Source organism: Fulvivirga sp. M361 (assembly GCF_007097395.1).
GTDB lineage: Bacteria > Bacteroidota > Bacteroidia > Cytophagales > Cyclobacteriaceae > Fulvivirga.
The window spans coordinates 1-115,343 of record NZ_VKDC01000007.1; the positions used below are offsets into that span (position 1 = coordinate 1).

Sequence of the window (115,343 nt, forward strand, 5' to 3'; positions counted from 1 at the left end):
CAAAACGAAGGCCTGTCCAGGCCACTTGACTCCCACTCCTTCATCAACTCAAACATCTTAGATTCCTTGCTCATCGCTCTTTTTGTGAACAAAAATCACTATTCAGAAAGCATACAGCAATACGCCCAACACCGAAGGGATACCATACAACATTGAAACCGGGTTAGTTTCATCAATAAAAGCTCATTAACACTGAAATTACCCTCTCTCTGGTAATCCATGGTAGTACCGCCTAAGCAAAACAGCGTAGCAGAAATTACGCTTTTTAGCTCTTATATAGCCATTGCCCATGGCCTAACTTTGTATTGTTGATTTGAAAGAAACGAAACAGAGAGTAAGATGAAAAATATATTAATAGTAGCTGCCCTGATGATAGTAAGTGTAAGTTCCGCTAAAGCGAATATCAATGGAGATAGTACTGTTACAGCGCAAACAGCTGTAAATTACTTTCAGGCAGAGACCAATGAAAACACAGTTACTTTAACATGGGAAATTACAGGTACAGATAAGACTCTAAAGGTAGGGATCAATATAATGAACTTAGCAGGCGAAATGGTATATCAAGCTAAAACCAATGGTTATTCATCTACGGTAACCCTTGATGATAGTATAAAGCCTGGAATATATATGGCACAGATTAGTGCCGGAAACATTCAAAGAACGAAACGGTTAGTGATCCGATAAAGATAAAGTTGATTTTGTGGAGAAGGGATAAAAGCCTGGTCGTTGTTTCGGCCGGGCTTTTTTCATAATGGATCTATCTCACTCTCCTGAAAATAAAATGGCAATACCGTAAACCTGCTACCTTTAGTAAGTTTAATCATGTAGTTCCACTAACCCAAGGTCTGTAATCGAATGGATTGAGATGATATGAAAGAAATTTTTTAAGAAAAGTTTATTGGTCTTTGTAATGTGTACACGATTTTTCTGATTCTTTTTCTAAATTCAGCACGTTTTAAATTGAAAGTTTAGCCTAAGGCAAAAAGGACCTGCCAGACAGTTAAAATATGACACTTCATAAACATTATGTAACACATTACGAGCTCATGGGCTTTTAATTTTACATTATTTTCTACTTAGACTCAAGCCCACTTACTTTGTTCATCTCAAAAAACTTTGTCAAAATTCAAGCATTACTTTGATCCGAAAATCCACAGAACTCTTCCTTTTAGCCAGCTTACTTTTACCCGGTTTTATACCTAAAGCCCTTGCCCAAACTGAACATATTGCACAATACTACAACCGACTGCAAAAAGAAAGTAAGCGTGAACCTCAAACCATCCGCTTTGTGGAAGGATCTGTGGGTTTGGTAGATGATCATACCAAGCTATCACAGATACTTTTACTGCGGCATGGTGAACCCGCCCTTGATAAGAAAGGAAGGCGACGACAAGAGGCTATTAAGTACATACACGATTACGATTCGGTCGGGGTCTATTCACCCGGATACATTCCGGTGAAACTTCTATCTGATGAACTTCAAGTCATTCATACCAGTACTATTGCCCGGTCTATATCTACGGCAAGACTGGTATTTAATCAGGAGGATATACAGCGGCCTGACGCTCTGTTTCGAGAATTTGAACGGAAAATTTTCTCCTTTCCTAATATCAAACTTCCACTCAGTTGGTGGCTTACAGGCTCACGACTATTATGGTTTATGGGCTTCAATAAGAAAGGAATAGAAAGCTTTTCACAGGCAAAAGCAAGGGCCAAATCAGCAGCTCTCTTCCTTGAAAAAGATGCACTTGAAAATGGAAAGACCCTATTGGTTTCACATGGCTTGTTAAACCATTACCTCGTTAAGTACCTAAAGAAAAATGGATGGGAGGAGGTATATGACGGAGGTAAAGGCTACCTATCTCAGAAATTGCTCATTAGATATGAAGATTGATTGTCCGGGCCTTCTTTGAAAATTACAACTACCGGAAAGTCCAATTTCAATAAAACAAGCCACATTTGGCAAATTGTGGAAAATACATTGTCCTTTCACTGAATCGTTTTTCTATTTCATTCACTAACCCTTACGGTTTTTAAAACTTATGTAGTCTCATTTTGATGATCAGGCCCCAGGCTGCTGATTGAAAAGACGCTGCTCCAGATCAATAGCTTTCGGCACAAGCACTTCATTCTCTATTTTAGCATGTATGGTCAGGTCAAGATCAAAAAGCTCCAAACGGGTGAGTAATACATTTAGCGCCAGGTGATCAGAAAATTGTGTGCGTTCCTTTTTCAAAACTCCGATGAGTGACCTCAACTGCATTTCTACATGATCATCATGATCCAGGGCATAATTGATCAACTCAACTTTTCTTCGAAAATCATACTGAGTATTTTTACCATGCCTTAGTAAAATGAGGGCATCGACGTATGGAAACAAGTGTTGTTCCTCTTCATTAATATGCTCAGCTAATTCCTTGCAAATCCTCTCAAAAAAATGTGATAATAAGGATACCCAATAGGTTTTATGGGATATCTTAAAATCCAATTGATGAATAGCCATATTTATTTCAGCCAATCGTCTGGTAAGGTAGAATGTATGGGTTCTCCTCAAATAGTCTAAAATTACGGGCAGATCAAATTGTTGGAATAGTGATGCTTTAAAGCATCCCGGTGACTGAAATACGTCACTGACCATTTGATAAAAATGATGATCTATGCCCGTTGGCAGGTCTATGTCAGAGTGGGGATATCGCTGTTTAACAAGTAACTGCGTATTAATGATGGTTTCTAGCATAAGTGTAAGATTTAATAGAACGGTGCTTTAATTAACAAATTTCAGGGAAAGGACACTCAAAGATACATTCTGCCTTCGAAAAATGTGTAAAGCGGGTCCATGATCTTCAAACATATAACTGTAAATAATCTCAAATACTTCATAAAGGGTAGTTGCTTCACGGACCAGGCCATTCAAAGCATATACATCACCATTGGTAAGGCAAATAGCCTTATGAATCGATCCGTTTTTGGTGCTATGTATTTGTATTTGAGCAGGTAGCATCATTTTTTCCTCGTCATTATCTCACCTTTAAAACCTTGACATGGATATAGCAAAAGCAAGATTTACAGCATTAAACGAGCCTGATAACAACGTTATTTAGGATTTTTCTAAACAATGTAAAGATGCTTTATACCACCTAATCAGTCAATCGCTATATATAGCTATTTTGGCATAGCTACATATAAGATATTAAGAGGTTCCTATTGTGCATTAAGGCAACACTATCTCAATGGAGTACATCAAAAAATCGCAATGGGTGGATAACAAAAAAGGATCGAAAAATAACAACCGTGATTTTTACCACGGTAATTGACTTAAAGCGCGTTACCACAGATTACCGGAAAGGCAATAATTTCTGTATTCAATAAGGTACTTTATCCCGTTTTTACGACGAAGGTGAAAGAAAAGGGGCATTAAAAAAACAAAAAAGCCCGACCGATAATTCGACCAGGCTTTTATCCCTTCTCCACAAAATCAACTTTATCTTTATCGGATCACCAACCGCTTAGTTTTTTGAACGTTTCCTATACTAATCTGTGCCATGTATACTCCTGCCTCCGCTTTACCATCAAGTGCCAGTGTAGAGGCGTAACCCTTTGAAGTAGTTTCATATACCACTGTGCCTTCTAAATTGGTGATGTTAATCACTACTTCCTCAGTGCTGTCCGCGCTAGTGATTTCCCAGGTTAACGTAATAATGTTCTCATTTGCTTCAGCCTGAAAGTGCTCTACTGAAGTGGGTTGAGTCAAGCTGTTTACATTCGCTTTAACAGAAGTTAAACTTACTATCATCAGGGCGGCTACTATTAGTATATTTTTCATCTTACTCTCTGTTTCGTTTCTTTCAAATCAACAATACAAAGTTAGGGTACTGCGGATGGCTATATAAGAGCTAAAAAGCGTAATTTCTGCTACGTTGTTTTGCTTAGATCTCATTACCAGATATTACACGAAGGGTAGCATTTTCAGTATAAAAAAGCTTTTTCAGTAATCATATCCCTGGTTAAATATCACTCGAAGACGAATGAAAAACTCCAAAGAATCAGAAGCAATGAACTAAACTTCCACAGATGGAAAGGGTACTGGTGCGGCGCACTTTGATATCAAATATGCAGACACTCTTTTAGTTCAGATAGGAGAACGTTATATAATTATGTACGAATGGTGCGGGACATCGACTAGTTTGTAACTTTCTATTTCAAAAGGCAATACTTTCTTCAAAGCATTTATCAATGAAAGAAATTCTTAAAACAGAATTTGGGTTTCGTTCTCCTAAGATAAAAAGGATCAACGGATATGATAATGTCAATTATTGCATTAGAGAAAAGTCGGATCAGTTTATATTCAAAACCTATACTTATAATGATGAGCTTCTGACTATACTTAACGCAGAAAACGAAGCACTTTTGCATCTCCAGGAAAAGGATAATGATACGTTCCCCAGGCCAATTCCTTTTCGAAACGGTGATTTCATCAAAACACTGGATTTAGATGGCAAAAAAACAATATGCAGAATGCTCTCCTTCCTTGAGGGAGAATTTTCCGGCGACCAAAAACCAATAGCCGAGCTGTATCGATCTTTTGGAAGTTTCCTTGCAGAGATGGATGTAAAATTTCAAACATTCGACAACTATATCATCAGAGCAAGGCAATGGGAATGGGACATCCAATACTTGCACCTCAACAAAAAATACCTTGAGGATATTCCAGATCCGCATGACAGGAACATTGTCAGCTACTTTTTTCTTCAATTTGAAGAAATTGTGATTCCGGTATTGCCTGGTTTGAGAAAACAAATTATTCACAATGACGCCAATGAATGGAATGTACTGGTGAATGATGGGAAGGTTTCGGGAATCATCGATTTTGGTGATTTGGCCTATACACCTTTAATCAATGAATTGGCAGTGGCCATTGTATACGCTTGCTATGACAAAGAAGATCCCCTGAAGTGGATTCCTGTTATACTAAAATCATACCATGACACGCTGCCACTAGAGCAAAAGGAACTAAACATTTTATATTATCTAATAGCAGCCAGACTTTGTATTAGCGTATGCAATTCAGCCCATGCAAAGAAGACTGACCCTGACAATACCTACGCCACAGTCAGTGAGAAATATGCCTGGAAAATGCTACACAAATGGCTAGAGGTCAACCCGCGAAGTGCAGAAAATTTATTCAGAGAAACTGTTGGCATACCTGTCCGTCCTCAACGATCAGCAAGTGAAGAAATCCAAAAGAGGCATCAGCATTTAAGTCCAATTCTGTCCTTGAGCTATTCACAACCAATCTTTATGGATCGTGCTGCATTTCAATACATGTATGATACCCATGGGAATACTTTTCTTGATGCCTACAATAACATTCCCCATGTCGGACATTCTCACCCCAGGATAGTAGAAGCTGGACAAAGACAACTAGCGCGGTTGAACACCAATACCCGCTACCTGTACAATTTACTGTCAGAATACGCAGAAAAACTATTGTCTAAATTCCCCAAACCTCTCAAAAAAATCTATTTTGTTAACTCAGGAAGTGCGGCAACAGACCTGGCGATGCGTATGGTTTATGCGCGTACTCAACACAGGAAAACAATGGTTTTGGAGCATGGTTATCATGGAAATACACAGATGGCCATCGACATTAGTGACTATAAGTTCAGTAACCCAAAAGGTCAGGGTCAAAAAGACTATATCATTAAGATACCAATTCCAGATACATATAGGGGCAAATACACTGATGAATATGCCGGTCAATATTATGCCACTGAAGCCGTTGAACAAATCGAACATGCCAATTCACCCATTGCAGCATTTATTGCAGAACCTATTGTCGGGTGTGGGGGGCAGATTCCATTGGCAGATGGATACTTGAAAGGAATCTATCCAGCTATTAGAAAGCAAGGAGGAATTTGTATTAGTGATGAAGTACAAACAGGCTTTGGGCGCCTGGGTGGTTGTTACTGGGGATTCGAAGCTCAAGAGGTGATCCCTGATCTGGTTATTATTGGAAAACCCATGGGCAATGGGCATCCTATAGGCGCAGTCGTTACAACAGATGAAATAGCAGAGTCTTTTAGCAAAGGGGTTGAGTTTTTTAGTTCATTTGGAGGTAACCCTGTTTCATGTGCTATCGGGTTGGCTGTATTGGAAGTCATCGAAGAAGAAAGGTTACAAGAGAATGCAAAATACGTGGGAGCGTATTATAAATCGCTATTCATGGAGCTTCAAAAGAAGTATGATTGCATTGGAGATGTCAGAGGATCAGGGTTATTTTTAGGTGTGGACATAGTGGAAGAAGGAACCCGGAAAACGGATAGAAAATTAGCCGGTCACATCAAAAACGAACTGCGACAGAAACACATCCTGATCAGCACAGATGGGCCAGATGATAACGTGCTAAAAACAAAACCACCCTTGTGCTTTACCAGGGAAAATGCCGAAGAAGTAATAGAGGCAATTGGTGACGTATTAAAAACCAGAAAAGAATGAAGAAACTCGGTTTAATTGGTGGCACATCATGGCATTCTACTATTGAATATTATCGAAATATCAATCAGCTCGTAAACGATCATTTTGGAGATAATACCAATCCACCACTAATGGTTTATACTCTAAACCAATTCCAAATACATAGATATCAAATAGAAAATAATTGGAGGGCCATTGCCCGGTCTATAATAGAAGCAGCCTGGAGCCTTGAACGAGCAGGAGTGGAAGCTGTCATGTTTTGTGCTAATACACCACATAAGGTCTACGAGGTAGTAGAAGAAAAAGTAACTGTACCCATCATACATATTGCTGATGCCACCGCTCAGGAAATTAAGTCCAGAGACATAAATAAGGTTTGTTTTATTGGTACACGGTTCACTATGGAAGAGACTTTTCTTATCGGTAGAATTTCCAAATATGATATAGAGGTACAGATACCTGAAGAAAAGGTTGTAATTGAAGAATTGCACCGGATCATTCAAAAAGAACTGACCTATGGAGTGGTCCACAAACCATCAAAACAATATGTGATGGATACGTTAAAATCAATGATCGATAATGGGGCCGAAGGTGTCATTTTAGGCTGTACTGAATTTCCACTAATGATTTCCAATGAAGATTTAACCTTCCCTATTTTTAACACGACAGAGATTCATTCAAGGGCGGCCACCCATTTTATTTTGAGTTCGAATTAAACCAAGACGTATGGAACATTATGAAATTAGCAAAACCGATTTGTTGGCTATTGAAAGAACAAGATTGGCCAACGAACGTACATCTTTGGCCTATTTTAGGTCTTTTATAGTTTTTTTGAGTTCAGGGTTTGTCATTCTCAAAATAGAGGTTTTAAGCAACCTTCAGGTATTGGGTATCTCTTTTATTGTGATAGCTTTTATTTTTCTAATCGTTGGAATAGCACGGTTTCTCTACGTCAAGAAGAAGATTAAAAAATTCTATAAGTATAAATAGAAGTACATCTCTGAAAAACACTCCGGTATAATGCCTACTCAACGTACTTTTCCCTCAAAGGTATTTGACATAGAGTTATTTACTCAAATACGATTGTAACTCCCTGGAATTAGGCTAACATATTTCAACTGTACTTTTAAAGTTAGATTTCTCTACCAACAATTCTACACGGCTGCCTATTCCAAAATCATATGAGGTGCTAATCAAATGGCCAATTAGGACAAAATTTTGAGTATCCACCGGCAATGACTTCAGGCTCCTCCTGTGGATTATCCGATTAGGGCAAATGGGCTCATGTTGGAGAAGAAGGTGGTGCCCAAAAAAAGGTATATTTCTTAAAAGAAACTGGAAAAATATTGGGGTAATAAGGAGATCCATTCCAATGGAAAATGGATTTCTGTACCTGCACTATGAGAAATTATCTATGTATGAACGGATAGGAGATTAGTTTTTATCTCCAAAAATTTCACAATTTGTATTATCTTAAACAACGTCGTTAGTAAAGAATAAGTCCAATAAAATATCACACCCATTAGCATGGTCTAGTGTACTGTTTTTTACTTTTACCTGGAGCCATTTTTTTTTGGCAAATTGTCAAACTACTCTTCGACAAAAGAGAACAACACCTCATTTAATGCTATTAAAAAAATGTCTGCCGGGGAAAAGATCGCACAACTGCAAGGCATTTGGATGAAGGACTGGCTGGAAGGCAGAATATTATCCCTGGATTTATGCCGGAAGAAAATACTTCATGGTATCGGTCATTTCAGGCAGTTTGCAGGATCCACTGATTTACATCCAACCGAACTAAAGAAAGTGATCAGTGATATTCAACAATACCTGATCCACGAAGCACCAAGCGGAATACCAGCCTTATTTAGCGATGAAGCGATATGTGGCTTTTCGGCTAAGGGAGCCATTACACTTCCACAACAAATTGGAATGGGCTTCACCTGGAAAGTGGGTCTATTACGAGAAAATACGGAGATGACGGCCGAGCGCATGACCAAAGTTGAAGCAAGTTTGGTCCAAGTATAAATATGCCAGTTCCGAAAAAGAAGCTGGCGTAAAATGCTTGAATGCAGGTTTAGATGTTGAATTACTTTCAGGCAGATACTTATGAGAATATCGTTACACTAGCATAGGAGATCACCGGTACGAACAGCAATGAAAAGGTAGGGATCAACGTGGTGAATTTAGACGGCAAAGTGGTATACAAAGCTACCGCAAGCAATTATTCTTCTACTATTACGGTCGGTAGCAAAGTGTAGCCAGGCATGTACGTAGCCTGAATAAGTAGAAGAGAAAAATAGTATGAAAATCCAGCCAGGCCGGACATCGAACTCATCTGTTTTTACATTTTTTTTAATCCGAATTCTCTGCTTCTGACTGCGTTGGATTATGGAGAAGGTCAATCAAACCACACTCCTATCCTTCTCCTATCAAATCAGGATTACTAAACTCTTAAAAGGGAAATCATAGGAATATGTAATCGATTACATATTATTACTTATATTTGTAATCGATTACATAAAATACCAGTAATGGATTATTTAAAAAGCTTGCAACTAATAGGCGTAACAGCACGAATTAAACGTATTAGCGACAAACTAATGCATGATGCCCGACGAGTATATGATTACCTGGATTTACCTATTGAACCTAACTGGCACCTTGTCTTTTTGCTGTTAAAGGAAGAAAAACAACTTTCTGTAACTGAAATCTCCGGAGCATTGAAGTTTTCCCACCCTGCCATTATCAACATCATTAAAAAAATGAAAGCCTCAGGCTATGTAACCAGTACGACAGACCCTAAGGATTCCCGAAAACAAATCGTACAACTTACTGAAAAGGCAAGAAAGGAGTTGCCCAACCTGGAAGCTGAATGGGACAAAATAAAAATAGCTGTAGGCGCTATTTTCAACGATGAATTTTTAGAGCAGTTGGTTGAAGTTGAAGAGAACATGACCGAAAGTGATTTGCTTGACAGAGTGATCGAAATTAAAGCCAAAAGGAATGAATAACAGCGTCTTTAGCCTTAAAAACTGTATCGAAATTCTACACAGTACACCTGCAGTGCTTGCAGCATTACTAAAGGGGAAAAGTGACATATGGACCATGAAAAATGAAGGGGAGAACACCTGGAGTCCAATCATGGTACTGAATCATTTGGTCCTGGCCGAACGAGATAATTGGATACCCAGAATAGAAATCATTCTTTCAGACAGTATTGATAAGACTTACAAAACATTTGAAAGGCAAAGCGAGACATTTGAAAAAAAATCAATGGATGAATTGTTAAGAGAGTTTAGCACTATAAGGGCTGAAAACTTAAACATCCTGAATTCAAAAAGAATTTCAAATGATGACCTGAATAAAACAGCGGTACATCCAGCCTTTGGAAAAGTCACATTGAGCCAGCAAATAAGCACATGGAGTTTGCATGACTTAGGACATATAGCTCAAATATGCAGGGTCATGGCCTTTCAATATAAAAATGAAATAGGCCCCTGGAGTGAATACTTATCCATCGTAAAACACACATAATTATGGAAGAGATACTGAGTATCCCATATCACGTGGAAAATACCACCCTGAATGATCTGGATTTTGTATGCTGGCTATATGATGAGGCCATCAAGTACCAGAAAAAAAACAACTATTTCGGCTGGCAAGAAATGGATAGAGAATATTTGCAAAAAGAAATTGAGCGTAAACTCCATTATAAAATAGTACAAGATGGTACTGTCATCTGTGCATTTGGTGTTGTTTTTTCAGACCCCTTGATATGGAGAGAAATGGACCAAGGGAGGTCCATCTACCTACACAGAATTGTTGTTAACCCAAATTTTAAAGGTCAAAAGCAATTTGCCAAAGTGTTGCAGTGGGCCATTAATTATTCGGCTGCCAATGGTTTGAACTCTATCAGAATGGATACCTGGACGGCTAATCCATCCATCATAGATTTCTATAAAGAATATGGTTTTCAATTTGTTGAAGAGTTTAAAACCGGAAATGCTGAAGACTTGCCCGTGCAACATAGAAATTTGGATGTGACATTATTAGAATATTCAATAAAATAATTATGGAAATAACCAATGTAGATAACTTTTTACGCTATTACGAAAAAGTAAAGAAAAGGACGCAAAGGTTGTTCCATTGTATCCCTGAAGATAAAATAGAATGGACTTATCAAGAAGGTAAATTTACAATGGGAGATGTAATAAGGCATTTGGCCAATCTTGAACGTTATATGTTTGCAGAAAATGTTCAATTCAAAGAAAGTAAATATGCAGGCTGTGGAATTGAATATGCTAACGGACTTGAAAATGTATTAAAATACTACAATAAAAAGTACCAGGAATCTATCCACATATTTTCACAATTATCTGATACAGATCTATTAAAAAAATGCCAAACGCCCGGAGGCATTGAAATATCAGTATGGAAATGGTTACGAGCCATGGTAGAGCATGAAATACACCATAGAGGTCAACTCTATTTGTATTTAGCTATGATGGGTATAAAAACACCTCCGATGTATGGATTAACCTCTGAAGAAGTCATTCAAAATAGCGTAAACTAACAGAATCATGGTAGATATTTTCGGCTACCTTGCTGTTGGGATCGGTTTGTTTGCTGTTACTAAAAAAAGCTTACTATCTTTCAGGTTATGGCATGTTGTGTCCTGCTTATGCTATATGGTTTATGGTATATTAAACCCTGCGTATCCTATATTGGTGTCCGGAGCTTTGTTTATCGTAATTCATCTGTATCGCTTGAATAAAATCAAACCATTTAGGAACAATAAAAATACACCACAGCGAGGGTAATCGTTGCACAGCCCAAAAAAAGATAACCTTAAGCTATAGAAAGATTAAAGTACCTACTACTTACCATTTTAACTTCATTATAGAGAGTTTGACCATTTTGGGGAGCTTGTATCTCATTAAAACACCCAATAATTGTTCAAAAAAGTATAAAGTCCAATGGAGTCATTTTGACTATTGTTACGGTCTGTTTAAAGGTAAACTTCCGGTATGAGGTCCAATGTTCGAACAGGAACGCATTATGCTTTGCTACATGCACTCCGGAGGGGCCGTATAGCGGGTATTCGTAAAAACGTTAAGCCCCACGCTCTTCGGCATTCATATGCCACCCATTTATTGGAACAAGGTATCGGTCTACAAAGCATACAAATACTAATGGGATATAATAGCCTAACTATCACTGAAATTTACACGCACATGGCCAACACGGCTGTGAACACCATAAAAAAATCCATTAGATTAGCCCGATTAATAAAAAAATAACAACCACCTAGGTTTTCTTAGCTGAGTGTTCTGCTCAAATAGGAAGAATACAAAAACAGTATTAACAACAATTTTAATTAGTTGACTAAATTTTCAATACCAGAAAATAGGAACATGAAAATTACGACGTTACTAGCACTAATTTGTTTTTTCAGCAATCCCCTCTTATCTCAACATTCAATCGATTCCCAAGCTGACCGCTTACATCAGTATTTCGGGCATTGGGTGAGCAGTGTCCATGCAAATACGGATAGCATTGGTACATTCCCCTATATTAAAATGAATAACACCTCAAAAATAGACAATAACTCTATGCACGTAGAAGTGCTTCAATATCAAAACGAAAAATACAATCCCTTGCTCACAGAATTGATTTGCTATGATTCAAAAAGTGAACAAATTATTGCTTTAGGACAAAATACCGAAGGTGTTGTTTTCAAAGGAACAGGAGGGTTTTCCAATGAAAACAAATGGGAAATGCAGGATGTCGATATGTTAGATGACTTTTACATGCAGGTCAAATTTGATTTTCAAGGTTTAACTAATGTATTGGTAGAAGGATTTGATGAATCAGGCAAAAGTCTTTGGAAAACCCGGTACATCAAGTCTAATCCAAAGGATAAAAACATCGGCATTCAATTGGTTTCCGTCCATCAGGAAATGTTGAAAGACCCAGTAGCAACCCTACAGGAATTGGGTAGAATGGGCTACAGTTATGTGGAGACTTTTGTTTATAATAATGGCACATTTTACGGAATGTCACCTAATGAATTTCGCGAAGTAGTAGAAGCCCAAGATATGCAATTTTTAGGTTCAATGACCTTTCACAACCTTCCTACCCCTAACTATTGGGAAAGCTCTATGCAATGGTGGTCTAAGTGTATCGACGACCACTTGGCAGCAGGTGTAGAATATTTGACAACCTCCAACAATCAACTCAAATCCATAACAACCACAGCTGAATTGCAACGCTATTGCGATTATTATAATGCCATTGGAAAATTATGCAAAGAGAAAGGTCTGACCTTTGCCTTTCATAATCATGCAGATGAATTTGGAATGGTCGAAGATGTTCGGATATATGATTATTTTTTGGAAAATACCGACCCTGAATATGTTCACTTTCAAGCTGACATTTATTGGATGGATGTTGGAGAAGTAAACCCTGTGGACTATTTCCAAAAACATCCAAAGCGATTTTTAAGTTGGCATATCAAGGATTATAAAGAATTGGGTGCAAGCGGGAAAATCAATTGGATGGAATTATTTCATCACCCCGATTTTGAAGTGCCAGAATATATGGTGGCCGAGGTAGAAGATTATTCTTATCCGTCGTTGTACAGCGTTCAGTTGGCTTGGGAATATTTATACTATGAAATATTAGATTAGACATTTTCGCAAAACTCTGTTTAAAACAAATAAAAATTCAGCGGAACATTGTATATGAAGGTCATGCCCGGCAAAAGCTGGTCCCCTTTCAAGATATTCATCATAACTAAAAAATCATAGACACCCTCCGGAATGGCAATGCTTTTTAGCAGGACCGTTGGGCTCCACTGGGCTGGTAGCAAATTTCATATGAGTATTCCTGAACAACTTCGAAGAATTGTAAAAGCCGTACCCGCATTTATCTGGAAATGCAGTGGAAGTGATTTATTCTAATGGTAACCTGGTTTTGGCGTAGCTAACTTCTCCATTATTATGTCGTTGGATTTATTGTCAATTGGCATAATACAACTCAAACCAGCCTCTTATTCCTAAATGCAATCCCAGAGCCGGATTTTAAGTATTTCTCAAAATTATAAGCCTTATTTCTATCACTAAAAGCGGTATAAGTAATCAATTCTACAGGTAGCCTCTCCCTTGTATATTTGACCTGACCTTGACCATGCCTTTTAATTCTTTCATCCAAATTACTGGTACAACCTGTGTAATACGTGTTATCACTGCATTTCAAAAAATATACATACCACATAAACGAGCTTTTATTTAAAAAAACAAGAATCGAAAATGTAGTGGACGTGTCCACTGAAACCCGAAGAAGCTTTAGCAGTGGAAGGGCAAAGCCCAACTACGCTAAAGCTTCGTAGGGTGAAAGTGGAGCCGGAGAGATTCGAACTCTCGTCCAGAGAAGGCAACTATCGTATCTTCTACATGCTTAGCTATGCTTTAGGTTTTCGAATAAAGCCAGGTAGATAGCGACCAAACTTTATCTTAGTTGCGATAAATTTCACACGGACATCACAACCCTGCCAGCGCTAGTACTGTTTATCGACACTCCAGATCAAAACCTACAATACAAAGGTTTTGGAGAGTGTGGCCAGGAACCAGTCTAACTGGTTAACCTTTTAAGCCTGCTATCTCAACAATTAGTTAAGATTAGGCAGCCATGGCGTATTGATTTTCGCCAAGTAAATTGTGAGATTATCTTTCAAGGCTCTCACCTCACGAGCCTGCATGCTTACACACGTAATCACTCATCCTGTCGAAACCGGTCGGCCCCATAGTATGTGGTAACCTTTAAGTATTTCAAAAAGAAACCTTGCGATTAACGGGTATTTCAAGACTGCAAATATAGTGCGAATTAACTTTCAGATACAAATAGATGTCATAATGTCTGTTTTGACCCAATAGATCAACTTAAGTAACTTCGCGGCTATGAAATATTTTTGTTTGATCGTGTCACTTTTTGCCGGTTGCCAATTCGTCAGTGCCCAAATATTAAAAGTGGATAAGGGAAGTATAGATTCGGATTCCTCACAGTATTTTTTGGGAAGTGTTAATATGGATTTTAATATTAACAACCGAAGCACCACCGTTGATCAGGAAGTAACTTTCAAAGGGTTAAGTGCACACGCTGATCTTGTATATGTTGCCGAACAGCATGCTTACATGCTGATCAACACCATCAATTATTTTACCTCTACCGGCGGGCCGTTGATTAGCACCGGCTATGCTCATTTTCGCATTAACTTTCTTAGGCGAAGAAAACTGTCTTACGAAACCTTCACACAAGTACAATACGATGATGGCAGGAATATGCCATTTCGCTTTTTACAGGGGGGCGGTATCAGGATTTCCCTGTCAAGAGAAGACAAGGTGAAATTTCACCTTGGTATCGGAGGCATGTGGGAAACAGAACGGTGGAAATCACTCAGTGTCGAAAACGGAGAAATAGAAAAAGAGATCTGGAAAACGTCTAACTATATCAGCGGACAGTTTAACATTAATGAACTGGTGGACCTACACCTGATCACTTATTATCAGGGTGGAAATGACGTGGACTCCGACCTTTTCCGCAATAGGGTCAGCGGGGATGTGGTATTTAAAGTAAAGCTTACCGATAAGCTTTCATTTCTTACCAATTTCACTTTACAATATGAAGATCGGCCCATTATCCCTATTAATAATATGGTGTACTCATTGACAAATGGGTTAAAATGGGATTTCTAAAAGATTAACCTTAGAATGGGTTATTGGATGGGAGCCTTATAAAAAAGAGGCTGCCTTTTAGCAAGACAGCCTCTTTTTACCTGTATTTATTTAACGACTTACTGCTTGATAAGCAAGCTTGAAGATCTTAAAGAATTATCTTCCGCAAGGATCGTTAGTGTATAAGTACCGTCTGCCAGATTTTGAGTATGTATCTGGGTATCTATCTTACCAAACGTAGACTCAACGGTTCCTCGGAATACTTCTGTACCGAACAGGTCGTGTACTATCATTTCATAACGACCATCTTCCTCTACTTCCATACTCACGTCAATTTTGTCTACAAACGGATTAGGGAAAGTGATAATCGTACTTTCCACTTCCTCGTCGGGAACATTGTTTTCAGAGAAGCTAAGTGAGAAAGGCGACGCCTGTGAAGAATGCGCATTAATACATGCAATACCATCCACATCAAACCCGTCAGCATTCGGACCAAAGTCCTCGGGATTAGAAGTATCTACCACTTTCACATAAGAAATATCCATCAACCCGGCTGAAGCGATGTCAAACTCCGTGTCTTTACAGGCTTGACCTACAAAGAAGAATTTTTCACCATCCCGTGATACAAAAACGTCTGCCGTTTCAGGGTAGCTGTCACATGAACGGTTAGCATCACGGAACGACGTTTCGATAAGTAAGAAGTCATTTCCGGGCTGATCGAACACGGTATTGTTAAGTGCAATGACTACAGAACCACCGAAACCCAGTGAGACAAAGTTAAATCCGTCTCCCTGTTCAGGCGTTCCTATGGCATTCGTGGCATTACTACGCTTGCCCGATATCGCCCGGCCGTCATTTCGCTTGCCCTGATCAAATGCAATAAGCTCTCCACCGTTACAGGCGTTATTGATATCACACATTTCTCCGCTGGAAGCTTTTACTACCTCTTGCAGTTCACCATTTGCGTCTAACCACTTTATCTTGGTAGTATTCGGACCTGACAATGCTTCGGTAAAAAAGAAAGTATCATCATTGGCAGCCACGTTGATCATGCCCATCTGAGTAGTCCCTACCACTTCCCAGTCGATCATTACCACAAATGGGTTAGGGTTTCTCACTCTCCACCTTCTGAATAGCTCAGGATTGTTAGAACAAACAGAAGTAAGGTTAAGGTCAGCGATCTCACATGGATTAAATGCAGACTCTTCTATGGTTTCCTTCGTATTATCATCTTCATCCAGCCATTTTAATTTGAGTGTATTTGGCCGGTCTGTCAATGTAGTACTGTAGAACATGTTCTCACCTGGCTGCAGAGTAATGCTATCCGACTCGGTAGAACCGATAATGAACCAAAAAGCGTCCCATTCAAATGTATTGGGGTTATTCACCTTCCAGACACGCTGTGCATCCGGATTATCAGAACATACGGATTCAAGCTCCATATCCAATACCACAAACTCCATTACGGTAAGATCTACGATCACCTCCGCTACCGGTTTGTTCGGATCATTGCTGTCTATCAAAATAGTTTCGATATAGCTTCCGGGCAACAGGCCAACAGCGCTTATATTCAGGCTCACATCTACATTGCTGCCGGGTGTGATGACCCCGGTGCCTCCGGAGAGTACGGATACAAAGTCAGGCGTTGAAGCGATGTTGTAGTCAAGATCACCGGCACCCAGGTTACTGATATTAAAGCCGCCTTCTGTTTCAAAGCCCTCAAATATGGAAAATTTCAATGTATCAGGAGCAATGGCTATGGTTGGAGGCTGAAGCACATCCAATATAGCCGGTACCGTCACTTCCGGGTTTCTCAGGTCATCGCTACAAATAACGAGATTTGCCCCATATCGCCCAGGCTGTATCATTGATGCATCAAATTTCACCTCAATGTCTACAGAAGAACCACCAGGTATCGTATCGGCTAGCTGACTAAGTGTTAAGCCTGTTACTCCAATAGAAACGTCATCAATTTGTGCATACCAGTCAAAATCACCCGTCAACGGATTGTAATAGCGCCATCTTACGATAAATGTTTCAGCGCCTGCCAGGTAGTCATCCAGTTGTATCGTTACCAGTTCTCCGGGAGTGCTGAAAAAAGCACCATGATCTTCGTTCCAGCTCAGCATGGTAGTCCATGAAGCACCTCCATCCACACTGATATCTGCATCCAGGAAGTCTCTGTTTGACAAGTTTTGATAATTGGCCAGGTATTCCAGTACCATGCCGGGTCCTGCCACCTCTAACTCAGGGGTCCAAAGCTCTGTATCGTATTCTGCTGTACCAAAAGCATCGCTACTGGCAGTAGCTGCTTCACCGGTACCTGTATAGTTACTTTCTCCATTAACAGCGGCAAAACCCCAAACTACACCCGTACCTTCATTGTCTACCACTTTCCAGCCTTCGGGAGCAAAAGTATCTCCCTCAAAATCTTCAAACAGTACGGTCAGCCTTCCGCTGTTGGCGCTCAATAAACCTTGTGGTGTTTCAGTACCGTCACTTTCCACCATACTATCCTCACTATCGGCCAGTTTATTCAGGATGCCCTCGTCATCCCTCCAGTCTTTCACAGGTAAAATGACCTTATCGATTGAAGATATAGCAGGCAATTCCAGGTCAGATTCGATATTGATCTTAAAGATCAGGTCAGCCTCACCTTCGTTAGCAATTGTCAACGTCTTCGATACCATTTCACCCTGGGGAATAGCTGCTTTGACAGAGTCCGGATTAACAGCAATTACCTGCGCATCAATCACAGTAAGTATAGTAGAAATTACAAACTCAGATGCGGTAGGATCATTATTTACTATAATCAGGTCCTCTTCATAAACTCCGCCTGTAAGGTTAGTCGCATCAAACGTAACTGCTACGTTCAGTGACTCACCTGCTGCCAGGGTAGCTACAGATGGCGATACGGATAAGCTTGGCTCAGGTATTCGACCATCCACTATCTGTAAATTGTCTATATCCATTACAGGACCTGAGATTTCCATAGCACCCAGAAGTACCACCTGCTCAATATCCCCGGTAAAACCTTCGCCTGTAAATACCTCTTCACCGTCAAAGTATACTGTAAACAGGCTGGTAGCTCTTTCTACCTCTATGCTTACTTCAAAGTACCCTTCTGGTATAGCTACGTCAATAGGGCGAAGCTCACCACCATTATCAGCTACCACACCACTTATTGTACCATCAGCGTTAAAGATCACACGTGTGACGACAAGTTCCGCAGTGTTAGATTGTGGTATGACCTGCCAGGTAGCCCCCAATCCATCAAGATCTATCCCTACCGACATGGAGGATATAGCATCCATACCAATACCAACTTCAGGTGTAAAGGCCAATGTCTGACCAAGGCCATCCGCTACAGATCGAATGTGCTGACTACCACTTAATGAATTCGTAGTATCAATGACCCAGTTAACAAACTGACCGGCCCAACCTTGCTGCCCATTGATATCCCCCGGACTGAAGGTATCAAAATTAGTGGCATACTGGATATCTGCAAATTCTACCGGTGGCTCTATGGCCATAGCACCTTGAATTTCAGGGAGCATGATAGCTGCGGAACTTATTAAATCCAGAGGTTCACCGTTGCTGAGTGTTTTATCTATTGACATGGTACGGACAGTAGAAGCTCCCGCAGCTACTGTACCTACATTTAAGAAGTTTTCTTTGAATTGAATGTTCAATGCACTCTCCCCTTCATTGCTGATGGTCAGCGATTGAGTATCTGACCTCCCCGCTACCAGCTCTTCAACGAGTAACGTTGTATCAGTTACTATTTTAGCAGCGTTCAACTCCTGCATACTTACCACTACACCTACTTCAGGGGTATTCAGGGCATTGCTGTTTACAATGATACCTGCTACGTAAAACCCGGGATCTACCACTGTAGGATCAAAGCGTAATTCAACTTCAGCCGTCTCTCCTACTTCTACGGTCCCGGATGTTTTATCTAGTGCCATCCACACTTCCGTGTTTTCAATGATCTCCACATCGTCAATCTGTGCATACCAGTTAAAATCCCCTGTATTAGGATCGTAGTAATGCCAACGGATAATAAACTCTTCAGCCCCTGCCAAAGCGTCGTCCAAAGGCATATTTACCTGCTCCCCTGGGAGACTCCTGAAAGCGCCATGATCCTCATTCCAGCTTAGTAAGGTCACCCATGTGGCCCCTCCATCTGTACTTATATCAAGGTCAAAGAAGTCCAGGTTCTGCAGGTTTTGATAGTTGACATTATATTTAAGGGTCAGATTTTCCCTACCTGCCACATTTATAACGGGCGTCCATAATTCTGCATCGTGTTCAGCTTCTCCAAACTCGTCACTGCTTACTGTGGCAGCTTCATCACTGCCGGCATAGTTACCCTCTCCGGCATCTGCAGCAAAACTCCATTCTACTCCTGTGCCTTCATTATCAATACGGGTCCATCCTTCAGGCGGAAATATCCCTCCTTCAAAATCCTCAGAAAATAACACATCTCCTATGGTGATAAGTCCCTGGTTAGGCAAGGGCACGTCATTAATAATAGAGCCTGCATTGTCTTTATTAAGCTTTGAGGTGACACGACTATCCATGAGTCGTTTTTCCGGGGCAGTCATCAAAGCCATTTTATCTGACATTTCCGTCGTGGATATTCCAATATCAGCGCCTATGACCGTTAAATTATAATCCAATACCTCTCCTCCGGTATTTTGTATCTCAACAATACGGGTAGACATAACATTGAAATCCACTACTTCCTGAACTACGGTAGGCTCTACCAGGATCGCAGGATCGCCGATAACATTCAAGGTTACCGGTACGATTACCGGATCATCATTCCCCTCATTGATGGTGGCTACAATATTGGTATTAAAAGTCCCAAAATCCTGATCCGTAGCATCAAAGGTAACATCAAGATCCACAGAAGAGCCGGCTGTGATTATACCCGTTAATGGTGTCACACTTACAAAAGGAGCACCTCGCTCCACTTCTCCGTCTAATATTTGAACATCATCTATATCGAGTATAGAGCCAGCTATTTCCATAGGTGATAATAACACCAGTTCTTCTATATTACCGGTAATAGCCGGGCCGCTGAAAACTTCTTCATCGTCAAAAGAAATGGTCATTTCCCGGGTAGCCCTTACAATCTCGATGTCGACTTTAAAATACCCATCCGGTATTGCCACTGGTATTGGAACAAACAAACTCCCATCTAATCCATCTGAAATCAAAACTTCTATACCTCCTGTGGCAGTAAAACGTAGCCTGGTGTTCACCAACTCTTCACTCGGCGACTGCGGTATAATCTCCCAGGTGGTTCCGGTGCCCTGCAGGCTTAACATGACCGAAAGGGAAGATACAGGATCCGTACCTATGGGAACAGAGGGTGAAAAAGCTAATGTTTGCCCAAGGCCATCGGAAAGGCTTCGCAACTGCTGTGAACCCTGTGCCGGATTGGTAGTTTCTATTACCCAGTTAGCGAACTGTCCTACCCAACCCTGCTGGCCATTGATATCGCCTTCGAGAAAATCTTCAAAACCCGTACCGTATTGTTCCGTAGACATCCTGCCAACAGTATTGTCCAATGGGATGGATCTGGATGAATTAGCATCTATAGGGACTCCGGTAAATGGTGAAGCTCTTTTAGCCACCGGTGTGGCAGCTTTTTCGGTTTTTAGCCTTACTTGCTTAATAGAAGAAGTCCCTACACCCCCGGCTTCATCTTCCAGGCTTATATCGAACGTTACATCTTCATCGGAAACGTTGGTCAAAGTCAACGTTTGTGTTGACGTTTCACCCTGTTCCAATTCTTCTGATAGCTCCAGGGGATCAGCTACAACCAGCTGCTCTGGCGCCTCAAAGAAACGCACGTCATCCATAGCCATATCTCCAAGGAAACCATCCGTAGCTACGGCTCCTCTAATACCTCTGAATACTACCTGCAAAGTATCCGAATAGCCCTCTAATGAAATGATTTGCAACAAATAAGGATCTTCCTGGGCTGTTTGTACAGGACCAGTTCGTGAAAACACATTGGTTGCCGTACCGTCTAATTCCACCACTTCTACTTCAAAAGAAACGATATCATCCCCAAATAAATGATACCAAAATTCAAAAGATGGTCGCTCCAGACCAGTAATCACTACGGGAGGAGTGATTAACTCCGTAGTATCGCCCACTACACCCCCGGAAGATTCCGTATAGACATAAAATCCATTGGGCGTACCCGTGGTATGATCTACCAAAGGTCCCGTAGCCCCATTAAAACCACCGGTTGGGGTTGGTCCATTTAGTACAGTCCATGTATAGGGTGGTGCAGCTGTTACCTGCCAGTCACGAGGGAAAGAGCCCGGGCCATCTTCGCCATTTTCAAAATTTTCAACATATGGAAACTCCGTAATCACTAATGGTGGTGGGTTTACCGTAACCGTAAAAGATTCATTTGCTTCATTAGCTGCCTCATCAGTGGCTGTTAGCGTAATCAATGCTTCACCAAATTCATCAGGATTATAGGTGAGTGTAAGTTCCGTACCACTCAGGGTAGCAGTGAGTAGTGTTGCATTATCATTTGATGCAGTAAGTGTAAGGCTGGATGGTGGGTCCAACGTTGACTCAAAAACATTCGCCAGGTCGAGAACAGTGGGTTCGCTATTGACATCCACTTCAAAATTAGCCACCGGGTTGGTCACAAGAATGGCTGGAGGAGTCACTTCGAAGTTTGCGGAATAAAGGCCATTTCCATGCGTCCCTAACACCACCAATCCATCAGAATCTCTTTTTCTGATCTGCTCGATAACTACGTTACCTATACCATCAGGGCTTTCCTGTGTCCAAACGGTAGAAGTTCCATCCAGCAGTTCAGTAGAATAAAGGCCGGTACTGGTAGCGGCAAAAAAGCGATCGTTAAACCCTACACGCGTTACCCAGCGCACAGAAGGGCCATTACCGGTTCCGTCTACATTTTCTTCCAGGTTACCGCTGATGTCGGTCCAGTTGCTTCCACCATCAATGGTTCGAAAAATACTGACGACCCCGTAATTTGAAAAGGATACAATGACGTCATTTCCATCACTTGGATTCACGTCAATACTGGTAATATTGCCCGATGGAAAATTTGATCCGGCTACCGAAACACCTGTCGGGTTACCTGTACTGGCGTTTTCTACTTTTATCAACTCACCTTCAGTAGAACCAAAATAAAGAATATTCGCAGGAAGAGTAGAAATACCGATCGCGGATACGCTTCCTGAAGGTAACGAAGCATTTGTTAATTGTGTCCATCCTACCACCGGAGTTGCATTAGGAAGGTCATCGTTTCTCCAAACAGAAGTACCTGCCGCCATGTACATGATCTCGTCATTATTAGGATCTAACTCAAACGGGTTGACGAACAGAAAGCCTGATGCTCCGTTAGGGGTTATAAAATCGAAGGTCAGGGGTGAGTCACTGTCTGCATCACTATATTCCTGACGGAATGTAGTGCCTCTCTGAAAAGATACATAGCGTAAAGTACCATCATCACTGAATGAATTATACGCACCATCTGCTCCGGCTACCTGCGTCCAGGGGTTTTCCGAACCTGTATTATTAATAAACCAGGTACTGTTATCCTGAAACCCAGCCTGTAATTGATCACCGGGGCCTATAGAAAGGGCATAAACCTGTGTGGTGAGATAGCCATTGTTCAAAGATGTCCAGGTAACGGATTCATTACCTTGGGGACCACCGGCATCAAAAGCCCGGATGTCATCCGTGATAGAGACACCTCCGTCATGACTTGAAATAACTTTATCGGGATTAGATGCAAAGAACTCCATGCCATGCTGATCGGGATGATGATTGGTGTAAACTCCAAAATCATTGGTTACCGCATAACCACCGACCCAATTGGTAGCATCTATACCGGTAGCAAAACCGTCAAATGAACGATAAATATTGGTACCACCAATGAAAACAATGTTTTCGTCATTTGGATGTACTCTTACAATCAGGTTATATCCTCCCTGCGGCTCAAAGTCGCCAACATTACCGCCAAGAGTGGGGATGTTAGCCGATCGATTTTCCCATACCCCTCCGGCTCCGGTTCCGTCACCGGAAACATAGGTATATTTCCAAAAGCTCATACCCACTGTACCCGAACCCGGAGTTACAGATAAAAGATATAATACATTTTCATTCCCTGGAGCAGTATGGATCACCGTCCGTCCGAAAGATGCCGGGAAAGCCGCCGGAGTAATGTTCGTCCAGGTACCTGCCGCTCCATCTGTAGATCGAAAAAGACCTCTATCAGCTGCATCACCACTTATGGTAGCATACAATACACCTGTTGAGGTGATATGAATATCCGTAGCATCTGCAAATTCACCGGGGATTACTTCTTCAAATGTAGCGCCTCCATCCGTGGAGCGATGTACTCCAACAAAAGAAGCTACATACAGATCACCATTCAAAGGATTGATATCCACTCCCAATATCAAATCAAAAGGATCATCACTGGAAAAAGTACCGGGAGTATTATTTTGTGTACTGGGAAGTACATTAAAAGTAAGTCCGCCGTCAGTAGATTTATAGACACCATTCCCTCCGTAGAATGCACCATTGTCACTGGCTGAGTTACCAGATAGCTCACCTGTACCATAATACCAGACATTCTCAAATCCCGGACGTGGGTCCTGAACGATATCTGTTATACTCGGGTGCTCCTGACCCGGGGTGATCTTAACCCAGTTCAGCCCCTGATCGGTAGATCTCCACAATCCTCCGGAAACGCCTCCTGCCAGAATGATATTTTCATCCGTTCGATCAATGGCCAAAGCCCTGGTCCTGCCACCTACATTAAATGGCCCCCGGTTCACCCAGGGCGTAGACTGATCACCTGCAGCGAATGCGGCCCTTGAAAAATTTGGTCTCTTAAATGAATTCTGCAGACCAGAGCGGCTGGATCTGACATAATTCAATTCTTTTTCACGAAATGCATCAGGAATTTTACCGGTGCCGGGGTTGGCTAAACGAGCAAAATCGTAGGCCGCACGAAGTGCAGGATTGTCCCACTTTCCGGTGACTCTCAAACCTGGATTGACCTGTTTCGCCAACTTCTTATAGTTGTACTTAACATTAGGCCTTAGCCTGGTACTGTTCTTTGTGTCAGAGATTTGTCCCACACTGATCAGCGGTAGGAACACCACTGCCAGTAACAAGATAAATCTCGTTCTGGTAACTGTTAGATTCATTGGATTTTGGTTTAGATTGTATATAATTATTATTGGTTATTCTTAATTGAGTTAGCAGGGGTATAAATACCCTTCCATACAGATAGGCAAATGGCGCCAAAGGCAATCCATAGCAGTAATTAATATTCAGGACAGTAGTATTTCCCGGACAGGAAATACAGTATGGTTTCAAACCCCGGAGTACGGGGTATTTCAATAGCTTATAAGCGGCATTACCGGCAATTAATTTTAGCAACATTACAAGATCGTACGCCCCCATTAGTCAGTGTCTTTTCACATTCATTTAATCGTCTAAAAAAATGCAGAAAAGAACCGCTGCAATAAGTCAACTGTACAATTCTTGGAACCTCAGGCTAAAAATAAAACAGCTCTGATCTCAATGCCTACTCCTCTCAATCCACCTGTAATGCAAGCTAAAACTTAATCCGGGAAATTATAAGGTGATAATAATAAAATATATTACATATGAAATATAATTTTTCAAAGCAACATGATATGAGTAAAACTGCACTCAATTGCACAATACTTACAGTAAAAAAAGAGAAGGCCTGATATAATTAATAAATAGTACAAAAATTAGATAGTCAATACCTATAGATTCAAAAAAAACTAACATGTGTCCAGTCTGAAGTGTCAGTACCAGGTGATGATCTTTACGAATGATTCCTTTTCACCATATAGTATCCATACACCATCACAAGTAAAATGGCTAATCCTATAAGAGCAGGTAACAGGTAGTTTTTTTTCGGCTTGACAAAACTTAGGGTGTGGGGATCACCATGTAGAATAAAGGGAGCCCAATAATAAGGGTTTGAAGTGTTATTATCTGCATTTTCGAGGTATTGGAGCTTTGCCAGTTGGAGCGCTTTATCTTTTGAAACACCTCTAAAAAGCTGATCCATAAAATAGCTCATAACTTTCGATGTGGCATAGTCATTTGCTTTCCAAATGCTCATAGCCATAGCGTTACAACCGGAAGACTTAAAAGCCCTGCCCAAAGACATGACCCCTTCACCTCTTTCTAAATAACCATAACCGGTTTCACAAGCGCTTAAAACTACTATTTCAGCATCCAGATCCAAAAATTGCAGTTCTTTTAATGTCAGGAATCCATCTGCGCCAGGCAGCAGTTGCCTGGAAGGATTAAAATCGGCAAATACCAACCCGGAATGATTAAAATTTTGCTCGTCTACATAAGCGTGCATGCTCAAATGTAAAATGCCATTCTTTTCAGCCCTTGTAAGAAAATTCCTTTTGGTGGCGTCGGCTCCCATTAAAGCCTGACCATTAAAAAGATCTCTGGCATAAATCACTTCTTCGCCATTATAATTCAACTCACCGATATCACGTTCGGCAATCCATTTCAAAGAGTCTTTCTTTTTAGTCATCAAATCCTTACTGGACTTTACTGTATAAGCTGGCGCCACTCCAAAGTAATTTTTCGTCCTTTCCATAGACGTAAAATCAGACATAATACGTAGGGTAGCAGAATAATCGTAGTTAAACGAATGATCGAAAACCAGAAATGGCCAATGGCTAAAGCCTTCCTCCATGGGCATATTTTTAAGTAACAAGTCAAATGGCAGATAGCCAAGATGACCATCCGGAAAAACAGTCACATGTTCCTCTTCTTGTATTATTGGCTTCACAGGTGCTATCAAACAGTTGTATAGATAATACAAACTATGTGCGAGGGCCCTATCGGCCGTTCCATCCACCTTTCTCACTGCAGATAAAACGCTTTGAGTAGCATTTGCGATGCTATCCGCATCAGGAACGTGCATTAATTCAGCATGTTCTTTATCTGCAACTAAGAGATAAAAAGCACTTTCCCCACGGAAGCATGATAGTAAATTATCTTTATCGCTCATTAAAGTCCGGTAATCGTGCAAGGTGATCTCAGGGAAGTTTTTACTCAGTTTTACAAACTCAGGAAAAGAAGTCATTATGAAAGACTTTAGCGAATCCAATCTATCCTCGGTTTTTTTAAGATCGCTAAAAAACTGTGATATCCGGGCGCGGTCTGTAGTCTCCCGGATCTGCTGAGATAAACCAAGGTGGGTCTGCTTTATTTCATCTAATAAATCTATTAAACCGTCTGGTACATCCAGTTCATAAATGGCACGGTCACTTTGCAGGTTTTCACGTAAAAGCAAAGACTTGCCTTGTTCAATAAACTGAAATGCATACCCTGCCGTTATATCAGAACCGAGTATATCCTGCCCGATCAAACAGGTATTCAACGCTTTATCAACCAGTTTGCGATGTGTGTAGATATATTGCTGTCTGGCCAGGTTACCTACCCTGGTTTCCCGTTCACGTAAGGATAGCGCTATGCAAAGCCTAAAAGCATCCAGGCTGGCCGTTAAATAATGTTGCCGTCCGGTTGCTTCAAAATAAGACCTTAGGATAGTTGCTTTCACTTGTAAAGTGGCAATAGCCTCGGTAAGAAAGATCACATGATCTAACGCCGGATTATCTTCTACTTCCTCCCAGGTTTGCCCATCTGCAAGTGAAAACAGGTTATCCTGTACCTTTACCAGGGCTTGATCAAATTTTCCCTGTTTCGCAAAAACAGTAGCTATTTCGTTAGCTATATTATAGGAGCTATAATGCGTTTTGCCCGGGTTATTATCATGCAACTGCTGCGCCTGGTTAAAAAAATCCAGGGCAAGGTCTTCTTTCCCCAGCTTTAGATATTGTTTACCTCTTAAGGTCAGTATTCGATGTTGCAATCGACTTGATGTATCTTCGTAAGGTTCTATTTGGTCCAAATAAACCAATGCGCTGTCATACTTCTCATAATCCTGGTGAAGACTAATGAGCCCATAGTAAGTACTTAGAATGGTATTGATATAACTATCAGGTTTTGAAAATTCCTGTAACAAGGCAATGGCTTTATGATAAGCCTCCAATGATCGACGGTAGAAAAGCTCACTCCGGTTATCATAAGCTTTGTTATACCATGCCCCACCCAAATACGCCCAACCCAGAATTTGATAAAAGAGGGTGTCGTCATGGCCGAAGTATTCTGCTAAATTGGTCGGAAGTAAGGCCAGATATCTTTCGTAGTAAAACAATGCCTGATTAGGGTTATCCACAGAAAGGTAGGCGTTACCTAAATGACTGTGGTATATAGCGTAACCAATGCTATCTTCTACGTTTTGGGGTTCATTTTTTATCAGCAACTTATATAGTTGAATGGCCTCATGAAACTGAGTCATATCATACCTATGATGACCTTTAACCTCTACGTAATCATAAAAAACACTACTATCTGCATTCTGAGCAAAAAGGGGCACAGCACAATAGCTTAAAATACTATCTCCTTCAAAGATCCATTGCTCTACAGCAGGTGAATAAGTGCGGCCATACTCATTGCTTATTAATTCACTTAGGAGGTAGAGCCAAACATCAAACTGTTGATTTTTTTTCGCATCATCAAGATAGGGTCTTAAATAAACCTCAAACTCCATCTCCCGTTCAAAATCATAATTCTCTATAAGAGTTATGACCCTGTCTAAAGAAGTCTGATCGCTTTGGGAAAACAGTGAAAAAGAAAGCAAAAAAAGAAAAGAAAGTAAAACTCTCTGTTGTACCTTAAGTCGCATCCCACTAATATAAAATAACTTACCTTCTATATATACAATGGCCTGTACAGTTTATAAAACCATACAGGCCAAACATCTAACACTAGATTTGCTATTTTACCACTTTATTACTACTTCGTCCAATGGCATAGACAACATATCTTTCCCCTTCTCAGTATGTATCTCAACCAAAATCGTGACTGGCTGACCGGGAATGTACTCTCCGGTATATCCCCAATAAACTTTGGCCTGTTTGTTTTCAGGATCGTAGATGCTATCTTCTATTTTTCCAACCGGTATCTCATCTTTCCCTTGTACGATGATACCTTCAATATTCTCAGGCATTTCATTAGAAAATAGTACCATCTCAAATTGATCGAGATCGATCATATCCCGATCATTTCTACAATCACCACGAGGTCTGGGTGGACATATTGGCTTTCGTAGTTTGGGGCGTAGTAAAGACCTTGTTACTACAAGGAACAATTTTAGTTCAGCAAATTCCATATGCTCTTCCAGTATTTGTAATCTCTCCTCCACTCCGATATCAGGAACAAAACCTTTCTCTATGGCCCTGATTTCTTCTTTAATTGTCTCAATACTGTACATTTCGCCAAAAGGGTAAGGAGCCTCTTCCGATGTTTGGGACAATTCTTCTCCATTTAGATAGTCCGTCTTAAGCCTGTTTTTTTCAAAGATCTGATCTCCTTCCAGTTGACAGCCAAACAGGCCTAAGCCAATGGATAATAAGATCATCATGTTAAAGTGAGTGTTTTTCATTTTCAGTTGGTTTTAAAGGTTGATAAATGTTAATGGGTATGTTTCTTTCCTTATCCTCAGGGCCATTAATTAGTCAGTGAGGGCCTTGAAATTTGGTCATACCGCTGCTTTATGCCCTATGAAAATAAAATGTAAACACTCATCACCATTTTATTATCAGAGATTTAAAATGCCGCTTAGTTTTTTTTAACTTCGAGACAATGGAGCAATTTGTAGTATCAGCCAGAAAATACAGGCCTCAGGGTTTTGAAGAGGTAGTGGGTCAGGAACATATTACTACTACGCTTAAGAATGCCATTGACAATAATCAACTTGCGCAGGCACTCCTTTTTTGTGGCCCACGTGGTGTAGGTAAAACTACTTGTGCACGTATACTGGCCCGCATGATCAATGAGTTTGATGAGGAAAATGAAGCTAATACACTTAATATCTTCGAATTAGATGCGGCTTCAAATAATTCGGTGGATGACATCCGTAACCTGATTGACCAGGTAAGGTATCCACCGCAATACGGCAAGTATAAGGTCTATATCATTGATGAGGTACATATGCTTTCCAACGCAGCGTTTAATGCGTTCTTAAAAACGCTGGAGGAGCCACCGTCATATGCTATCTTCATCCTGGCTACTACTGAAAAACACAAAGTGATCCCCACCATATTGTCAAGGTGTCAGATCTTTGATTTCAACAGGATACAGGTATCGGATATTTCAGGTCACTTAAGAAGAATATCGGAACGTGAAAATATTTCCGCTGAAGATGAGGCGTTGCATTTAATAGCTCAAAAGGCAGACGGTGCCTTAAGAGATGCGTTATCAATATTTGATCTTATCGTAACATTTTCTTCAGATAGAAATGTCACTTATCAGTCTACCATTGATAATCTTCATATCCTGGATTATGAGTACTATTTTAAATTAACAGACTATTTGCTCGCTGAGAACCTAAGTCAAACACTACTTCTTTTTGATGAGATCTTAAAGCTTGGGTTTGATGGTCATAATTTTATCATAGGGTTAAGTGAACACCTTCGTAACCTCATGGTATGTAAGGATAATGCTACTGTACAGCTCATGGAGGTTCCTGATAACACCAAAGCCAGGTACATTGAGCAAGCTAATAATGCCTCATTATCTTTTGTTCTTTCATGTCTGAATATAGCCAGCCAGTGTGATCTCAGCTACAAATCCAGCAAAAATCAACGGCTCCATGTAGAGCTTGCACTGATGAAAATGGCACATATCAACGCTGCTGTCAATTTAGCCATTCATCAGGAGGATGGATTAAAAAAAAAAGTAATGTAGCGAGCGAGCCAGCTCCAAACGAACCGACAAAAAGTGAATCGGCCAGGCCTGTTTCAGCTCCTGCAAAAGAAAGTGTATCACCTGCTGAACAAGGCACGAAGCCAGACACACCTATTGCTCCATTAAAATCAACTGTACCTAAGTCAGTTAACCCTACAACTAAAACCAGGCCATCACACTTAAAATCAACACCTGGAATAGCTGACCTGAAAAATATCTCTTCTATGCAATTACCTGCAGAAGAGGACGAGAGCAAAAAGCAAACAGAAGAAACCTACGGTTCTGACCCTTTCACACTTGCAGACTTAAAAAAGCAATGGGACCACTTTGCTGAAGCCAGAAAAAAGGAAGGTAAAGATTCCGAATATGCCGTACTTAAGCAAGAGATCGAACTAATTGATAATCATAAAATAGTATTGAAGCTCACCAACGCTGTAAAACTCAACATACTGGATAGATTCCGGTCGGACCTGATCACCCATTTAAAAACTGCCTTAAACAATGGTGCTATAGAGTTAAGCGCTGAGCTGCATGAAGAAGAGTCTGTACGAACTCCTTACACTAACAAAGAAAAGTTTGAATATATGGCAGAAAAAAAGCCTATTCTTCATGAGTTGAAAAACAGGCTAGGATTAGATCCCGATTTTTAGCTATCGTTATTCCTTATAGTTTTTAAAATTGTAAACTACACCAAGATTCAACGCCTGGCTTAACTGAACTTCATCTACCTGATCAAAGTCGTACACCATGATCAGGCCTAAGCTTACATCCATAAAGTCGTTTACTTTAGCAGAAAGCAATAGATCCAAACGATGGTCTATCTTATCAAACTCCAATTCTTCATAGTTGGCAAATAGAATGTACTTCCATTTCAGGTTCAGGTTTTTGGCTATGTCCTTATTAAAATCCGCAACGAGCTGAAAAGCCAACCATTCTGTTCTGATATTATCGCCAAGATCCACACCAAAAGCACCTTTTAACGGATCCTCTGGTGACGGAGTATTGGCCAGGTTATCATTTGAAACAACGGTGATCCTCGGGGAGAACGGGGATAGCCTTAAGCTGAAATAGTCAACAGGTTTATATTCAAAACCCAGTGATGTGGTGATAAACGCAGGTGAAAACAGGCCTGAGATCAAGCTATCATACGTTTCACCATTAGGTCTTTCCTGGTCATAGGCAAAACCATCGGCAAACTGTGTGAGAAGTGATAGTGATGTGAACAGTGACCATTTCGCATTGAGCTTTCTTCCATATTTGGTATCTAAAAAAACTCTGTCGAGTGATTTCCTGCTACTTTGTCCATCATTCTTCAGCACACCATAAGCCAGGTCAATTTCATTGTCCCATGAATGGACGTCCCTGGTATAATTTGCTTTGTAGTTCAAAAATGTATTCACCCCTATGGAATTAACACCACCCCCTGTCCAGTTATCTGAAAAAGAGGCTTGATTAAAATTTATCCCGGCCCTAAAGGCCTTTTTCCAATAAGTGGTGTCAGGGGATTGAGCGTTCAGGTAATAAACGTTCAAAAGTACCAATAGCGACAAGAGTAAGTTTTTTTTCATGGTCCGGAATGGGTTAAGATGAGTTTTAATTTGCACAATTTTAATTGAACATCAACAGGTTAACGAGCATATTCTATGAATACACTCTTTTACTCGTTAATTCTTAGAGTAGGTACGATAAGCAGTAAAAACCTGTTAGAGGTTATTAACCTTCACTTCTTCCAGAGCAGTTTCAGTAAGTGGCTTCGTGATGAATTTTATCACATGATTATTATTCACAATCTTGTCAATGTCACGTTTGTTATCTGAACTGGACAGAATGATTACCTTACACTTGTCCTTAATAACATCACTGAATTTTTCAAACTCATACAGGAATACAAAGCCATCTACAATAGGCATATTAATATCCAGAAATATGAGATTTGGAAGATCGTCTATATTATCCTGGTTTTCCCTGAGATAATCCAGTGCGCTCTTCCCTGAATTCTTAACTTCGACCCGGTTGGCAAACTTCGTTATTTCAATGATACGTTTACTGATAAAGTTATCTGTATCATTATCATCTACGAGCATTACCAGTTCTATTGGCTTGGAGTCACTCAACGTTCAATTCTTTTTGTGAATAATATGTTGGCGTAAATTTGACTAAATATATCTCTTTTTAATCAAAAAAAGCAACTAGTTCAGAGTTGATTGCGAAGGTATAATTAAAAAAAACAAATCCATTCCACCAGAGACATATTTATTTGACTTTCATAGAGTTTTTGATCTTAATTTTCTCTCCTAACTTAATACTTAGTTCTTTTTTATCATTCCATTGTACAATATCCTGTATAGTAACACCATGATTTCGAGCTATACTGTATAGTGTATCTCCTTCAATTACTGTATACAGTATAAACTTTTCATCCTCCTCAAGGGTTTCTTTAGGTATGCTTTCAGCAGATGCTCCACTGCTTTGTTCCGGATATACCGTCAACTCTTGTCCAATGCTTAATTTGTCATTAATTTTCAGATTATTCCATTCCAAAATGTTCAATACACTAACACCATATATCTTTGAAATAGCATAGAAAGTTTCCCCTGCAACTACCACGTGTGTTCTGCGAACAACGTCCCGGGAAAGTTGTGATGTGCCCGTTTGGTCTTGTTGACCGGCGACCTCCTCGTCCAATGTACTGATAGATGAAGGCTCTTTTTCAGTCGTAACATATTCCTTGTGCTCCTCATTCAAAGAATCTGATGGTGACAAAGGAGGGGCATCTTGCAATTGTTCAAGTGAATCCAGTTTTTCAGGTAATGTTAATGGTTGTGTTACTCTTTCATCGATTTCCTGGTCTTTTGCCTCTTCTTCGGACGTAGTTACTTGTAAAACTTCTATTACCTCTTTATCAACTACCTGAACAGGAACCTCAGGCGCCGTTTCTACCTCCCTGTATTCAATAGGTACTTTTGCAGGTCTTATATAACGAAGCCATATCACACGACCAGGTTTAATGGCATCGTCTTTCATACGATTTTTAAGACGTAGTTTTTTAAGTTTGACAGCATATTTCTGAGCAATATCCCAAAGTGTCTCACCTGGCTGTACCACATGGTAATGTGTTTTACCTTTCGACTTTTTTGGTCTTAAGTAATAGGCCTGACCAGCTTTCACTTTGTCATCTATATCCAGATCATTGTATTTAAGGAATTTGGCAAGTTCCAGTCTGCCTTTTTTAGCTAATTGTGGGATCTTGTCTGTCGGACCAGCTATAATACCTCTAAGTCCATTAATAACTATAACACTCCCAAAATTAGCCTTTTCAGCGCCTTTGATCTTCGGGAATTCTGCCGGATCATCAAAGTTATAGGCTATTTCCGGGATGCTGCTTAAAGTAACAGTATTCTCGTTTCGATCATGATTAGAAGCCAGTAAAGCTGGTGAAGAGGCATCTGAAGGTACAATAACAACGTAGTTTTTGTCTGAGGGTATTTTACCTCTTTTCAGCCACTTATTGTATTCTTTTACTTCATCTGCGTCCACACGATAAATGGCTGCGATCCCGGACAATGTTTCATTCGCTTCCGCATGATGCTCTATCAACTTTAATTGTCCCTCTCCTTTTATTGCATCCTGGTAGGCAATCTTATGTGCAAGGTATTTCTTTACATACCAATAGGTTTTTTTATTGATCACCATCGATTTATCACCACGATATTTCTCAACACCGGCTTTTAAGGCTGCTCCTGCCCCCATCTGGTAAGCCTGAAGGGCCATTAACCAGTTATCAAAATAGGTGAAATTGTTTTTTTTCAAGTACTTGGCCGCCCCGTGAGAGGCCGATACTATATTCATACGTTCATCAACATGCCGGTCCACCCTCAGACCTACTTCCATGGCGGTAAAATCCTTGAACTGCCAGAAGCCTACCGCTTTCGAAGAAGAAACTGCATCTGACACCAGACCACTTTCCTGTAATACCAGGTATTTGAAATCATCCGGAAGTTTTTCCCGGGCAAATACTTTCTCGATAATAGGGAAATAACTCTTTGCTTTTTCTACCTGAATATTAAAATAGGTAGGGCTCCTGTGAAGCCGGTCTACATCTTTCTGGATCTCCGCCCTGGCGCCATCAGCAATACGCAATTTTAGATTGGCAAACTCCATTTTCGCAGGAACCCTGGGTACCTGGGCTCCGCAAAAAACAGGCAACAGCACCAATAGCGCTAAAAATCGTGACCTCATAAGTGATTTACAATTTTCTGGTTATCATCAATCCATCTCTGATTGGAAACAAAACGTTTTGAACACGGCTATCATTATGAACTTTTTTATTAAAATCATCAATACCTTGTGTGTCTTTATCTTTTTTTTCATCCAGTACTTTCCCACTCCAGAGTACATTATCGGCTATAATATATCCTCCCTTATTCATCTTTTCTATCACCAGATCAAAATAATTGGAATAATTGATCTTATCAGCATCAATGAAAACCAGGTCAAATGTGTAGTCCAGAGTGGGTATAATATCAAGTGCATTACCGATTTTATAAACTACTTTATTCAATATTCCAGCTTCTTCCAGGTGATGTCTAACTCTGTCTTCCAGCTCTTCGTTAACATCTATTGTCACCAATCTGCCTTCTGACTGCATACCTTCTGCCAGGCAGAGGGCTGAATACCCAGTATACGTACCTATTTCAAGAATATACTTCGGACGTATCATATGCGAGAGCATAGATAACACTCTTCCCTGCAAGTGGCCTGAAAGCATCCGTGGCATGATCACATTAGCATGGGTATCTCTGTTGATACCATGCAAGAGCCTTGATTCTGGCTCAGTATGTAGCTCAGCATAATTCTGGATGTCCTTATTGATAAATTCCATGGTTATCTTTGGTATTTTGATACTTCGTAGGTTTCTATTCAAATTTCAAATAGCGGGTCATCTTCCTCAATTAATTTTCCGGCAGGTAAATAAGCTGACTAAGCTGATCATCCACAAACATTTCCCTGGCAATATCCTGAAGTTCATTGGCCTTTATACTTTTTATCCTGTTGAAGATACTTTCAATCGTATCAATTCGTCCAAGGTCCAGCATACTTTTCCCCATCATAAGCATCAGGCTTGTATTATTTTCTTCTGCCATAGCAAGCTGCCCCATAATTTGCTCTTTTGCATTGTGGAGTTGCAATGTGCCCAATGGCTTATTTTTTAATAGCTGTAGTTCTTTTTTCACCAGGCGCATACTACGATTCAATTGCTTGGGTTCCGTCGCAAAAAATATAGCAAACAAACCGGTATCTATGTATGCCTGGTAAGATGCGTCCACAGAATACACAAAGCCGTGCTTTTCCCTCAATGCCAGGTTCAGCCTGGAGTTCATACCTGGCCCTCCCAAAATATTGGTAAGTACAAAAAAAGGTATTCTACGTTCATCTTCCAACGCATAGGCTTCACAGCCAATCGCACAGTGTGCCTGTGTCAAACTTCTGTTCACCTTTCTTTGTACTGCTTTATAACCGGTAAACAGACTCCTCTTCTGTCCGGCATTCATAGATGGCACGTCCTTTAAGTATTTCTCAGCGAGCCTGAGCACCTTCTTAAAAGGTAAATTACCTACCGAGCAAAAAACTATTCTTTCGGTATTAATATGTTCCTTAATAAATTGCTTAAAATCATCACGACGAAAAGATTGTACACTTTCAGAGGTCCCTAAAATATTCATCCCCAAAGCGTGGTCTCCAAACACCACGGTATCAAATTCATCCTGGATGGCATCGTCCGGCGCATCATAATACATGGCCATTTCTTCCAGAATGACATTACGCTCCCGTTCTATTTGCTTTTCAGGAAATATAGAGTCAAACGTAATGTCAGATAAAAGCTCAAACGCCTTTTCATAGTGTGAATCCAAAACGGAAGCATAAAAAGTGATTTTCTCTTTTGTAGTATAGGCATTTAACTCACCGCCTACCGAATCAATACGATTCAAAATATGAAAGGCTTTTCTCTTTGAGGTACCTTTAAAAGCCATATGCTCCCAAAAATGAGCTATCCCTTGATTCTCATGTGATTCATCCCTGCTACCAATATCCAACATAAATCCGCAGTGAGCTACCTTAGTATGCGTCACCTGCTTATGAATTACCCGTATCCCGTTCGGGAGTGTATGTATTTCGTATTCCTTCATCTCCTTTTCAAACAATGCGCAAACTTAACTATTTTTTGAGCTCTCTAAGCATAGTTACAGATGTGTGGAACTTATTTCTTATGCCTGTTTTGTATAGTCAAAACAGGCTAGAACCACTTCCACAAAAATTTGACCTTTCTAAACAAATCAGATAACCAGTTTCTTCTTATCATTAGTATATGATTATCGGCCATAAAACTCTCGACCTGTATGGTAAAATGCTTTTTGAAACGGTCATAATAAAACCACCTTTTCATAAGTCTAATCTTATGCCAACGGTTTATTTTAAAGAGGGAGAAAGATATAAGCAACAATTTGCTGAATACCATGATGAAGCCTGCACCATTATCCCGGAGTTTGGCACACACTTCGAACGTTTTTTAGAGCCGGTAGATTCCCAGGGAGACCTGCCTCAACCGAATGAAATACACCGGTTCTACTTTGATTCCCGTGAAGGGATGCAGGCTATGGTATCAGATGAAAGAATGCAGAAATTATTTCCTAAAATAGATGAATCGCTGGATAATCTGATCTTTATGATCGGTGAAGCAATCCAGTAATAGGAAAAGTATTTTAAACTGACTTAAAGGAAATTAAAAAGGCCGCTTTGAGCGGCCTTAAATTATAGTATCACTGAAATTGAATTTATTGAGCGGCTTTGTACCTTTTAGTCACTTCATCCCAGTTAATAACATTAAAAAAAGCTGCTATATAATCTGGTCTCTTATTCTGATAGTTAAGGTAATAAGCATGTTCCCATACGTCAAGTCCTAAAACGGGTGTTCCTTCACAACCAATTCCCGGCATAAGCGGGTTATCCTGGTTAGCGGAAGAGCATACTTCTACTTTGCTGTCAGCTTTTACACACAGCCATGCCCAACCTGACCCAAATCGAGTTGCAGCAGCTTTAGAAAAAGCATCCTTAAATCCATCAAACGATCCATAAGCAGCGTTAATAGCATCTGCCAGATCACCTGTAGGTTCGCCGCCGCCATCAGGCGACATCACTCTCCAGAAAAGATCATGATTGTAATAACCACCGCCATTATTTCTCACAGCAGCGTTATCGGTGTGACTTGCCAATAACTCTTCGATAGACTTTCCTTCCATAGGAGTATCTTTCACAGCGTTATTCAAATTATTGGTATATCCTGCATGGTGTTTACCATGGTGGATCTCCATAGTTCTTGCATCAATATGTGGTTCTAAAGCATCATGCGCATAAGGCAGATCGGGTAGTTCGAAAGCCATAGTTGATTTCGTTTTTTAATGGTTAAAATTAGAAGAAAGTAAATATAGCAAGCAATGGGTCGGTAAGAAAAGGAAAGAGACAGATTATATTGATGACGTCATCAGTTTTTCCTATGGTCGCGAAGCTTTTGAAAAAAATTCAACACCAATTGAGAAGACTCTTCCTGTAGTGGTCCGCGAACCACTTCGGTTTTAGGATGAACCATTTTCGGATTGATGGTTGTAAAGCCTCTCTTATCATCACTCGCAGCATAAACGAGTTTAGTAAGTTGCGACCAGTATAATGCTCCGGCACACATACCACATGGCTCCAATGTCACGTATAAGGTGCAGTCTGTAAGATATTTAGTTCCTAAATGATTCGTAGCAGCGGTTACTGCCAACATTTCAGCGTGTGCTGTAGGGTCACTCAGGCGTTCTGTTTGATTATAAGCACGTGCAATAATTTGATTATTGGCCACTATCACCGCACCAACAGGTATCTCATTCTCATCACGTGCCATTAGGGCCTGCTTAAAAGCCTCTTTCATAAAATGACCATCACTATGAACAGTTAAGCTCATCAAATATTCTTTTTTACTTTGATGGAAGACATGACCCGACTGGCTTTCCCCTGCCACTCTTCTTTAAAGCGACTGTGACAGTTGAAGCTGAATACAAGTGTTTTCCCGTTTACAATAAGGTACTGTATGTAATTATATCTGTGAATAGGCTCTTTTTTATCCAGTGAATAAGCCTCTCCATTGATCCTGGAATCAAATTCAAAAACGATGAACTTCCGACCATCAATCTCCACTACATCCTCCTTGATCATGTTCACCTTGTCGTAAAGATTGAAAATGCTGGCCTTAAAAAAATCTTTCGCAATAAATACATCACGTTCTCTCCATGCGGTAGCAGAAACATTTACACTAAAGTCCACCAATCTGGATTCATTCGTGTAAGCGCCTACCGGGCTTCGCACTGAAGGATAACGCTGGGCAATATCCTCGGGAGACATGGGGTAAAAGTTGTCTGGCAATGAAACCGTAATCGACTCATTTACCTTAGTCTTGACCAGCTTATTTTGAAAAGGTAGTACAAATAATACTATCGACGAGATCAGTATGGATTTAAACATAATTAAACATTGAACATAAAAATTACATTCTTACAAACCAGGATTCCAACGATTTTATTACGACCAACACACTGCTTTCTCAGGAATTAAATTTGCGAAAGCTGCATTATGTTATGCAACATAAAACAAACCCCTTAAATTTGCGCCTCAAAATTAGAAATAAGAATGCTACGAACACATACCTGCGGTGAATTAAGAGTAAATCATGTGAACACCGAAGTAACACTTTGCGGATGGGTACAACGAACACGTAATAAAGGAAGCGTTATATGGGTGGACCTCCGCGACAGATATGGCATTACACAGCTAATTTTTGAAGAGGGCAGCACCACTACGGAGCTCATGACTCAGGCAACAAAATTAGGACGTGAATTTGTAGTGAAGGCTTCAGGAACCGTGGTAGAACGATTAAGCAAGAATGATAAGATCGAGACAGGTGATATTGAAGTAAAGGTTAGTGCGCTTGAAGTTTTAAACAAATCAAATGTACCTCCCTTCACCATTGAAGATGATACTGACGGCGGTGACGAATTAAGAATGAAATACCGCTATCTTGATCTAAGGAGAGGACCTGTACGTAATAATTTACAATTGCGCCATAGAATGATGCAGGAAACCAGGAGCTACCTGGACGACCAGGGCTTCATGGAAGTCGAAACTCCTGTCCTGATCAAGTCCACTCCGGAGGGAGCAAGAGACTTTGTAGTTCCATCAAGAATGAATGAAGGAGAGTTTTATGCGCTTCCACAATCTCCTCAAACTTTTAAACAACTTTTGATGGTATCGGGCATGGATCGGTACTTTCAGATTGTTAAATGCTTCAGGGACGAAGACCTACGTGCTGACCGGCAACCTGAATTTACCCAGATAGACTGTGAACTTTCCTTCATAGATCGTGAGGATGTGCTGACTATCTTCGAAGGCATGATAAAACATCTGTTCATGTCGCTCAAAGGAATAGAAATAGGAGATATAGACCGTATGAGTTATGATGATGCTATGCGCCTCTACGGTTCTGACAAACCTGACACGCGTTTTGATATGCAATTTGTTGAATTAAACGGAGTGGCTCAGGGTAAGGGGTTCAATGTATTTGATGCTTCAGAAATAGTAGTGGGTATCTGTGCCAAGGGATGTAGTAATTATACCAGGAAGCAGTTAGACGCACTTACAGATTATGTAAAAAAACCTCAGGTAGGTGCCAAAGGCCTGGTATATGTAAAATGTAACGAAGATGGTTCTTTCAAGTCATCCGTAGATAAGTTCTACACACAGGAAGATCTGAAATCCTGGGCGGAAGAGATGAATGCCTCGGCAGGTGACCTTCTATTAGTATTAAGCGGAGATAAAGATCATACACGTAAGGCTATGAATGAATTACGCCTTCATATGGGTGATGCGCTCAACTTACGAAACAAAGACGAGTACAAAGCACTGTGGGTACTGGACTTTCCATTGCTGGAATGGGACGAAGAAACAACACGTTTTCATGCAATGCATCATCCCTTTACTTCACCCGTCCCCCAGGACCTCGATAAACTGGAAAGTGCCCCTGGAGAGGTAAAAGCTAATGCCTACGATATGGTAATAAACGGAGTAGAGGCCGGTGGTGGCTCCATACGTATCCATGACAGAACCATACAACAGCGGATGTTCAAACAATTGGGTTTCACCGATGAGGAGGCACAAGACCAATTCGGCTTTCTCATGGATGCCTTTGAATATGGTGCGCCACCACACGGGGGTATTGCCTTTGGGTTTGATCGATTATGTGCATTATTCGGAGGTTCTGATTCAATACGTGACTTTATTGCCTTCCCTAAGAACAACTCAGGTCGGGACGTAATGATTGACAGCCCTAGCCCGGTGGATAGGGTGCAACTGGATGAATTGGGTATTAGTCTAAAATAATGACTTAAATATTAGTATTAAGCGGGCTGTAAGTCTGGTTCCTTGTCCTTGCCAAACCTTTTAAGTGTTTTGTAGTGTGATACAAGTGCGCCATAGAAAGTTTTATTTTCATGATAAGGCACTCCATGTTCTGTGGCTACCTCTTCTACAATTTTGGAGATAGCAGGATAGTGTACATGACAAATATTAGCAAACAAGTGATGTTCTACCTGGAAGTTTAGTCCACCGCAAAGGAAACTGGCTAACCAGCTTTTACGTGCAAAATTAGCAGTAGTATGCATTTGATGAACCGCCCATGACTCTTCTACAAACCCTTTTTCATCTGGTTCAGGAAAATCTATTCCCTCTACGGTATGAGCTAACTGAAAAACGAGCCCCAAAACAAGCCCCTCGGCCAGGTGCATAAATATGAAACCGATGATGAACTGCCACCAGGTAATATCCATAACCAATAATGGAACTACTATGAAGAGTGTATAATATACAGTTTTAAAAAAGAACAGATTAAAATATTCACCTCTTGGATGATTGGTATTTTCAGTGTGACCTATTTTAGGACTGAAAAATTTTACATAATCCTTTCTGAATACCCAGGATAGCGAGGCAAGGCCGTATAGAAAAAAAGCATAAATATGCTGATATTTCATAATAGGTTTCATCTCTTCTAATTTTGACAACCTGACAAGACCAGGGGCTACATCCAGATCTTCATCATGTCCTGGGATATTGGTATACGTATGATGCACCATATTATGGGTAATTTTCCATACATAAGCATTAGCTCCTATCAGGTTAAAAACATAGCTTAAATACTTATTCACATAACCATTGGATGAATAACTACCGTGAATCGCATCATGGCAAACATTAAAACCTATAAAGGCCTGCACCATCCCAATGGCAATGGTTAAAGCAAAAGTTACCGGCAGGCTAAATCCTCCCCAAATGATCAATATGTAAAGAGCCACCAAAAGTCCTAAAAACAATACTGTTTTAAAGACCATTTCTCCATTTGCGTTTTTGCTGATATTTCGCGACTTGAAATATTCATCTACTCTTTTCTTTACTTCTACATAGAACCCCGGACGATTCTTTCCATTGAATTTTATTTTCATAGTCTGAATGTTATTCGATTAACGCGCTTTTTTTTAGTAAGCAAAGGGTTTATCCATCTGGTTGTCAAGCACAACAAACTCTCTATAACCAAAAAATAAGGACACTTACAGAAAAAGTTTAACAATAAAGGAGGATGTTTTGTACAAATATTGCCAAGATAAGCTGAACAAAGTTAAGGAGCGAAATAAATAGGTAATTTATTTGTGGACCTCTATGTCCAAAACTAAAACTCCCTCTTAGATAAAACCGTGATATTTAAGAGGGAATTCTAACAGATTCGGAAAACAAAGACTATTTCAATGAAGGCGGAAGTTTGATGTCTGAGGGTAATACTTCATCGGCAATTGGGTCTGAATATATCATTTTCATGGGCACCACACCGGCCCAAATATCAAGGTCATAATCTGGCTTGTCATCATTAGGCCCACCTGAACGAACCTTAGCCGATGCCTGTTCTATCTCCAACTCCAATACTTCTGTGGCCTTTAATTCCTTCTCATTCGGTAATCTCACTTCATCCCAACGTCCTTTTAAAACCTGTTCCGAAATAATAAAAAGGGCGTGTTCTTTGAGCTCTTGACTTACACTCTTGGCAGTACCGTAGACTATTGTTGAACGATAGTTGGCCGAATGATGAAAAGCTGAACGTGCCAGCACAATACCATCTACGTGAGTAACTGCCAGTGACATGGGCACCCCTTTCTCAAGATGACGAATCATTCTGCTGGAAGTGGCCCCATGAAGATATAATTTGTTACCCTCTCTGCCATAGAGTGTAGGAATAATAAAAGGTTGACCATCGAGCACAAAACTAACGTGGCAAACAAATGCGTCATCCAAAATTTTATACACGGTCTCCTGGTCATAATGACCGCGAGTAGGAACGCGTCTCACCTTGTTCCGCTTATCTATAGAATATTCACTCATAGTCTCATGGTTTATACATTCTTCCCCATCGACCTATTAATAAAATTATAACATCATAGGCCTGCGTAAATATAAACCCAAACCGGATCATCCAATGGTACCATTTTTAATTTATCATATAGTCCGGTTTGCATCGCAAAATGATTAAGTAAGCTATGTGTAAGGCTTACATTTGCTGAAGCCAACGCATCAAAAGCGTATCATGTAGGGTGTAGTTGCTGCCTGTTTGGATGATAAATTCCTTTTTGATCAATGTTTTTAACGCTGTACTCACCGAACTGGCAGCTCCCAGGGCATACTGCTGCAGGAAACTCTGCCCCAAGGGGTTTTCAACGGTTTCAGCTTTTGCCAGCGCGCCTAATAGTTTCCATTGAAAATGTGTAAACAATTGTTGGTAACTGGAAAACAACGGGACTTCCTGTTGAATAATTTCATGGAAAACCTCTCCTAACAGGCCATTATCCACGTGATCCGTTCTCCCATATAGTTTATTACAAACCAATTGTACATAATAGGTTTGCATCCGGGTCCAATCAAAAATTTTGTTGAAGTGTAAAGGGTCAATAGATTTTCCTGCTTTTTCAAAGTGTTCAGTGATAAAATTCAAGTAAACAGGTTGGGGTAATGTATCTAATGGAAGCAGTTGAGCACTACGATAAAAAGGTCGTGACTTTTCGCTGAACATGGATTGCATCATATGCCTATGACTACCACTGAATACAAACCGGACCATGGGGTAAGCCTGTACCCAGGTGCGAAAAGTAGCTTCGGCATGCTTCTCCGGATAATTGACAATTTGCTGAAATTCATCGATACAAATAATGACCGGTTTTTTTCTTTCTGATAAAAATTTACCGATAGCTTCCAAAGAACCGGGAACAGAATGAGGCCCCACCATACCAAAAGTGATTTGCGGTGTACCATTTAAAGGATCTATACCAAAAGTAGCCCCCACCGAACCTATAAGCTTCATAAGGGCGGTGCCTATACCTGTGTTCAGCGACCCAAAACGTTGTACAATTTCTGAAGCTATACGTTTATTAGCATCCGCCAGATCCGTAGTTCCGAGTAAGTCTACAAATACACCTTCAGCTTTTTTTACTTTTTCCAATTGATAAAAAAAATGCTTAATCAAAGCTGTTTTACCCGTTCTCCGCCAGGCATACAAAACCGTATTTCGTTCATTATTGAATTGTTCAATAAGCCAATCCAATTCTTTTTCCCGATCGCAGAAGTATTCAGGGCTGTGATATCCTGAAAGAACAAATGGGTTAGTAGGTTTTCTCATTACGCGAATAACATTACGTATTTTACGTAACGTAAGTTACACAGTAATGATTTACCGTCAAAACTCAGACCATCGATCTATTCTTTAATTACAAAATCCGGTGTATTTTTATTGACTAAAATTACACTCAATAGGGTCCGGTTATGTTTCCATGGAAATCTACTATACGAATTGAAAGCGATTCAAATCGTCCTAAATATTTACAGATCTCCGACCGTATGATCAGAGAAATTAGCATTGGAAGGCTCCAACCGGCACAGAAAATTCCAGGATCGCGTAAAATGGCTGAACTCCTGCAATTAAATCGTAAAACAATAATTCAGGCCTATGATGAGCTCACAGCTCAGGGTTGGTTAGAAATCCGATCTTCATCAGGCACATATATTGCGCATAACCTACCAATACGGAAATCGATTCCCCTCACAGCAACGCCTGTAATAACAGTACCCTACCCCACTGATCTGCCTGAGCAATACCCTTTCATTGAAAGCTATTCCGCACTGCCGGAGGGCGCCTTGCAAGTGGACGGGGGTTCACCGGATCACAGGATAGCTCCTATCGACTGGATATTTAAAGAGTGCAGATCCATTGCCAAAAGTCGCTCAGGGGGCAAACTACTCACCTACTCAGATGTGCGTGGTGATATGGTATTACGTAAAACTCTGGCGCATTACCTTTCTGAATCCAAGGGAATGAGCGTTTCTAAAGAAAACTTACTGATTACCCGTGGCAGTCAAATGGGTATTTTTCTTGCTATCAAAGGACTCATAGAACAAGGAGATACTGTAGTGGTAGGAAGTACAAGCTATGATGCGGCTGACTGGGCAATTCAATACCACGGCGGACAGCTACAACGTATAACGGTCGACGGGGAAGGATTAGACACCGAAGAGCTTGCGCTTCAGTGTGAAAAATCGAACGTAAAATTAGTATATGTCACACCACATCATCATTTTCCTACCACCGTCACTCTTTCCAATGCTCGAAGAATACACCTGTTGGAATTAGCCGTGAAATATAACTTTATCATACTGGAAGATGATTATGACTATGACTTTCACTACCATAGTAGCCCTCTTCTTCCTCTGGCAAGCTTAAACCACGGAGGGCGTGTGGTCTATATCGGGTCATTTAGTAAGATATTTGCTCCTAATATAAGAGTAGGTTACCTCGTGGGCACACCGGAAATGGTAGAAGGATTCAGTAAGATCCGTCGTATCATTGATCGACAAGGTGACCATATTATGGAACGTGTCATGTCAGAAGCTATCCATACCGGTGAGTTAAACCGGCATTTAAAAAAAAGCGTACAAATCTACCGCCAACGACGTGACCAACTCGCTTTTTTATTGTCTTCAGTACTTTCAAATACTGTTTCTTTTAAGATCCCTGAAGGAGGTATGGCCATTTGGACCACGTTTAAGAGTACTCCCCTCCACCAACTAAATCCATACATCAATCAATTAGGTGTATATCCTGATATTGACAAACTGTTTTCGAAGAAATATAACGCCCTGCGCATTGGGTTTGCCTCACTGAATGAAAATGAACTTACAAGAACCGTTGACGCGTTTTCAACGGCCCTAAAACAAATGAATACCTAATAATCTGTAAGAAAAACAGGCTGTTAGATTACACCGCCCTCATTTTAAGTTTTTTTCTTAGCTCTTCCACTGAAGATTTAAAACCGGCATTGGTATCCATCATATCGTTAACGGATTGTACTGCATGGATTACCGTACTATGATCACGTCCTCCAAAATGGTAACCTATGGCTTTTAACGAATGATTGGTGTACTCCTTGGAAAAATACATGGCCACCTGGCGGGCGATTACGATCTCCTTTTTCCTGATTTTGTCTTTTAACGAGCTCACTTCTACTTTAAAGTATTCAGACACTGTTTTCTGGATGTAATCTATACCCACCTCCGTTTCTATGTCTTGCACGATGTTCTTCAGTGTCTGCTTAGCTAGCTCAAGATCAATCTCCATTTTATTCAGCGAGGCATGTGCGATCAACGAGATCAAGACTCCTTCCAACTCTCTTACATTAGTGTCCACACTATACGCCAGGTATTCAATCACGTTATCAGGTATCAAAATACCATCTGATTGCATCTTCCGCTGGATAATAGCCACCCGCGTTTCATAATCCGGTTGTTGGAGGTCAGCAGTAAGTCCCCATTTAAAACGTGAAAGTAATCGCTCTTGCAACCCTTTCAAGTCACGGGGAGGGCAATCACTGGTCATTACGATCTGCTTGCCTGCCTGGTGCAGATGATTGAAAATATGGAAGAATATTTCCTGTGTCCGCTCTTTACCCGCCAAAAACTGAACATCATCAATGATGAGGATATCCACCTGCATGTAAAAATTCTGGAATTCCTGGATCTTGTTATTCTTCAACGCATCAATAAACTGGTTGGTAAACTTCTCTGAGGACACATATAATACAAACCGATCACCCAGCTTATTCTTGATCTCATTACCAATGGCCTGAACCAAATGCGTTTTGCCAAGGCCTACCCCACCATAAAGCATAAGTGGATTAAAAGAAGTAACTCCAGGCTTTTGCGCTACAGCATATCCCGCTGACCGGGCTAACCGGTTGCAATCCCCCTCTATGTAAGAGTCAAATGAATAGTTGGGATTCAACTGGGACTGTTGGTAGAGGGTATCTACTGATTTAAGTTCAAAGGGAGATTTATATTCTTCGCGTCGATGGGCTCCAAACCCGTTACCTGTGGCTTTGTTGGGCAAATTAACAGCCAATGGCTTAGACTTACTGTTTCCACGATCCACTATCACAGAATACTCCAGCCTGGCCTGAGGCCCTAACACCGAAGTGATCGCTTTTTTAAGGATGTGTATATAATGTTCTTCAAGCCATTCGTAAAAAAACTGGCTCGGCACCTGGATGGTCAACACATCTTCGTGACATTTGGTAGGAACAATCGGTTTGAACCATGTATTAAAACTTTGCTCTGCTATATTGTTTTTAATTACCCTGAGGCAATCATTCCATACAGATTCACAATCTTCAAGCATCAACCAAAATTAAAACCTAGTTAAAAGATTCAAGAGCCAGAAATCAGCTGGCGAAAAAAGGGTAACAAATTTGCCAAAAAAATGACGAAGATAAAAGGATAGGCTCATAGGAATTATGGAATATTTTTTTGCCTTAAGATATATGAATATGAATTCTTTAAAATGTATAAATAGGATATTAAACCCTTTCAACTGAATCAAAAAATCACGCTTATGGCTTAACTTTACCTGAGTGAGACAATATGATTATGAATCAAAATCAAAAACTTCTATTTTCTCATTTTTCCAAGGTAAACAAGGAAAAATGGGCGGAAAAAGCTACTAACGATCTAAAAGGTGAAGACGTCTTCAAGAAGTACACCTGGGAACTTGAACCCGGTATACATATTTTACCTTATTATGATCCATCGGATCTGCAAGCCAATGCTCAATATGAAGCATTTCACAACAGATTGGCTATGCCTGATCATCCTACGGCCAACGCACGCGTATGGCACAACCTACAACATTTAACTGTTGAAGACGAAAAGATTGCCAATCGGGAAGCCCGGGATGCCTTGAACAGTGGTGCCGATGGAATAATATTCAATATACCACACAGTGTTGATTTTAAGTCGCTTTTGGAAAATATCAAATTGGAGCATTGTAACATTTCATTCCAATTTTCGAGGGAAAGTGCCACTGACCTTGCGGAAGGGTTATTTACTTTTTTTCAATCCTCAGCATTGAAACCTGAACAAATCACAGGGACCATAGAATTAACCGAAGGTACTGTTAATGAAAAACTGGCGATGTTCAATAAGTTCAAAGACTATACCCAGTTCCGTGTCCTTCTTAACGAGTCAAAAACTGACACCCACGGATTTTCAGAATCCATAGCGGCCCAGCTGAAAGCTACTATTCAACTTATTGAGGCAGCACAAACCGCTGGCAACCCATTGGAGGAAGTATTGACCAAATGCACTGTAAACACTTCTGTAGGCCCTGATTATTTTGCTGAAATAGCCAAGATAAGAGCTTTAAGAATGCTCTTCTTTCAGGTAGCCCGTGCTTATGACGTTTCCACATTTTTACCTGAACATGTTAAGATACGAGCTGTCTCAGACCCCTGGATCAACGAGGCCTATCAACCACATGGAAATATGCTTAAAGCCAGTACCGGAGCTATGGCAGCTATTTTAGGTGGATGTGATGAACTATTGGTAGTTCCGGAAGATAATGATCAATCACTCATGGTACGCATTGCTCGCAATGTATCTTCTATTTTAAAAGAAGAAGTCTTTCTGAAAGGCTCAGCAGACCCGGTGGCGGGCTCTTATTATTTAGAGAATCTTACCAATGACATTGCCCAAAAGGCATGGCATATATTTCAGTCCACACTTGAAGAAGAAACAGTATCATGAGACCAGATTTTAAAAATATAACCTATAATCAGTTCCAACCAGAACATAAACAAGAAAACCTGGAGAGCTGGTCAGCAGCAGAAGGCATTAAAATTCCTCCTGTTCTACATAAAGCAATATTAGACAACCTGGAGCATATTGGCTTTGCAGCAGGCATTCCACCCTATTTACGTGGCCCGTACTCCACAATGTATGCCGGCAGACCCTGGACCGTAAGGCAATATGCAGGTTTTTCTACTGCACAAGAGTCCAATGAGTTTTATCGCAAAAACCTGGCAGCGGGTCAAAAAGGCCTTTCAGTAGCCTTTGACCTGGCTACACACAGAGGATATGACTCAGACCATGAACGTGTAACAGGTGACGTGGGTAAGGCAGGAGTAGCCATTGATTCGGTACTGGATATGAAAGTACTTTTCGATCAGATCCCACTGGACAAAATGTCCGTTTCCATGACCATGAATGGCGCAGTAATCCCCATCATGGCATTCTACATCGTAGCGGCTGAAGAACAAGGTGTAAAACCTGAATTACTCAGTGGCACCATACAGAATGATATTTTAAAAGAATTCATGGTACGGAATACCTACATTTATCCTCCGGCTCCTTCCATGAAGATCATAGCAGACATTTTTGAGTATACTGCTCAACATATGCCTAAGTTCAATTCCATTAGTATCAGCGGATATCATATGCAGGAAGCCGGCGCTACGGCAGATATCGAGCTGGCATATACACTGGCCGATGGTTTGGAATATCTGCGAACAGGAATAAAAGCGGGACTGGACATTGATCACTTTGCTCCCCGTTTGTCTTTTTTCTGGGCGGTTGGTATGAACCATTTCATGGAGATCGCAAAAATGCGCGCAGGACGTTTGTTGTGGGCAAAAATTGTAAAGCAATTTGAGCCAAAAAATGCTAAGTCGCTGGCATTACGCACTCATTCTCAAACCTCCGGGTGGAGTCTTACCGAGCAGGACCCTTATAACAATGTGACGCGTACCTGTATAGAAGCGCTGGCAGCAGCACTGGGTCATACACAGTCCTTGCACACAAATGCTCTCGATGAAGCCATTGCGCTACCTACAGATTTTTCAGCAAGAATTGCCAGAAACACTCAACTATACCTGCAAAAGGAGACCAATATCACACGGGTAGTGGACCCATGGGCAGGTTCACACTATGTTGAATACCTGACCAATGAGTTAGTGCATAAAGCCTGGAAATTAATTGAAGAGGTAGAGGATCTGGGTGGAATGGCCAAGGCCATGGAAAGTGGTCTGCCTAAAATGAGGATTGAAGAGGCCGCAGCCCGTAAACAGGCCCGTATAGATTCCAAAAAAGATGTTATAGTGGGTGTGAACCGCTATCAGACTGACGAAAAGCCTGATTTCGAAATATTGGAAGTTGATAATACCAAAGTACGACGTGAACAGATTGAACGTCTTGAAAAACTAAAATCAGAAAGGGACAATGAAGCGGTAACGTCAGCTTTAGATAGCATAACACAAGCTTCGGAAAAAGGAGAAGGTAATTTATTAGAACTCGCTGTTAATGCAGCTCGTCATAGAGCTACACTAGGAGAGATCTCTATGGCAATGGAAAAAGTTTTTGGCAGGTACAAAGCCACTATTCGCTCTATATCAGGTGTTTATGCAACAGAACTAAAAATGGATAACACATTTAACGAGACAAAGTCATTGTCCGACAAATTTGCTGAACTGGAAGGACGAAGACCCCGTATCATGGTGGCTAAGATGGGACAGGACGGCCATGACCGCGGCGCTAAAGTCATTGCTACCAGCTTTGCAGACCTGGGCTTCGATGTGGACGTTGGCCCACTTTTCCAAACACCAGATGAAGTAGCAAGACAGGCAGCAGAAAATGACGTTCATGTCATTGGTGCTTCAAGCCTTGCCGCTGGTCATAAAACATTGATCCCTCAGTTGATCGAATCACTGCAGCAATTAGGCAGAGGAGACATAATGGTGATAGCCGGTGGAGTCATTCCACAGCAAGATTATGATTTTCTTTATGAAAATGGTGTAGCGGGTGTTTTCGGACCGGGAACAGTGATATCTGACGCAGCCAGGGACATATTAAATAAATTAATGAAAGACTAACTATTTAATATCCAATTAATTAAATTTAGAGATTGCTTTAATTCATTTTAAACAGCGCTTTAGCTGATTGAATAAAATGTTTAAAATGCTGGTCAAACCCAGAAAATCTCTATTTCAACATGTGTTAACTGCATGGCAGTGGTTTGGTCCATACTCAATTGTAGGTCAACCTTAATCACTTTAGCCATGCAGTACAACTACATGCGATATTTATGCTTCTCATTGTTCATCCTGCTCTCGGTGCCAACAGCAGCTCAGGAAGGGGGGAAATATGGCAAGATATTATTAAAGGCCGATGCACAATACGAAATAGGTGCTTATGTAAAAGCCAGCAAATATCTGGAGAAGTACAAAAAGAAAGTAATCAAAAAATATGGGGCCAGGAATGAATACTTGCCCCTATTTTATATAAGGAGGTCTAAATTCAACCTGGCTGAAGGGCTGCTGATAGACTTTGAGAATTCGATAGAGCAGGCTATCACCGCCAGTAGCGCCATCTATGGTGAAGCGTCTAAAGAACATGCCATCACGCTTCTTGACATAGGTGAGATATTAGCCCACTACGGTGACTACCTAAGAGCAGAGGAATACATTCGATCGGCACAAAAAACCCTGGAAGCATCAAAAGCACTAGATGACAGGTTAAAAGCCAAAAGTGACTTAACCCTGGCCAGGGTGCTAACGGGCCGTGGGTTTTATAATCAGGCCCTGAGCTTTATCGATGAAAATCTGGATTATTTCAAATCGAGGGCCGTAAGCAAAGAATCATTCGTAGATGACAAAGGAAGATTACAAAGTAAACGCCTTCCCGAGGAAGAAGTAAATGAAAGGCTTGGTGACTATGCGGAACTATTAACACTGCATGGCAACGTATTTCGGAAAAGAGGTAGTTACAAAGAAGCAGATGCCGCTTTCAAACTGGCCAGAACCTGGATAGACAAGAACCTGGGAAATGCCAGTCTGGCCTATGTTCAAAATCAACTCGATTTCGGTCAGTTCCTCTTAGAAAATGGCCTTCGAGACTTTAGCAGTGACGACGTAAAAAATGAAAGATTTGATAAGACATTAAATCATCTCAAAAAAAAGCATGAAGAATCACATTTCCTTGCCTTTGAGCTCTATGAGCAACTTTTGAAGTACTATCTGAAGACCGATAGCAAATCAAAGTATAAAAATCTCAAAATTGAATATGAAAAGGCGATCAAGAAGAATTTCAAACGTAACAGTATTCATTACATTAATTTAGAAACCATTGAGTTTGACGCCAAGCTTGACAAGGAAAAAACAAACAATTTAGCCTCCAAAGCAGCCGTTCAGGCCAATAGTAATGCACTTCCTAAATATCATAAGAAGCGCATCCAAATTCTTGATTTTCTTTACCGGCTGGCGCTACAGGAAAAAAACTACAACGCCGCATCAGCAAATCTTAATGACATCCTGGAGATCAAAAAGGAGCTGTATGGCGACGATTCCCCGGAATATCATTTGGCACGGATTGAATTGGCTAGTTACTACGTAGATTTCTCGGATAAAATCAAAGAAGCAGAAGCCATTTACAGTGAAAGCTTTGAAGGTATAGTAGAACCACAGATAGACACCTGGCATAAAGATTATGTATCGATACAAAATCATCTGGCTAAATTTTATGCCAGTACAGATCAATACGCACTGGCTATAGCAGCCATTGATAAAGCCAGTGATGGTGCAGCAGTTAAATTTTCATCGGTAGACCCTGCCTACGGTGAAGTACTGAATAATCAGGCACAGTTATACCTTAGCCTTGCTAATTACGACAAAGCCGAAGAAAGTCTGAACAAATCGCTGGCGATTTTCAAAGAGTATCGTAGAGACGAAAACTGGGTCATTGAATACATTAATACTCAGGCCACACAGGCACAACTCAAAGTGATCCAAGGGCTGTTTGATGAAGCGGAAGACATCATGAATCGCTCCAAAAAAACACTTAAAAGGGTCAATAACCCAAGTAACTACAATGATCTCGCCTCAAGCCAGGGATTAGCCAGGGTATACATGCCCCTCGGCAGATTTAGAGAAGCTAATGAGTTACTAGACAGAATTATAGTCGAATATCAATTGCGCTATGGCTCCAGTTCCCGTAGGTTGATCCTGCCTCTGGTATATCGTGGTCAACTGGAACTTACTGAAGGAGAATACACATTTGCAGAAAAAACGGCAAGACGGGCCAATCAGATCGCCACCTCCATCTACGGCGAAAATTCTTCTAAAGTAGCACCTACACTCTCACTATTAGCAGATATTTATACCAGTATCGGAGATTATCCTAAAGCGCAGGATAATATTGAAAAGGCAATCAGAATCCAGGAGGCCCAATTTGGGCGTCAACATGTAGATGTCGCCAAATCACTGGCCCAGCTTGGTCTGATTAAATTTTACCAGGGTGATAACCTTACGTCAGCCGAAAAAATCATTGAAGAAGCAAAAGATATTATCGCTGCCAAACTTGGAAATCGCAACCCTACTTATGCTGATGCGTTAACTGATCTCGCAAAGATTTACATCTCCGAAAAGAGGTTCGATGATGCATTCAATGCGCTTACTCTGGCAGAAACGATATGGCTCTCTAAAGCAGGCAAACGCAACAATATCAATGCAGCCAGTATTTACTCACTCATAGGGGATATCCATTACTTACAACGCGACTATGATAAGGCGGAAGAAGAGTATGAAAAATCAAAAAAGATCTATCAAAACAAATTCAGTAAAAACCACCCTGAGTATGTAAAAATACTATCCAAATTGAGTAAGGTGTATTATATGGAGGGAGACACCAAAAAATCCAGAAATTACATCGAAGAGGCATTGGCCAACCACCAAAACTTTATTCGAGCCTTTTTCCCGGCTTTAAGTGAGCGAGAAAAAGCTAAATTTTGGAATACGATACGCCCTGACTATGAATTTTACAACACGCTTGCATTCAAGATTGCAGCAGAAGATAAAAGAGCAATTGGTGACGTGTACAATAATGCTTTGCTCACCAAGGCAATCTTACTAAATTCCTCCATCAAGATCCGTGAACGTATCGCCAATAGTAATGATGATGAATTGAAAGAGAAGTACAATGACTGGCTTGCAAAGAAAGAGGAGCTCACCAACGTGCTTTCCATGAGCCTGCAACAACTCCAGGAGAACGAAATTGATCCGATAGTACTTACCCATGAAGTAGAACAGATAGAGAAAGAGTTAAGTCAAAAATCGGAGCTTTTTTCACAAAGTGTAGAGGACAATACCATCGTATGGAATCAGGTTCAGGAAAAACTGGAACCTAATGAAGTAGCTATGGAAATGGTAAGGTATCGATACTTTGATCACGTACTGACAGACTCTGTAATATATGCCGCCATGTATTTGAAAAACAAGAAAGAGCAGTCTACTCCAGGGGTAGTATTATTAGGTGATGGTAAGAACATGGAAAACAAGCTTTTCAAGTTCTATCGTAATAGTATCATATACCGCATCAAAGACCCATACAGCTTTGATGCATACTGGGAACCGATCATGAGTGCCCTGGGTACTTATTCTACGCTTTACTTATCTGCGGATGGTGTTTATAATCAGATCAACCTGGAAGCAATACCGATGGAAGATGGGAAATACGTTATTGACAATTCTAATATTGTGCTGGTAAGTAACACCAAAGATATCTGGACAAGGAGTACCAGAACACGACTGGTCCAAAACGAGAAAAAAGCTTCAATGTTCGGAAACCCTGAATTTTATCTGACAGCCAGTACAGGTGATATCAATCCGCTCCCGGGAACCCAGGTAGAAGTACAAGAACTAAAAGACTTACTAAGAACAAGAGGATGGGACACTTCCTCATACACCGACATCTCCGCCAGTGAAGATGAAATAAAGCGATTAAATAACCCTAAAGTATTTCATATTGCTACACACGGTTTTTTCACCCCGGCAGAACAGATGACCGAATCAGACCGACTGGTACAGAGTGAAAGCTCCGCAGCGCGTAATCCGTTACTAAGAACAGGCCTGCTGCTTACAGGAGCCGGAGATTTACTTCAAAAAACAGAGTTCAACTACAATGCTGAAAGTGGCATCTTAACAGCTTATGAGGCCATGAACCTTAACCTTGACCAAACAGAGCTTGTGGTGTTAAGTGCATGTGAAACAGGGTTAGGTGAATTAGCCGTAGGGGAAGGCGTTTACGGATTACAGCGTGCTTTCCTGGTAGCAGGAGCCAAAGTACTTATTATGAGTATGTTTAAAGTAGATGATGTAGCCACTCAAAAACTGATGAGCAAATTCTATAAAAAATGGCTCGAAACAGGCAAAATGAGAGAATCATTTATTTTGGCGAAAAAAGAACTTAGAAATGAATACCAGGACCCTATTTTCTGGGGGTCTTTCATTATGATAGGTATGGACTGATCAGAAAAATTTCAAAATTGTAGGTAGGGAAGTTCACACTTCCCTATTTTTATTCGCTCAATAGCCGTTTATTTAACGCCACCATGGAGGGAATAAAAAAGCAAAAAGCCTGGAAAGAAAAGCTTTATGTCATCATTTTTGAAGCCGATACTTTCTTGGGTAAAATCTTTGATATCATCCTGCTCATTGCCATACTGCTCAGTGTATTGGCTGTAATGCTGGAAAGTGTAGTAAGCCTCAAAGAAGATTATGGAGATGAATTATATATCATCGAGTGGATATTCACCATTTTCTTTACGATCGAATACGTGATCCGTATCATTATCGTTGAAAAACCCTGGCGTTATATTCGAAGTTTCTTTGGCATTGTAGACTTACTGTCAATAATCCCAACGTATCTCAGCCTGTTTATTTTAGGAGCACAATCTTTATTGATCATCAGAAGTATACGATTGTTACGCGTTTTCAGAGTACTGAAAATGGTGCGTTTCCTGGGAGAAGCATCACAACTCACCAATGCACTTAACGCCAGTAAGGCCAAGATAATCGTTTTTATAGGCGCTGTATTTGCCATGACAGTAATTATGGGTACGCTGATGTATATGATAGAAGGTACGGAAAATGGCTTTACCAGCATTCCCAAGAGTATCTATTGGGCTGTAGTAACTTTGACAACAGTGGGTTACGGTGACTTAGCGCCACAAACACCCATGGGGCAGGGCTTAGCAACACTTATCATGATTTTAGGTTACGGGATCATAGCGGTCCCTACCGGAATTGTAACGGCTGAAATAACACAAAGCAAAGTAATGAGAGAAGTGAATAATAAAATTTGTTCTGAATGTAACGCTAAGGAACATGATCTTAATGCCAATTATTGTAAGTTTTGTGGAACCGCTCTTTAGGCTATTAGAAATGTAATCAAAATAGGTTATACAGCCTAGCCTCGCTGGTCCGTCTCGTCTTTCGAATGATGGTTGACAAAACGTGATAAGTTTTCTTTTACGACTTCCCTGTTATTCCAAAATTCACGACTAAATACACCTGTGAAATTCCACTTCTTCTTACTGAGTACAAAGGGTGTATAAACGTGTGCATCTTTGATCGACTGACTTTGATAATAAAGGTCATCATCTGTGAGAATCAGTCCTAAATATTGTTCACTACTCTTCACAGTAATGTCAGCAAATGGAAGTTCTTCCTTAAAAGTAAATGCATCGAAATTATCAACAAGCCACTTATCCAATTGTTGTTTCAGGTACCAATGCGCATGACGCTTGTCTGCAGGCATAAGTGAAGGTTTAAATTTACCCTTAGAAACATCAAGGGCATATTCCAGGTATTTCTTGAGCAACTTGGGACCATCATTCTTAGTCTCTTCCACCTTTAATTGGGAAGGCATAATACTACTAATGACCATTATTTTTTCTCTGGCCCTTGTAACCGCTACATTCAACCTATTTTCGCCGTCAGCTGCATTCAGGCTACCAAAATGCATCGCCATTTTACCCTTTGCATCCGGTGCATAAGCTGTAGAAAACAGGATAATATCTTTCTCATCACCCTGTACATTTTCAATATTTTTGACAAACCAGTTGTTTGGAATTACCTTTTCAGAAGATGTGGCTTTCTCGTCTATTAAGTCCAGGATCAACTGTTGCTGTTTAGCATTAAAAGTCACTACACCAACCTCTTTATCAGGATGATGATCCAATATCTCCATCAAGACTTCTACCACTTTTTCAGCTTCAATGTGGTTAGTATTGTTTTCCCAGATCCCATCTACTTTTAAATATTCAATAGCCGGTTCAGCACTGTTTACCACATCATAATCTGGTAATAACTTCAAATTGCCTTCATAGAAGTGCTGGTTAGAAAATTCTATCAGGTCAAGTGATTTACTACGATAGTGTCCTTTGAGTTGAACAGACATCAAATGTTGGTCTGCCAGGGAGAGCAAGGAGTCTACTTCCAGGGCAGGCACATCGGTATCAATTTCATCGCCATAGCGTACCTGATAAACATCGGATGGCTTAAGCTGCTTATCATCACCGGCAATCAATAACTGCCGTCCCCGATACATTGCAGGTATACCACGCTCAACAAAGCACTGCGAAGCTTCATCGAATATCACCAGGTCAAACATAGATCGCATCGGAAAAATGGCTGATACGGATTCCGGAGAAGCCATCCAGCAAGGCATCAAATCAAATACCTCTTCATAATACTCACCGATCAACTTTCTCAGAGGCCAAATTCGCTTCTTTTTGGTCACCTGATGATGAACCTCACGATAAGTGACCATATTATTTAAACGGTTATACTCAGCTTTTTCATAGGTCCTTTCACGTGCTCGCAGTAGTAGCATTTCATTACTGATCTGCATTTTATCTCTAACACAGTTCTGTAATTCGGCAGTCGTTTTAAGAAACCGGGAAGAAGACACCGTTCTCAATACCGGATATTTTGTTTCGATATGCTCAATCCATGCTGTTCTAAGACTATTTTGAAAAAGGGCTTCCACCTGCTCCGGGGATGGGTCCGGAAGTTCATCCATTATCTTGTCCACCGCCTGGAGTTCATAAGCCATCATACCATCCCGCAGCTTATCAAACTCGCAAAGAGATTCAAAATCCCGCCTTAACGTAGTCTTCATTTCGTCAATGAACCCTCTGTTTTCAAGACCTTTAGATATTTGACCCTCATTTAAATAGAATAACCATTGTGCTTTCCGCTCCGGAATATCCTTTATGAGTTGATAAATGTGCTCTAATTGATCTCTAAACTCTTCAAATGTTAGTTTTTGCACATTGAAGAACTCACGGAAATTCCTTAAAGAGTTGAAAATCAACTTCGCTTTTACGGCTAGTTTTATAATATAGAACCAATTCTGGAAATGTCCCTTCTCATAGCGCTCAGGGATGCCTGTTACCCAGTCTCTACCACGAAGTTTAGTGATATTATGCTCAAGGTTTAGCCGATTATCAATCTTTTCTACCATGGTATTAAAACCTGCCCGGTTTCTTTTCAATTGATTCTCAGACAACACCCTCCTTATAAGGAATTTATCTTTTGAAAAAAGCTTCCAATGTATCAGCCTTAAAATACTACGGCGTGCATTCATCTCGCGTTGTAACGTCTCCTGAAATTTTCCAAGCATATCTGAAGCCAGGGAAAGCTCTGGACCCACCCCTTTGTAACACTCCATTAACACACGTTCTGTATTAGACAGCCACAATACACTGGTCTCATCATCAGAATAAGACGCCATATGTTGAAAAAGTCGGTACGCCTCCTTGTTCTTCAAAATACCAAGCATTTCTACAATATAGTCCCGCTTACCGAGAAAATATTCACAGTCTTTTAAGGACAGCCGAGCTCCTATTTGTGCTTCAAGTAAAGCTCCTATTTCATCTTGATATGATGGAATATCATCCAAAATGTCAATTATTTTACGCTCATCAGTTACAGTGTAGTTTTTAAAGGACCGCCTCTCTTTCCACGGATAATTGGATGCCCGGTGATTTAAAGCATATTCCGCATAATCTTTGAGCTTGGCTGAAAAAGCAGTAATATCTTCGAAACGAAACTGGGTATATTCTTGTCTGAAATTAACCACCGGCTTTTCTCTGTCAGAAGTTAAGTAAAGTTCTTTGACAGATAATCCACATTCAGATTCATCGAATAAAGCATATTTAAATTCTTCAAGTTCAGCGGTAATTTGGTCTATGCGTCTGCTGTTTTGAAGAAACTTTCGCTCCAGTTGTATACTGTCCAGGCCATTATTTTTAATCTTATACTCGTCAATGCGGCCTATTTGCCGAGCCACTTTGGCATAGATATTCTTTCTGTCGTTCCTGAAGTCATGCACTAAGCCAACGAAATCTGTCATGTCAATGTCATGCATACGATCATATACTACATCCAGCGCCGCTCTCTTCTGACAGACCACCAGTACTTTTTTACCAATAGCAATATGATCGGAGATAAGATTGCAGATCAGCTGAGATTTGCCGGTACCGGGAGGGCCCTGTACCACTACAGAATTGCCATTTTTAATTGCTCTAATGGCATTTTCCTGGTGCGCATCCATCTTAAAAGGCGTCACCATTTTCTCCTCATCTACACTATCAAGAAACGTGTATTTCTTTAAGCCCGGATGTGTTTCTGGCTCGGCCTGTGTCCTTTCCTCAAAAAAGCGATCTATGTCCTCGATTTTATTGTCTTCAATCAGTTTTACATAATCAGGCACCAGCTGTGACCCTGCCTGTGGAAAAATGCCCAATACTGCTTCCGGAAACATCTTAAGCTCTCCATTGGCATGTTTTTCTTCAAATTCCGGTTTTTTAAAGACCTTAAAAGGTTGTAGGACCGATTGAAAATTTTCCTGGTTAAAATTGACCTCTACGGGACTGTCCTTCAGTAGTTGATACAAAGCTGTACGGAAAACAGTACTGTCGTCATCAAATTCCTCAAAGGACCGGTCCAGAAAATCATCCGATATTGGAATATCATTGTAATGTGAATAGGCAAGAAAAAAGGATTTATTGAATGTTATCCCTTCGTAAACACGCGGTGTAAGCAGCCAATTGTCTTTCTGAATATCTAATGTGACGGGAAAAAACAATACCGGGCAGGAAACAGACGTACCATCGTTAAATTTGCCTCTTACAAAAGGCCATCCAACATAAAGGTCTTTTGAACCTCGTTCTTCCTGAATAAATTCATCAATACGTCTAAGCTTTTTAAGCCTCCGGCTTACCAAATTTGTATCCTCATGACGAGGATCCATCAGGGGGCTTAGTACTTTTCTACGACCACCAATCAAGTGTTCTATAATGGAAAATGACCCTGATTCTGTAATAAAGTTCAGGTCATGCAGATCTAAAAATTGATCGGCTGACAACCTGCGCAGCATTAGTGAACGGTTATTGCCGGATAGATTAGTTAGCCTTTTAAGATATGATTTTAGCACTTCGTGCATGTGAGATCAGTATATTGAACTACGAATATATGGTTTCAATTAGTAAGAATTAGAACTTTAGATAAGGTTCTATTCGCGCCAAAGTTAACGAGTCAATTAAATGCATAGTATCCAAATCTTCAATACTTGTGAACTGACCATGTTGGAACCTGTAAGCTGTGATGGCCCGCGCTACTTTTTTACTAATATAAGGATGTCGACTGAGGTCATAATCATCGAACAGATTAATCTCGATCCACTTAGGGTGGTAACCAGATGAAATGAACGTAAGTGTATCGAGTTGTAAAATAACTGAATCAGCGAGTCCGTAGACCTCATTGAATTGTTTTTTTGATACAAAACCGCCCAGTGCATTTCTGTAATTAACAATTCTCCTGGAAAAAACTTTCCCTATTCCTTTCAACCGCTTTAACGCTGTCGTATCCGCCTGATTTATATCGAAGACCTGGATTTTCGCCTGAGGTTTTGAATAATTCTTTTTTATTGAACTAGTAAAAGATTTCCTGTTTGTCCGCTTTTTAGGGGCATCATAGGTTCGAAATTTTTTAGGTTTTAGTGGTTCTGTGTTGTCCAATACAGCATTTATTCTGATAACGGTCAAAAGGCTATCCATCTTTTTTTGATCGGTCATCTTATACGCTGTATCTGGTTTGGCATATTTCATCCAAAAAATACCTGCAGTCATTGTAAGTAATAGGATTAAAAATATTACAAAGCCGTTAGCTTCGGTAGTTGAAATACCGAAGCTATTCTTAAACCAGATAATGAGTTTCTTCACACTACACCTTTAAACCAAACTAAAGTGAAACACGTTAATTTAAAAATAAAGCACATCTTTTTTTAAACATGAGGCAACGCTCACCATTCACCGCTACGTATGATATACATCAGCAATATTATATGATCATTATCAGCTTTACTCTTTCTTTATCTGAATAGCTTTGATAAAATGGTTTAATTTGAATCTATTATAAATAGTAAAACTCTTTTTAAAGAATGCTCTTTGTAATTAGTTTTGTACGTGAATTTTAGGTTAAATGGTAAATTCGTTCAGATTCGTTGGCGTTTCGTTTAAGAATACTCCTCTGGAAGTCAGGGAAAAACTGGCCCTCGATGAGTCACTGGTAAAAAAGCTGCTGGTTTTTTTACGTGATTTTTCAGAAGCTTCAGACGTTCTGGTATTAAGTACCTGTAACCGTACTGAAATTTATTATAGTCATGATTCTGACCTTTCCAATGAAATACTCAAGGGACTATGCTTACTCCGTGGTGTAGAATACAATGACCTCACGGATTATTTCCATACTTCCGAAAACAACACGGAAGCCGTCAGGAGATTGTTTAATGTAGCCTTAGGTTTGGAGGCACAGGTGATCGGAGACATGCAAATCATCAACCAGGTCAAAAATGCGTACCAATGGAGTGCAGATGAAGATATGGCCGGCCCCTTCCTGCACAGGTTAATGCATACCATATTTTTCACCAATAAACGGGTAGTTCAGGAGACACCTTTTCGGGATGGGGCAGCTTCTGTATCCTACGCTGCAAAAGAATTAATTGAAGAAATCACCACCGATATAGTAGATCCTAAAGTATTGATATTAGGTTTGGGAGAAATCGGCGAAGACGTTTGTAAGAATTTTGTAGGCTCAGCATACGAGGTTGTAGTGGCAAACCGCACGCTTTCCAAAGCCCAAATGATAGCGGCTGAATGTGGTTTTAAAGTAATATCCTTTGAAAATGCCACCGAACAGATCCAACATGCAGATGTAATCATATCATCCATTTCAATGGATAAACCTTTCATTACGAAAGAGATGATCGATGCCATTGACTTACACTCTTTTAAGTTTTTCATAGACCTTTCAGTGCCCAGAAGTGTAGATATGAATATAGAAAGTATACCAGGTGCACTGGTATATAATATCGATAACATCCAGAACAAAGCCTCTGAGGCGTTGGACAAGAGAATTTCGGCAATTCCTATGGTAAGAAATATCATTGAAGAGGCCATAGTTGATTTCCAAGACTGGTCAAAGGAGATGATCGTTTCCCCAACCATCAAGAAACTTAAAAATGCACTCGAAGAAATTCGCAAAGAGGAATTGGAAAGGTACCTTAAAGATGCATCCGAGCAAGAGTCCAAGATGGTCGACAAAGTGACCAAAAGTATCATGCAAAAAGTAATGAAATTACCTGTGCTTCAGTTAAAAGCTGCCTGCAAAAGAGGTGAGGCAGAAACATTGATCGATGTACTGAATGACCTGTTTGATCTCGAAAAACAGTCTGTTGAGATTAAGAAGTAGCTCCTGCGCTACTAAATCTCCGAAGTTTAAAAGAAATATAACCTACGGATTTTGTCCGGTTGGCTTTTCATGCTTTTTTTTGCACAAAAAATTAAAGCATGTTACCTCATAAGCTGTCCATTTACATTTTGCTTTTTTTTCTGACCTTTAATGCCTCAGGCTGGGGCATCACCGGCCATAGGGTGATAGGCAAAATTGCAGAAATGCACCTTTCAAAACGGGTAAAAAAGAAACTAACCGCAATCCTGTCCAATGAATCTCTCGCTGAGGTGAGCACCTGGATGGATGAGATACGTTCGGACAGGCAATATGACCATACACATGACTGGCATTGGGTAACCATACCTGATGAAATGACCTACCAACAAACCGAAAAAAACAAGAACGGAGATATCATTGCCAGTATTGAACGATTAATAAAAGAGTTAAAATCCGGAGGGCTAACTGAAAAGCAGGAGACCGAACATTTAAAAATGCTGATACATTTAGTAGGTGATATCCATCAGCCCCTGCACGTGGGAACCGGAAAAGACAAGGGCGGTAACGATGTCAAGGTAAAGTGGTTCTGGGAAAATTCAAACCTGCACCGAGTCTGGGACAGCGGAATGATAGATAAAAAGCAATACAGCTATTCTGAATTAGCTGACCGCCTCAAACGTACCTCAAAGAGAGACATCATACAGTTACAAGCTGCTTCTGTACTTGATTGGGCCAACGAGTCAAAATCATTCCGTAAGCAATATTATGACCTACCTGAAGATAACAGTATTAATTATAACTACATGTACCAGCACTGGAGCACTGTAGAGTTAAGGTTACTTCAGGCAGGGGTCAGGCTTGCGGGAATATTGGAAGATATCTATGGTTAATTTCTATCACTATGTGACTTTCCGGTAATAAAACATTTGATTAACATAGTCAAGGACTATGGTAAATTCCTTCCATAATCCGGACCCTATTGAACCTTCTGCGTTGTTGATTTCGCTGCTGCTAAATTCCCTTTTTAACATGTGGTAGTCTGTACGTACAGCTAAATTCTTCAACTCAAGCAAGTTATTCACATCTTTGTACCCGGCAATACTACCGTTGATCCCTTTACCTACCTCACAACGCAGCTTTTTTACTCCCTTGAAGTAGTTTGTATCATCTTTCATAAAAAGAATGACATTACGTGACGAACCTGTATCAATATGAAAAAAACCATTGGCACTATTATCTGGTGTTATCCCATAATCAAGTTTTATGTAAGGTTTAGTATCCTTCAGAGTCAATTCCATTGACTTATATCCGGAAGGAGGAAGGTAATAGCCTGGTTCTGTCAAAGTGATCACTTCCTGTTTATAATCAATTGTTACAGCAAATCGGCTAAATACCTGATAACCTATGATACCATGAATGACAACCTCATCATTATAAGGAAAAAAGTATTTATCATTGGCTATCAAAATACTGATCCCTTTACCTAATGCATCACCAAATTCCACTTGGTTATCCAGGGATAAGCGAGCCGTTTTGTGGCGATTTCTACCATAACCATTTAGCACGATCTCTTTAGGTAAAAGTTCAAACTTGCGTTTAAAGTGGTTACCAAATAATATAACCGAACGTCCTCCGGTATCTAATACCAGGTTGAGTTCCATCTTATTATTAATCTTTACAGGGACAACGATCAGATTATTGATCAATCGAAAATTGATAAAACTTTCCTGCTTATCATTGATAAGTTCGAACCCTTTGTAATCGTCTGCAAAAGAAAATTGCTGTAACAGAAAGGACAGCATAATTAGGGCATACCGCACCTGTGACGGCCGTTGCCAGTTGTTATTGGAGTTGAGCATGTTGTTGTTATTTGACCAACTTTAACTTACTACACTCTTTTCAAATTATGATCCCCCAAAGCGGTGGTTTTTTAAGGCGACATATTCACCCTACATTGTGATCTTCTAAAAGAACGCATTTCATTCAAACATGAAGATTATTCACAGACTTCCTCCTTGAAATGCCACGATAGTTATTAATTTTATGAGCATAATGATAGATTTTTCAAAAGATAGAACCAGAGAATCAAGGTCGGCCATAGAACGGCTTTACATTAATATGCGCCACCTTTTTATCAGGGGGAGTTATAAACCGATGGGTATATCCGGTAAGTCGCTCATTGATGCCTTATTGGTATTGGAACCTGAAATATACGGCTCTATTAAAGACCCGGTTAAAATTGAGCTGGATGGTCTACTCTATGTAATGGAAAGGCTTCCTGATGGCATCGAAGAGTGTCAATTCATCAAACTGGTATCAAGGGAAGGTTTTGAAGAAGCCGGATATGTCCCTATCATCCCTATTAAGAGAAGGAGAAATTGCTTTCGTATTGATAAAAACAGGATGTACATCGAAATGACCCGAGGGCGGAGTGATATTTATGATATACTCACACACCTCACATTTCTATACATTGAGAGTGAAAAAATCAAGAACAAGGCACTGGACCAAAAAGGAAGAATATCACAAGATTGGCTCAAGTTGGAAGAAGTGGTTGTGATGGAAGAAAATAACGAGGACTTCGATGAGAAAAAAGCTACAGTATATCTGAGCAACTTCTTAGGCAGGACAATACAGGAAACACAGGAAGGTGTACTTAAATTCCAGAATGGAAATAATAAGCACAGCTTGTATCACATCATATACTGGCTTGGGAAAGTTTCCATAGAAGAGGCGCAACAACAACGTCAACGAGAGGTGACTTTTTCAGAACAATTGAAAGATTCCGTAGGTCAGCATATTTATGGCGGACAATGGGCCGGTAAAATAAAGGCATTTTTATTAGAAAAAGCGTGGTCTCAACGCCCGATACATATTATCAGTGCCAATCTACACAGTATTCTTAATTCAATTTATGGTTTTGCAGCCTTACCAGACCATACATTTTCATCCATTGAAGAACTGGCTGTGGAAACAAGCCAGGATAGCGAAAAAAAACTACAGCCCCGCATCAGAGAATATGCCCTGCAACATGGCATGTATGAAATTAAAGATGATACAGGCACTAATCTCCAGGTGCAGATCTTTGACCTGGATGCTGTCGATCAAGATGATCTAAGCCCTGAATTAAAAAACTCAAAGCTGGCAGGTGAGAAACCGGTACTAATCGTAATGGATTATGCCTTTGGAGAGCAGGCATTTGAATGCATGGACGAACTACTAAAACCTTTAGAAACCTCCGTCAGCACTCTTTTTAATATAAAGTCCATCTCTATTGTAGGTAAAGCTGGTATTCTAACGGGTGACAAAGGAGATATAATGATACCTACTGCTCATGTATTTGAAGGAACAGCCGACAATTATCCGCTACATAATGATTTCGCGAGTGAAGATTTCGTCCAGGATGACTACCAGGTTTATGAGGGACCAATGATCACCGTACTAGGCACATCGCTACAAAACAAGGATGTCTTAAATCATTTTGTAACATCAACATGGAATGCAATTGGACTGGAAATGGAAGGGGCTCACTACCAAAAAGCTATTCAATCAGCTGCCCGCATCCGATTAAGCATAGATAAGAATGTAAAAGTACGGTATGCTTATTACGCATCGGATAATCCACTGAAGACAGGAAGCACTTTAGCCTCAGGCAGTTTGGGTATGGAAGGCATAGGACCTACCTACCTGATCAGTATCAAGGTACTCCAAAAAATCTTGGCAGGATCTTGACATTCTACACGTCAAGATCAATAGCCACCGGACAGTGGTCAGAGCCCATGTACTGGTTGTAAATATCAGCTTCTTTTACCTTGTCAATAAGCTGTTTGCTTACAAGAAAATAATCTATTCTCCACCCTACATTCCTGGCCCTTGCATTAAACATCTGATTCCAATAAGAATATTTCACTTCTTCCGGATGCAAGTGACGAAAACTGTCCACCCACCCTTCTGCCAGATATTTTTCAAATCCGTCTATCTCACGCTGCGTATAACCTGCTGACTTATTATAGTTTTCTTTAGAACGTGCAATATCTATGGCCTGATGTGCTACATTAAGGTCTCCACATACGATAAGAGGCTTCTTTGCCTCCAGCTTCTTCATATGGTCCAGAAAAGCTACATCCCAGGTTTCCCTGTAGTCCAACCGTTTGAGGCCTGACCCGGAATTAGGAGTATATACATCTACCAAAAAGAATTTTTCAAATTCAGCTGTGACCACACGTCCTTCCTGGTCATGTTCTTCCAGTCCCATGTCTTGCGTAACACTGATCGGTTCTTCCTTACTCAGAATTGCAGTGCCTGAATAACCTTTTCTGGCCTTGGAATAATTGATAGATGTATGATAGCCTGAAAGTAGCGATAAAGCTGTTTTAGCATCTTCAAATTGCGCTTTGGTCTCTTGCAAACACAATATATCCGGTGACATCTCGGCCACACTTTCTAAAAATCCTTTTTTAACAATGGCACGAATACCATTCACATTCCAGGAAACAATTTTATAAGACATGTTGGATTCTTTTATTGTCAGTAACGATGTTAAAACTCTTACAGTGAATCCAAAGCTAATGATTTTCTATTTTACGATCTGACTTTTAAAAAAGGCATTTATTTTATTTCTCTGAAATATTCAGTCAGATAGATTTTGTACACGCCGGTAGGCAATGTAAAAAAACAATCAGATATCGTACAGGTCTATTTTATCTGTATTATTGTGTTTTAAATAGTTTAGCCAACAAGTCATCAATGATCCTTGGCGTAAGTTGCAGGTGTAATGCGAGCTTTTTACACAACTCTATCTCATTAGGGTCGATGTCGCTGTCTACTGACATAAGGGATATAAAGTCATAAATCTGCTCTATCTTCTCGTCATAAGATTCCGGGGGAGTAAATTGTATGGATTCAGGATTATCACGTACAGCAATAATATCTTCATCTGACATGCCCAGACGATGAGCCACTGAAAAAAGAATGTGACGTTCTTCCTTAGCCAAGTGTCCGTCGGCCATAGCAATAGACATGAGGTTCTTTAAATGACTCTTGTTTTTATCGGTGGGTGCTTTCTTTGAAATATTGAACATAACATTTGACTTTACATACTTAGTAATACTTTTATAACGCTTAAAGTAACACAGTTGCAGCAAAATTAATTGTTAAAACAAAAGATTAATCTGTATATTTTATTCCTTATAAATCACTAGCTACAAAGTATTTACATTGGAATTTCAGTATATTATATTTGGTTTGAATATTGGCATTCTAAGAGTACTATAATTTGATTTACCTGAGTATTTTTATATTTTGAGCACATGAATGTATTAGGTATAGACGTTGGAGGTAGTGGTATAAAAGGTGCAGTAGTTGACACAACAACCGGTCAATTGATCAATGAACGTTACAGGCTCCCTACTCCTCAGCCAGCCACACCCGCCAGGGTTATCAATACGATAGAGGAAATAGTGAATGAGTTCAATTGGAATGGTTTGGTGGGATGCGGTTTTCCAGCCGCCATCAAACATGAAATTGTAAAAACTGCCTCTAATATCGACCACTCATGGATTGGTTTAAATGCTTCGACTAAAATAGAAAAAGACACCGGGTGCCGCACCCATCTTGTAAATGATGTAGACGCTGCAGGATTTGCAGAAATGCAATTTGGTGCTGGAAAAGATAAAATGGGGACTGTTTTGATAGTAGCATTAGGGACCGGTATAGGTACAGCCATTTTTACGAACGGGCAACTTCTTCCCAACACAGAGCTGGGGCATATTAAGCTAAACGGTATGATAGCAGAGCACTATGCAGCTGATTCAGTACGAAAAAAAGAAGCATTAAGTTGGGAAGAATGGGGAAAAAGAATCGATCAATACCTTACTGAAATCGAATTTCTTTGTTGGCCCGATCTCATTATTTTAGGTGGTGGTGTCAGCAAAAAGTTTGAAAAATTTGAAGAATACTTAACGCTGGACACTCAAGTAGTACCGGCCGAAAACCGTAATGAAGCAGGTATCATCGGTGCGGCCCTGGCAGCAGAAAGAGAAGAATTCATTCTCCAAAATACCCCTTTCCACTTGCCATAAGAGTGGCTAGCAAGGGAATCAGGAACATCAACAATAACTCTATACGGATCACTTTTTTGATGATACCCGGAATTACAACCGTATCATCAGGCTCTCCTTTATGATGTTTGGAAAAAAACCGTGTTGGAATAATAGAAAGGACTCCTACGATGATAAACAACCCCACCTTCAGGTACAATATCCAGTTTTTAGAATAGTATTCAGCCGGTTTACCTAACCAAAACCACAATGAGAGACCAGCCATTACCACTACGATCGAACTAACTCCGTAAATCCGATCTAACACTAATAACCGCTTCATTTTGGCACGTGAAACTTCAGGAGCAATTAGTAAATGTTGCGCCACAATACAACTCACTATTGTAAAAACACCAATAAAATGAAGGTATCGGACGAGAATAGTTACTTCCATAATTGCCTGAAATTAAGTTTAAACAAACTATTATAGTTAATTTAGAGAGGAATGGCTTGATAGGATCATGAATATTTTTTTTCGACTTGGGGTAGTTTTATTTTTTTCCCTTACACTGTCGGTTTCTTTAGCAGCAGATTACGAAATTTTTAAATCCGAAGGGAAAGTAGGGCTTAAAGATGATTCGGGAAATATACTAATACCGGCAGCGTATGATGAACTAGGATGGAGTTCTACTAAAAAAGAACCTGTCAATGGTGTGATAGGGTATAAAAAAAATCAAAAATGGGGACTCATCAGCCTGGAAAACAATATTATAACAGATGGCCTTTACACAAAGTTATACCCGGCAAATCAGATGTTACTCATTGCTGCCCGGCGAGGGAAAGTATCAGGTTATGACTTTTTAGGAGCCATTAACGTAGAAGGTAAAATTGTATTGCCCTTTAAATATAGCTCTATTGACCTTTCTGACTCACGTGCTATTGTAAGCTACAAATCAGGTTCTTCCATACGTTACGGACTGGTTGACATGGGAAGCAGGGAGTTGATCCCGATAGATTATAAAGAGATCAAAAAAGTGAGTCATTGGTATGCTGTGAAAGGGCCATCCAACAAATTTGGCTTGTATGACTACTTTGGAAAAGCAATGACCGGATTTGATTTTGATGATGCTGAATTTCTTGCTCCGGGTTATGTCACTGTAAAAAAAGACAATGCCTATGGATTATTTGGAAAAGAAGGTAAGTTAATAATCCCTGTCCAAGCAAAAGCTATACGTCTTAAAGACCAGGTAATAGAAATGCTTTCATTTAATGAATGGACAGAACTGGACACAGACCATAAGGCCGGAGATCGGTATTCCTATGACAAAATCACTCCACTTGGCCAAAACTACCTTGTAGAGTCAAATAACCGTCAATGGCTGATAGATTCGGATAAAAAAGCGCTTACTTCCAAGAAGTATCACAAACTGTTGCAGGCCGAAAACGGATTTATAGTTTTTTATCAAAATGGTCGCTGGGGCGTAATGGATAGAACATTCAAGCCAGTGATGGCAGCTACAGCTGACTCGGTGCAGTTAGATCATGGTTTGTTATTTTCTCAAAATGCCTATAAACTCTGGCAAATTTACGATACCCTTGGCATTAAAAAATCCAGCTACAAGTATGAATTAGTAGGTAAAAAGACCGGTTATCTCTGGCCGGTAAGGAGGAATGGCTATTGGGGGTTTATAGAGCAATCCGGGAAAGAGGTGATCAGGGCTGTGTATGATAAAGTCGGGGATTTTCTTCATGATAAAGTAGTGGTGGGATTTCACGGTGAAAGCGGTGTTATTAATAAAAAGGGGGAATGGGTAGTGTATCCCGAAAAAGCCGTGATCCAATTACTCACTGATGATCTGTATTTAACCAAAAAAGGTAAATTGACTATACTAAAAAGCCTTACCAATGGCACGGTCTATTTTACTGAAAATGACATTGAAATAAGGGGGAACTATCTACTGGAAAAACTTCAGGATGGAAAATTTTGGAAAATAGATTTTGACGGGCGTATAGCCTATCAACGCCCTCGTGACGAAAGATTTGAAGAGGTAAGAGAACCATCAGAAGGGCTGTACCCGGTAAAAATCAATGGCCTGTATGGTTTTATAGATAATAGAAATCGACTAAGAGTGTCTAATCGTTATGAAGATGTAGGTAATTTCAAAGAAGGACTGGCTCCATTTAAACTCAATAAGCGCTGGGGGTTCATTGATAAATATGAAAACATAAAAGTCCAGCCATTGTATTCCAGGGTAACTCCTTTTAACGATGGCTTATCCATTGTTACCTCAGCGAAAGGGTATAACATGATCAATCAAAAAGGTAAAAAACTTAGCTCATATGACTTCGAAGGGTTAGAACGACTGGAAAATGGTAAGTACCTGGTAACTAGAAACAACCTGTTTGGTTTACTCGATGCCATGGGTCAGTTGGCTGTAAATGTTAAGTACGAATATCTCAAAGACCTGGATAATAGCTTTGTTATTATAAAAAAGTTTAATCAATATGGGTTGATCACCGATGAAGGAGTAGACAAAATTCCCGCTATCTATGATCAGCTGATCTACAATAAGCATAAAAAACTTTACCTCGGAATGAAAAAATCCCAATGGGTGAAAGCTACACTTTAATAAATTCATTAGATTTAGTGCGCACTCGCGCGTATTTATGGCTGAATGGACCACGGTAATATCATTAGTAGTTTTAGGGCTTTTTTTGATCCTGCTGGAACTTTTATTTGTTCCGGGTACCACTGTGGTCGGAATACTTGGTTTTGTTGCCTCCCTATTCGGGATTTATCTTAGTTTTAGTTACTTTGGCAGCAGTACTGGCTGGTTATTTGTACTGGGTTCATCTGTTTTCTTTGCTGTATCATTATATTTTAGTTTCAAGTCCAAAACCTGGGAGCGTTTTTCACTAAAAAGTGCTATAAAAAGCAAGGTAAATGAAGGGCTAATAAATGAATTGAAGATTAATGATGAAGGAATGGCAATTTCCACCATTAAACCCATTGGGAAAGCTGAATTCAAAGAAAAAGAATATGAAGTAAAGTCATTGGGCAATTACATAGAACCAGGCACAAAAATCAAAATCATAAAAATTGACATCAACAATATTATCATAGAACCAATATAATAGCATGGAAGGAATACTCTTAATAGGTTTAATATTTTTAGGGATAGTAGGTGTACTATTATTCTTCTACTTCATTCCCGTAGGGCTTTGGGTTACAGCAATATTCTCAGGGGTTCGGGTAACACTTGGTGAACTGATCGGAATGCGTTTCAGGAAAGTTCCGCCGAGCGTCATTGTAAACTCTTTGATTACAGCCACTAAAGCAGGCCTTCAACTGACCACACGTGAACTTGAAACACACTATCTGGCTGGTGGAAATGTACCCAATGTAATTCGTGCCCTTATTTCAGCTGACAAAGCCAATATTGAACTGTCTTTTAATCAGTCTACGGCTATTGATCTGGCCGGAAGAGATGTATTTGAAGCGGTACAAATATCTGTTAATCCAAAAGTAATTACTACCCCAAAAGTAGCTGCAGTGGCTGCTGACGGTATCCAGCTAGTGGCTATCGCCAGAGTAACGGTACGTGCCAACATCTCACAGCTTGTGGGTGGTGCCGGAGAAGATACCATTTTGGCTCGTGTAGGTGAAGGTATTGTGACCTCTATTGGTTCGGCAGGAACTCACAAAGAAGTACTGGAAAATCCGGATAAAATATCTAAAGTAGTATTAAGCAGAGGTCTTGACGCAGGCACAGCCTTCGAAATACTCTCTATTGACATTGCTGACGTAGACGTTGGTACTAACATCGGTGCCAAGCTTCAGACGGACCAGGCCTCAGCTGACCTGAAAGTGGCAGAGGCAAAAGCAGAAGAAAGAAGAGCAATGGCAGTAGCATTAGAGCAAGAAATGATAGCCAAGGCACAGGATGCACGTGCTAAAGTAATTGAAGCGGAAGCAGAAGTGCCAAGGGCAATGGCGGAAGCTTTTAGAAGCGGTAATCTCGGCATCATGGACTATTATAAAATGGAAAATATCAAAGCAGATACTGATATGCGCGACAGTATTGCTAAGCCAGGATCAGGTTCTGGTAGTAGTAAATAATATACTACCCTTTTGATTTACAGGTGAGTAGAAAGCAATTTGGTTACTCACCTGTAAGTTCTTATCTCACATAACTTCCGGCATTGATATCAATCGTGGTTCCCGTGGCATGTTTTGCTAATCCACTGGCTAAAAAGACAACCGTTTGAGCAATGTCTTTAGGTTCCGTCAGTTCATTTAAGGAGAGATCATTTAGTACATACCCTTCTCCATAGGTGTCAATAAAATCCTGGGCCATATCCGTGCGCGTAAAACCCGGCGCTACACCAAAGGCCGTTATGTTTTGCTTACCATAGGCCCTGGCGATTGATTTTGTAAGTGCGGTCATTCCACCTTTGGAAGCAGCATATGCCAGGTACTCTGATTGGTCACCACGAAATGCCGCACGTGAGCTTATGTTAATGATGATGCCATGTTCCCTCTGTATAAAATCAGATATGGCCATTTTACATAGCAAAGCCGTAGCAGTCAGATTCACTGTCATGGTTTTATTCCAGTTTTCAAGCCAATCTGTATTTTCTTCCTCAATAGGTGCACTTATCGCAATACCTGCATTATTGACCAGGACATCGATTCGACCATACTCTTTTAACACTTGTTGATAGAGTTGCTCTACCTCTTTCATTATGCCGAGGTCTGCTTGAAAGGCCTGTGAATTCTTACCAATTTCAGTGCTCAATGCTCTGGCTGAATCCAAATTGGCATTGGCATGTACAGCTACGATTCCGCCACACTCACTTATTGATCGTGCTATGGCAGCCCCTATTCCACGACTGCCACCGGTCACCAGTACTACTTTATTACTTAAATCTATGGTCATCTCTTTATCGTTGCCTGAATATAATAAATTCACCAGGCCAATGGTAGAGGGATGAAGTATTAGTAGCCGATCGCTACGACAGACATCATTTAGCAGGAAAAATTTTAGTATCAGGATGAATGGCATACCAGGCAAACCAATAGAGCGTAACACTTGGGTAGACATCCCCCACTTGATTAAAGACTACTACAGTTTGCCTCTTCTTATCGAATTGTACCGTGAGTCCCTTATACACCTTATCAGCGTTCTTCTTACGTAAACGAGAAAAAGGGAAAGCTATATATTCACCGTCCAGCTCAATACCTACCACCAGTTGTTTATTCAATAAAACGTGATTTTCATGCTCCACCGGAAACATCAATTGATCTGTTAATCCATAGGCTGAATAAGGTGAGTGATCATAATTTCTTACGTAACCGGTTTCAGTGGATAGCACTAAAGTCTTAGGGTATTGTTCTTTCCATTCGGCCCAGGTCACCATTTGTGAGGTGATAACTTCTAAGGCTTTGCCTGAATTCGTTCCTGCTACAGACGCCCCTATAAGCTGCGACCAAAGTGATTGTGTTTCACGGTCATAAAGTAGCACATCACTATTATACAACAACCCTGAAACACCGAAGGTATAAGCTCTTCCCTTCACACAAGCATTAAATACCAAGCCACTTCTGCATAACGCACAGTAAGTTATTACTACAGGTCTGGTGGAGATCTCATCATTCACAATCTCATGCCAATTCAGTATTTTTATAGGATATGCTTTTGCTATACCATTTATTTCTACCCCTATGATTAAATCATTTGGCTTGATAAAAGTAGCATTGGAAGCACTTTCAAACCTGGGGTGATTGATGGCCGGAATGCCATCTTTAGGAGGGCCACCTTGTTTGATCTCACTGAAGGAAATGGTGAGATCAGACAAATTAAATCCGTTTTTTTGCAGTTGTTTTTGTGAAAGTGTATTAGTGTAAATAAAAATACCCAAAACCAACGCTGACAGACGAGCTAAAATTGGTTTGCGTGTAACGCTATACATCAGGATAGGTTAAAAGTGTTATGCTCTTAACGAATGAAGTGATTCAAAGTAGTGTCAGACAGAAAACAAAAGATATCTTTTTCTTAATTTTCCCGTTGAATTAATGAGGTCAAAAACAAACTTATGAGATTTCTAACCAGCCTTATTTTATGGTGCATTTTATTGGTCCTCTGCTGGCCCATAGCACTGTTATTGTTGTTTCTTTTTCCTGTTATCTGGCTCATATCAATACCCTTCCGCCTTTTAGGTATTGCTGTTGGTGGGGTTTTTAAACTTATTGAAGCCATATTTATGCTGCCCTTCAGAATACTTGGCGCTAAATAAACACTTTCCGCACTCAGTCTGCCAGAATACTGTTCAACTCCAGGTTAATATAATAATGATGGCCCTGAATAGATTTCTTCTCTAACACACCCAGATCGGAAAGTACGTTGAGGTAGTTACGTGCGGTATTCTCGGCATACAGCTTCTCATCTGTAAGATGCTTTACTTTCGTATAAGGCTGTGAGAAAATAAGGTTCAGGAGTTGATCAGGCCTCCTGATATCTGTTTCTGCTTCAACTACCTGCTGTATGTCTTCTTTGGCCGCAACGATCCTGTTGATCTTTTCGAAGGTAAGGTAAGAAGTCATTTCAACAGCTTTAAGCATATATAAAATCCAGTTTTGCCAATCTCCCTGCTGTGATACACGCGCTAACGCACTATAATATTCATTTTTATGCTGGATAATATAGCGACTTAAGAAAAGGATGGGATAATCCAACAACCCTTTTTTATTTAAAAAATGAATATTAAATATCCTGCCGGTACGACCATTACCATCCCTAAAAGGATGGATAGCTTCAAACTGAAAATGTCCTATTGCCATTTTCAGCAAGGGGTCTAACGGATATTGCTCATCATTATTCATGAAAGCCAGCAGGTTTTGCAACTTCTCCTCTATGATACCTTTACCGCGTGGGGGAGTATAAATAGGTGTGCCGGCATTTGGTCCGCTACCTCCCTGACGTATATAAGTCTGTGCAAAATGCGGTCGAAAGCCTTCATTAGTTTGTTTCACTACATGGCACATTTCTATGAAATAAGCCAAATCAAATTCCGCATTTTGATTAAGGTATTCATAACCACGCCAAAGCGCCTCACGATAACGGAGCACCTCTTTTACGGCCCCTTCAGATGGCTCATCATGTTGTTCACTAAAAGCTTTATAAAGCTCATCATCTGTTGTGAAAATGTTTTCGATCTCACTGGAGGCCTTAGCCTCCTGTAAACTGATAGAATTGATGAGTACACTTTGATCGGGGATAGCAATGCTTCTGCCGTATAATTTTCCAAGTGCTTCTTTTGCCTTGCCAAGCTGTTCATAAACTTCAACAGTTTGGTATAACGCCGGAGAGAGGGGTAACTCAGGTAAATTGTTCCAGGGAGCGTTGCGGTCAGGATTAATGGGGTAATAGATATTAGACATTAAAAAGAGTTTGTTTTAATGTTTGAATCTGTTTTAGACATTAAAAATAACCAAAAAGACCAAGTAAACATTAAAATTTAATCAAATTAATGTTTGCAATCATAATAGACCTCAAAAGACCTAAATACTACCTTGCGTAAACTCCACACTATAAACAGCAGCTAAATGATGACTTAAAACTTCCCAATTATCACCACGATTATGCGATAAGTAAACGTTACCGGTAGTAGTACCAAAAGCAACCGTTTCATTATCATGCACCATGGCATGTCTATAAATGATATCGAAACAATGCTCTTGAGGAAGGCCTTCCCTAAGGTCTTTCCACGTTTTTCCACCATCATCGGTACGACATACACAAAGTGCATTATCCACCGGCACCCGCATTTCATCTTTAACCGCTGGCACTACCCATGCTACATCCGCATTATTATCATCTACTGCCACGGCAAAACCAAACTTCGCAGGGCCCTCTTTTTCGCTCACCTCTTCCCAGGTTTTAGCCCCATCTATAGATCGGAAAATACCACAATGGTTCTGCTGCCATAACACGTCCGGGTTACTGGCGCAAGAAACCAGTAAGTGCGGGTCTTGACCCACTTCAGCATCCGGATCAGGTAAAAAATCTGCTTTCAGTCCTTTATTTCTTACTTCCCAGTTCTTACCACCATCCACAGTTTCAAAAACACCTGCTGCACTTATCCCCACATAAATATGGTCGCTATTACGTGGATCAACCAATATGGAATGTATTCCGGCATAATCTCTACCTCCTCCAAACCATTGATCTTTACGTGAAGGTTGATCCCAAAGACCACGGTTGAGCTTAAAAGAAGCACCATCGTCAGTACTTTCAAATAGCCCTCCCGGTTCAGTACCCAACCATATCTTACCGGCATTATCTACTCCTCCATGCGACAAAGCCCATAGATATTTAACCGCCGCAGGCACACCATCTTTTACCTCCTCTCCTTCCGGAAATTTAGGAGTTGTCAGCTCTAACCATGTTTTTCCCTCGTCCATGGATTTATGCAGTTTACATCCCCAGTGTCCGTGGTCAAGGCAAGCCCACCAGATATTATTTCTGTCATCCACCATAGTAAGGGAAACAGGAAGCCCCCGAAAAGCCAGGAGATCAAATTTCCATCCGCCCGAACTTTCCTTGTAAACAACTAATCCTTTACGCGTGCCTAAGAGTAGTTTTCTTGATTTCATAGTAATGATGTTATGATGCAATTCTAAATTTCTTACGCTCTTTTAGCCTCCTGATAAGGCCTGTAAGATGTACACTTCGTCATCATCACTCAAATGGTCGGTAAGTTTTATCTTGTCCTTAACCATTTCATTACCAATGAAAATATTAACATGTTTCCTTAACTCACCCTGCTCATCGACGATGTAATCTTTGATACCTGAATACTTCTGATTGATATTATCGAGTAATTCTGCCACATTTTCCCCATTAAACTGACCTGTATCTAAATCAGGATAAAAACGCTTGAGGTTAGGTGTAAATTTAACGTTAGGCATATGACACAACCAATGGCAGAACATCGAATATGGTACATATACGTCATAAATGCAAAGAGGTTGAACAATATATGATCTAATAATACTTGAGATTTTTACCGGAAGGCTATCATGAAATTATAGTATCCCTAAACAAACAAATTCGCAAATGGCTATAATTCTTTAGTTTTACCCGCTTTGAAAAACTTTTAAATCCCACAAGTAATTACATTATATGTTTTCCAAGTCTTGTGAATATGCCTTACAGGCTATTTTATACATATGTTTAAACGCCCAAAAAAACCGGCCCGTAGGGTTAAAAGATATAGCCGAAGCTCAAAAAATCCCCCTTCACTTTTTGAGTAAAGTTCTACAGGAATTGGTCAAACATAAAGTCCTGGATTCTGCCAAAGGCCCTAAGGGAGGGTTTTCATTAGTCGATGACCCAAACAACATGTATTTATTAAAAATAGTGGAAATAGTAGATGGGTCGGATCTGTTTGACCGATGTGGTATCGGACTTAAGGAATGCTCAGATGAGTATCCTTGTCCCATACATTTCGATTACCAGCTCGTCAAAGAAAAAATAAAAAACTTATTGAGTGAAAAGACTATTTACCAACTCTGTATAGACGTAAAAAACGGAGACGCCATCGTTAGCTTTAGTGAATGAGCAGTGGATCAGAACGCCAATCTGGCTTTCTAAGAATAAAATACACTTAACCGATTGTTTAACAGCAATTTAAACCATTGTTACTGACAGACAAGAAAGATACGTTTGATTTTCGGTTCTTTATTTTAGATATTTAGGTCTAAATATCTAAAATAAATTGAAAAAGCCAGAAATACCACCATAATGAGCGCTATTCCCTCACTGAAAAAGAACCATTTATACCGACTGCCCTGGTCTGCCAATGACAATCCCATAGGGTGGGTAGAAGTCACTGACATATGTAACATCAAGTGTGAAGGTTGTTATCGATTAATAATGGGTGACGGCCACAAAAGCCTCGAACAGATCAAATCCGAGATTTACTTCATGAAAAAGTGGAGAAACTGTGATAACATCTCTCTTGCAGGTGGCGAGCCCATCTTACATCCCGATATTATTGATATTGTAGGTTTCATCAAATTTCTGAAGATGAAATGTGTGATCCTGACCAATGGTTATGCTCTTAATGACAGTATGATCTCTCAATTAAAAAAGGCAGGGCTTACAGGCTTTAGTTTTCATATTGATACCACACAAATACGCCCGGAATTCAAAAAGAAAAAAATTGAGAGTGAAATGAATTTGAGTGACCTGAGACTCCACTATGCAAAAATGGCCTGCAAAGCCAAGGTCAATGCGAGTTTTGGGATTACCGTCCACGCTGAGAATTACAACGAGGTTCCCGAATTTATCCAATGGGCCATCAACAACTCTAACCTGGTCAGTGGTATATCTTTGATCACTCACCGGATGATGCCCACCAAAGGAATAACCTATTTTGCTAACGGAAAAGAAGTAAATGTAGGAGCTGACAGCCTGGGGTATACTTCGGAAAATAACAGCTCAAATGAAACACCAGCAATCACCTCAAAAGACCTGTATTCTTTGATCAAATCACACTTTCCCGGGTATGAGGCTACCAGCTATCTCGGAGGCACCGAAGATCACACCTCTTTCAAATGGCTCATCGGAAATATGATTGTGGATAAGCGTGGTCGGATATATGGTGGATATGGGAAAAAGGCCATGGAGTTAATACAAACGTTCCATCATTTCTTCAACGGCTCATATCTGGTCTACCCAAACCGCAAAGTGGGAAAGGCCATATTATTGTTGTCACCATTCGACAAGTTTTTAAGAAAAGCCTTTTTGAATATTATCAAACAAGGTTTAAAGAACCCTATAAGATTCTTTAAACCTTTGAATGTATTAGGCATTGGCATAATACAGGCACCTGATATCTTACCGGATGGCAAAATTGATATGTGCGATGACTGCCCTGATATGTGCCTACACGAGGGTAAAATGGTAAACTCCTGTAGATTGGACGAATGTAGAATCTATGGTTCATTCCTTGAACCTCGTATCCAAAAAACGCAGGAGAAACCTATTGACCCTATTTTAAACTGATCAGGTTATATCCGCCATATAGTCAGTCAAAGAAGCAGGTTTATCTACAATAAACCTCCAAAGCGTTCAAAAGCCGCCTTTTCCAATAACTCTCGTTGATCAGGGTGAGATATCTCAATCAAGGCTTTGGCACGCTCTCTCAGGTTCTTTCCAAAAAGGTTAGCCACACCATACTCCGTAACGATATAGTGTACGTGGGCCCTGGTAGTGGTTACGCTGGCACCTTCTTTTAAATGAGGTACTATCTTTGATATACCTTTGTTAGTGACAGAATGCAACGCAATAATGGGTTTACCACCTTCTGAAAGTGAAGCGCCCCGAATAAAATCCATCTGTCCACCTACTCCTGAAAACTGTCGCGTACCTACGGAATCTGCACAAACCTGGCCGGTAAGATCCACTTCTATGGCACTATTAATAGCGGTCACTTTTGGATTTCGACGTATAATGGCTGTATCATTGGTATACGCAGCTTCTTTCATATCTACCATTGGGTTATTATGTACAAAGTCGTATACTTTTTGTGAGCCTACCACAAAGGCCGATACTATTTTATTGGGCTTCACCACTTTGTCTTCACCGGTTACTATTCCTTTTTCTACTAAGGGGATCAAGCCATCAGAAAACATTTCCGTATGTATTCCAAGTCTTTTATGATTGCCCAGTTCACCAAGCACTGCATCAGGAATAGCCCCAATACCCATTTGGAGAGTTGCTCCGTCTTCTACCAACCCGGCTATATAGCTTCCTATTTTATGATCTTCTGCAGTAAGAGGGCGTGCATGAGCCGAGAATATGGGCTCATCTACCATAATAGCACAATCGATACAACTTGCATGAATAATTCCGTCACCGTGTGTACGTGGCACCTGTGGGTTCACCTGAGCAATCACCACTTTGGCCGTTTGAATTGCAGGTAATGTAATATCGACAGACACACCCAATGAGCAAAACCCGTGCTCATCCGGAGGTGATACGTGGATGAACGCTACATCAAGAGGCAAAATATTGCGTCTGAAAAGTAAGTGAATTTCACTTAGAAAGATAGGCACATAACTGGCGTTACCATTTGCTACCGGCTTTCTTAGGTTAGGGCCAACAAAAAGTGAATTGGTTCTGAAACTTTTTTTGTATTCCTCGCTGGCGTAGGGTGCTTTTCCATCCGTATGGATTTGTATAAGCTCTACATTTTCCAATTCATCCGCCCTTGCAGTCATAGCCTCGGATAAACGCTCCGGGGTCATAGCAGCCCCCTGAATAAATACCCTGTCACCCGATTTAACACAGGATGCTGCCTCTTCCGGTGATACTATTTTAATCTCGTTCTTAAGCAGATCTGCCTCTTGTGGTTTGGTTATCATGATCTTTCTATTTGTATTTTCATTCAATGATTAGTAATAACTTCAAGTCTTGTCTTTCATTCAAATCTTAATCGAGCCTTTAGCATTATCAAAGTAAAAAGCTCATTAAAATACCCGCTGCCACTGCCGAGCCAATTACTCCGGCTACATTAGGCGCCATGGCATGCATCAGTAAATGGTTAGAAGGGTCTGCCTTTAAACCTTCATGTTGTACCACTCTGGCACTATCCGGTACAGCTGACACTCCCGCTGCCCCAATCAAAGGATTGATCTTGTTATCCTTAGAGAGAAACAGATTCATAAATTTGGCAAATAGTAATCCTCCTGCAGTGGCGATAATAAAGGACACCGCACCTAAGACAAAAATAAATATAGACTGAGGTGTAAGGAATACATTAGCCTGTGTTGAGGCTCCAACCGTTACCCCAAGGAGTATTGTTACAATGTCGATCAAAGAATTTCTGGCGGTTTCCGCCAGCCTTTTCGTTACCATTGATTCCTTCAGGAGATTGCCAAAGAAAAGCATCCCAAGTAAAGGCAAAGAGCCTGGGGCTATAAATCCGGTAAGCAGTAATCCCAGTATAGGAAACATTATCTTCTCTGTTTTTGAAACGGCCCTTGGTGGTTTCATTCTGATCAATCTCTCTTTTTTAGAGGTCAGCAATCTCATAATAGGCGGTTGTATCACGGGAACCAGTGCCATATAAGAATAAGCAGCTATGGCTATAGGGCCGATAAGGTTCTGAGTTCCATTCAGTCCATTCGCCAGTTTTGAGCTAAGAAAAATGGCCGTTGGACCATCTGCACCACCTATAATACCAATGGCTCCGGCTTCTGCCTCATTAAAGTTTAAGACTACAGCACCCACAAAGGTCAAAAATATACCTATCTGAGCCGCCGCCCCCAGCAACATAAGTTTTGGGTTCGAGATCAGGGTAGAAAAATCAGTCATTGCACCTATTCCCAGGAAGATCAACGGAGGGTAAATCCCTTTCAGTACTCCCTGGTACAGGTAATTAATGACACTGCCTTCTTCATAAATACCCAGGTTAAGACCTGCGTTTTCCAGAAAGGGGACATTACCAATCAGGATACCAAAACCGATAGGTACCAAAAGTAAAGGCTCATATTTGTATTTAACGGCAAGAAATATAAAAAACAGGCCTACCCCTATCATAATCAGGTGACCCCAGGTGTAGTTGGTAAAGCCAGAATATTCGAAGAATTTATGAATACCTTCCATAGTACTATTCTATTTCTATGAGCAGGTCGCCCTGAAGTATGTTATCCCCCGGGTTCACTTTAATTGATTTTACAATACCATCTTTTTCTGCCAATACATTGTTTTCCATTTTCATAGCCTCCATCGTGAGTAAGGTCTCATCTGTTTTCACAGTATCTCCTTCTTTCACTTTGACTTCTATGACTACACCGGGCAAGGGTGCAGTGATTTTACTCAACCCGGCAGAAGAGGTCAATGGTTTGACCGTATTTGTTTTAGGTGTTTTTGCACGTACCAGTTTTGGGGTTTTGGGAGTTTTAACATCCTCCGCCAGGGCCACGGTATAAGGTGTCCCATTTACTTCCAGCTCTACGAGGTTACCCTCGAATGATTGAATATCAACCGTGTATTCGTTGCCATTTATAGTGAACTTGTAATTTTTAGCCATTATCGTCTAAAATTTATTACCGAATATATTTTTGAGCTCCAGGGTGAATATGTCCTGGACATTTTTTGCAGAGTGAGTACCATATCCTCATCGTCGTGTATTTCGTTAAGATAATGGTGTATAGCAGCACTGATCGCCGCATTTACTTCTCCTGAAATGTCGGTCACTTCAGATTGCTTCTTTTGCCAGTTTCCATTGTTTGCCAACGTTTCCTTGGTCTTGGTCCTCATCTTACTTAGCACGGCGATCAGCTTAGGCAATGAGCGAAAAACCATAAAAAGCAGTACCAAAGAGGTGAAAACTGTTACATAACCTATCACTGCAACCATAATAGTGCTTTCATGGACCAGCGACGTATCGAATACTATATCCATATCGTCTAAAGTGGAATGTTTGAATGTTTCTTAGGTGGATTGTAGTCTTTCTTAGTGGCCAGTGTCTTCAGCGCCTTGATAATTCTGAACCGGGTATTTCGTGGCTCTATCACATCGTCGATATAACCGTATTGTGCCGCCTCATACGGGTTGGCAAATTTGGTACGGTATTCTTCTTCCTTCTCTGTGATGAATTTTTCTCTCTCTTCATCATCTGCTATAGCCCGCAATTCTTTGAAGTGCAATACCTCTATGGCCCCCTTAGGTCCCATTACGGCTATTTCACCCATAGGCCAGGAATAGTTCACATCACCACGCAAGTGCTTTGAACTCATTACGTCATAAGCACCGCCATAAGCTTTACGTAAAATAATGGTGATCTTAGGGACAGTAGCCTCCCCATAAGCAAACAATAATTTAGCACCATGAAGTATAATACCCCCGTACTCCTGCGCACTGCCGGGAAGAAAACCAGGCACATCTACTAATGTGATAATGGGTAAGTTAAAAGAATCACAAAAACGTACAAACCTGGCCGCTTTTCGAGATGCGTCAATATCCAGTACCCCTGCCAGGAAACTGGGTTGGTTGGCGACGATACCTACAGGCATACCATTGAATTTGGCGAAACCTACTACTATATTTCTGGCATACTGGCGATGTATTTCCAGAAATTCGTGATCATCCACTATTGTGTAGATAATGTCCTTAACATCATAGGGCAGATTAGGGCTCTCAGGTATTATTTCATTAAGTGCATCATCTATTCTGTCAATCGGGTCCGTGCAAGGAGTAATAGGTGGGTCTTCCAGGTTATTTTGAGGAAGGTAGCTCATCAGCTTTCTGATAAGTAAAGTAGACTCCTCCTCATTTTGGGCTACAAAATGGGCTACACCGGATTTTGTAGCATGCACTTTGGCCCCACCCAGCTCTTCTTCAGTGATGTCTTCCCCGGTAACCGTTTTAGAAACTTTTGGGCCGGTGACAAACATATAACTGGTCTTATCAGCCATTAATATGAAGTCTGTCAATGCAGGTGAATAGACCGCCCCGCCGGCACAAGGACCTAATATTGCTGATATCTGTGGTATGACGCCCGAAGCCATAATATTACGTTGGAATATTTCAGCGTATCCGGCCAAACTTTTAACCCCTTCCTGTATACGCGCTCCACCACTATCATTTATACCAATTACAGGCGCTCCTACTTTTAACGCCTGATCCATGATCTTACATATTTTAGCGGCATATGCTTCCGAAAGTGACCCGCCAAATACTGTAAAATCCTGAAAAAACACATACACCAGGCGGCCATCGATAGTACCATGCCCTGTAATTACACCATCAGATAAATATTTTTGTTTATCCAACCCAAAGTCAGTGGTATGGTGTGTAACGAACATATCATATTCCTCGAAACTACCATCATCCAACAATAAGGCAATACGTTCACGAGCCGTGAGCTTTCCTTTAGCATGTTGACTATCAATTCTTTTTTGCCCGCCACCCAACTTAGCTTCGGCCCTTTTATCAATAAGTTCTTTTATCTTATCTCTATGCGACATGATTAATTCGCTTTTTTTGAACAAAACTCTGTTAGTACTCCAAAGGTGGATTTTGGGTGTAAGAAGGCAATATCGAGTGATTCAGCGCCCGGTCTGGGTTCTTCATCGATGAGCCGGACACCTTTTTCTTTAACCGTTTTGAGCGACGTGTTGATGTCATTAACAGCAAAAGCAATATGATGTATGCCCTGACCTCTTTTTTCAATGAACTTCCCTATCGGACCATCCGGCGTAGTAGATTCAAGTAGTTCAATTTTTGTTTCTCCTACCTTGAAAAAAGCCGTTCGAACCTTTTGATCTTGCACTTCTTCAATGCTATAACACTTGAGGCCCAGTACATCCTCGTAGTAATTGATCGCCTCGTCAAGATTATTGACTGCAATGCCGAGGTGTTCTATGTGTGTAGGGATCATAATGATTAACTTTTAGTGATCTTTTATATTTATTGATGGTCTGATGACGCCTGCATGCGTCCTTTAAAGTTTTATATTATGCTGAGGACGCAAAAGAACAACCGTGAATGAACTAAAAACATGATAAATGTTAGCTCATAATATGATATAGATAGATGGAAAGTGACCCAAAAATAAGGTTTCAAGGCCCCTGCTCATTGATTCCCTTATGCAACCGTTTTAATCAGCATAAAACGGTATGACATTCATCATAACCAACAAAGTACCATCTTATTAACTTCGCTGAACATTATACTTCGGTCCGGATATTAGATCAGAGTATCGTTACTTTTTAAACCGTCCTGTCTATGCCTACCTTCCTTTTTGACAGTGTGGTCTTCGGACCTATCAAGAGCCGTCGTCTTGGAGATTCTCTCGGATTGAACTTGTTATCTACCACGGCCAAGATATGTAACCTGGATTGCATCTATTGTGAGTGTGGCTGGAGCAACAATCATGCTGATAAAGACAAATTTGTCAATCAGAAAACGTTGAAAATAGTACTTGAAAAGATCCTGACCCGCCTGGTCAAATGTGGACGTACTTTAGACTACATTACCTTCGCTGGAAACGGAGAACCCACTTTACATCCACATTTTGAAGAGATCGTAGATGATGTGGTCGCATTAAGAGATGAATGGGTACCAAAGGCTAAAATAGCCGTACTGTCTAATGCCACCACCTTAAAAAAAGCCTCCGTAATGAGAGGGTTGAAAAAAGTAGACAGCAGAATACTCAAACTGGATGTCGGCTCAGATGAATACTTCCAGCTTATCAATAAACCTATAGGTGAAATTTCCCTGGATGAACTGTGCCATGACTTACAAGAAGCATTTAACGGGGATTTTTGTATCCAATCCATGTTTATAAAAGGTGAGATAAATGGAAGATTAGTGGATAATACAACCCCTGAAGAGGTGCGGCAGTGGATAGAAAAACTCGCTGTGATAAAACCTAAAGAGGTAATGTTATATTCTATTGACCGTGATACGGCATTGAGTTCCTTAACCAAAGTTTCGGAAGAAGAACTACTGGCCATTGCAGACAAAGTCAGAACATTGGGACTGGCCACTTCTGTTACTGGCTGAAAAGCTATTGGTCCAATTCAACCCCGTTACACGTCCACATTATAATATCCTCCTCTATTCACCCTTCTCTTGAGTGACTGTGATACAATAAGGTATCCTGTTGTAATGAGATTTCTCAACTCGCAAAGCTGAGGTGACAGTGTTGACGATTTGTACAAATGTTCCGTTTCCTTGTAAAGTAAACCTAATCTGCTTGATGCTCGTTTTAATCGTTCGTCTGAACGTACAATACCTACATAATCACGCATAATAGCCTGCAGTTCTCTTCTGTTATGTGCGATCAGTATATGTTCTTTTGGTGTTATAGTACCTCTGGCATCCCATTCGGGAACATCCCTAAAATCCATAGGAGAGCTACTATCTTCCATAGCCTTAAGAAAACATCGCTCGGAAAAAACCAATGCTTCAAGTAATGAATTAGAAGCCAATCTATTAGCCCCATGAAGCCCAGTACGGGCATTTTCTCCACAAGCATACAATTGCTTTACGGATGTTCTTCCAAAATGGTCCACTTTGATACCTCCACATAAATAATGTGCGGCCGGCAGAACGGGTATCATATCCTTAGCCGGGTCTAAGCCCAACAGCTTACATTTTTGGAAAATGGTCGGAAAATGGGATTGAAATGCATCCATTTCAAGATGTCGGCAATCAAGATAGACACACTCGTCACCGGAATTTTTTAGCTCTTTGTCAATGGCCAGGGCTACAATATCCCTGGAGGCCAATTCTCCCCGGTCATCATACCTGAACATGAACCTGTCTTCATTCTTTGTTTTCAGCATGGCTCCAAATCCTCTCACCGCTTCGGATATTAAAAAGGCAGGGGAAACACCTGGCTGATACAAAGCAGTAGGATGAAATTGAATAAACTCCATATCCATAATCTCTGCCCTGGCCCTGTAGGCCATAGCTATACCATCACCGGTGGCTATGACAGGATTAGTAGTATGTCCATAGACCTGCCCTATTCCACCTAAAGCCAATAGTGTAGTCCTGGCAGTACATGTTGAGACCTGATTAGTATGACTGTTTAAAATATAGGCACCATAACAAGTACGCTCGTCAGTATATTCTTGCTCAAGATGATGTTCTGTGATCAGATCAATGGCAAAATGATGGGATAAGAGCCTGATATTTTTCATAGTCGCAACTCTTTTGAGCAATGCTCTCTCGATTTCCAAACCCGTGATATCTTTATGGTGCACTACACGGTTCATCGAATGCCCCCCTTCTTTGGCAAGGTCTAACTCACCCGTATCAGACCTGTCAAATCTAGTTCCCAACCGCATTAATTCTTCCAGCTGATGAGGTCCTTCCCGTACAACAAAATTGACAACCTCTTCATCACAAAGTCCGTCTCCGGCTTTTAATGTGTCCTGGATGTGCTTTTCTGCCGAATCATACTGGTCCAGGGCTACAGCTATTCCACCTTGCGCATACTTGGTATTTGTTTCACCTTCATTCGCCTTGGTAACCACAGTTACACTGCAATTCGGACAGGCTCCTGCTACTTTTAAGGCAAAGCTAAGTCCGGCTATCCCTGAGCCGATCACTAAAAAATCTGTAGTGGGCATGAAACGTCATATTAAATGATAAATGTAACATAGGTTTGATGGGTGTACCCTTTTATAATAAGGAAGTATTTCTATTCTTAAGGTCTCTTTTCGAATGAACAACCTCAGTCAACTGCTGCCTCACATTTGTTTGCACGCGGATCATTTTCTTTTTACTCATTTCAATAGGTTTGCTTATGGATACAAGTGTACCACATCAGATCAATTCTTCATGAAGCAATCCGGACATATTTAATAGGCTTATTTCTTTAAGGGTCAGGTAAAGTTAATTTGGCTGAACTAAAAGCACTTTGAGACGGATCACAAATACATATGATAAATATGGGTTATTATAGTGATTAATCTCATGAAAAAGCACTCTTTACTTCAACAATTTTGGACTCCCATCAGCATGGTTGGGTCACAGATTATCTTTTGTACGTATGCCTTAAATTACCATTCATGAAGGTTATTGAAATTCCGCCCTGTACACATTGCACAAATAACAATGATTTGTTTCAATGTTTGAATCGTACGGACCTTGAAGACTTTTCATCCTCAAAAAGAGGTAATGTTTTTAAGAAAGGTCAAAACATATTTTACGAAGGAAATCATTCACACGGGCTTTATTGCATTTACAGCGGCAAGGTAAAGCTCACCAAATGGGGGAGTGAAAACCGTGAGCAAATTATACGGTTTGCAGGAAAAGGAGAAGTACTCGGTTATAAGGCGTTACTCAGCGATTCTCCCTACAATGCTACGGCTACGGCTATTGAAGACTGCCAGGTATGCCACATTTCCAAAAGTGTTTTTTTAAGCAAGCTTAACGAAAACAAAAAACTGGCTTTCAGTACCATCCAGTTAATGGCTGGGAACCTGCGCACTATTGAAGATACATTGATCACGGTCTCTCAAAGCCAGGTCAAGGAGCGTGTGGCAAGAGCCTTATTACTGTTGAAAGCAAAGTTCGGCCTGGAAGAAGATAATGTCACACTTTCCGTGACCCTCAGTCGGAGAGAAATTGGCGAGCTGGCCTCCACTACTATAGAAACAGCCATAAGAACACTTTCTCAACTCAAAAAAGATCAGGTGATAGCATTTGACCGAAAAAAAATCAAGATTATTGACATGGAGCGTCTGTTTAGCATCGCTAAGCTAGACTATTAATTTGCTGGGTTCTGGGTTCTGGGTTCTGGGTTCTGGGTTCTGGGTTCTGGGTTCTGGGTTCTGGGTTCTGGGTTCTGGGTTCTGGGTTCTGGGTTCTGGGTAAGGGCCAACGGCCATTTTATGGTTAGGTTTTACTCACGGATCATTGCTTGCTGAATATTGATCAATCATTGGTATTTTCCTCACTTTTCATGTGCTGTTTTTTTACTTATTCCTGACTGAATTTTATCTTTTACTGATTATCGTCAGCGTATGATGCACATCATAGTTTGGCTCTGGTTTCATGGGTTATATTGCATTGTGGTTAAGGTTAGAGATGGTGTTGATCTTATTCCAAACACCGCTATTTTTTCTGCCTATTCTTGAGAAACAGTTGGCTGATGTTCAGTTCTGAATTGCGTTAGGAAATGGGCATCGGCCTTCTTATTAAATGTATAAAGCTACATTAATCATTACCAGTTACAATATATAAAATCTATGGAAGCCCTAATTGAGGACATCAAAAAAGTCGATAGTACCTTTTCTTATGAAGAAACATTAAATGCCTGCCTGGAATATTTCAAAGGCGATGAGCTGGCCGCTACTACCTGGATGAAAAAGTATGCACTGACAAATCATAAAGGTGAATACCTGGAACTGACACCGGATGATATGCACAGGAGAATGGCAAAGAAATTTTCCCAGATAGAAGAACACTATTTGAATACCACCCACCTGAATGGAAGCGCTTCCCGGTTATCGGCATATGGTCAAAGTAGAAAGTACCTGGATGAAGAGGCGATCTATACATTATTCAAGGATTTCAAGTATGTGATACCCCAGGGAAGTGTTATGTCCGGCCTGGGCAATGATTACAAACTGGCCTCTCTGTCCAACTGTGTCGTAATGCCGGAGATCCAGGATTCTTATGGAGGTATTTTATACACCGATCAGCAATTGGTTCAGCTATTCAAACGACGGTGCGGAGTAGGTATTGATATTTCAAGTTTACGCCCTGAAGGGTGTGTGGTATCAAACGCAGCCGGATCTACCACAGGGGCGGTTTCTTTCATGGAGCGCTTTTCAAATACCACACGTGAGGTAGCACAAAATGGAAGAAGAGGAGCATTGATGATCACCATGGATATAGCTCACCCGGACGTAGAGCAATTTATCACTATGAAACAGCAACTCACCAAAGTCACCGGGGCCAATGTATCTGTCCGGCTATCCGATGAGTTTATGGAAGCTGTAAACAATGATACCACATACCAACACCGTTGGCCCATAACATCTAAAGATCCAAAATACACAAAATCTATAAAGGCCCGTGACCTTTGGGAAATTATCATTGAGTGTGCCCACCAAACAGCTGAACCCGGTCTTATATTTTGGGACAGGCAACATAATTATTCTACGTCCTCCGTTTATCCGCAGTTCCAAAATGTCTCTACCAATCCCTGCTCGGAGATCGCCATGCAAGGCGGTGACAGCTGTAGGCTAATTGCTATGAACCTCTACAACTTTGTAGAGAACCCATTTACTGATAATGCAAGATTTAGGTTTGAGCAGTTCTATCAGGCATCCTACGAGGCACAGCGCCTCATGGATGACCTGGTAGATCTTGAACTGGAATGTGCAGACCGCATCCTGGAGAAAATCCACAGTGATCCTGAACCCGGCCCTATAAAACGTATTGAACGTGAAACATGGCAACTGCTTCGCGATACTGGGAAAAAAGGACGAAGAACAGGGCTCGGTTTTACCGCACTGGCAGATACGCTGGCAGCGCTGGGACTGAAATTTGATTCAGACAACGCTATTGAGATGGCTGAAAATATCATGAAGGAAAAATGCAGGGCAGAATTTGATAGTTCTATTGATATGGCTATTGAAAGGGGGAAATTCGAAGACTTTAACACGGAAATAGAAGAATCCTCAGACTTTGTAAAAATGATGAAGGAAGAGTTGCCGGAAGTATATGAAAGAATGATGGCAAATGGCAGAAGAAACATCTCATTAAGTACTGTAGCTCCCACAGGCACATTGAGTATGCTCGCCCAGACTTCCTCGGGTATAGAACCTGTTTTTTTACTTTCTTATAAACGCAGGCGAAAGGTTAATCCCAGCGAAAAAAATGTGAAAGTCGATTTCGTAGATGATATGGGTGACAGCTGGGAAGAATTTACCATATATCACCCTAAAGTAAAAGAATGGATGGAAGCCACAAACCATACCAGTCTGGAAAAAAGCCCCTATTACCAGGCCACAGCACAGGAGATAGATTGGAAACAACGCGTGAAGATGCAGTCTATAATACAGAAATATGTTACGCATTCCATCAGCTCTACGATCAACCTGCCCAACGAAGTAGAACCGGATGTAGTGGCCAACATTTACATGGAAGCCTGGAAAATGGGGCTAAAAGGAATTACTGTATACCGTGACGGTTCAAGAGAGGGAGTGCTAATATCCACAGATAAGAAAGAGACGTCCGTAGCCAACGAAATCGTAGAAACACAAGCTCCCAAACGACCCAAAAAACTCAAAGCTGAAGTAATCCGCTTTCAAAACAATAATGAAAAATGGATAGCAGTAGTAGGCCTTTTGAACAATAAACCTTATGAAATATTTACCGGTAAAGCGGAAGATTCTTTTTTCCTTCCACATTGGGTAGTGAATGGCTGGGTAACCAAAAAAAGAAATAAACAAGGAAAAAGCAGGTATGATTTCAAATACCTCGATAAAGACGGTTATCGCGTAACCATTGAAGGGCTGTCCCGGTCCTTTGACAAGGAGTTTTGGAATTATGCCAAGTTAATTTCCAGTGTATTGCGCCATGGTATGCCCATACATTTTGTGGTAGAACTGGTGGATGACCTTAATCTTTACGACGATTCTATTAATACATGGAAAAAAGGAGTTTCAAGGGCATTAAAAAAGTTCATCCCTAATGGGACACAACTCAAAGGACACGCTTGTCCGGAATGTGGCGACCCGGATGGGTTGGTATATGAAGAAGGCTGCTTAAAATGTAAAAGTTGCGCCCACTCTAAGTGCGGATAATAAGCTTATAGTATGATCTTAATCATAGTTTAAGCCTAGGGCAAAACGTTCTTTTGTATCAAAACTCATTATTGATTTACATGAAAAATACACCTCATAGTTTCCATATCCCTGTCATGGGGACAAGTTTTACCATCGATACACCTTTAAAAGTGGCTAAATATGGTATAACATCTGCCATATCTATTATCGATGACGACCTCGTTGAAAAAATGAGAGGTCATTACTGCAAGCTTTACAACAGAAGCTATGAGTTCATCACCGAAAAAACACTCGACCATCGGGCAGAGAGGATCAGAAAATATCTTAACCTGATGAATGGTTTGGTGGAAGACAAGTTTCTAGAGCTTAAATACGCGGAATTCGGAGAAAACGGTGAAATCGACAAATACTTCGAAATGTTGCCAGACGATTCGGGCCTGAAGCAAAAATACCTGGAGATGATACGTACACGTAGCAACGCTGACCGCTACGTAATGCAGGAGCAACTACGCAGAAAAATAGTAAAAGGTGCGGTGGATGTTAATATCATGACCAAACTGGATAAAATCAATTACGATAACAAAAAACAGCAACTTCCGGTCGAATATAATGACGCTCTTGCCGCACTAAGAGGCTTTGCAAAAAGTGAGCTGGAGTCAACCGTCGTGCTTTCTGCCGGAGTCAATCCTTCTTTGTATGCCTATATGGGTAATTTTAAAGACTTTTACCCTGACTCATCCGGCTCTTTCAAGAAGAGGATTGCACTTAAGGTCAGCGACTACCGCTCCGCCCTCATCCAGGGTATGTATTTAGCAAAAAGAGGGCTTTGGGTATCTGAATATCGCATTGAATCCGGGTTGAACTGTGGTGGACATGCCTTTGCCACAGAGGGGTACTTATTGGGACCTATTTTAGAAGAATTCAAGGTCAAACGGAATGAGTTGATCCAAAAAACATTTGCTATCTGTAAAGCTGCTTTGGAGAAAAAGGACATGGTTTGTCCTGAACAACCTTTTTCACTGGATATTATTGCACAAGGGGGTGTCGGGGATGCTTCAGAGCACAACCTTTTGTTAGATCATTATGAAGTAGATGGTGTAGGTTGGGGTACTCCTTTCCTGCTGGTACCAGAGGCCACCAATGTGGACATTGATACCATGAACATACTTACCAAAGCCACGGAAAAAGACCTTTATCTCAGTGAGAAATCACCTTTGGGGGTACCTATGAATTCAGTTCGGGGAAATTCCAAGGACCTGGAGCGTCAAAAACTGATCAGCAAAAACAGACCTGGTAGTTCATGTCCAAAAAAATACCTGGCGCTAAACCGTGAGTTTACAGAAAAATCTATCTGTACAGCTTCACGTCAGTACCAGGACTTAAAAATAAAAGAGTTGAACAACAAAGGGCTGAAGGGTAGAGAATACACAACTGCTCTTGAAAGCATAGAAGCCAAAGAGTGTCTGTGTGCCGGTCTGGCAGCTTCTGCGCTGGTACTTAATAATATTAATACAAAGTCTGATGGCTCTGCTGTTTCAGTCTGTCCTGGGCCTAACCTGGCCTACTTCTCCAGGGTGGTATCGCTGAGAGAAATGGTAAAGCATATTTATGGAAAAACCAATATTATTGCTTCCGACAGCCGGCCTCACGTGTTCATCAAAGAAGCCATGCTTTATGTGACCTACCTGAAGGACGAGCTTTTGAAAGCGACCGGAACGGAGGAAGTAAAGAAATTACGTTACTTCAAATCGTTCAAAGAGAACCTGCTACAAGGTATCAATTACTATAAGCAGCTGTTTGCAGAAACAAATGTGATATCTCAGTCCATCCAGCAGGCTTTTAAAAGAGAATTAAACAGGCTTGAATCAGAGATCATATCACTAAGTACGCCTGAACCGTTAGCGATATGAACATATGATATAGTTGTATAGGGCGGGGGGAATAGCCAGACTTACAAAACGCTATAACCCTTGCCTGCTTTAATTTCTTCATTGGATTTGTACTCACTTATTCAGAGCATTGAGTGATACTTGTAGGAGCAGAAAGCCATTGTTACAGGCAAAATATATAAAGTGTTGTCCACCGAATCCGGAGAAGTGAACTGTATTACCATGTTCAAATCATGCTTAAGATACCCGTTTCATTTAAAAGTCCTTTGGCTTGTTATTTTATTGGGTTGTGATTCCAACCTGCCCCATACTAATGAAGAAGATCAAAAAGGCCAGACCGCACTAGTTCCTCAGCATAAATTTGCAGGAACAAAAACATGTGTATCGTGTCACACTAAAGAGTACCAGGACTGGCAAGGTTCTCACCATGACAAGGCAATGCAGGTCGCCGACTCCCGTACGATATTGGCTGACTTTGACTCGGCAAAATTTTTAAGTAACGGCGTACTGAGTATTTTCTATCAAAAGGACAACAAATATTTCGTACAAACCACCGGACGTGACGGTCAACCCCATGAGTATCAAATTATATACACTTTTGGCATACATCCATTACAGCAATATATTGTAGCATTTCCAAAGGGCGCTTATCAATGCCTGCAAACCGCCTGGGATACAGAAAAGAAAAAATGGTTCGACCTTCAACCTGATCTGGATATCGCACCTAACGAGTGGCTACACTGGACAGGAAATGCAATGAAATGGAATACTGCCTGTGCAGACTGTCACTCTACAGACCTACGCAAAAATTTTGATGTAGGCTCGGAAACCTATCATACCACTTTTGAGGAGATCAATGTAGGTTGTGAGTCCTGTCATGGCCCTGCTGATAAGCATGTAACGTTTTATGAGACTAATGCCAAGGGCACCCCGCCACCACTCTACATGCATAATAATATGCGTCCAAAAGAGTTGGTACAAAAATGTGCGCGTTGCCATTCGCGTCGGGCCCAGACCACTTCTTTTTTTGACTACAAGGGGCATTTTCTGGACCATTACGATCCCAGCCTCATTATAACTCCTACGTACGAGCCGGACGGACAGATCCTTGATGAAGATTATGTATATGGATCATTTGTACAAAGTAAAATGTACCAGAATGGCATCACATGCCGCGACTGCCATAATGTACATTCCCTTAAGTTAAAAAAAACCGGGAACGCACTCTGCCTGAATTGTCATGAGCCAGGTTACAATACTCCGTCGCACCATTTTCACAAAATAAATACAGAAGCATCCCAATGTATCAACTGTCATATGACCGGTAAACTCTATATGGGCAATGATTTCAGAAGAGACCATAGCTTCAGGGTACCCCGTCCTGACCAATCAGTGGAATACGGCACACCCAATGCCTGTAACGGTTGTCATAAGGACAAAACTCCTAATTGGGCAGCTGATGTCATCGTTTCTCACTTCGGCGAAACCCGCGAAGACCATTTTTCCGATCACCTGCTGGCCGGATATCATGAAAATCTGGAAAGACTCCACGAATTGATCTCTAATAAAACCTATCCTGAAATAGCGCGCGCCACGGCTATGTATTACTATGCGTCCCGGATTTCCCCCGCCGAAGTAAAGAAAATCGAAAAATTTCTTAATGACCCGGACGTGTTAGTAAAAAATGAAACGATAAGAGCTTTTAGTCAACTTGGTTTGGGAAACTATTTGCCACAAATCAAACCACTACTTGAAGACCCTGTCCGCCTTATCCGGCTATCAGCGCTGGAGTACGTAAATAAATACGAGCCTAATACTCAGCGCACATCCATATATCAGGCAGCAGAACAAGAGTATATGACATTCATGGATATGTCTGCTGACCATACCTCAGGACAGCAAAGAAAGGCACAATACCTCGAGGCCAAAGGGGATGTCACCGGAGCTATCCGGGCCTATCGAAAAGCCATAGAAATAGATAACCACTATAATCAGGCACGTATGAACCTGGCCCTGCTTTTATATAAGGAAGGAAACACGTCTGAGGCAGAAGCGCTGTACCTGAAAGTGATAGAACAAGAGCCTCATGTGAGTTATCCACATTACATGCTGGGCTTACTCTATCACGAAACGGGTAAAAATGAAAAAGCCATTGAATATTTAAGGCAGGCTTGCTCAAGAACTCCTGCTATTCTTCGCGCTCATTATAATTATGCACTTATACTTCAGCAGAACAAGCAGTACGACAAATCCATTAAGGCGATCAATGAAGCCTTACTTACCTTCGTGGATAACGAGGAATTGTTATACATCAGGCTGGTGGCAGAGCTTAACTCAAAACAGTTACAAGAGGCTTACAATACCTGCCTGTTACTAGTTGAACTGGCACCGGCAAATCCTAATTATCAGCAGACATTGCAGGAAATAAAAAGGAACTTAGAAAGTAATTAGATCAACGAATTGGCTCACGTTCAACGATTGGGAAATTACTTCTTCCTTATATCCCCGGAACCTCAAGGACGTTAGAAAACCAGAAGTAAAACTAAAATAGCTGCATTCCGGTGAATTTACTGTAACCTTGGTTACAATATCATTACCATTAATTTTTCAGGTTTGTATGAACTGATCTACCACCGTGAGCAAAAAAAGTATTCAACCACTTTATCTGTTAATAACGTTAAGCGTCACGATAGGCCTGGCGCCATTTTTCCCTGAACCCCATATAATAGGAAAGATAAAATGGCTGGCCGGGGGCGGCGTAGGAATGGAGCTTACGGACTACCTCGATCTTTTATTCCACGGGGTTCCATGGGTTTTGTTGTTGGCTTATTCCGGCTTTAAGCTGAAGCAGGCGATCATCAAAAAACAGTAATACGAAAAGTCTGAATTCGGTTCAATTACATTTAATAGGCGTTTATCAGGTAAAACTCCAAAATAGCCTACCCCTACCCTTTTGTTAGCCATTACTCAGGGTGCATTTCCCGGTGGCGCTTTTCAAACCAGGGGGGCGCTTCCAATTCATTCTCATAAAGATACTCCACCATTTTCGTGATCATTTCTTTGCTCCAATTGAATTTTGGCATTAATCCAAAACGATTCACAGGCCCTTGCATAAGAGCTGACTCCTCAGTTGGTTCAAGCAAAAAAGCAGACATTTGAGCAACAAAAGTTGCCTGATCACCATCTGCTGCTCTTAAGTACCTGCTTTTTACTCCTGCCAATGGAGGCGCTATAATGTCATCGTGAGAAGCTGAATTTGGCGAATGGCAAGAGTAGCAGTTTTGTTGGATAAGCGCCAACCCATCGTCGAGGTTAATAGCTTCCTTGTCCGTCTTAAGCTTCAAAAGGTCTTCCTTTTTAAAAGTTATACTCCAGATCCCTCTCAGATCCCCTACCCTGTGCCCTTTCGCCTTATCATCAGGATAAAGTGTGTTGATCCTGGAAAGTGTGCTCTCCGTTATTTGATCATTACCCATACCATGGCAGCTTAAGCACATCTTATTTTTTGTTCGAATAGGAGCCGCATATAACAGTTCATTTTTGCTTAATACCTGTACAACAGGTTCCAGGTCTTCCTTTTTGGACAGTTGTTCCTGGTAGGATCTTATGATTTTTTCTTCGACAGGATCCGGTGTATTATTCGGGTTTCTCATTTTCAGTGAGGCCCTTTTGATCTTTACCTCCATTCCGGTTTTAAGGGAGTCCAAAATCGGGTACGCCGTCAGGTTGCAAAATTCTACCGCAGCCTCAGGGCTCTGAGTACTTATTTTTTTCATGAGTTGGCTCCCAAGGGCCTGCTGAGCCAGAGAGGAGATGCGATTGCCCTGCTTCAAAGCCACACTTTTAACCGATGGGGCAATATCTACCGTTTTTTCTTTTGGATCCTTTGGGTTAGAACAGCCTAATACTATGACTAAGGGCAGGAAAAACAAGTATTTCATCTCCGGGTATTTTTACCCTAAGTTACCCCAACCCTCAAGACCTGGCAACCCGGTTTAGCGCTTATGTGACTTAAGTAACAGAGTGTTGGTCTTTGATGATAAATTGACCGTTTTACACATAAAATATCTTATTTTAGGGCAAACCGGAAACCTTTATTGGTAAACGGTATTATTTCACCGCCCGCCGTATACGTCAAAGCAGTGCCTTAAAGTTTAAAGGCGTTTTCCCAAACCACTTTTTAAAAGCATGAACAAAAGAGCTTGGTTCATGATAACCCATCAGGTAGCTCACCTCCTTTACACTTAAGTCCTTTTTCAGGTAATCAATGGCTAGGTTTTTTTTCACCTCTTCCAACACTTTGAGGTAGCTGGTTCGTTCGGCTTGTAACTTCCGTTGCAGGCTTCTCGGAGACATATTCAGGTTCTGTGCTATTTTTTCCAGGGAGGGAAGGCCCGGGTCAAGCATGGAATAGATCATTACTTTGAGCCTTTCTGTAAACGGTGAGCTGCCGCTCTCCTGGTCCATCAATCGCTTACGGGCTACATTTTCCAGTGCGATCAGCAACTCGTAATCTGCATAAATGACCGGCTCATCCAGGACCTTTTTATCAAAAATGAGATAGTTGCCGTCATCATGGTATGCTATCCTTGTTTTAAATACCCGTTCGTATTCCGCTTTATTTTCGCCCTCACGTCCAATGCTTACCACCAGCGGACCGTACCGCTTTCCGGTAAGAAATTGTAGTTCCAGGGAGGCAAAAACCATGGAAGAGATAATGAAATGCCCGGAGGCAACAGGAAATACCTCCCGGCATGCCGTGTTCATTTCAAAAATGAGATGAAACTGGTGACCTTTTATCTCTAAGTTTAATCGCAGTACGTTGCTGATCAGGTTAAAGTATTCACAAGCCTTAGTGATGGCCTCACGGACCGTCCTGCTCACCACGATCAGCTGCCCGACCACACCCATGGCCGCATGGTTATAAAGCTCTCCAATATGTAGTCCCAGCGCGTTGTCGCCTGTTTTATGCGCTACAAATTCGTACAATACTGCAAATTTCTCAAAGGGTACTGTTTCCGTATAAGCCCATTCCGGTGAACCCTTGCCCGTACCTTCAAATACTTCATCAGCGTGCACTCCTCGCTGTCCGGCAAATTGCACCAGGTGATCCATGATTGATTTGGCTATGAAGAAATTATCCATATACTAAAAGTATAGCATCCGCAGGGGTATTGAAACAGCTTGTCGTAAGATATTGATTTGTTGTCGTCAACGAACAATTTTACAGGAGGGCTATCTGGTAATTTTGTATAAACAAAATAATACGATATGAGTCCGATACAAAAATGGTTATCCGCTAATGCCACTTTCTCCATCATCAATGGCACTGCCTGCCTAACCGCAAATAATGCTTTGCAGCGACTTTTTGGATTTGAACAACCTTATGTACTCCCTTCTCTTGGAGGGAATTTGTTGCTTTTTGGGGTCTTTCTGATTTACGTGGTAGTCAGGCAGTCCGACAATAAAGGCTTAGTCACTACGATCATTTTTCTGGACGCCGGTTGGGTAATTGGGAGTTTGGTTATTGTAGGTTTTCAGTTGTTTGGCCTGGCTGCGGTAGGCTATACTATCATTATGACCATTGCACTGGTTGTGGCTTTGTTTGGTTGGCAGCAGTACCGGTTCAATGGTTAAGTTCTCCACGTACCCATGGCGAATCATCGCAGTCTGTCCTGATAATATTTATACTATAAATGCTTTACTTCTTCCTTTAAAAAGAACGATAGATGAGATGGTGAACTGCTTTATGATGGTATACTATAGCAAGCTGCTACTGCCTGATTCATTTGATCACTCTAATTTCCATTTCAAGCCCGAGTACGTCAAAAAGATGCATCAAACTTTCTAATTCAGGGTTAGCCAGGCCCTTTTCAATATTGCACAGTGTTCTCTCCGACACTCCTGCGATATCTGATAGATCTTCCTGGGTAACCCCTTTAAAAACCTTCGTCGTTCTCTGATGGTATTTCCTATACTTTTCTTATCCATATCCAGCAATTTATTGCCGATTTCACAAGGATCGCCATTATTTTCACTCGAATCGAGTTAAATCAGCAATTTGTTGCCGGTTTTAACAGAAATCTCTACATACGATATCAATAATAACACAACCGGCACTTATTACCGCTTTTAAAATTGAAACCACCCCTCAGACAAACGCTGTATCAAAATTCCAATAAAGACTTGGGAGAAACACTCATTGCATTTGCCAATGCATTAAGAGTAGCTACAGTAATGTTTAAATCGCCTTGTTCCAGCCGGGTAAGCTGGCTCCGGGCAATTTCCGCTTTGTCACAAAGCTCTTGCTGAGTAAACCCCTTTTCAGTTCTCAATTGTTGCACTCTCTTGCCGAGAGCTTCAAGAAATTGTGGGTCGTTTTTCATTAACCTCAAAAGTGCAAACAAATTGATGAATTTCTTGACCTGTATATAGGTCAAGAAATTATTATTAAATCACCCCTTCTGGAGCGCATTTAGCAAAGCGTAATGCGTTCTCATTTTCTTCTAAGGCTGAACATTCAGCATTTGTAATGCGCATATTTTTGGTGAACTTATTTTAATTAGCCCTTATGGTAAAATGTTGAGGTATCCATACCCCAAAAGCTACCTCTAAAGTATACCCGGATTGCAAATACTATCCCTAAATCAGCACGCATGGCACTATCGCTATAATGTTCGTCAGGAAAAGTGTAGTAGATTGAGTCCCGAAATCAAATATGGCAGATACCCCTTTGAATCATATCGTTCTGCCCATCTTTCAATATCATGTCGATCTACGAATTTCAATTCATTCTGGTAGAAGTTTTACGTCACAGCAGGTTTCTCTCAATATCTCACAGGGGTCAACATCTATCGCCAAGGCTATTAGATATAATTCTCTCACCCGAAGTTGAGTTGATTCATTTGAGCTTAATTGGCTCAGTCTTGATTCACTTATACCGGTTCTTCTCGAAACCATTGCCTTATTCACTGATTTCTTGGTAAGGTAAAGTCCTAATTCAGTCATGAACACCTATTGATTATCGAAAGATAAATGTAGCCTTTTTAAACCTTCTTGTAGAATATTGAAAGATTTGTTTGTCTATTCTGTCGATAATAAATAGATTTGTTTCGATTATCGAAAGAATTCTATTCACTATCAAAACACAGATTATGAGAAGATACACCAAAGCAGATTTAGAAGCACTGGTTTCATGCCAGCTCGAAAACCTGAATGCTATGCATGACCTACTTCGAATCATGAAAACCCAAAACGAGTTGTTGGAAAACGCCAATAAAAAGCTGAAAGATGAAGTAACTGACTTCAAAGTCCATTACTACAAAACCGGGAAATCTGGCAGACCTAAAGACTAGGCAATGGTAAATATACTGCGAGCTACAAGGTTTTCACCTCGATTTTCTGGAAGGATTGGGCAGGTAGATTTGAGTGTTGCAATCTTTTTAAAAAATGGAGGAAAGACCTGGCAACCAAAATAGAATAAACAAACAACCAAAAGCTACAGAAAAGCCACCAGGGCAACGTATCATTAAGCACATCTGGTTCATTTCATCAACAAAAAACAAAACACTAAACCACTTAACTTATGACCCCCCAATAAACTCCCCCGTTTCATCCATACACAAATCAAAAAAAGGAAGAAAACACTTAGCACGTTCACTTTAATTTAATAACTTCCTTCTCATCGTCATTGCGATTCCGAGGATACGAGGAAGAAGCAATCTCCCAATCGTAAGACGCAAACTGAATACTTTTACGTCAACCGAAACGGAGCGTGCGGCTATGGCGATCTTTAATTGAAAAACCACTGATCCATTACACACTATTAGACTAACAACCCACCCGCATTATGACCACCGAAGCTACTTTCGCACCCAAAGACCTTGGATTATTCAGCAAAATGATCATCCACTTTCTCAACCGGGAAGCGCGTCACGTACACGCGAAAAAAGTTGCTCACATCTTTAAGGTCTTTTCCGAGGTTATCCAGGATTCTATTTCAAAAGGGTCCGGACGAGAGCTTGGCTATTTAGGTTATTTTAATTCGGAGCACCTCGCCGCCTGGAACCATACGGTCATTAACCATTTGATCCACTGTGAGGAAGATGAAGCAAAAAAAGAAAGGATTATCTCGCTATGGCATGAAATTGAACTGATCATAGACGATCAGATTGAACAATTTAAACGTGAAGAGTTGGCCGTATGCTGGGGATTAAAATGAGTTGTTTCTTTATCTAACTGATATTAATCGTTCCAGCCGCCTATAAAGGATTACAAGTACTATGGAACTTCCATATTTATCCTATGGCATAGATTTTCAGCCTGTCACTTAAGGCTTAAACCCGGCCAGAGGCCTTTGCAATAGGGATTACTCGGCTGGAGCCAAGCAATTGATATAGATTGATAGGGGCCTTAACCATAGGAACGTTTTCATGGCAAACATCTATCCCGACTGCCTTTACAACGTACTTTCACCACTACTCGTCGAATAAACACATCATCGTGGTTACCTCATTTTAACTTCGTCTTTAGAGATGAAGGTGGCATTACCATTACTTGATAAGAATAAGCAGTTTTTATAAAAACTCATCCGGAGTTTTTTACAACCAGTCCTATTTCAAACTCAAGTTCGCACAGAGTAACTATCTGATAAATTGGTTACTATATTAAGTAGTAAGGCATTAAACACGTGTTAATTAATCACAATCAAGAATGAACAAATTATTTAAAAATCAATTACTTTTTAGCCTTCTGGCTTTATTTTTTTTAGCGGCATGCGGTGATGATGATACTCCTGCTGCAGAAGAAGAGAAGATCCCTGTAGCCATAGACAATCCGGATGAAGTGACCAATGCACTTACCGTAGAAGGTGCTACTCTTAAGACCGGAACACCTCCGGCACCCTCAAACGACACTGCTGCCCCTGTATTGGACGAAAATATAGGTGATTTAAAAGTAATCACGGGAACTGATTTGATCGTACCTATTAATGAGACGAATTCAGGTGATGTAGCTGGAGTTTATATTCAGGTCAAAGGAGCCTCAGAGTATTATGATGTACCGGCATCCAAACTGGCCACAGGTGGTCGTATAGCATTTGGCCGACTGCAAAAGACAGGAAGAACGATGGAAGATCTGACATTATCTGTCGGTATCCCGGACAATTTAAGCCCTGGTGAATTTTGTGTTTTGTACTGTGTATATGATCAGGAGAGCAGGGTCTCTAATATTATAGAAGAATGTATTACGGTATTAGCTTTTGGGGGTGAAGAGAGTGCATTCCTAACAGATAATGAGTGGGAAATGGTATCGCAATATGAATTCGAAGAATACAGTGGTTCTACCTACGAGGAAGAGACTCTTGTAGGTGTAACTAATGAAGAAACCTATACCAGCTCCATCCCTTGTGATGATCAATCCAGCCAGGAGGTAGAAGTTACGGAACTGAGAAGAATCGACTACATATACGCTGCCTTTTCAAAAGAAGGAGGATTCCAGTTTAAGATCAGCGAATATGAAAAAGAACGGGACTACGAAAAAACAAATTGTACCGACGGCCTGATTTATGAAGAAAAAACGGTAGTAGAAACTTTCGATGGCGCATGGTCATATGACAGCAACACTGCAAAAATCACGCTGATCGGTACCATTGAAGATGATGATATTGACAGTGAATTCGAAGAAAGCACTTTCGTAGAAATTTACGATGTGGTTTTGGAGAATGGAAACCTTAAATTATCGAATGAAGAGGGCACTAAAGGTTCCGGTGAGGATTATTATTATTTTGAAATAATATTCAAGCCCAGAAGCTGATCATTTTAAAGAATAAATTAAAAGAGGCCGTCTCAAAAGTGATTGAGGCGGTCTTTTTACTTTTACAAGGATTGAGTTTTTGATTTAACGTTTAGCAAGCTTCTTTTTCAAAAAGGCAAGAGTTGTCCTAAGCCTATGCCGCCTTTTTGGCCAGGTTATGAGCTATAGCAAGCAATCCAGCTTCTATTTCCACTTTTTGAAGTCCTTTCAACATAAATCTACGGAAGCCCCGGTTGTGTTTTATGGCTCCAAAAGTCGCCTCCACATCCCACGGCCTTTTGGAGCGATGAAGTAATCCCTGTGCTGAGGTAAGGTTTTCCCTGACTTTTTGCTTATGCCTGCGCAGGTTGTGGTTCAACTCTACGATTCGATTACCTTTAGCCTTATAGCACGCGCCTCGAAGCGGACATCCTTCACAGTGAATGGCCTGATATTGTGCATAAGTTTGTGCATAACCTGACGAGGTTTTCGATTTTCGATCTCCTATTCGTTTCATAGGTTGGCCCATAGGACAATACACCGTATCTTTCTCCTGGTTGTAATACAGGTTTTGAGATTTAAAGGGGTCTTCTTTCCATTTTTTGGATTGCTCTTTATGGAAATAGTTGTATTTGATGTAGTTATCTATTTTTTCTTCTTCCAGATAGTCATAATTTTCTTCACTTCCATAGCCCGCATCGGCACAGATAGCTTCAGGTAAGGCTTGATAAAGGTCGTGGTAATGCTGTAAGTGTGGCTTGAGGGTGAGGGTATCATTGGCGTTTTGATGAAGGCTGTAGTTGACGATAAACTGATTCGAGGTACTGATCTGCCAGTTGTAAGCGGGTTTGAGTTGGCCGTTGAGCATATGGTCATCTTTCATCCGCATAAAAGTAGCCTGTGGATCGGTCTTTGAGTAGCTGCTTCTGCTGCCTAAAACAGCTTCTTTTTCAGCGTATTCAGCCAATTTGGAAGGCCAGTTTCTACGGGCATAATTGAGCTTCTGTTTGACTTTTTTGCTGACGGGCTTTCCTTCCAGGGCTTGATCAATTTTAGCTATAGTGCGACTCACTTTTTTACTATCGATCTCTTTAAAGTCAGCTGGGACCTCATCGGTGAGCTCTTCTTCGGCCAGTTGTTGGGTATACTTCCATAGCTCATCGAGTTGTTTAGCGATACGCTCTTTACTGGTTTTGATCGCTTTTCCCCATACAAAGGTGTACCGATTAGCATTGGCTTCTAGTTTAGTACCATCAGTGTAGATCGTCTTGATACTGACCAGCCCTTCTTCTAGCAGTAGCTCTACCACCTGACCGAAAACCTGTCGCAAGGCATCTTTGAGTCGCTCACTCCTGAAGCGGGCAATGGTGTTGTGATCCGGTTTATTCATAGCAGAGAGCCACATAAAATGAATGTTCTCTTTTAAAGCTGCTTCCATCTTGCGGGAAGAATAGATATTGGTCAAATAGCCATACACAAGTACTTTGAGCAACATGCGTGGATGGTACACCGATGTACCGCCAGGCTTGTAGTGCTTGAGTAAGGGGTCAACATTAATACGATCGATCACATCATTAACCAGACGAACTGGATGGTTTTCCTCAATTAATTCTTCCAAAGAAGNGTATCCCTTCGGTGTTGGGCGTGTATTTAATTATGATTATTTTCTTATAGGCAGTAATTCATGTAACTGGTTGATCTTATACTCAGGGATTTTTCTCAGGGTTTGGGTAAGCCACTCTAATGGGTTGATATCATTGAGCTTGCAAGTTCCAAAGAAAGAATACATCATAGCTGCTTGCTGAGCGGCATTGTGAGAGCCGGCAAACAAATAGTTCTTTCTACCTAATGCCAATGGTCTGATCTTGTTTTCCACCGCATTGTTATCAATCTGCCAATGGCCATTTTCTGTATACCTGATCAACTGTTGCCATTGATTGAGACTATAAGTGAATGCTTTGCCTATGGCGCTTTTAGGCAAGACCTTGGAATAATTCTTCTCCAGGAAGCTTTTCATCTCATTCAACACGGATAAAGCTTCTTTTTGTCTGAGCTGGTAGACTGCCTGCTGATCAAGTTTTTCTTCTCGGGTTTTTCTTTCGATAGCATAAAGCTGTTGGAACATATTCAAAGCAGTACTGGCCAATGACTGATCATTTTCCAAAGCCGCCTCAAACTTTCGGCGGGCATGGGCCATACACCCCAGATGGGTAATATCCACTCTTCTGCCCAATTCCTCATAGCCCGCATACCCATCAGTTTGTAGACAGCCTTTAAAATCCTTTAAGATTTCCTGAGCTACCGACTTACCCCGGCTTTGATGATATTGAAAAACCACCATCTTACATTTAGGCAGTAAAAATACCCACTGGTACCCTTTATGGGTACTTCCTGGCTTTTGATTACTCAATACCGGGATGGGGCTCTCATCGGCCTGGAGGTAATCGGTGTTGGTGAGTTGTTGGACCATTAACTCATAGAGTGGCACCAGCAGTTCACAGGTTTTTCTGAACCAACCCGACAGGGTGGATTCAGGGATTTTCATCCCATCTCTTTTAAAGATTTGTACCTGGCGGTAGAACGGTAAGTGATCGATAAACTTACTTACCAATAGATAGGCCAACAGGCTGGCCCCTGCATTGCCGTTAGGGATCACCTGGGTAGGCAGATCCGCTACCTTAATGCTTTCAGCCTGCTTATAAACAGGGCGTACTGTCTTAGTGACATAAAACTTACCGGGGGTGTATTCTAATACCTCACTGACCTTTTCCCCGATCCGGACACTGTTTTGCCAATCCACCCCTTGGGGCTCGATGAGTCGCTCCTCTCTGGGAAGGTAAGCAGGTAATAACAACCGTTTAGCCTTACCAGTCTTCTTAGGTTTCTCTCGCTGATAGGTGATGGTCTGTTGTGCAGCGGCTTCAACAGCTTCCTGTTCTTCAAACAAAGCGTGTTGGGCAATATCCGAAGGAATAAAACGCTCTCGCTTACGGCCAAAGATCATACGCTTTAGCTGTGCTAACTCTTCTTTTAAGTAAGCATTTTCCTGTCGTAAAGTCAGGACTTCTTCCTGTAAGTCTACTTGTCCCTGCACAGGGTAAATTTACGGCAACGAAAACGATCTGACGAATTAAAAAACAGCTTTATTCAACTGGTAACGAACTTTTTTACGCACTGAGTCCAGGCGGATACCTTCCACGATCAACATCAACTCAGACCAGCTTAACATGAGCGCTCCATCTACAGCAGGACGTTCAAATACGCCCCGCTCAAGGCGTTTATAATACAAGGTAAATCCACCCGATTCCCAATGCAATAATTTGATCAGGTTACCCAGCTTGTTAAGGAAAACATATACCCCACCATCCATCGGGTTCCTGCCTAACTCATTACGCACAATACCTGAGAGGCTATCAAAGCCTTTGCGCATATCAGTGGGATGTTGATACAAATAATACTGGTGGGAACTGGTCAAAGAAAACATTACACCAGGTGGATCAGGGCAGCAATGGTCGAACAAGTGGTCGATTCAGGCAAGACCAGCTTGACTCCATTGGGATAGACTAACTCAATGGAAGAGCTTAATGTCGGTGGGATGGCCACAAAACCTTCAGCCTTAGCCTGACCTTGAGACTTTCTGTAACGGGTGCGCCAATAGGAAAAGGTGGACAACTTAAGGCCATGACGTGCACAAAACGAAGGCCTGTCCAGGCCACTTGACTCCCACTCCTTCATCAACTCAAACATCTTAGATTCCTTGCTCATCGCTCTTTTTGTGAACAAAAATCACTATTCAGAAAGCATACAGCAATACGCCCAACACCGAAGGGATACNACATGCGTGGATGGTACACCGATGTACCGCCAGGCTTGTAGTGCTTGAGTAAGGGGTCAACATTAATACGATCGATCACATCATTAACCAGACGAACTGGATGGTTTTCCTCAATTAATTCTTCCAAAGAAGGAGGAAGTAGCATCACTTGATTAGGACTGTAATCTTTAAAGACTAGATTTGAAGTAGTACACACAACACTAAGTTAACCCTTAGTCATCAAAAAGGCCGACAGCTTCTCGCTATCGGCCTTTACTTTCTTTACCATAAAAAGAAGGTGACTTTTGAGACACCCTCTTTTCTTTTGCATGAAAACTACACCAAGAAGAAGTTTGGTCTTTGATCATTAGGTGAGTTAGTGGCTTACCCTGTTTATGGACAATGTGCACTTCGTATAACCCACTGCGTTTATTTGAACCAGTCAGCCACTATGAGTTCCTTGGTTCCGTGTCCCCAGGAATAAAAACCACTGCCTGATTTCACTCCCTTATGCCCGGCTTCTACCATATTTACCAGCAATGGGCAGGGGGCGTATTTAGGATTTCCAAACCCGTCATGGAGTACCTTTAGAATAGAAAGGCAAACATCCAGTCCGATAAAATCAGCCAATTGCAATGGTCCCATGGGGTGTGCCATACCCAACTTCATTACTGTATCTATTTCCTCAACACCAGCTACCCCTTCAAATAACGAATACACAGCCTCATTGATCATGGGCATTAAGATTCGATTGGCTACAAAACCGGGGTAATCATTAACTTCCACGGGTACTTTACCTAATTGCCTGGATAAAGTCATCACTTTTTCAGTGACCTCATCTGATGTGTTGTATCCCCTGATCACTTCCACCAGTTTCATAACAGGTACCGGGTTCATGAAGTGCATACCTATCACTTGTGATGAGCGCCCGGTAACGGCAGCAATTTTAGTGATAGATATAGAGGAGGTATTAGTAGCTAATATCGTATCCGGGGCACAGGTTTTGTCCAGTTCTTCAAATATCTTGAGTTTTAACCCGGTGTTTTCCGTGGCTGCCTCTATGACCAGTTCTGCATCTTTTACGCCCGAGGCGACCTCCGTAAATGTTGTAATATTAGCAAGAGTGCTGGTCTTTACTTCTTCGGTGATCACCTCTTTTTTGATTTGGCGGTCAAGGTTAGCCGCTATAGTTTTAAGGGCTTTATCTAATGCCTCCTGTGCTATGTCAATCAGAGCAACGTTGTATCCATTTTGAGCAAATACATGGGCAATGCCATTTCCCATAGTACCTGAGCCAATTACAGCTATATTTTTCATTCCATCAGTGGTTTGTTAAGGCGGCAAATATAGAAATTTTCCCGGGCATAGCGTAGAGGTAAGAGGCATGGGAAAAGAACATTGAATATACCATATTGAACAGACAACCTGGAATTTTGACTAACTTCGCCCCTATGATGACCATTGGTAATTTTTACGAGCTGGAAGTCCTTCGGGAAGTGGATTTTGGAATGTATTTAAAGTCTGATCTGGGAGATATTCTTATCCCCGGCAAGTACATTCCTGAAGCAATTAAGGTGGGTGACAAGATCCGTGTTTTTCTTTATCGGGATTCCGAAGACAGGCTTATCGCCACTACGTTAGAGCCCGCCGGCATAAAAGATGAATTTGTGTCATTGACTGTAGCAGATGTTAATCCGCATGGTGCATTCATGTCATGGGGTTTAGAGAAAGACCTGTTTGTTCCCAAAAGTGAGCAGCATATGCCCTTTAAACGTGGCAATCGGTATGTAGTGCGTATTTGTCTCGATTACAAAACCGATCGTTTGATCGGCGTGGGAAAATTGAATGCCTTTTTTGAAAAGAAAGTTACGGGTCTTCAGGAAAAGGAGCAGGTGGACCTATTGATTTACGGGAAAAGTGACTTGGGCTTTCAAGCCGTTATCAACCAAAAGTACCAGGGGTTGGTATATCACAATGAAGTGTTCAGTCAGCTCAGCGTTGGAGATGCCCTTAAAGGATACATCAAGACACTTCGGGAAGACGGAAAAATTGACCTTTCCATTACCCCTTTAGGAGTGGAAGCGATTGCAGATAATAAAGAGCTTATCCTCAATAATCTGTCGATGAGTAACGGGTTTTTACCTTTTCATGATAAGTCCAGCCCTGAGGAGATCTCGGAGACTTTTGGTATGAGCAAAAAGGCCTTTAAAAAAGCAATTGGAGGGCTGTTAAAAGAAGGCAGGATCAAATTATCTGATAAAGGGATTACCCAATCAACTAAATAAAAGCCAGGCTTGGGAAAAGATGCGCGCTGTTCTATGGGTTTTTGGTATTTGCACCGTGTTTTTTGGACTCATTTGGCTTTCAAAAGACCGGATCATTACCTTTTTATTTCCTGAAAGAATTGAGGTGACCACACAGGGTAATGTATTTGCCAATGATATTACCATTAAACACACCACGTGGGACAAAACGGATACTCTGACTGTTTATCATATCGGAACGCAAAAGCTCCATGCCATCAGCGGTCCTGGCTTGAATTACTTCCTGGTATTTGAAGGCAATGATCTGATCGGAGCGTTCGAATATTACAGCAGACAGTCACATGGCAAGCGCTATCACTTCTACATTTCTGGGAAACAAGATTCGTTATGGATGGATATGAAAATATCGGGATGGGGGAGTAGTCGCTAATCATTCGTTGTAGATCAGCACTTCCTTTGCCAAACCCATCGCATTAAAGCGAATACTGAGGTATACGTTGTCCGTAAACGTTGTATCAGAGTTACAGCTTTTGTGCGGACTCAAATGATAAATGAAAAATTTCTGACTACGTTTATATAATTCATTCATATCAGGTTTGCCAAGTAATTCCACCAATTCGGTTTGTGTTGATCCTTTGATATTTTCCAGGTTTTTTTTCAGGTCATCGTACATTTCCATTCGTAAACCTTTACAACCATTCGGGTCTTCGGCCCAGCGCTCCCTGTCTATACCTGTCAGTTGTGTTGAATTATTGCATGCCACCATTAAAAGTAAGCCGAGCTGCCAAATGTATTTTTTCAATTTTTATCTATGATTTGTTCTGCCTTAACAAACCTAATTAATTGAATTCAGTTTAATAAAGAAAGTTCTAACTTCGCGCCCAATTAAAGAACTTATGATAGGTAGATTTATAAAATTCTTTTGGTTCATTTCTTTATTCGCCGGTTTGGCCGCGCTGCTTTATGTCTACGCCGGACTTTCCCAGCAGGTAGTATATGGGGCTGAGGCTGAAACTATGTTTACAGATAGAGAATCCTTTTTTTATATTGCCTTGGGCATATTGACGGTGTGTAATTTTTCCTTTTACGCACTTACCAAAAATATGAAATACAGGAATGAGGAGATGAATACCTTGCTGGTGAACTGGCAGCTGAGTTTTGCTATCGTATTGAATGTATTTTATATTATTGGAGTTAATTTCATATTCCTGTTAAACAGTGGCGAACACTTCAATTATGACAACTTTGGTTTCCTGATCATCATTTCGTTGAGCTTGATAGTGCTATGGGTATTTGCACTGCCCATATTAGTGATCAGACAAAGAAAATCTATTTGACTTTTCTATTTATAGAGATAATCATAAGTTATTAATAATCTGATAATTAAATACTTATAGATGATTAAAAACTATAAGCATTTAATTGATTCTATTCTTTTAATCGCTTGAATTAGTTTGAAAATTCGTGTTTATTCGCCGCGTGACGGTGTTTAAAATGAGTGAGATTTATGGCAGCTGATAATGTAATATATAATGAAGACAGTATAAAGTCCCTGGACTGGAAAGAGCATATCAGGCTAAGACCAGGAATGTACATAGGAAAACTAGGGGACGGTTCTGCGCAGGATGATGGTATTTATGTGTTGGTAAAAGAGGTCATTGATAATTGTATCGATGAGCATATGATGGGATACGGAAAAACCATTGATGTCAAGATCTCCGACCACCGGGTGGAAATACGTGATTATGGCCGGGGAATTCCATTAGGTAAAGTGATCGACTGTGTTTCTAAGATCAATACGGGAGGTAAATATGATTCCGGGGCATTTCAGAAATCGGTTGGTCTTAACGGTGTAGGTACCAAGGCAGTCAATGCGCTGTCCAATTATTTTAAAGTACAATCCTTTCGTGAGGGTGAAACCAAATTGGCGGAATTTCAACGAGGTGAAGTAACGAATGATGCGAAAGTGATTAAATCAAGTGGCAGAAATGGTACACTCATCGCTTTTGAACCGGATGAATCAGTATTTAAGAATTTTCACTTTATACCGGATTACCTCAATGACCTTATCTGGAATTACGTTTTTCTCAATGCCGGCCTTACCATTAATTTCAATGGACAAAAGTTCCATTCTGAAAATGGGTTGAAAGACCTGTTGGAAAGAAAAACAGATGTAGAAAGCCTCAGGTATCCTATCATACATTTGAAAGGCGATGACATAGAAATGGCGTTGAGCCATGGAAGTCAGTATGGGGAAGAGTATTATTCATTTGTTAACGGGCAGTACACTACCCAGGGAGGAACACATCTCGCGGCTTTCCGTGAAGCTGTAGTACGGACTGTGCGTGATTTTTATAAAAAAGATTTTGAGGCTACTGATGTACGGGCAAGTGTGGTAGGTGCGATAGCCGTACGTGTGCAGGAGCCGGTTTTTGAGTCACAAACCAAAACAAAGTTAGGTTCGCAAAATGTAGCTCCGAACGGGCCTACTATGCGTACATTTGTCAATGATTTTGTCAAAAAGGAACTTGATAACTACCTGCACAGAAATACGCAGGCTGCTGATGCATTGCTCAAGCGTATATTACAGTCTGAAAGAGAGCGAAAAGAAATAGCAGGAATTAAAAAACTGGCGAATGACCGGGCTAAAAAAGCGAACCTGCACAATAAAAAATTAAGAGACTGCCGTATTCATTATAATGAAATAAAGAAAGACCGTCGGGATGATACTATGATATTTATCACAGAGGGTGATTCCGCCAGTGGCTCGATAACAAAATCCAGGGATGTTCAAACACAGGCGGTATTTAGTTTGAGAGGAAAACCGCTCAACTGTTTTAACCTTACCAAAAAAGTAGTTTACGAAAACGAAGAATTTAACCTGCTGCAACATGCGTTGAATATAGAAGATGGTATTGAAGGGCTGCGCTACCGGAAAATAATCATAGCTACGGATGCTGATGTGGATGGAATGCATATACGGTTACTTTTACTGACCTTCTTTCTGCAATTTTTCCCTGACCTGGTAAGGCATGGGCATATTTATATCCTGGAAACACCTCTTTTCAGAGTGAGAAATAAGAAAGAGACCATTTACTGCTATTCAGACGAAGAGAAAAAGGTGGCGATCGATAAGCTGGGAAGTAAGCCAGAGATAACGCGTTTTAAAGGACTGGGAGAGATATCCCCGGAAGAATTTGGAAATTTTATAGGAGGTGATATCAGGTTAGAGCCTATCATACTTCAGAAAGAAACGACAATCAAGAAGTTACTGACTTTTTATATGGGGAAAAATACTCCGGATCGGCAAGAATTTATTGTTGAAAACCTGCGAGTGGAAAAGGATTTGGTAGAAGAGGAGGTTTGATTGCGGCTTTATTGCAATAGTGTTTATTTTGCATTTTTATTAGTTTAACACTTCTAAGACACTAATTCAAACATTGATTAATGGATGACCTGCTTTTATTTGCATTGATCATTTCAGGGAGTGAGGCAGCGCAATGATCGTATTTAATTTAATTGCCAGGTTAACTACCAATAATGGCAATAATAAAATCAATAAGACCACTTTTGCTAAGGGGCTGGCGGGAAGAGCTTTTTTTACCTTTGCACTAGCCAATGACCTGCCTCAATCCCTTACATTCTTTGCTGCATTGAAAATTGCCACAACGATCAAAGAGGAGGACAAAATATCGAACGATTTTTATTTACTGGGTAACCTGTTATCCATCACATGGGGTATCATGTACAGTAAAATATACTTTAATTATTTCGGCTTATGAATAACGATATGGAAGAAAGCGATAACGGACAACACCCGGAAGGAGAAGATATTATTCATGACGTGCTTCCCGTTTCAGGGATGTACCAAAACTGGTTTCTGGACTACGCTTCATATGTGATACTGGAACGTGCTGTACCAGCCATTGAGGATGGGTTTAAACCTGTTCAGCGCCGGATCATGCACGCATTGAAGGAAATGGATGATGGGCGGTTCAATAAGGTGGCTAACGTTATCGGAAGCACCATGCAGTACCATCCGCATGGAGACGCCTCTATTGGAGACGCTATTGTAAATATTGGTCAGAAAGACTTACTCATCGAAACCCAGGGAAACTGGGGGGATATCCGTACCGGTGACAGTGCTGCTGCTCCGCGTTACATCGAAGCACGTTTATCAAAATTTGCGCTCGATGTGGTTTATAACCCTCAAACTACCGACTGGCAATTATCATATGATGGAAGAAAAAAGGAACCGGTAACCCTGCCGGTTAAATTTCCATTGGTGATCGCCCAGGGTGTAGAAGGAATTGCTGTCGGGCTTTCTACCAAGATATTACCACACAATTTCTGTGAACTGATCAAAGCCTCCATTGATATTCTTAAAGGAAAGAAGCCGAAAATATTTCCTGATTTTCCTACCGGGGGTACTGCCGATTTTTCTGAATATAACCAGGGATTGCGGGGAGGTAAGGTAAAAGTAAGGGCCAGAATAGAAGAGTACGATAAAAAAACGCTGGTAGTGAAGGACATCCCATTTGCTACTACCACTACCAGTGTCATTGATTCCATCATCAAGGCAAATGACAAAGGTAAGATCAAGATCAAGCAGGTGGTAGATAACACTGCCAAGGATGTTGAGATATTGATATCGTTGGCACCCGGGCAATCACCGGATATTACCATCGATGCACTTTACGCATTTACAGACTGTGAGGTATCCATTTCACCTAATGCCTGTGTGATCATTGATGAGAAGCCCCATTTCATGCCTGTTAATGAAATCCTCAAGATCAATACTGATCAAACAGTGACACTGCTTACCCGCGAGCTGGAGATCAAACGACATGAACTCATGGAGAAAATACTGTTTTCTTCATTGGAACGAATATTCATTGAAAACAGGATATACAGAGACATAGAAGAGTGTGAGACCTGGGAGGCTGTCATTGAAACCATTGATAAAGGGTTAGATCCTTTTAAACCGCAATTTTACAGGGAGATCACAGAAGAAGATATTATCAGGCTTACTGAGATTAAGATCAAACGGATATCCCGATTCGATTCTTTTAAAGCGGACGAGCTGTTGAAAAGGCTGGAAGAAGAACTTAAACAGACAGAATACAACCTTGCACATATCACTGAATTTGCCATCAACTACTTTACTAACCTCCTGGAAAAATACGGTAAGGGAAGGGAAAGAAAGACCATCATTAAATCCTTTGATAGTATTGATACTACTATTGTAGCTGCCAATAATCAGAAGCTCTATGCCAATCGAGCCGATGGTTTTGTGGGGTATGGACTTAAAAAGGACGAATTTGTCTGTGAATGCTCGGATATTGACGACATCATCGTTATACGTCAAGACGGAAAAATGATGGTATCCCGTATAGCCAACAAGGTATTCATGGGGAAAGATATATTGTACGTAGGAGTTTGGAAGAAGGGCGATGAACGCATGACCTTTAACCTGATCTATCTGGACGCTAAAACCGGCCGCTCTATGGTGAAGAGGTTCAATGTGACAGCTATTACACGTGATAAGGAGTATGATCTGACCAAGGGCGCTAAAGGCTCTAAAGTACATTATCTGACAGCCAATCCGAATGGAGAGGCGGAAGTTGTGACTGTTAAACTTACTGCAGGTGCCTCGGCACGTAAAAAAGTGTTTGACTTCGATTTTGCAGAAATTGACATAAAAGGTCGTGGTGCAGGTGGAAATATCCTGACCCGCTACCCTTTACGAAAAGTGGAGTTAAAGACGGAAGGAGTTTCAACACTGAGTGGGCTGGACATTTGGTATGATGATTCGGTGGGCCGGCTGAACAAAGACGGTAGAGGTCAGTTTATAGGAAAATTTAATGGCGAGGATAAAATCCTTGTGCTCTATAAAGAAGGTTCCTATGAGCTTACTTCTTATGAAATGACGAATCGCTATGAACATCAAAAGATCGCAGGTATTGAGCGTTTCAGTCCGGAAAAAGTTGTTTCGGCGGTGCATTACGATGGGGAAAACAAAAACTATTACGTGAAAC

The 115,343-nt window shown here is 40.8% G+C and carries 94 protein-coding genes, 1 other RNA gene and 1 pseudogene (1 of these 96 running past the window's edge); 48 read left to right on the forward strand and 48 right to left on the reverse strand.

Features of this window, described 5'->3' with window-relative positions; genetic code table 11:
- The first annotated feature begins 339 nt into the window (after positions 1-339).
- Complete coding sequence (locus FNH22_RS09295; protein WP_143398094.1) at positions 340-684, forward strand: T9SS type A sorting domain-containing protein; 345 nt, start codon at positions 340-342, stop codon at positions 682-684.
- A 454-nt stretch (positions 685-1,138) separates the two neighbouring features.
- On the forward strand, positions 1,139-1,894 hold the full coding sequence (locus FNH22_RS09300) for a histidine phosphatase family protein (protein WP_185154148.1): 756 nt from the start codon (positions 1,139-1,141) through the stop codon (positions 1,892-1,894).
- Positions 1,895-2,062: 168 nt separating this feature from the next.
- On the opposite strand, the gene FNH22_RS09305 is transcribed toward FNH22_RS09300, so the two are convergent.
- Both FNH22_RS09305 and FNH22_RS09310 read right to left on the reverse strand, forming a co-directional pair.
- Entirely contained in the window at positions 2,063-2,737 is a 675-nt protein-coding gene (locus FNH22_RS09305; protein WP_143398096.1) for a hemerythrin domain-containing protein, read from the reverse strand.
- A 750-nt stretch (positions 2,738-3,487) separates the two neighbouring features.
- Positions 3,488-3,823: a T9SS type A sorting domain-containing protein gene (locus FNH22_RS09310; RefSeq protein ID WP_143398097.1), complete on the reverse strand. Its 336-nt coding sequence runs from the start codon at positions 3,821-3,823 to the stop codon at positions 3,488-3,490.
- A 410-nt stretch (positions 3,824-4,233) separates the two neighbouring features.
- Between FNH22_RS09310 and FNH22_RS09315 the strand changes: the two genes are divergently transcribed.
- From FNH22_RS09315 to FNH22_RS09365, 11 genes are all read left to right on the forward strand, one after another.
- Complete coding sequence (locus tag FNH22_RS09315) at positions 4,234-6,495, forward strand: aminotransferase class III-fold pyridoxal phosphate-dependent enzyme (RefSeq protein WP_143398098.1); 2,262 nt, start codon at positions 4,234-4,236, stop codon at positions 6,493-6,495.
- The gene (locus FNH22_RS09320; protein WP_143398099.1) at positions 6,492-7,190 is read left to right on the forward strand and encodes an aspartate/glutamate racemase family protein; all 699 of its coding nucleotides are present in this window, start codon (positions 6,492-6,494) and stop codon (positions 7,188-7,190) included. The genes FNH22_RS09315 and FNH22_RS09320 overlap by 4 nt, the downstream gene beginning before the upstream one ends.
- A 10-nt stretch (positions 7,191-7,200) precedes the next feature.
- Positions 7,201-7,464, forward strand: coding sequence for a DUF202 domain-containing protein (locus tag FNH22_RS09325; RefSeq protein ID WP_143398100.1), 264 nt, complete (start codon positions 7,201-7,203; stop codon positions 7,462-7,464).
- Positions 7,465-8,112: 648 nt separating this feature from the next.
- Positions 8,113-8,502, forward strand: a complete 390-nt coding sequence (locus FNH22_RS09330) for a glycoside hydrolase family 3 N-terminal domain-containing protein (RefSeq protein ID WP_143398101.1) — start codon at positions 8,113-8,115, stop codon at positions 8,500-8,502.
- Positions 8,503-9,008: 506 nt separating this feature from the next.
- Positions 9,009-9,488 carry a MarR family winged helix-turn-helix transcriptional regulator gene (locus tag FNH22_RS09335; RefSeq protein WP_143398102.1) on the forward strand — a complete coding sequence of 160 codons (480 nt, stop codon included), beginning with the start codon at positions 9,009-9,011 and terminating at the stop codon, positions 9,486-9,488.
- Positions 9,481-10,011: a DinB family protein gene (locus FNH22_RS09340; protein ID WP_143398103.1), complete on the forward strand. Its 531-nt coding sequence runs from the start codon at positions 9,481-9,483 to the stop codon at positions 10,009-10,011. Before FNH22_RS09335 ends, FNH22_RS09340 begins: the two co-directional genes overlap by 8 nt.
- A gap of 2 nt (positions 10,012-10,013) precedes the next feature.
- Positions 10,014-10,547 carry an N-acetyltransferase gene (locus FNH22_RS09345; protein ID WP_143398104.1) on the forward strand — a complete coding sequence of 178 codons (534 nt, stop codon included), beginning with the start codon at positions 10,014-10,016 and terminating at the stop codon, positions 10,545-10,547.
- A gap of 2 nt (positions 10,548-10,549) precedes the next feature.
- Positions 10,550-11,050 (forward strand): DinB family protein, encoded by a 501-nt coding sequence (locus FNH22_RS09350; protein ID WP_143398105.1) that lies wholly within the window; start codon positions 10,550-10,552, stop codon positions 11,048-11,050.
- A gap of 7 nt (positions 11,051-11,057) precedes the next feature.
- Positions 11,058-11,297 (forward strand): YgjV family protein, encoded by a 240-nt coding sequence (locus FNH22_RS32885; protein ID WP_143398106.1) that lies wholly within the window; start codon positions 11,058-11,060, stop codon positions 11,295-11,297.
- Between the two features lie 207 nt (positions 11,298-11,504).
- Positions 11,505-11,777, forward strand: a complete 273-nt coding sequence (locus FNH22_RS09360) for a tyrosine-type recombinase/integrase (RefSeq protein ID WP_143398107.1) — start codon at positions 11,505-11,507, stop codon at positions 11,775-11,777.
- 279 nt (positions 11,778-12,056) lie between these two features.
- Positions 12,057-13,166: a sugar phosphate isomerase/epimerase gene (locus FNH22_RS09365; protein WP_185154149.1), complete on the forward strand. Its 1,110-nt coding sequence runs from the start codon at positions 12,057-12,059 to the stop codon at positions 13,164-13,166.
- Positions 13,167-13,515: 349 nt separating this feature from the next.
- Here FNH22_RS09365 and FNH22_RS32890 read toward each other — a convergent pair whose 3' ends face one another.
- On the reverse strand, positions 13,516-13,752 hold the full coding sequence (locus tag FNH22_RS32890; protein WP_143398109.1) for a GIY-YIG nuclease family protein: 237 nt from the start codon (positions 13,750-13,752) through the stop codon (positions 13,516-13,518).
- A gap of 120 nt (positions 13,753-13,872) precedes the next feature.
- Positions 13,873-14,280, reverse strand: a transfer-messenger RNA (tmRNA) gene (gene ssrA, locus FNH22_RS09375).
- Positions 14,281-14,435: 155 nt separating this feature from the next.
- Between ssrA and FNH22_RS09380 the strand changes: the two genes are divergently transcribed.
- Positions 14,436-15,230, forward strand: a complete 795-nt coding sequence (locus FNH22_RS09380) for a DUF481 domain-containing protein (protein WP_143398110.1) — start codon at positions 14,436-14,438, stop codon at positions 15,228-15,230.
- Between the two features lie 98 nt (positions 15,231-15,328).
- Here the strand turns inward: FNH22_RS09380 and FNH22_RS09385 are convergent, their stop codons facing one another.
- The 3 genes from FNH22_RS09385 to FNH22_RS09395 form a co-directional block, all read right to left on the reverse strand.
- Positions 15,329-24,433 carry a choice-of-anchor J domain-containing protein gene (locus tag FNH22_RS09385; RefSeq protein ID WP_143398111.1) on the reverse strand — a complete coding sequence of 3,035 codons (9,105 nt, stop codon included), beginning with the start codon at positions 24,431-24,433 and terminating at the stop codon, positions 15,329-15,331.
- Between the two features lie 653 nt (positions 24,434-25,086).
- Complete coding sequence (locus FNH22_RS09390; RefSeq protein ID WP_143398112.1) at positions 25,087-28,044, reverse strand: CHAT domain-containing protein; 2,958 nt, start codon at positions 28,042-28,044, stop codon at positions 25,087-25,089.
- A gap of 96 nt (positions 28,045-28,140) precedes the next feature.
- Positions 28,141-28,803 carry a hypothetical protein gene (locus FNH22_RS09395; protein WP_143398113.1) on the reverse strand — a complete coding sequence of 221 codons (663 nt, stop codon included), beginning with the start codon at positions 28,801-28,803 and terminating at the stop codon, positions 28,141-28,143.
- A 200-nt stretch (positions 28,804-29,003) separates the two neighbouring features.
- On the opposite strand from FNH22_RS09395, the gene dnaX reads away from it, so the two are divergent.
- The gene (dnaX, locus tag FNH22_RS09400) at positions 29,004-30,107 is read left to right on the forward strand and encodes a DNA polymerase III subunit gamma/tau (protein WP_143398114.1); all 1,104 of its coding nucleotides are present in this window, start codon (positions 29,004-29,006) and stop codon (positions 30,105-30,107) included.
- 224 nt (positions 30,108-30,331) lie between these two features.
- A complete protein-coding gene (locus tag FNH22_RS09405) occupies positions 30,332-30,757 on the forward strand; it encodes a hypothetical protein (protein ID WP_143398115.1) in 426 nt (141 codons plus the stop codon).
- Positions 30,758-30,763: 6 nt separating this feature from the next.
- On the opposite strand, the gene FNH22_RS09410 is transcribed toward FNH22_RS09405, so the two are convergent.
- The 5 genes from FNH22_RS09410 to FNH22_RS09430 form a co-directional block, all read right to left on the reverse strand.
- Positions 30,764-31,675 carry a DUF3078 domain-containing protein gene (locus FNH22_RS09410; protein WP_143398116.1) on the reverse strand — a complete coding sequence of 304 codons (912 nt, stop codon included), beginning with the start codon at positions 31,673-31,675 and terminating at the stop codon, positions 30,764-30,766.
- A 135-nt stretch (positions 31,676-31,810) separates the two neighbouring features.
- Positions 31,811-32,191: a response regulator gene (locus tag FNH22_RS09415; protein ID WP_143398350.1), complete on the reverse strand. Its 381-nt coding sequence runs from the start codon at positions 32,189-32,191 to the stop codon at positions 31,811-31,813.
- A 169-nt stretch (positions 32,192-32,360) separates the two neighbouring features.
- Positions 32,361-34,346: a LysM peptidoglycan-binding domain-containing protein gene (locus tag FNH22_RS09420; protein WP_143398117.1), complete on the reverse strand. Its 1,986-nt coding sequence runs from the start codon at positions 34,344-34,346 to the stop codon at positions 32,361-32,363.
- A 7-nt stretch (positions 34,347-34,353) separates the two neighbouring features.
- Positions 34,354-34,989: an O-methyltransferase gene (locus tag FNH22_RS09425; RefSeq protein WP_143398118.1), complete on the reverse strand. Its 636-nt coding sequence runs from the start codon at positions 34,987-34,989 to the stop codon at positions 34,354-34,356.
- 70 nt (positions 34,990-35,059) lie between these two features.
- Positions 35,060-36,295, reverse strand: coding sequence for a pitrilysin family protein (locus tag FNH22_RS09430; protein WP_143398119.1), 1,236 nt, complete (start codon positions 36,293-36,295; stop codon positions 35,060-35,062).
- A gap of 269 nt (positions 36,296-36,564) precedes the next feature.
- Here FNH22_RS09430 and FNH22_RS09435 point away from each other — a divergent pair, with 269 nt between their 5' ends.
- The gene (locus FNH22_RS09435; protein ID WP_143398120.1) at positions 36,565-36,855 is read left to right on the forward strand and encodes a hypothetical protein; all 291 of its coding nucleotides are present in this window, start codon (positions 36,565-36,567) and stop codon (positions 36,853-36,855) included.
- An 85-nt stretch (positions 36,856-36,940) separates the two neighbouring features.
- On the opposite strand, the gene FNH22_RS09440 is transcribed toward FNH22_RS09435, so the two are convergent.
- The 3 genes from FNH22_RS09440 to FNH22_RS09450 form a co-directional block, all read right to left on the reverse strand.
- The gene (locus FNH22_RS09440) at positions 36,941-37,546 is read right to left on the reverse strand and encodes a superoxide dismutase (protein ID WP_143398121.1); all 606 of its coding nucleotides are present in this window, start codon (positions 37,544-37,546) and stop codon (positions 36,941-36,943) included.
- A 101-nt stretch (positions 37,547-37,647) separates the two neighbouring features.
- Positions 37,648-38,109, reverse strand: a complete 462-nt coding sequence (locus FNH22_RS09445; protein ID WP_143398122.1) for a nucleoside deaminase — start codon at positions 38,107-38,109, stop codon at positions 37,648-37,650.
- Positions 38,109-38,666, reverse strand: coding sequence for a hypothetical protein (locus tag FNH22_RS09450; protein WP_143398123.1), 558 nt, complete (start codon positions 38,664-38,666; stop codon positions 38,109-38,111). Before FNH22_RS09450 ends, FNH22_RS09445 begins: the two co-directional genes overlap by 1 nt.
- Before the next feature lie 165 nt (positions 38,667-38,831).
- Between FNH22_RS09450 and aspS the strand changes: the two genes are divergently transcribed.
- Positions 38,832-40,577: an aspartate--tRNA ligase gene (aspS, locus tag FNH22_RS09455; protein ID WP_143398124.1), complete on the forward strand. Its 1,746-nt coding sequence runs from the start codon at positions 38,832-38,834 to the stop codon at positions 40,575-40,577.
- Between the two features lie 17 nt (positions 40,578-40,594).
- Here the strand turns inward: aspS and FNH22_RS09460 are convergent, their stop codons facing one another.
- The 3 genes from FNH22_RS09460 to FNH22_RS09470 all read right to left on the reverse strand — a co-directional run bounded on the left by FNH22_RS09460 (position 40,595) and on the right by FNH22_RS09470 (position 43,908).
- Positions 40,595-41,692: an acyl-CoA desaturase gene (locus tag FNH22_RS09460; protein ID WP_143398125.1), complete on the reverse strand. Its 1,098-nt coding sequence runs from the start codon at positions 41,690-41,692 to the stop codon at positions 40,595-40,597.
- A gap of 292 nt (positions 41,693-41,984) precedes the next feature.
- Positions 41,985-42,620 (reverse strand): pyridoxamine 5'-phosphate oxidase family protein, encoded by a 636-nt coding sequence (locus FNH22_RS09465; RefSeq protein ID WP_143398126.1) that lies wholly within the window; start codon positions 42,618-42,620, stop codon positions 41,985-41,987.
- Between the two features lie 166 nt (positions 42,621-42,786).
- Positions 42,787-43,908, reverse strand: a complete 1,122-nt coding sequence (locus FNH22_RS09470; RefSeq protein ID WP_143398127.1) for an ATP-binding protein — start codon at positions 43,906-43,908, stop codon at positions 42,787-42,789.
- Positions 43,909-44,051: 143 nt separating this feature from the next.
- Here FNH22_RS09470 and FNH22_RS09475 point away from each other — a divergent pair, with 143 nt between their 5' ends.
- Positions 44,052-45,512 carry a PLP-dependent aminotransferase family protein gene (locus tag FNH22_RS09475; RefSeq protein ID WP_143398128.1) on the forward strand — a complete coding sequence of 487 codons (1,461 nt, stop codon included), beginning with the start codon at positions 44,052-44,054 and terminating at the stop codon, positions 45,510-45,512.
- Positions 45,513-45,540: 28 nt separating this feature from the next.
- Here the strand turns inward: FNH22_RS09475 and dnaA are convergent, their stop codons facing one another.
- Positions 45,541-46,956, reverse strand: coding sequence for a chromosomal replication initiator protein DnaA (dnaA, locus tag FNH22_RS09480; protein WP_143398129.1), 1,416 nt, complete (start codon positions 46,954-46,956; stop codon positions 45,541-45,543).
- 248 nt (positions 46,957-47,204) lie between these two features.
- Here dnaA and FNH22_RS09485 point away from each other — a divergent pair, with 248 nt between their 5' ends.
- The 4 genes from FNH22_RS09485 (at position 47,205) to FNH22_RS09500 (ending at position 55,812) form a co-directional block, all read left to right on the forward strand.
- Positions 47,205-48,359, forward strand: a complete 1,155-nt coding sequence (locus FNH22_RS09485) for a methylmalonyl-CoA mutase family protein (protein ID WP_185154151.1) — start codon at positions 47,205-47,207, stop codon at positions 48,357-48,359.
- The gene (gene scpA / locus FNH22_RS09490; RefSeq protein WP_143398131.1) at positions 48,356-50,479 is read left to right on the forward strand and encodes a methylmalonyl-CoA mutase; all 2,124 of its coding nucleotides are present in this window, start codon (positions 48,356-48,358) and stop codon (positions 50,477-50,479) included. The genes FNH22_RS09485 and scpA overlap by 4 nt, the downstream gene beginning before the upstream one ends.
- Before the next feature lie 186 nt (positions 50,480-50,665).
- Positions 50,666-54,907, forward strand: coding sequence for a CHAT domain-containing protein (locus tag FNH22_RS09495; RefSeq protein ID WP_185154152.1), 4,242 nt, complete (start codon positions 50,666-50,668; stop codon positions 54,905-54,907).
- Between the two features lie 83 nt (positions 54,908-54,990).
- Positions 54,991-55,812: an ion transporter gene (locus FNH22_RS09500; RefSeq protein ID WP_143398133.1), complete on the forward strand. Its 822-nt coding sequence runs from the start codon at positions 54,991-54,993 to the stop codon at positions 55,810-55,812.
- Between the two features lie 35 nt (positions 55,813-55,847).
- On the opposite strand, the gene FNH22_RS09505 is transcribed toward FNH22_RS09500, so the two are convergent.
- On the reverse strand, positions 55,848-59,825 hold the full coding sequence (locus tag FNH22_RS09505) for an ATP-binding protein (RefSeq protein WP_255518015.1): 3,978 nt from the start codon (positions 59,823-59,825) through the stop codon (positions 55,848-55,850).
- A 115-nt stretch (positions 59,826-59,940) separates the two neighbouring features.
- Entirely contained in the window at positions 59,941-60,669 is a 729-nt protein-coding gene (locus tag FNH22_RS09510) for a ComEA family DNA-binding protein (RefSeq protein ID WP_143398135.1), read from the reverse strand.
- Positions 60,670-60,928: 259 nt separating this feature from the next.
- Here FNH22_RS09510 and hemA point away from each other — a divergent pair, with 259 nt between their 5' ends.
- Entirely contained in the window at positions 60,929-62,197 is a 1,269-nt protein-coding gene (hemA, locus tag FNH22_RS09515; RefSeq protein WP_143398136.1) for a glutamyl-tRNA reductase, read from the forward strand.
- A 98-nt stretch (positions 62,198-62,295) separates the two neighbouring features.
- Positions 62,296-63,066 carry a S1/P1 nuclease gene (locus FNH22_RS09520; protein ID WP_143398137.1) on the forward strand — a complete coding sequence of 257 codons (771 nt, stop codon included), beginning with the start codon at positions 62,296-62,298 and terminating at the stop codon, positions 63,064-63,066.
- 9 nt (positions 63,067-63,075) lie between these two features.
- On the opposite strand, the gene FNH22_RS09525 is transcribed toward FNH22_RS09520, so the two are convergent.
- The gene (locus FNH22_RS09525) at positions 63,076-64,035 is read right to left on the reverse strand and encodes a retropepsin-like aspartic protease (protein ID WP_143398138.1); all 960 of its coding nucleotides are present in this window, start codon (positions 64,033-64,035) and stop codon (positions 63,076-63,078) included.
- 184 nt (positions 64,036-64,219) lie between these two features.
- Here FNH22_RS09525 and FNH22_RS09530 point away from each other — a divergent pair, with 184 nt between their 5' ends.
- Positions 64,220-65,908 (forward strand): hypothetical protein, encoded by a 1,689-nt coding sequence (locus FNH22_RS09530; protein ID WP_370513175.1) that lies wholly within the window; start codon positions 64,220-64,222, stop codon positions 65,906-65,908.
- Between the two features lie 4 nt (positions 65,909-65,912).
- Here the strand turns inward: FNH22_RS09530 and FNH22_RS09535 are convergent, their stop codons facing one another.
- Both FNH22_RS09535 and FNH22_RS09540 read right to left on the reverse strand, forming a co-directional pair.
- On the reverse strand, positions 65,913-66,686 hold the full coding sequence (locus FNH22_RS09535; protein ID WP_143398139.1) for an exodeoxyribonuclease III: 774 nt from the start codon (positions 66,684-66,686) through the stop codon (positions 65,913-65,915).
- A gap of 199 nt (positions 66,687-66,885) precedes the next feature.
- The gene (locus tag FNH22_RS09540) at positions 66,886-67,257 is read right to left on the reverse strand and encodes a TerB family tellurite resistance protein (RefSeq protein WP_143398140.1); all 372 of its coding nucleotides are present in this window, start codon (positions 67,255-67,257) and stop codon (positions 66,886-66,888) included.
- A 228-nt stretch (positions 67,258-67,485) separates the two neighbouring features.
- On the opposite strand from FNH22_RS09540, the gene ppgK reads away from it, so the two are divergent.
- On the forward strand, positions 67,486-68,256 hold the full coding sequence (ppgK, locus tag FNH22_RS09545) for a polyphosphate--glucose phosphotransferase (protein ID WP_143398141.1): 771 nt from the start codon (positions 67,486-67,488) through the stop codon (positions 68,254-68,256).
- On the opposite strand, the gene FNH22_RS09550 is transcribed toward ppgK, so the two are convergent.
- Entirely contained in the window at positions 68,222-68,668 is a 447-nt protein-coding gene (locus tag FNH22_RS09550) for a DUF2214 family protein (RefSeq protein WP_143398142.1), read from the reverse strand. The genes ppgK and FNH22_RS09550 overlap by 35 nt on opposite strands.
- Positions 68,669-68,735: 67 nt before the next feature.
- Here FNH22_RS09550 and FNH22_RS09555 point away from each other — a divergent pair, with 67 nt between their 5' ends.
- Genes FNH22_RS09555 through floA form a run of 3 tightly spaced genes read left to right on the forward strand, consistent with a single transcriptional unit; the run spans position 68,736 to position 72,334 of the window.
- Positions 68,736-70,844: a WG repeat-containing protein gene (locus FNH22_RS09555; protein ID WP_143398143.1), complete on the forward strand. Its 2,109-nt coding sequence runs from the start codon at positions 68,736-68,738 to the stop codon at positions 70,842-70,844.
- A 37-nt stretch (positions 70,845-70,881) separates the two neighbouring features.
- Complete coding sequence (locus FNH22_RS09560) at positions 70,882-71,349, forward strand: NfeD family protein (protein WP_143398144.1); 468 nt, start codon at positions 70,882-70,884, stop codon at positions 71,347-71,349.
- Between the two features lie 4 nt (positions 71,350-71,353).
- Positions 71,354-72,334: a flotillin-like protein FloA gene (floA, locus tag FNH22_RS09565; RefSeq protein WP_143398145.1), complete on the forward strand. Its 981-nt coding sequence runs from the start codon at positions 71,354-71,356 to the stop codon at positions 72,332-72,334.
- A 61-nt stretch (positions 72,335-72,395) separates the two neighbouring features.
- On the opposite strand, the gene FNH22_RS09570 is transcribed toward floA, so the two are convergent.
- From FNH22_RS09570 to FNH22_RS09595, 5 genes are all read right to left on the reverse strand, one after another.
- Positions 72,396-73,319 carry an SDR family NAD(P)-dependent oxidoreductase gene (locus tag FNH22_RS09570; RefSeq protein ID WP_370513176.1) on the reverse strand — a complete coding sequence of 308 codons (924 nt, stop codon included), beginning with the start codon at positions 73,317-73,319 and terminating at the stop codon, positions 72,396-72,398.
- Positions 73,240-74,187, reverse strand: coding sequence for a DUF3179 domain-containing protein (locus tag FNH22_RS09575; protein ID WP_143398146.1), 948 nt, complete (start codon positions 74,185-74,187; stop codon positions 73,240-73,242). The genes FNH22_RS09570 and FNH22_RS09575 overlap by 80 nt, the downstream gene beginning before the upstream one ends.
- A 337-nt stretch (positions 74,188-74,524) precedes the next feature.
- Positions 74,525-75,655: a Fic family protein gene (locus tag FNH22_RS09585; protein ID WP_143398148.1), complete on the reverse strand. Its 1,131-nt coding sequence runs from the start codon at positions 75,653-75,655 to the stop codon at positions 74,525-74,527.
- Between the two features lie 120 nt (positions 75,656-75,775).
- Positions 75,776-76,870, reverse strand: a complete 1,095-nt coding sequence (locus FNH22_RS09590; protein ID WP_143398149.1) for a glycosyl hydrolase — start codon at positions 76,868-76,870, stop codon at positions 75,776-75,778.
- 42 nt (positions 76,871-76,912) lie between these two features.
- A complete protein-coding gene (locus FNH22_RS09595) occupies positions 76,913-77,185 on the reverse strand; it encodes a MoaD/ThiS family protein (RefSeq protein ID WP_143398150.1) in 273 nt (90 codons plus the stop codon).
- A gap of 214 nt (positions 77,186-77,399) precedes the next feature.
- Between FNH22_RS09595 and FNH22_RS09600 the strand changes: the two genes are divergently transcribed.
- Both FNH22_RS09600 and FNH22_RS09605 read left to right on the forward strand, forming a co-directional pair.
- Positions 77,400-77,837 carry an Rrf2 family transcriptional regulator gene (locus FNH22_RS09600; protein ID WP_143398151.1) on the forward strand — a complete coding sequence of 146 codons (438 nt, stop codon included), beginning with the start codon at positions 77,400-77,402 and terminating at the stop codon, positions 77,835-77,837.
- Positions 77,838-78,020: 183 nt separating this feature from the next.
- The gene (locus tag FNH22_RS09605; protein ID WP_143398152.1) at positions 78,021-79,286 is read left to right on the forward strand and encodes a radical SAM protein; all 1,266 of its coding nucleotides are present in this window, start codon (positions 78,021-78,023) and stop codon (positions 79,284-79,286) included.
- A gap of 44 nt (positions 79,287-79,330) precedes the next feature.
- On the opposite strand, the gene FNH22_RS09610 is transcribed toward FNH22_RS09605, so the two are convergent.
- The 6 genes from FNH22_RS09610 to mce form a co-directional block, all read right to left on the reverse strand.
- On the reverse strand, positions 79,331-80,647 hold the full coding sequence (locus FNH22_RS09610; protein ID WP_143398153.1) for an acetyl-CoA hydrolase/transferase family protein: 1,317 nt from the start codon (positions 80,645-80,647) through the stop codon (positions 79,331-79,333).
- An 88-nt stretch (positions 80,648-80,735) separates the two neighbouring features.
- A complete protein-coding gene (locus tag FNH22_RS09615; RefSeq protein ID WP_143398154.1) occupies positions 80,736-81,890 on the reverse strand; it encodes a sodium ion-translocating decarboxylase subunit beta in 1,155 nt (384 codons plus the stop codon).
- Positions 81,891-81,894: 4 nt separating this feature from the next.
- Positions 81,895-82,317 (reverse strand): biotin/lipoyl-containing protein, encoded by a 423-nt coding sequence (locus tag FNH22_RS09620; protein WP_143398155.1) that lies wholly within the window; start codon positions 82,315-82,317, stop codon positions 81,895-81,897.
- Positions 82,317-82,691, reverse strand: coding sequence for an OadG family protein (locus FNH22_RS09625; RefSeq protein WP_143398156.1), 375 nt, complete (start codon positions 82,689-82,691; stop codon positions 82,317-82,319). Before FNH22_RS09625 ends, FNH22_RS09620 begins: the two co-directional genes overlap by 1 nt.
- A 5-nt stretch (positions 82,692-82,696) precedes the next feature.
- Positions 82,697-84,256, reverse strand: coding sequence for an acyl-CoA carboxylase subunit beta (locus FNH22_RS09630; protein ID WP_185154153.1), 1,560 nt, complete (start codon positions 84,254-84,256; stop codon positions 82,697-82,699).
- Between the two features lie 2 nt (positions 84,257-84,258).
- A complete protein-coding gene (gene mce / locus FNH22_RS09635) occupies positions 84,259-84,669 on the reverse strand; it encodes a methylmalonyl-CoA epimerase (protein ID WP_143398157.1) in 411 nt (136 codons plus the stop codon).
- A 347-nt stretch (positions 84,670-85,016) separates the two neighbouring features.
- On the opposite strand from mce, the gene FNH22_RS09640 reads away from it, so the two are divergent.
- Positions 85,017-85,796 (forward strand): radical SAM protein, encoded by a 780-nt coding sequence (locus tag FNH22_RS09640; protein WP_143398158.1) that lies wholly within the window; start codon positions 85,017-85,019, stop codon positions 85,794-85,796.
- Between the two features lie 26 nt (positions 85,797-85,822).
- Here the strand turns inward: FNH22_RS09640 and nadB are convergent, their stop codons facing one another.
- Positions 85,823-87,373: an L-aspartate oxidase gene (gene nadB, locus FNH22_RS09645; RefSeq protein WP_143398159.1), complete on the reverse strand. Its 1,551-nt coding sequence runs from the start codon at positions 87,371-87,373 to the stop codon at positions 85,823-85,825.
- Between the two features lie 441 nt (positions 87,374-87,814).
- Between nadB and FNH22_RS09650 the strand changes: the two genes are divergently transcribed.
- From FNH22_RS09650 to FNH22_RS09670, 5 genes are all read left to right on the forward strand, one after another.
- Positions 87,815-88,519, forward strand: a complete 705-nt coding sequence (locus FNH22_RS09650) for a Crp/Fnr family transcriptional regulator (protein ID WP_143398160.1) — start codon at positions 87,815-87,817, stop codon at positions 88,517-88,519.
- Positions 88,520-88,996: 477 nt separating this feature from the next.
- Positions 88,997-91,564, forward strand: coding sequence for an adenosylcobalamin-dependent ribonucleoside-diphosphate reductase (locus FNH22_RS09655; RefSeq protein ID WP_143398161.1), 2,568 nt, complete (start codon positions 88,997-88,999; stop codon positions 91,562-91,564).
- An 80-nt stretch (positions 91,565-91,644) separates the two neighbouring features.
- The gene (locus tag FNH22_RS09660; protein WP_143398162.1) at positions 91,645-93,456 is read left to right on the forward strand and encodes a hypothetical protein; all 1,812 of its coding nucleotides are present in this window, start codon (positions 91,645-91,647) and stop codon (positions 93,454-93,456) included.
- Between the two features lie 162 nt (positions 93,457-93,618).
- The gene (locus FNH22_RS09665) at positions 93,619-95,886 is read left to right on the forward strand and encodes a tetratricopeptide repeat protein (RefSeq protein ID WP_143398163.1); all 2,268 of its coding nucleotides are present in this window, start codon (positions 93,619-93,621) and stop codon (positions 95,884-95,886) included.
- 184 nt (positions 95,887-96,070) lie between these two features.
- Positions 96,071-96,307 (forward strand): hypothetical protein, encoded by a 237-nt coding sequence (locus FNH22_RS09670; protein WP_255518016.1) that lies wholly within the window; start codon positions 96,071-96,073, stop codon positions 96,305-96,307.
- Between the two features lie 91 nt (positions 96,308-96,398).
- Here the strand turns inward: FNH22_RS09670 and FNH22_RS09675 are convergent, their stop codons facing one another.
- Entirely contained in the window at positions 96,399-97,376 is a 978-nt protein-coding gene (locus FNH22_RS09675) for a DUF3365 domain-containing protein (protein ID WP_143398164.1), read from the reverse strand.
- Between the two features lie 193 nt (positions 97,377-97,569).
- Positions 97,570-98,580, reverse strand: coding sequence for an AraC family transcriptional regulator (locus FNH22_RS09680; RefSeq protein ID WP_143398165.1), 1,011 nt, complete (start codon positions 98,578-98,580; stop codon positions 97,570-97,572).
- Positions 98,581-98,706: 126 nt separating this feature from the next.
- Between FNH22_RS09680 and FNH22_RS09685 the strand changes: the two genes are divergently transcribed.
- Positions 98,707-99,072 carry a hypothetical protein gene (locus FNH22_RS09685; RefSeq protein ID WP_143398166.1) on the forward strand — a complete coding sequence of 122 codons (366 nt, stop codon included), beginning with the start codon at positions 98,707-98,709 and terminating at the stop codon, positions 99,070-99,072.
- Positions 99,073-99,220: 148 nt separating this feature from the next.
- Here the strand turns inward: FNH22_RS09685 and FNH22_RS32895 are convergent, their stop codons facing one another.
- From FNH22_RS32895 to FNH22_RS09700, 3 genes are all read right to left on the reverse strand, one after another.
- Positions 99,221-99,337 (reverse strand): hypothetical protein, encoded by a 117-nt coding sequence (locus FNH22_RS32895; RefSeq protein ID WP_221420247.1) that lies wholly within the window; start codon positions 99,335-99,337, stop codon positions 99,221-99,223.
- 265 nt (positions 99,338-99,602) lie between these two features.
- Positions 99,603-99,875, reverse strand: a complete 273-nt coding sequence (locus FNH22_RS09695; RefSeq protein ID WP_143398167.1) for a helix-turn-helix domain-containing protein — start codon at positions 99,873-99,875, stop codon at positions 99,603-99,605.
- A 349-nt stretch (positions 99,876-100,224) separates the two neighbouring features.
- Positions 100,225-100,443 (reverse strand): helix-turn-helix transcriptional regulator, encoded by a 219-nt coding sequence (locus FNH22_RS09700; RefSeq protein WP_143398168.1) that lies wholly within the window; start codon positions 100,441-100,443, stop codon positions 100,225-100,227.
- 146 nt (positions 100,444-100,589) lie between these two features.
- Here FNH22_RS09700 and FNH22_RS09705 point away from each other — a divergent pair, with 146 nt between their 5' ends.
- The 3 genes from FNH22_RS09705 to FNH22_RS09715 all read left to right on the forward strand — a co-directional run bounded on the left by FNH22_RS09705 (position 100,590) and on the right by FNH22_RS09715 (position 103,248).
- On the forward strand, positions 100,590-100,790 hold the full coding sequence (locus FNH22_RS09705) for a hypothetical protein (protein ID WP_255518017.1): 201 nt from the start codon (positions 100,590-100,592) through the stop codon (positions 100,788-100,790).
- A 494-nt stretch (positions 100,791-101,284) separates the two neighbouring features.
- The gene (locus FNH22_RS09710) at positions 101,285-101,656 is read left to right on the forward strand and encodes a hypothetical protein (RefSeq protein WP_143398169.1); all 372 of its coding nucleotides are present in this window, start codon (positions 101,285-101,287) and stop codon (positions 101,654-101,656) included.
- Positions 101,657-102,147: 491 nt separating this feature from the next.
- The gene (locus FNH22_RS09715; protein ID WP_143398170.1) at positions 102,148-103,248 is read left to right on the forward strand and encodes a hypothetical protein; all 1,101 of its coding nucleotides are present in this window, start codon (positions 102,148-102,150) and stop codon (positions 103,246-103,248) included.
- Positions 103,249-103,381: 133 nt separating this feature from the next.
- On the opposite strand, the pseudogene FNH22_RS09720 reads toward FNH22_RS09715, so the two are convergent.
- The 5 genes and pseudogenes from FNH22_RS09720 to FNH22_RS09745 all read right to left on the reverse strand — a co-directional run.
- Positions 103,382-104,848: pseudogene (locus FNH22_RS09720) on the reverse strand (IS1182 family transposase); the annotation flags it as partial.
- A 39-nt stretch (positions 104,849-104,887) separates the two neighbouring features.
- The gene (locus tag FNH22_RS09725; RefSeq protein ID WP_143398172.1) at positions 104,888-106,321 is read right to left on the reverse strand and encodes an IS66 family transposase; all 1,434 of its coding nucleotides are present in this window, start codon (positions 106,319-106,321) and stop codon (positions 104,888-104,890) included.
- A 36-nt stretch (positions 106,322-106,357) separates the two neighbouring features.
- Positions 106,358-106,711 carry an IS66 family insertion sequence element accessory protein TnpB gene (gene tnpB, locus FNH22_RS09730; protein ID WP_143398173.1) on the reverse strand — a complete coding sequence of 118 codons (354 nt, stop codon included), beginning with the start codon at positions 106,709-106,711 and terminating at the stop codon, positions 106,358-106,360.
- Complete coding sequence (locus FNH22_RS09735; RefSeq protein ID WP_143398174.1) at positions 106,711-106,992, reverse strand: IS66 family insertion sequence element accessory protein TnpB; 282 nt, start codon at positions 106,990-106,992, stop codon at positions 106,711-106,713. Before FNH22_RS09735 ends, tnpB begins: the two co-directional genes overlap by 1 nt.
- 478 nt (positions 106,993-107,470) lie before the next feature.
- Positions 107,471-108,358: a 3-hydroxybutyryl-CoA dehydrogenase gene (locus tag FNH22_RS09745; protein WP_143398176.1), complete on the reverse strand. Its 888-nt coding sequence runs from the start codon at positions 108,356-108,358 to the stop codon at positions 107,471-107,473.
- A 134-nt stretch (positions 108,359-108,492) separates the two neighbouring features.
- Between FNH22_RS09745 and FNH22_RS09750 the strand changes: the two genes are divergently transcribed.
- Together FNH22_RS09750 and FNH22_RS09755 are read left to right on the forward strand one after the other, a co-directional pair.
- The gene (locus FNH22_RS09750; RefSeq protein WP_255518018.1) at positions 108,493-109,326 is read left to right on the forward strand and encodes a S1 RNA-binding domain-containing protein; all 834 of its coding nucleotides are present in this window, start codon (positions 108,493-108,495) and stop codon (positions 109,324-109,326) included.
- 19 nt (positions 109,327-109,345) lie between these two features.
- Positions 109,346-109,735: a hypothetical protein gene (locus tag FNH22_RS09755; RefSeq protein WP_143398177.1), complete on the forward strand. Its 390-nt coding sequence runs from the start codon at positions 109,346-109,348 to the stop codon at positions 109,733-109,735.
- On the opposite strand, the gene FNH22_RS09760 is transcribed toward FNH22_RS09755, so the two are convergent.
- A complete protein-coding gene (locus tag FNH22_RS09760) occupies positions 109,736-110,107 on the reverse strand; it encodes a hypothetical protein (RefSeq protein WP_143398178.1) in 372 nt (123 codons plus the stop codon). It lies immediately after the preceding gene.
- 94 nt (positions 110,108-110,201) lie between these two features.
- Between FNH22_RS09760 and FNH22_RS09765 the strand changes: the two genes are divergently transcribed.
- The 4 genes from FNH22_RS09765 to FNH22_RS09780 form a co-directional block, all read left to right on the forward strand.
- Positions 110,202-110,642 (forward strand): hypothetical protein, encoded by a 441-nt coding sequence (locus FNH22_RS09765; protein WP_143398179.1) that lies wholly within the window; start codon positions 110,202-110,204, stop codon positions 110,640-110,642.
- A gap of 170 nt (positions 110,643-110,812) precedes the next feature.
- Positions 110,813-112,672, forward strand: coding sequence for a DNA topoisomerase IV subunit B (locus FNH22_RS09770; RefSeq protein WP_143398180.1), 1,860 nt, complete (start codon positions 110,813-110,815; stop codon positions 112,670-112,672).
- 133 nt (positions 112,673-112,805) lie between these two features.
- Positions 112,806-113,087 carry a hypothetical protein gene (locus FNH22_RS09775; RefSeq protein WP_185154155.1) on the forward strand — a complete coding sequence of 94 codons (282 nt, stop codon included), beginning with the start codon at positions 112,806-112,808 and terminating at the stop codon, positions 113,085-113,087.
- Between the two features lie 8 nt (positions 113,088-113,095).
- Positions 113,096-115,343: the 5' portion of a DNA gyrase/topoisomerase IV subunit A gene (locus FNH22_RS09780; RefSeq protein WP_370513179.1), read on the forward strand. Its footprint extends 416 nt past the window's final position; only the first 2,248 of its 2,664 coding nucleotides appear in the window; its start codon is at positions 113,096-113,098; the stop codon falls past the right edge of the window.

Coding starts and splice junctions, on each gene's coding strand:
- FNH22_RS09550 (WP_143398142.1), bottom strand. CDS start 68,668: ATGGAAGTAACTATTCTCGTCCGATACCTTCATTTTATTGGTGTTTTT.
- FNH22_RS09575 (WP_143398146.1), bottom strand. CDS start 74,187: ATGTATAGCGTTACACGCAAACCAATTTTAGCTCGTCTGTCAGCGTTG.
- FNH22_RS09320 (WP_143398099.1), top strand. CDS start 6,492: ATGAAGAAACTCGGTTTAATTGGTGGCACATCATGGCATTCTACTATT.
- FNH22_RS09735 (WP_143398174.1), bottom strand. CDS start 106,992: ATGAGCAAGGAATCTAAGATGTTTGAGTTGATGAAGGAGTGGGAGTCA.
- FNH22_RS09360 (WP_143398107.1), top strand. CDS start 11,505: ATGAGGTCCAATGTTCGAACAGGAACGCATTATGCTTTGCTACATGCA.
- FNH22_RS09535 (WP_143398139.1), bottom strand. CDS start 66,686: ATGTCTTATAAAATTGTTTCCTGGAATGTGAATGGTATTCGTGCCATT.
- FNH22_RS09495 (WP_185154152.1), top strand. CDS start 50,666: ATGCAGTACAACTACATGCGATATTTATGCTTCTCATTGTTCATCCTG.
- FNH22_RS09630 (WP_185154153.1), bottom strand. CDS start 84,256: ATGTCGCATAGAGATAAGATAAAAGAACTTATTGATAAAAGGGCCGAA.
- FNH22_RS09750 (WP_255518018.1), top strand. CDS start 108,493: ATGATGACCATTGGTAATTTTTACGAGCTGGAAGTCCTTCGGGAAGTG.
- FNH22_RS09500 (WP_143398133.1), top strand. CDS start 54,991: ATGGAGGGAATAAAAAAGCAAAAAGCCTGGAAAGAAAAGCTTTATGTC.
- aspS (WP_143398124.1), top strand. CDS start 38,832: ATGCTACGAACACATACCTGCGGTGAATTAAGAGTAAATCATGTGAAC.
- FNH22_RS09425 (WP_143398118.1), bottom strand. CDS start 34,989: ATGGAATTTATCAATAAGGACATCCAGAATTATGCTGAGCTACATACT.
- FNH22_RS09755 (WP_143398177.1), top strand. CDS start 109,346: ATGCGCGCTGTTCTATGGGTTTTTGGTATTTGCACCGTGTTTTTTGGA.
- FNH22_RS09440 (WP_143398121.1), bottom strand. CDS start 37,546: ATGGCTTTCGAACTACCCGATCTGCCTTATGCGCATGATGCTTTAGAA.
- FNH22_RS09655 (WP_143398161.1), top strand. CDS start 88,997: ATGGAAGCCCTAATTGAGGACATCAAAAAAGTCGATAGTACCTTTTCT.
- FNH22_RS09430 (WP_143398119.1), bottom strand. CDS start 36,295: ATGAAGGAATACGAAATACATACACTCCCGAACGGGATACGGGTAATT.
- FNH22_RS09380 (WP_143398110.1), top strand. CDS start 14,436: ATGAAATATTTTTGTTTGATCGTGTCACTTTTTGCCGGTTGCCAATTC.
- FNH22_RS09350 (WP_143398105.1), top strand. CDS start 10,550: ATGGAAATAACCAATGTAGATAACTTTTTACGCTATTACGAAAAAGTA.
- mce (WP_143398157.1), bottom strand. CDS start 84,669: ATGATCCCTACACACATAGAACACCTCGGCATTGCAGTCAATAATCTT.
- FNH22_RS09595 (WP_143398150.1), bottom strand. CDS start 77,185: ATGCCTAACGTTAAATTTACACCTAACCTCAAGCGTTTTTATCCTGAT.
- FNH22_RS09415 (WP_143398350.1), bottom strand. CDS start 32,191: ATGCTCGTAGATGATAATGATACAGATAACTTTATCAGTAAACGTATC.
- FNH22_RS09745 (WP_143398176.1), bottom strand. CDS start 108,358: ATGAAAAATATAGCTGTAATTGGCTCAGGTACTATGGGAAATGGCATT.
- FNH22_RS09585 (WP_143398148.1), bottom strand. CDS start 75,655: ATGTCTAATATCTATTACCCCATTAATCCTGACCGCAACGCTCCCTGG.
- FNH22_RS09540 (WP_143398140.1), bottom strand. CDS start 67,257: ATGTTCAATATTTCAAAGAAAGCACCCACCGATAAAAACAAGAGTCAT.
- FNH22_RS09325 (WP_143398100.1), top strand. CDS start 7,201: ATGGAACATTATGAAATTAGCAAAACCGATTTGTTGGCTATTGAAAGA.
- FNH22_RS09470 (WP_143398127.1), bottom strand. CDS start 43,908: ATGAGAAAACCTACTAACCCATTTGTTCTTTCAGGATATCACAGCCCT.
- FNH22_RS09555 (WP_143398143.1), top strand. CDS start 68,736: ATGAATATTTTTTTTCGACTTGGGGTAGTTTTATTTTTTTCCCTTACA.
- FNH22_RS09365 (WP_185154149.1), top strand. CDS start 12,057: ATGAATAACACCTCAAAAATAGACAATAACTCTATGCACGTAGAAGTG.
- dnaA (WP_143398129.1), bottom strand. CDS start 46,956: ATGCTTGAAGATTGTGAATCTGTATGGAATGATTGCCTCAGGGTAATT.
- FNH22_RS09520 (WP_143398137.1), top strand. CDS start 62,296: ATGTTACCTCATAAGCTGTCCATTTACATTTTGCTTTTTTTTCTGACC.
- nadB (WP_143398159.1), bottom strand. CDS start 87,373: ATGCCCACTACAGATTTTTTAGTGATCGGCTCAGGGATAGCCGGACTT.
- FNH22_RS09410 (WP_143398116.1), bottom strand. CDS start 31,675: ATGAAAAAAAACTTACTCTTGTCGCTATTGGTACTTTTGAACGTTTAT.
- FNH22_RS09315 (WP_143398098.1), top strand. CDS start 4,234: ATGAAAGAAATTCTTAAAACAGAATTTGGGTTTCGTTCTCCTAAGATA.
- FNH22_RS09590 (WP_143398149.1), bottom strand. CDS start 76,870: ATGAAATCAAGAAAACTACTCTTAGGCACGCGTAAAGGATTAGTTGTT.
- FNH22_RS09570 (WP_370513176.1), bottom strand. CDS start 73,319: ATGTCTACCCAAGTGTTACGCTCTATTGGTTTGCCTGGTATGCCATTC.
- FNH22_RS09420 (WP_143398117.1), bottom strand. CDS start 34,346: ATGAGGTCACGATTTTTAGCGCTATTGGTGCTGTTGCCTGTTTTTTGC.
- FNH22_RS09600 (WP_143398151.1), top strand. CDS start 77,400: ATGTTTTCCAAGTCTTGTGAATATGCCTTACAGGCTATTTTATACATA.
- FNH22_RS09700 (WP_143398168.1), bottom strand. CDS start 100,443: ATGACTGAATTAGGACTTTACCTTACCAAGAAATCAGTGAATAAGGCA.
- FNH22_RS09620 (WP_143398155.1), bottom strand. CDS start 82,317: ATGGCTAAAAATTACAAGTTCACTATAAATGGCAACGAATACACGGTT.
- FNH22_RS09305 (WP_143398096.1), bottom strand. CDS start 2,737: ATGCTAGAAACCATCATTAATACGCAGTTACTTGTTAAACAGCGATAT.
- FNH22_RS09715 (WP_143398170.1), top strand. CDS start 102,148: ATGAACAAATTATTTAAAAATCAATTACTTTTTAGCCTTCTGGCTTTA.
- FNH22_RS09680 (WP_143398165.1), bottom strand. CDS start 98,580: ATGGATAATTTCTTCATAGCCAAATCAATCATGGATCACCTGGTGCAA.
- FNH22_RS09295 (WP_143398094.1), top strand. CDS start 340: ATGAAAAATATATTAATAGTAGCTGCCCTGATGATAGTAAGTGTAAGT.
- floA (WP_143398145.1), top strand. CDS start 71,354: ATGGAAGGAATACTCTTAATAGGTTTAATATTTTTAGGGATAGTAGGT.
- FNH22_RS09640 (WP_143398158.1), top strand. CDS start 85,017: ATGCCTACCTTCCTTTTTGACAGTGTGGTCTTCGGACCTATCAAGAGC.
- FNH22_RS09530 (WP_370513175.1), top strand. CDS start 64,220: ATGAGCATAATGATAGATTTTTCAAAAGATAGAACCAGAGAATCAAGG.
- scpA (WP_143398131.1), top strand. CDS start 48,356: ATGAGACCAGATTTTAAAAATATAACCTATAATCAGTTCCAACCAGAA.
- FNH22_RS09445 (WP_143398122.1), bottom strand. CDS start 38,109: ATGAGCTTAACTGTTCATAGTGATGGTCATTTTATGAAAGAGGCTTTT.
- FNH22_RS32890 (WP_143398109.1), bottom strand. CDS start 13,752: ATGTGGTATGTATATTTTTTGAAATGCAGTGATAACACGTATTACACA.
- FNH22_RS09475 (WP_143398128.1), top strand. CDS start 44,052: ATGTTTCCATGGAAATCTACTATACGAATTGAAAGCGATTCAAATCGT.
- FNH22_RS32885 (WP_143398106.1), top strand. CDS start 11,058: ATGGTAGATATTTTCGGCTACCTTGCTGTTGGGATCGGTTTGTTTGCT.
- FNH22_RS09435 (WP_143398120.1), top strand. CDS start 36,565: ATGCCAACGGTTTATTTTAAAGAGGGAGAAAGATATAAGCAACAATTT.
- FNH22_RS09310 (WP_143398097.1), bottom strand. CDS start 3,823: ATGAAAAATATACTAATAGTAGCCGCCCTGATGATAGTAAGTTTAACT.
- FNH22_RS09525 (WP_143398138.1), bottom strand. CDS start 64,035: ATGCTCAACTCCAATAACAACTGGCAACGGCCGTCACAGGTGCGGTAT.
- FNH22_RS09675 (WP_143398164.1), bottom strand. CDS start 97,376: ATGAAATACTTGTTTTTCCTGCCCTTAGTCATAGTATTAGGCTGTTCT.
- FNH22_RS09405 (WP_143398115.1), top strand. CDS start 30,332: ATGCAATTACCTGCAGAAGAGGACGAGAGCAAAAAGCAAACAGAAGAA.
- FNH22_RS09335 (WP_143398102.1), top strand. CDS start 9,009: ATGGATTATTTAAAAAGCTTGCAACTAATAGGCGTAACAGCACGAATT.
- FNH22_RS09660 (WP_143398162.1), top strand. CDS start 91,645: ATGAAAAATACACCTCATAGTTTCCATATCCCTGTCATGGGGACAAGT.
- dnaX (WP_143398114.1), top strand. CDS start 29,004: ATGGAGCAATTTGTAGTATCAGCCAGAAAATACAGGCCTCAGGGTTTT.
- FNH22_RS09340 (WP_143398103.1), top strand. CDS start 9,481: ATGAATAACAGCGTCTTTAGCCTTAAAAACTGTATCGAAATTCTACAC.
- FNH22_RS09390 (WP_143398112.1), bottom strand. CDS start 28,044: ATGCGACTTAAGGTACAACAGAGAGTTTTACTTTCTTTTCTTTTTTTG.
- ppgK (WP_143398141.1), top strand. CDS start 67,486: ATGAATGTATTAGGTATAGACGTTGGAGGTAGTGGTATAAAAGGTGCA.
- FNH22_RS09385 (WP_143398111.1), bottom strand. CDS start 24,433: ATGAATCTAACAGTTACCAGAACGAGATTTATCTTGTTACTGGCAGTG.
- FNH22_RS09625 (WP_143398156.1), bottom strand. CDS start 82,691: ATGGATATAGTATTCGATACGTCGCTGGTCCATGAAAGCACTATTATG.
- tnpB (WP_143398173.1), bottom strand. CDS start 106,711: ATGTTTTCTTTGACCAGTTCCCACCAGTATTATTTGTATCAACATCCC.
- FNH22_RS09650 (WP_143398160.1), top strand. CDS start 87,815: ATGAAGGTTATTGAAATTCCGCCCTGTACACATTGCACAAATAACAAT.
- FNH22_RS09605 (WP_143398152.1), top strand. CDS start 78,021: ATGAGCGCTATTCCCTCACTGAAAAAGAACCATTTATACCGACTGCCC.
- FNH22_RS09610 (WP_143398153.1), bottom strand. CDS start 80,647: ATGATAACCAAACCACAAGAGGCAGATCTGCTTAAGAACGAGATTAAA.
- FNH22_RS09615 (WP_143398154.1), bottom strand. CDS start 81,890: ATGGAAGGTATTCATAAATTCTTCGAATATTCTGGCTTTACCAACTAC.
- FNH22_RS09685 (WP_143398166.1), top strand. CDS start 98,707: ATGAGTCCGATACAAAAATGGTTATCCGCTAATGCCACTTTCTCCATC.
- FNH22_RS09450 (WP_143398123.1), bottom strand. CDS start 38,666: ATGTTTAAATCCATACTGATCTCGTCGATAGTATTATTTGTACTACCT.
- FNH22_RS09345 (WP_143398104.1), top strand. CDS start 10,014: ATGGAAGAGATACTGAGTATCCCATATCACGTGGAAAATACCACCCTG.
- FNH22_RS09330 (WP_143398101.1), top strand. CDS start 8,113: ATGTCTGCCGGGGAAAAGATCGCACAACTGCAAGGCATTTGGATGAAG.
- FNH22_RS09560 (WP_143398144.1), top strand. CDS start 70,882: ATGGCTGAATGGACCACGGTAATATCATTAGTAGTTTTAGGGCTTTTT.
- FNH22_RS09485 (WP_185154151.1), top strand. CDS start 47,205: ATGAATCAAAATCAAAAACTTCTATTTTCTCATTTTTCCAAGGTAAAC.
- FNH22_RS09765 (WP_143398179.1), top strand. CDS start 110,202: ATGATAGGTAGATTTATAAAATTCTTTTGGTTCATTTCTTTATTCGCC.
- FNH22_RS09465 (WP_143398126.1), bottom strand. CDS start 42,620: ATGAGTGAATATTCTATAGATAAGCGGAACAAGGTGAGACGCGTTCCT.
- FNH22_RS09770 (WP_143398180.1), top strand. CDS start 110,813: ATGGCAGCTGATAATGTAATATATAATGAAGACAGTATAAAGTCCCTG.
- FNH22_RS09460 (WP_143398125.1), bottom strand. CDS start 41,692: ATGAAAATAAAATTCAATGGAAAGAATCGTCCGGGGTTCTATGTAGAA.
- hemA (WP_143398136.1), top strand. CDS start 60,929: ATGGTAAATTCGTTCAGATTCGTTGGCGTTTCGTTTAAGAATACTCCT.
- FNH22_RS09395 (WP_143398113.1), bottom strand. CDS start 28,803: ATGAAAAACACTCACTTTAACATGATGATCTTATTATCCATTGGCTTA.
- FNH22_RS09705 (WP_255518017.1), top strand. CDS start 100,590: ATGAGAAGATACACCAAAGCAGATTTAGAAGCACTGGTTTCATGCCAG.
- FNH22_RS09775 (WP_185154155.1), top strand. CDS start 112,806: ATGATCGTATTTAATTTAATTGCCAGGTTAACTACCAATAATGGCAAT.
- FNH22_RS09710 (WP_143398169.1), top strand. CDS start 101,285: ATGACCACCGAAGCTACTTTCGCACCCAAAGACCTTGGATTATTCAGC.
- FNH22_RS09505 (WP_255518015.1), bottom strand. CDS start 59,825: ATGCTGCGCAGGTTGTCAGCCGATCAATTTTTAGATCTGCATGACCTG.